The organism is Pantoea sp. ICBG 828, assembly GCF_002928355.1.
Classification (GTDB): domain Bacteria; phylum Pseudomonadota; class Gammaproteobacteria; order Enterobacterales; family Enterobacteriaceae; genus Pantoea; species Pantoea dispersa.
The window spans coordinates 1-83,457 of the sequence record NZ_POWN01000012.1; the positions used below are offsets into that span (position 1 = coordinate 1).

Sequence of the window (83,457 nt, forward strand, 5' to 3'; positions counted from 1 at the left end):
ATCTACGAAGCAGGCTTTATGCCCAGGGGGCGCCCCCATCTCACCAGCAACTTCCCGATGATCAGTCGGGGATCATCATACCCGGAGGAGAATGATCGGGATATAAGGGGCGCCATTCATGGCGACCTCAATGACGCGCCGGACCCTGATACCGCAGCGTATTTAAATTCCCCTGCAACACCAAATCCCGCTTCAGCGTTGACACCTGTCGGCACACCTCGGCGATCGCGCGGTGATCGCGTAACTTCTTCTGCCATTTGTCAGGTACCTGATCCAGCTGCTGATACAGGGCCTCGAGCGAACCAAACTGCAGCAGCAGTTCCCGCGCGCTTTTCGGTCCGATGCCGGGCACGCCTGGAATTTTGCTGCTGCTGATGCCGCATAAGCCCCAGTAATCCGCCAGCTGGGCCGGCGCGACGCCGAACTCCTGTTCGATAAACGGCACGTCCAGCCAGCGCTTCTGAAAATAATCGCGGATGCGAATGCTCGGCGCCAGCAGCTGGCAGTAACCTTTATCGGTGGAAACGATGGTGGCCTGATGACCGGCGTCGGCCATCTTCACTGCCAGCGTCGCGGCCAGATCGTCCGCTTCATCATGTTCGGCAACCCAGCAGCTGACACCGCTGGCCTCAAAGGCCGCCTGCAGCGAGGCCATCTCCTGCTGTAAATCATCCGGCATCGGCGGGCGACCCGCTTTGTAGTCCGGCAATAACTGATGACGCCAGCCAGGCTGTCGGTCATGGCTGTCAAACACCGCCACCACGTGCGTTGGTCGCGTGTGGCCCAGCAGCTGATGCAGCGCCGCCACGCAGGCCTCACGACAGGGCGAACCCTGCACCGCATGCAGGCGGCGGATCAGATTGAGCGCGTCGATAATAAGCAGATGAAGCGACATAATGATACCGGCAGCCCGCAGGCTGCCTTCCTGATGGGTTATTTGATGATTTCGTAGCAGGGGATGTAAGCGCTGCCCGGCAGCTTCATGCGCTGCTGCGCGACGAAGCCCTGCAGCAGTTCGTCCATGCGGTGCATCAGATCGGCATCGCCTTGCAGCTGATACGGACCTTTTTCCCGGATTTCGCGGATCCCCATCTCTTTGACGTTACCGGCCACGATGCCCGAGAAGGCACGCCGCAGATCCGCCGCCAGTTTTTCCGCTGGCTGATTCGGGAACAGCTTGAGGTTGGCCATATTTTCGTGGGTTGGCAGGAACGGCACCTGCAGATCCGGCGCAATGCGAATCGACCAGTTAAAGCTGTAAGCATCGCCGGTTTCGCGGCGGTACTCTTTCACCTGCGGCATGGCTTTCTTCATCAGACGCGCCACTTCCGCAGCATCATCAATGATAATTTTGTAATGCCGGCGCGCAGCTTCACCCAGCGTATTAACGATGAAATCATCCAGCACGCGGAAGTAATCGGCGCTCTCTTTTGGCCCGGTGAGGATCAGCGGCAGGACCTGATCGCTGTTCTGCGGATTCATCAGAATGCCCAGCAGATACAACAGCTCTTCAGCTGTACCTACGCCGCCCGGGAAGATCACGATGCCGTGCGCGATGCGCACAAAGGCTTCCAGACGCTTTTCAATATCCGGCATGATGATCAGTTCATTCACCAGCGGGTTAGGTGGCTCCGCAGCGATGATCGACGGTTCAGTCAGGCCGATAAACCGGCTGTCGTGATAGCGCTGCTGTGCATGGCCTACCGCCGCCCCTTTCATCGGCGCTTCCATCACGCCCGGACCACAGCCGGTACAGATGTTCAGCTCGCGCAGGCCCATCTGGGTTCCGACATTGCGGCAATATTGATATTCGACCGCGTTGATGGAGTGACCGCCCCAGCACACCACGGTGTTGGGATATTCGCCCACGTGCAGCGCGCGTGCGTTGCGCAGAATAGAGAACACCTGATTGGTGATGTGCGCGGAGTCGGTGACGTCCTGATTTTGTAAACGATCCGCCGCCGAGAGCTGACCGTTAACAAACAGAATGTCGCGCAGTACGGCAAACAGGTTCGCCTGCAGCGAACGGATAATCCGGCCGTCAACAAACGCCTCTTCCGGCGGGTTGATCAGCTCCAGTTTCACGCCGCGCTCGCGGCGCAGCACGTTGATGTCAAAGTTTTCAAAGCGGGAAAGCAGTTCGTGGCTACTGTCGGTCTGGCTGCCGGAGTTGAGTACCGCCAGCGAGCAGTTGCGAAACAGCTGGTAGAGATCGCTGCTGGCAGTGCGCTTCAGCATGTCGACTTCCAGCTGGGAGAGCAGATCCATTGAGCCAAGCGGGCTGATATGTGTAATCAAGAGAACTCCTTTACACGCAAATGCGTGACTGATGACGCTGCGCTTAACCCGTTGAGCGCAGTGACGAAAATCCTTCGGTAAGCACGCTGTCGCCCTCGCGCCTGTACCAGAGTACCGTTGTCGGCCGCGAATGCTCAAGTGGAACCGCGCATCCGTGCGGAGGCCTGCGAGACATCTCGCAATCTGTTACTGGCGCACCAGGCGGGAGTAGCCCGGCGTGAAAGGGACATTGCTGCGCCACGGATTGATATCCAGCCCGCCGCGCCGCGTGTAGCGCGCGTAGACGGTTAGTGCTGCTGGCTGACAAAAGCGCTGAATATCGTTGAAGATACGCTCGACGCACTGCTCATGAAACTCATTGTGCTGGCGGAACGAAATCAGATAGCGCAGCAGCGCTTCGCGATCGATACGCGGGCCCTGATAGCGGATCATCACTGAACCCCAGTCCGGCTGATTGGTGATCAGACAGTTCGATTTCAGCAGATGGCTGACCAGCGTCTCTTCAACCACTTCGCTGCCCGTTGCGCTGGCGAGGTAATCGGCGTTAAAGCCGTAATCGCTGATGGTGATATCCTGCTCGTCGATGACATCGCCAGCGAAGTGCCCGATCGGCTGACCTTCCACTTCGCTCAGGCGAAACAGCGCCACGCTGACCTTGCCGTTAGCGCAGGCGCTGAGATCGCGCTCCAGCGTTTGCCGCACGGCGCCCCAGTCGGCGAAAATCGTCTGGTTAAAGCTGTTAAGATAGAGTTTGAAGCTTTTGGACTCGATCAGATTCACGCTGTCGGCGCTTAGCACCACTTCGCCGACCGCGACCTGCGGCACGCCTTTGCTGTTTAGCCAGGAGAGTTCATACAGCGTCCAGATATCTGCGCCGTGGAACGGCAGGTTGTCGGGATAGAGCCCGAGCGGCTCGCGATTCAGGCTGCGCGGCACCGCCTGCAGCAGCGTGTTATCGTAGCGATCAACGTACGCGGTGGGCTTACCCAAAGTCAGGCCGCTCAGCGCCGTATCCCGGTTTTCAGAAGACATAACGGTTACCACTAAAATCCATCAAAGGGAGTCAGTGTAACCGATCACCAGCGAGAAGATGAATGATGCAGCAAACCGCAGAGGCCCTGCGCGATTTTACCGCCCGTTATGTAGCGCACTGGCAGCAGCAGCACGGCCATTTTCCCGCCAGCGCAGAGCTGTACGGCGTGCCGTCGCCCTGCATCATCAGTGAACTGGATGAGCGTGTCCTGTGGCAGCCGCAGGATTTTATCCTGCCAGCCTCGCTGGCAGCCGTTGAGCGCGCACTGGATATTCAGCTGCAGCCGGACCTCACCACGTTCTATACCACGCAATTTGCCGGCGACATGCATGCGCAGTTTGCGCAGCAGCCGCTGACGCTGCTGCAGGTGTGGAGCGAGGACGATTTTACCCGCCTGCAGGAGAACCTGATTGGTCATCTCGTGATGAAGCGCCGTCTGAAACAGAGCCCGACGCTGTTTATCGCCACGACAGATTCGGAGCAGGATGTTATCGCGGTGTGTAATCTGACCGGCGAGGTAATTGTGGAGCAGCCGGGAACGAAAAAGCGGCAGAAACTGGCAGTGGATATTCAGACATTTCTTAATGCTTTACAACCGGTTAGTTCTTGAGTTGCAGACTTTTCTCGCAGCCCTTGTAAGAGATCTCTCACAACTGTTGTGCGAGATCGCCAGAACATTGCGCAGACTTCCGGAAGTCCGCAATGTAAAAATATTGTGAATCATGCAGTTATGGCATCAATCCGAAAATACAGACATGGCTTAATCGTTTAACGGCGCTTACTGACTTGTTATTGCGATGGTTTCTGCCAGAATAGTCACCACTGGCAGGAAGCCACGGATTGAGAGACGTTCAGGAGAATGTCAGCCAGGCGGCAGGAACGTAACGGAGTTTACGTCACAGGGAAGGCTTCAGGATGAAGCAGGACACTCCGGAGTGAGTAAAGGACACCTCCAGGATGGAGAATGAGAGCCACGCGGGATGTGGCGGGCCAGGATGCTAAGGACCAATGTCACGATGACAGGCGACGGAAAGCGCAGGAACAGTTGTCATGGATGAGCAGGGAGCACAGCGGTGGCGGGAATGCTGCAAACGAACCGGGAGCACTGTAATCACAGTGCTCCCTTTTTTTATGCCGTTTTTGCGCGCGCACCCACTAATGATATGCTTGCCGCCCCTTTTTGACGCGGAGGTAGCGTATGTCGACGCACCTGATTATTCAGCGGCTGCAGCAGGTCGAAGCGGTGATGCGCGAACACGGCCACTGGCAGACGCACGCCCCGGCGGCGGAAGCCTTTAATAGCACGCAACCTTTCTGTCTCGATACCCTGCAGCCGCTCGAATGGCTGCAGTGGGTCCTGCTGCCGCGCATGCAGGCGCTGCTTGACGCCGGCGCCGCGCTGCCGCAAAACTTCGCCGTTACGCCTTATTATGAGATGGCCCTGCCGCCCACCACGCCGGGCCATGCAGCGCTGCTGCTGACGCTCAGCCAGCTTGATGCGCTGTTTGCGCCGCCGGACGCCTGATGCTGGAGATCATTTATCAGGATGCATGGCTGGTTGCGGTGAATAAACCGGCGGGCTGGCTGGTGCACCGCAGCTGGCTCGATCGCAAAGAGAAAGTGGTGGTGATGCAGACGGTGCGCGATCAGATTGGTCAGCACGTATTTACCGCGCATCGCCTCGATCGTCCCACGTCTGGCGTGCTGCTGATGGGGCTCTCCAGCGAAATCGGGCGGCTGCTGGCGCAGCAGTTTGAACAGCATCAGATACAGAAGACCTATCACGCAGTGGTGCGCGGCTGGCTGGACGGTAGCGCAACGCTGGATTATCCGCTGGTGGAAGAGCTGGATAAAATTGCGGACAAGTTTGTCACGGAACCGCGCGCGCCGCAGCCGGCGGTCACCGATTATCGCGCGCTGGCGCAGGCGGAACTGCCGGTGGCTATCGGCAAGTACCCCAGCGCACGTTATACGCTGGTTGAGCTGTCGCCGCACACCGGGCGCAAGCATCAGCTGCGACGCCATATGGCGCACCTGCGTCATCCGATTATTGGTGACAGCTCGCACGGCGATCTGCGGCAGAACCGCGGTGCCGCAGCCCACTTTGGCATGGATCGACTGATGCTGCACGCCAGTGCGCTGACGCTAACGCATCCGGTGACCGGCGAACCGCTGGTGATTCGCGCCGGGCTGGATCGTGTCTGGCAGCAGATGCTGCAATCGTTTGGCTGGCAGCAGCAACTGTCCGAGGTGCCGAGGGTTGAGTTTGACGCTGAGGCAGTCCAGGATAAGCCGACAGAATAAAGGAGCGGCAAGATGGCAAAGATTGGCATTTTTACAGGTACGGTGTATGGCAACGCGCTGCTGGTTGCCGAAGAGGCGCAGCCGGTGCTGGAAGCGCAGGGGCATGAGGTGAAGGTGTTTGAAGATCCGTCACTCGCCGACTGGCAGGCTTACAGCAAAGAGGTCGCGTTAATTATTACCTCGACCACCGGGCAGGGCGATTTTCCGGACAATATCGCGCGGCTGTATGTGCAGGTGCGCGATGAGCTGGGCTATCAGCCTGAGCTGCGCTATGGCGTAATCGCTTTAGGCGACAGCAGTTACGACCACTTCTGTGGGGCCGGTAAGACTTTTGATGCCACGCTGCAGGAGCAGCAGGCGCAGCGTATTGGCGAGGTGCTGCTGGTGGATGCGACGGAAAATCCGGAGCCCGAGTCAGTGACCACGCCGTGGGTAGAGAGCTGGGGTAAGCTGGTGTAAATCAGGCCCTCACCCTAACCCTCTCCCGCAGGCGGGAGAGGGAACCGATCGCGCCGAAAGTTAATTTTGCATATCACGTCACCGGTGCCGGATTGAATACCGCCAGCTGATTACGGATTCCCCAGCGATCTGACCACGTCTGTTTACGTCCGCTGGCGATATCCAGAATCAGCTCAAACAGCCGCCAGCCGACCTGTTCAATACTCTCTTCACCCGTCGCGATGGTGCCGGCATTGATATCCATTAAATCGTGCCAGCGGTTCGCCAGCGCGCTGCGCGTCGCCATTTTGATCACCGGAATTGCCGCCAGACCGTAAGGCGTGCCGCGCCCGGTGGTGAACACCTGCAGCGTAATGCCGGAAGCCATCTGCTGGGTGCCACAGACAAAATCGCTGGCCGGCGTGGCGGCGTAAATCAACCCGCGCTGCGTCGGGCGCTGTCCGGGTGACAGCACTTCGACAATCGGGCTGCGGCCGGATTTGGCAATTGAGCCCAGCGCTTTTTCTACCACATTGGCCAGGCCGCCTTTTTTATTGCCCGGCGACGGATTCGCGCTGCGGTCGGTTTGCCCCTGGCTCAGATAATCGTCGTACCACGCCATCTCCTCCAGCAGCCGTTTGCCCACCGCTTCGTTTACCACACGCGGTGTCAGCAGATGGATCGCATCGCGTACCTCGGTCACTTCCGAGAACATCACCGTCGCACCACAGCGCACCAGCAGATCCGAGGCAAAGCCAACCGCCGGATTGGCCGTCACGCCGGAAAACGCGTCGCTGCCGCCGCACTGGGTACCCACTACCAGCGCCGACGCCGGACAGGTTTCGCGCTGACGCTGGTTGAGTTTTTTCAGATGGCGCTCGGCCACCTGCAGAATTTCATCGACCATCGCGCCAAAGCCCACGTGACGCTCATCCTGCAGGCGCACGATATCGCGCTCATCCAGCGAAATGGCCTGTACGTCCGGTGTACCGGTCAGCAGGCGCTCCGGCTGTAATTTCTCGCAGCCGAGGCTCACCACCATCACTTCGCCGCCAAAATTAGGATTCAGCGCAAGGTTGTGAATGGTGCGAATCGGCACCACCGCCGCCGGTGCGTTGATCGCCACGCCGCAGCCATATAAATGGTTGAGCGCCACCACACCATCGACGTTGCTGTAGCGCGGCAGCAGATCGCGCTCAATCAGCTGCACCACGTAATCCACCACGCCCGCCACGCAGTGCACGCTGGTGGTGATGCCGAGCAGATTGCGCGTGCCGACGCTGCCGTCGGCGTTGCGATAGCCTTCAAAGGTGTAGCCGTCCAGCGGCGGCAGGGGCGGCGGCACGTTGGTAGCCAGCGGCAGGCTGGCCAGTGGCGGGGCGGCGGGCAGCGCCACCAGCGACTCCTCAATCCAGCTGCCGCGCGCAATCGGGCGCAGCGCTGTGCCAATCACTTCACCGTAACGCACGATGTCGCCATGCAGGGCGATATCGCTCAGCGCCACTTTGTGCCCCTGCGGCACATGCTCAGTCAGCTGCAGACCGTCATCAAAGCGGCTGCCTGCGGGCAATCCCTGATCGTTGACCACTATCGCCACGTTATCGGCGTCGTGCACTTTAATGTAGCGCGGTTTGTCTGTCAGAGGTCGGTTCATTGCTCACCTTCCGGTTCGTCGCACCGGTTATAGCGGTGCGGTTGAAATCACGTCCGTCACATCATCGTTATTTGCCAGCCTCAGTATAAGCAGGGGTATTCACCCGCGCATTGTGCAACTGACTGGCTTTGTGCCGCGATCGGCGCGCAGTTTGGTTCGTTTTACCAAACGCAAGTGAAGAGCCTCACAAAGCGTACGCTTGCTGTTCACTTTTGCAGCAATCTGGCGGCTGGATGGCGGGTTCCGTGAGCCACGCCGCAGCGTTATGGGCAAATGCCAGAAAATCGTGCCGGATTGATGATTATCCTCGGGCGTTCCTCCAGTGTTTCGCGGCGATGCTGTTCCTATACTGATTGCCGTTCTTCGACGTTTGGTTATTCGTCACGACGCATCATCGTTTTGCCATAACAACAATCGCCGTGTTTAACCCAACATCATTCTGATACCCAACGCGATGTGTATGCAGTCAGAGTGAATGTAGCGTTCGCTATATTTCAGGAGTGCATCATGAATAGTTACAGCCAGACAGCGGCAGCGGTGCAGAAGCGCACCAACGCCCGTTACTGGATTGTGGTGATGTTATTTATCGTCACCTCGTTCAACTACGGTGACCGGGCCACCATTTCGATTGCCGGTTCGGCGATGTCGAAGGAGATCGGTCTCGATTCCGTCGGCCTCGGCTACATCTTCTCCGCCTTCTCGTGGGCGTACGTTATCGGTCAGATTCCTGGCGGCTGGCTGCTGGACCGCTTCGGCTCCAAACGCGTCTATTTCTGGAGCATCTTCCTGTGGTCGCTGTTTACCCTGTTGCAGGGCTTCGTCGACATCTTTAGCGGCTTCGGCATTGTGGTGTCGCTGTTCCTGCTGCGCTTCATGGTGGGGCTGGCGGAAGCGCCGTCTTTCCCGGGTAACAGCCGTATTGTTGCTGCCTGGTTCCCGGCGCAGGAGCGCGGTACCGCCGTCGCCATCTTTAACTCCGCCCAGTACTTCGCCACGGTGATTTTCGCACCGATCATGGGCTGGCTGGTGGCCGAGGTGGGCTGGGCGCACGTGTTCTGGTTCATGGGCGGGCTGGGCATCATTCTCAGCTTTATCTGGCTGAAAGTAATTCATGACCCGAACGATCACCCTGGCGTGAACAAAGCCGAGCTGGAGTACATGGAGCAGGGCGGTGCGCTGATTAACATGGATGCGAAGAAAGCCGAGCGTAAAGTGAGCTGGGATGAGAAGTGGTTTCAAATCAAGCAACTGCTCTCCACCCGCATGATGTGGGGGATCTATCTCGGTCAGTACTGCGTTAACGCCCTGACCTACTTCTTTATTACCTGGTTCCCGGTGTATCTGGTGCAGGCGCGCGGCATGTCGATTCTTAAAGCCGGCATGATCGCCTCGATTCCCGCCATCTGCGGCTTCCTCGGCGGCGTGCTGGGCGGCGTGATTTCAGATTATCTGATGCGTAAAACCGGCTCGCTAAACATCGCGCGTAAAACCCCGATTGTCATCGGTATGCTGCTCTCCATCAGCATGGTGATGTGTAACTACACCGAAACCGAATGGGTAGTGGTGCTGTTTATGGCGCTGGCGTTCTTTGGTAAAGGCATTGGTGCGCTGGGCTGGGCGGTGATGGCCGATACTGCACCCAAAGAGATCAGCGGCCTGAGCGGCGGTCTGTTCAATATGTTCGGTAACTTCTCTGGCATCGTCACGCCGATTGCCATTGGTTACATCATCGCCACCAGCGGTTCGTTTGAAGGGGCGCTGATTTATGTCGGCATCCATGCGTTTGTGGCGGCGTTCAGCTTCCTGGTGATAACCGGCGATATCAAACGTGTCGAACTCAAACCCCGGTCATAAGGAACCGAATATGAATACGCAAAGTTCCCCGGTGATTACCGACATGCAGGTGATCCCGGTGGCGGGTTACGACAGCATGCTGCTCAACATCGGCGGCGCGCACAGCGCCTGCTTCACCCGCAATATCGTGGTGCTGACCGACAGCGCCGGCCACACCGGCGTCGGCGAAGCGCCGGGCGGTGAAACCATTTATCAGACGCTGGTCGCGGCAATTCCGCAGGTGAAAGGGCAGCAGGTGGCGCGCATGAACCGGCTGGTACAGCAGGTGCACAAAGGTAACCAGTCGGCGGATTTCGATACCTTCGGCAACGGCGCCTGGACGTTTGAGCTACGGGTCAATGCGGTGGCGGCGCTGGAAGCGGCGCTGCTCGACCTGCTCGGCCAGTGCCTCGGCGTGCCAGTGGCCGAGTTGCTGGGGCCAGGTCAGCAGCGCGATGAGGTCACGGTGCTGGGCTACCTGTTTTACATTGGCGATCGGCGTAAAACTGATTTGCCGTATCAGAGCGGCGACGCGGCCGGTCACGACTGGTATCACCTGCGCCATCAGGAGGCGCTGACGCCAGACGCGGTGGTGCGCTTAGCCGAAGCGGCGCAGGACAGGTACGGCTTCAAAGATTTCAAACTCAAAGGCGGCGTGCTGCCGGGCGAGCAGGAGATTGCCTCGGCGGTGGCACTGAAGCAGCGTTTCCCGGACGCGCGCATCACCGTCGATCCCAACGGCGCCTGGCATCTGGATGAAGCCATCGCGCTGTGCAAAGGCCTGCACGAGGTGCTGACCTATGCCGAAGATCCATGTGGTGCCGAGCAGGGATATTCCGGGCGCGAAGTCATGGCCGAGTTTCGCCGCGCCACCGGTCTGCCGGTCGCCACCAATATGATCGCCACCAACTGGCGTGAGATGAACCACGCGGTGATGCTCAACGCAGTCGATATTCCGCTGGCCGACCCGCACTTCTGGACGCTGAGCGGCGCGGTACGCGTGGCGCAGCTGTGTGATGAGTGGGGGCTGACCTGGGGCTGCCACTCCAATAATCACTTCGACATTTCGCTGGCGATGTTTACCCACGTCGGCGCAGCGGCACCGGGTAAACCGACCGCCATCGATACCCACTGGATTTGGCAGGAGGGCGATCAGCGCCTGACCAAAGAGCCGCTGCAGATCCGCAACGGCAAAATTGCCGTGCCGGACAAGCCCGGCCTCGGTGTTGAGCTGGACTGGGATCGCCTGCGCCAGGCTAACGCCCTGTATCAATCGCTGCCGGCAGGCGCACGTAATGACGCCACGGCAATGCAATATCTGGTTCCCGGATGGTCGTTCGACCGCAAGCGTCCGGCTTTTGGACGCCGCCATGCATAAGGAGCAGGAAATGAGTCACACCCCGAAAATTACATCAATGCAGGTCATTCCGGTGGCCGGTTACGACAGCATGCTGCTGAATCTGAGCGGTGCCCACGCGCCGTTTTTTACCCGCAATATCGTGATTGTGAAAGATAACGCCGGCCACACGGGCGTGGGCGAGATCCCCGGCGGCGAGAAAATCCGTCAGACGCTGGAAGACGCGGCGGCGCTGGTGACCGGAAAAACCGTCGGCGAGTACAAAAATATCCTCACCCTGGTGCGCACCACCTTTGCCGATCGCGATGCCAGCGGGCGTGGCAATCAGACCTTTGACCTGCGCACCACCATTCACGTGGTGACCGGCATCGAAGCGGCGCTGCTGGATCTGCTCGGCCAGCATCTGGGCGTCAACGTGGCGTCGCTGCTGGGCGAAGGACAGCAGCGTGACCGTGTCGAGATGCTCGGCTACCTGTTTTACGTCGGCGATCGCCGTAAAACGTCACTGCCGTATCAGAGCCAGACCGATGATCCGTGCGACTGGTATCGCCTGCGGCATGAGGAAGCGCTGACGCCGGACGCGGTGGTGCGCCTGGCAGAAGCCGCCTATGAAAAATATGGCTTTAACGATTTCAAACTGAAAGGCGGCGTACTGCGCGGCGGTGAAGAGGCCGAAGCAGTAACCGCACTGGCGAAGCGTTTCCCGCAGGCGCGCGTGACGCTCGATCCCAACGGGGCCTGGTCGCTGAATGAGGCCATCCTGCTCGGTAAACAGCTGAAAGGCGTGCTGGCTTATGCAGAAGATCCGTGCGGCGCTGAACAGGGTTACTCCGGACGTGAAGTGATGGCCGAGTTCCGGCGCGCCACCGGTCTGCCTACCGCCACCAATATGATCGCCACCGACTGGCGCCAGATGGGCCACACGCTGTCGCTGCAGTCGGTCGATATTCCGCTGGCCGATCCGCACTTCTGGACCATGCAGGGCTCGGTGCGCGTGGCGCAGATGTGTCACGACTTCGGCCTGACCTGGGGTTCGCACTCCAACAACCATTTCGATGTTTCGCTGGCGATGTTCACCCATGTGGCCGCCGCCGCACCGGGCGCCATTACCGCCATCGACACCCACTGGATCTGGCAGGAGGGCAACCAGCGCCTGACCAAAGAGCCGTTGCAGATCAAGGGCGGCATGGTGCAGGTGCCGCAGAAGCCGGGCCTTGGCGTCGAACTGGACATGGATCAGGTGATGCAGGCCCATGCGCTGTATCAGCAGCATGGACTGGGCGCGCGCGACGATGCGCAGGCGATGCAGTTCCTCGTGCCGAACTGGACATTTGATAACAAGCGTCCGTGCCTGGTGCGCTGATTTTATTCCGCGCGCCCGCGGGCGGCGGTGCTAAATAACAGGAGTAGAGATCATGAGCAATGCCTGGCCCAACCCTTTTCGTCGTCGTTTGCTGGCAGGGGAAACCCTGATTGGCAGCTGGTGCGCCCTTGCCAATCCTCTCACCACGGAAGTGCTGGGGCTGGCGGGCTTTGACTGGCTGGTGCTGGACGGCGAACACGCGCCGAACGACATCACCACCTTTATTCCGCAGCTGATGGCGCTGAAAGGCAGCCCGAGCGCGCCGGTGGTGCGACCGCCGTGCAATGAGCCGATCATCATCAAGCGTCTGCTGGATATTGGCTTCTATAACTTCCTGATTCCGTTTGTGGAAACCGCAGAAGAGGCGGCGCGCGCGGTGGCATCCACCCGCTATCCGCCAGCCGGTATACGCGGCGTGTCGGTTTCACATCGCAGCAACATGTACGGCACGCTGGCGGACTACAACGCCACCATCAATGACAACATCACCGTGCTGGTGCAAATCGAAACCCAGCAGGCGGTGGACAACATTGACGCCATCGCGGCGGTGGACGGCGTAGACGGCATCTTTGTCGGCCCGGGCGATCTGTCAGCGGCGCTGGGCTATCTTGGCCAGCCGGCGCATCCGGAAGTGCTGAAAGTGATCCGTTACATCCTTGAGCGCGCCAAAGCTGCCGGTAAGCCGAGCGGGATTCTGGCGCCGGTGGAGGCTGACGCACGCCGTTATCTCGAATGGGGTGCCAGCTTTGTTGCCGTCGGCAGCGATTTGGGTGTTTTCCGCCACGCCACGCAGGCGCTGTGCGACAAATTTAAGCAGTAACTGACGAAGGGGAAAGGCAATGAAAATTGGATTTATCGGCCTCGGCATCATGGGCAAACCGATGAGTAAAAACCTGGTGAAAGCCGGTTACACCCTGGTGGTGCGCGACCACAACGCCAGCAACGAAGCCGAACTGGTGGAGCTGGGTGCCACCGTGGCGAAAACGCCGAAAGAGCTGGCCGCGCAGGTTGATGTGGTGATCACCATGGTGCCGAACTCACCGCAGGTGAAAGAGGTGTGTCTGGGCGAGAACGGCATTATCGAAGGGGCGAAGCCGGGGCTGGTGGTGATCGACATGAGCTCCATCGCGCCGCTGGCCAGCCGCGAAGTTCATGATGTGCTGGCAGAAAAAGGCATCAGAATGCTGGATGCGCCGGTGAGCGGCGGTGAGCCAAAAGCGATTGAAGGCACGTTGTCGGTGATGGTCGGCGGCGATAAAGCGCTGTTTGATCAGTGCTACGATGTTCTTAAGGCGATGGCCGGTTCGGTGGTGCACACCGGCGATATCGGCGCGGGCAACGTCACTAAACTGGCCAACCAGGTGATTGTGGCGCTCAACATTGCCGCGATGTCAGAGGCGCTGTCGCTGGCCACCAAAGCCGGCGTCAATCCGGAACTGGTTTACCAGGCGATTCGCGGCGGTCTGGCGGGCAGCACCGTGCTGGATGCCAAAGCGCCCATGGTGCTGGATCGCAACTTTAAGCCTGGCTTCCGTATCGATTTGCATATCAAGGATTTAGCCAATGCGCTTGATACCTCACACGGCATTGGCGCACATCTGCCGCTGACCGCAGCGGTGATGGAGATGATGCAGGCGCTAAAAGTCGACGGGCAGGGTACGTCCGATCATAGCGCGCTGGCTTGCTATTATGAAAAATTAGCCAAAGTTGAGATCACCCGGTAGTGCCCGCGTCCGGTGTCTGCGGATGCCGGACGCTGTACTGCCTTAGCCAGACGGATTTCCGTCATCTACCGCGCTCGGATTGCCTATGAAAATTGTCATCGCACCGGATTCATACAAAGAGAGTTTGTCCGCCCTGGAAGTGGCTACCGCGATAGAAGCGGGATTTCGCGAAATTTTCCCCGCCGCTGACTATGTCAAAATACCGGTCGCCGACGGCGGAGAAGGCACGGTTGAAGCAATGGTGGCGGCAACCCAGGGCAACATCGTCAGACTGACGGTGACCGGGCCGCTCGGCGAGCCGGTCGACGCGTTTTACGGATTATCCGGTGATGCGCGTACTGCCTTTATTGAGATGGCGGCGGCCAGCGGGCTGGAGCTGGTGCCTGCGGCACAGCGCGATCCGCTGATCACCACTTCCTACGGTACCGGTGAACTGATCAAAAACGCGCTGGATCGCGGCGTCGATCACATCATCATCGGCATCGGCGGCAGCGCCACCAACGACGGCGGTGCCGGCATGGTGCAGGCGCTCGGTGCCCGGCTGCTGGACAGCCACGGCAGCGGGATTGGCTACGGCGGCGGGGCACTGCCGCAGCTGGCGAAGATTGAGATCGCCGATCTGGATCCGCGCCTGCTGCAGTGCCGCATTGAAGTGGCGTGCGACGTGACCAATCCGCTGATTGGCGAAGAGGGTGCGTCAGCGATTTTTGGCCCGCAGAAAGGGGCCACGCCGCAGCTGGTGCAGCAGCTGGATGCCGCGCTCGGCCATTACGCCGCGATTATTCAGCGCGATCTGGATATTGATGTGCTGCACATCGCCGGTGGTGGCGCAGCCGGCGGCATGGGCGCGGCGCTGCATGCGTTTTGCCACGCGGAACTGCGGCGCGGCATTGAGATTGTCACCGAAGCGCTGGGACTGGCGCAGCAGGTGCAGGATGCCGATCTGGTGATTACCGGTGAAGGGCGCATCGACAGTCAGTCAGTCAACGGCAAAGTGCCGGTTGGCGTAGCGCAGGTGGCGAAGCAGTTCAATAAGCCGGTGATCGGTATTGCCGGCAGCCTGACGGCGGATGTCGGTGTGGTGCATCAGCACGGGATCGACGCGGTGTACAGCGTGCTGTCGGGTATCTGTTCGCTGGAAGAGGCGCTGGCCAATGCCGCGCAGAATGTCCGCCTGACGGCAAGGAACGTCGCTGCCACGATCAAGGTGGGGCAGGGGTTGTAGGGGGGGCGGTGCGGTTTTCCCCTCACCCCAGCCCTCTCCCGCAGGCGGGAGAGGGGGCTGATGGTGCACGGATTTGGATTTCGCGCTGTTCCTCTTCATCGCACCGCACGGTTCCCTCTCCCGCCGGGAGAGGGTTAGGGTGAGGGCCCAGCGCACAACCCAGAACGCACAACGCACAACCCTCACTACGCCACGCCCAGCACCTGACGCGCTTCGCGCGCCACATTCGCCATCTCGTCGCTCAGCTCCAGCAGCTCTGGTTCCAGCGCTGCGATATCGCTCTCCTGATGCAGACTCTTCTCCAGCTGCTGACACAGCTGTTTCAGCCGTGGCACGCCGCTGTAGCTGGCGCTGCCGTGCAGCTTATGAATAATCTCGCGCAGCCCATCGACGTCATTCTGCGCCATACACTGCGCCACGCGCTGCTCCACTTCCGGCAGAAAATCCAGCAGCATCTGCAGCAGATCGCGCGCCAGCTCGGCTTTATTCGCCGCCTGGCGCAGCGCCAGCGCCCAGTCGAGTGAGGGCGCGATCGCCGGTTGTCGCACCGCGCTCGCCACGCTGCCCGGCGCATAGCGCTGCAGCAGCTGCTTCAGCTTGTCCTCATCAATCGGCTTGGCGAGATAGTCATTCATGCCGGCGGCGATCAACTGCTCACGTTCGCCATCCAGCGCATGCGCCGTGACCGCGACAATCGGCGTGCTGGCGTGCTGTGGCAGGCTGCGGATGATCTCGCTGGCGCGGATGCCGTCGATGTCCGGCATCTGAATATCCATCAGAATCACGTCCAGCCGCTGCTGCCGCGCCTGGTGAATCGCCTGACTGGCGTTGTCGCACAGAATGATGTTCTGGACCTGCTCCTCCAGCAATGCGCCGATCAGCTTCAGGTTGGCCGGATTATCATCCACCGCCATCACCGTCAGCGGCTGTCTTACGCCGCGCGGGGCGGCGTCGCTATGACGCATGTTGAGATCGAGCAGCATCGGCAGCAATCGCGTCAGCGACACCGGTTTGGCAATGCAGCCGGCGATACCGCGCGCGCGCAAATCATCGGCGAACAGCATCATTTCGCTCGGCAGCGCCAGCAGCACCGAGTCGGCGTGTGCGCGCAGGCGGGCAATCAGCGCATCGGACAGCGTAGCCGGATGCGGATCGCTGACCGGCAGCCCCATCAGCAGCAGCGGGAAGTGGGCGTCGGGCAGATCGTCAAGGCTGGCAAAGTGCTGCACCTGCAGAGGCGTAATGCTCAGCATCTCCTGAACCGCTTTCGCCACCGCCGGGTGGGGTTCGATATAAGCCAGCGGCGTGGCGTGCAGATCGTCCAGCATGCGTGGAATCGCCGGTGCATTAGGATTGAGATCCAGATGTACCTGTACCCAGAAGGTGGAGCCCTGATTCTGCCGGCTGTGGAAGGCGATCTCACCGCCCATTTCGTGCACCAGTTTCTGCGTAATCACCAGGCCAAGACCGGTACCGCCGTGACGGCGCGAAATACTGGCGTCCGCCTGACGAAATGCCTGGAACAGCTGCGACTGCTGCTGCTCAGAGATACCGATGCCGGTATCGTGCACCTGAATCTCCAGTTCCGCCCGTGTGATGCTGAGATGACGCAGCTCGACGCGCAGATCAATGTGGCCGCGCTCGGTGAATTTGATGGCGTTGCCAATCAGGTTGATCAGAATTTGCTGCAGACGCAGCGGATCGCCAATCACATTATCCGGCACCTGTTTCTCCAGGCACACGGTGATCTCGAGGCCTTTCTCATGCGCGGACGGCGCCAGCAGCACCAGCGTTTCATCCAGCGTGGCGCGCAGCGGGAACGGGATCGACTCCAGCACCAGCTTACCAGCTTCCAGTTTGGAGAAATCGAGCACGTCGTTAATGATGCTCAGCAGGTTATTGGCCGAGCGCTCAATGGTGCTCATGTAATCACGCTGGTTGGTGCTCAGCCCGGTTTTCAGCATCTGGCGGGTAAAGCCAATCACGCCATTGAGCGGCGTGCGCAGCTCGTGCGACATATTGGCGAGAAACTCCGACTTGATGCGTGCCGCTTCCTGGGCGCGCTTTTTCGCCAGGTCCAGCTCGACGTTCTGAATCTCCAGCTGCTCCAGCGTTTCGCGCAGATCGTAGGTTGCCTGGTCGATGTTCTGCTGCATCTCTTCATGGTAGGCGGTGAGTGACATCGCCATGGCGTTGATGCCGTTTTTCAGGATGCTCAGCTCGCCCAGCATATAGCCATCCACGCGGCTGTCGAGCTGGCCGCGCCGGATGCGGTCCACGGTGGTAACCATGTTGCGAATCGGGCCGGTGACGTCGCGCATCAGTCGATAGGCAAACAACATGGCGATACACAGGCAAAACAGCAGCAGCAGAGTGGCGACAAACACCTCTTTGTACTGCTCCAGCCGCACCGACTGCAGATCCAGCTCAATCGCCACATAACCCAGCGGATTCCCTGCCGGCTTGGCGTCTTCACCCGGCAGTTCGTCCACCGAATAGCGTTCAGAGATGATTGGCGTGCGCAGCACCATCAGGTTGCCGTGTCGCTCCACCGACACGCCATCCGCCAGCGTGGAAATATCGGCTTTTTGCAGCAGCGCGAGGTTCTGGTTGTTATTGGAGCTGACGTAGATGTGATTGTTGTTGTCGAAAACCGTAATGGCACGGACAATATCGGAATGACGGCGATGCAGCAGGCTGACCAGCTCGCGAATCGCATCACGATTATGCCACGTCATGCCGTACTCGCTCGACACCGCCAGCGGTTCGATAATGTTAGCGCCGGCGTCGCGCACCTGGTGCTGCAGTTCGTTGTAGCGGTGCACCACGAAGAAGGTACTGAGCAGCAGGCCAATCATCAGCGTCGGCGCCAGTATCAGAATCATCATTCGCGCCCGCAGGCTGTATTTGGTCATAATTGTGGCCTGGCGACTCCTGGCATTTTATCCCTGTGCAAAAACCGCATACGGCTGCACACCTAATGAAAACTGAGAATTCACAATACTATGGCGCAATTTTACTCCGCAAAACAGCGCGTGACGACGAAGCAACGTCTCAGCGTCACCATTGACGAGCTTGATCCCTTTGGTCAGGGCGTGGTGCGCCATAACGGTAAAACGCTGTTTGTCAGCGGCGCGCTGCCCGGCGAACAGGCCGAGGTGATCCTGACCGAAGATAAGCGTCAGTTTGCGCGCGGCAAAGCCAAAAAGATTACACAACCGAGCCCGCAGCGCCAGCAACCGCGCTGCATCCATTTCGGCGTGTGCGGCGGCTGCCAGCAGCAGCACGTGTCCGTGGCGCTGCAGCAGGAGAGCAAAGCGCGGGCGCTGGGCCGCATGCTGAGTCAGGAAGCGGCGCTGCCGGTGCAGGTGGATGAGATCATCAGCGCTGCGCCCTGGGGCTATCGCCGGCGCGCGCGTCTCGGTTTGCAGTGGCTGCCGAAGCAGCAGCGCCTGCAGATGGGCTTCCGTCAGGCGGCCAGTAACGATCTGATTGATGTGACGCAATGCCCCGTTTTGGTGCCCGAGCTTGAGGCGCTGCTGCAGCCGCTGCACCACTGTCTCAGCAACCTGCACGCAGTGAAACGGCTGGGGCATGTGGAACTGGTGCTGGCGGATAACGGTCCGCTAATGGTGCTGCGCCATCTTGATGCGCTCTCCGCTGCGGACCGGACAAAACTGGAACGTTTTTCGCATGAGCACCGGCTGATGATCTGGCTGGCGGACGGCAGTGACGCGCTGCAGGCGCTCGGCGCGGAGCAGCCTTACTACCGCTCGTTTGATTTGCAGCTAACCTTTAGCCCGCAGGATTTCATACAGGTCAACGATGGCGTGAATCAGCAGATGGTGGCACAGGCGCTTGCCTGGCTGGATCTGCAGCCGGACGATCGGGTGCTCGATCTGTTCTGCGGCATGGGCAACTTCACATTGCCGCTAGGAAAGTTCGTACAAAATGCGGTGGGTGTGGAGGGCGTTGCAGCATTAGTGCGCCAGGCAGAGTATAATGCTCAGCTTAACAATCTCAGAAATGTCTGCTTCTTCCAGCACAATTTAGAGGAAGATGTCTCGCGCCAGCCCTGGGCGGCGCAGGGATTTAATAAGGTGTTACTGGATCCGGCGCGTGCCGGGGCCGCGGGCGTGATGTCGCATATCGTTAAACTTGCGCCGCAACGCGTGGTCTATGTTTCCTGTAACCCGACAACACTTGCCCGCGACAGTCAGACATTACTGTCGGCGGGCTACCATCTGGAAAGGGTCGCGATGCTGGATATGTTCCCTCATACCAGCCATCTCGAATCCATGGTGCTGTTTAGCAAAACATAAGCGATGTTTAAGTCGCTGTGGCAGGAGAGGATATGGTTGCGGTTAGAAGTGCGCATTTAAATACGGCCGGGGAATTTGCCCTTGACCAGTGGATCGCCAGCTTGAGTATCAGTAATCCGCAATCCTGCGAACGACTGGCGGAAACATGGCGCTACTGTGAAGCCGAAACGCACGACCATCCAGATCAGGCTCTGCTGCTGTGGCGCGGTATTGAGATGGTGGAAATTCTCACCATGCTCAGTATGGACATCGACAGTCTGCGCGCCGCGCTGCTGTTCCCGCTGGCCAATGCGGGCGTGGTGAGCGAAGAGGATCTGGAGAAGGCCTTTGGCAAAAGCATCGTCTCGCTGGTGCACGGCGTGCGCGATATGGATGCCATCCGCCAGCTGAAAGCCATTCACAACGACTCAATGGCCTCAGAGCAGGTGGATAACGTGCGCCGCATGCTGCTGGCGATGGTGGAAGATTTCCGCTGCGTGGTCATCAAGCTGGCAGAACGTATTGCCCATCTGCGCGAGATGAAAGATGCGCCGGAAGATGAGCGCGTGCTGGCGGCGAAAGAGAGCACCAACATCTATGCGCCGCTGGCCAACCGTCTCGGTATCGGCCAGCTCAAATGGGAGCTGGAAGATTACTGCTTCCGCTACCTGCATCCTGACGAATATAAGCGCATCGCCAAACTGCTGCATGAACGCCGCATCGATCGTGAACAATACATTGATAACTTCGTCGATAACCTGCGTAAAGAGATGCAAAAAGAGGGCGTGCGTGCGGAAGTTTACGGCCGTCCCAAGCATATCTACAGCATCTGGCGCAAAATGCAGAAGAAGTCGCTGGCGTTTGATGAGCTGTTCGACGTGCGTGCAGTGCGCATCGTCGCTGAACGCCTGCAGGACTGCTACGGCGCACTCGGCACCGTCCACACGCTGTATCGTCATCTGCCTAGCGAGTTCGACGATTACGTTGCCAATCCCAAGCCAAACGGCTATCAGTCGATTCATACCGTGGTGCTGGGACCGCAGGGCAAAACGGTCGAGATTCAGATCCGTACCCGCCAGATGCACGAGGACGCTGAACTGGGCGTCGCGGCACACTGGAAGTACAAAGAAGGGCCGACGGCCAGCAACGCGCGCGGTGCCGCAGGGCACGAAGAGCGCATCGCCTGGCTGCGTAAACTGATTACCTGGCAGGAAGAGATGGCGGATTCCGGCGAGATGCTGGAAGAGGTGCGCAGCCAGGTATTTGATGACCGCGTTTACGTGTTTACGCCGAAGGGCGACGTGGTCGATTTGCCGGCCGGTTCCACGCCGCTCGACTTCGCCTACCACATTCACAGTGATATTGGTCATCGCTGCATCGGCGCCAAAATCGGCGGCCGTATCGTGCCCTTTACCTATCAGCTGCAGATGGGCGATCAGATTGAGGTGATCACCCAGAAGCAGCCGAACCCGAGCCGCGACTGGCTGAACCCCAACCTCGGCTATATCACCACCAGCCGCGGGCGCTCGAAGATTCATGCCTGGTTCCGTAAACAGGATCGCGACAAAAATATCGCGGCCGGCCGGCAAATCCTGGATAGCGAGCTGGGCCAGCTGGATATCAGCATGCGCGAAGCTGAGAAGCTGCTGCTGCCGCGTTATAACGTCAGCTCGCAGGATGAGCTGCTGGCGATGATTGGCGGCGGGGATATCCGTCTTAACCAGATGGTTAACTTCCTGCAGGCGAAGCTCAACAAGCCGAGCGCTGAAGAGGAAGATCGCGAGGCGCTGCGTCAGCTGACGCAGAAATCGCATCAGCCGTCGTCGGCGCGCAAAGAGAGTGGCCGCGTGGTGGTGGAGGGCGTCGGCAATCTGCTGCACCACATTGCGCGCTGCTGCCAGCCGATTCCGGGCGATGATATTGTCGGGTTTATTACCCAGGGGCGCGGCATTTCGATTCACCGCGCCGACTGCGATCAACTCAGCGAACTGATTTCGCATGCGCCGGAACGGATTGTCGACGCGGTGTGGGGCGAAAGTTACTCCAGCGGTTATTCGCTGGTGGTACGCGTGACGGCCAACGATCGCAGCGGGCTGCTGCGCGACATCACCACCATTCTGGCCAATGAAAAGGTCAACGTGCTGGGCGTGTCCAGCCGCAGCGACACCAAAAAGCAGCTCGCCACCATCGATATGGATATCGAGATTTATAACCAGCAGGTGCTGGGGCGCGTGCTGGCGCGCCTTAATCAGGTGCCGGATATTATCGATGCGCGCCGCTTACATTAAGCCCTGCTGAGACCGGTGCGCAGCAATGCGCACCCGGGCAAAACCGCGTAATTACCCTGCAGGGTCGCCATTAATGGCGGCTTTTTTATCTTGTTGTTCCGGGGACTTTCATGACTGCTTTAAACCGCCTGCTCACCATCATGCAAACCCTGCGCGATCCGGTGCGCGGCTGTCCGTGGGATCGCCAGCAGACCTTCGCCTCTATCGCGCCGTATACGCTGGAAGAGACTTATGAAGTCATCGACGCCATCCAGCATGAAGACTTTGACGATCTGCGCGGCGAACTGGGCGATCTGCTGTTTCAGGTGGTGTTCTACGCCCGCATGGCCGAGGAGCAGCAGCGTTTCAACTTCGATGACATCTGCAACGCCATCAGTGACAAACTGGAGCGTCGCCATCCGCACATCTTCGGCGAAGTCCAGGTCGATTCCACGGCTGAAGTGCTGAAAAACTGGGAGGCGATCAAGCAGCGCGAGCGTGCGGAGAAGTCGCAGCACTCGGTGCTGGACGATATCCCGAAAGCGCTGCCGGCGCTGATGCGCGCTTATAAAATCCAGAAGCGCTGTCACAGCGTAGGCTTCGACTGGGACAGCCTCGGGCCGGTGCTGGATAAAGTGCATGAAGAGATCGACGAAGTAATGCATGAAGCGCAGCAGGCGGTGGTGGACAGCGACAAGCTGGAAGAGGAGATTGGCGATCTGCTGTTCGCCACCGTCAATCTGTCACGCCATCTTGGCAGCAAAGCGGAAACCGCGCTGCAAAAGGCCAACGACAAGTTCGAGCGCCGCTTCCGTCAGGTAGAGAATATTATTCAGGCCCAGGGGCTGAGCATGGAACAGGCTACGCTGGCGCAGATGGAAGCCGCCTGGCAGCAGGTCAAAACCGGCGAATAACCTTATTCAGCCTCTCTGCGCAGCGCTGGTGATTATTCCAGCGCTGCGCATAAAATCACCGTCTGAGCTTACTCGATTCAGCCAGTCGGCAACTTTGTGACGTACGTCAACATTTCACCCGGCACTCTCCGCTATGTTACAGGCTGTAATGCGAGGAGGATGGTGTGATTCATCAATTGTGGCTGCGGACGACTTCGGGTATACTGTTTTCCCGTCCTGGTTATTCCACCGTCTTTAAACCTAAACTCTCAGGTTCAGCATGACAACGAATTATATTTTTGTGACCGGCGGGGTCGTTTCCTCTCTGGGCAAAGGCATTGCCGCAGCCTCCCTCGCAGCCATCCTTGAAGCACGTGGTCTGAATGTGACCATCATGAAACTCGATCCGTATATCAACGTCGATCCGGGTACCATGAGCCCTACGCAGCACGGTGAAGTGTTCGTCACCGATGACGGGGCCGAGACCGATCTGGATTTAGGTCACTACGAGCGCTTCATTCGTACCAAAATGTCGCGCCGCAACAACTTTACTACCGGCCGTATCTACTCAGAAGTGCTGCGCAAAGAGCGTCGCGGCGACTATCTGGGCGCGACCATTCAGGTTATCCCACACATCACCAACGCCATCAAAGAGCGCATCATTGAAGGTGGCGAAGGTCATGACGTCGTGCTGGTGGAAATCGGCGGAACCGTGGGCGATATCGAATCCCTGCCGTTCCTGGAAGCGATTCGCCAGATGGCGGTCGATGTTGGCCGTGAACACACCATGTATATGCACCTGACGCTGGTGCCTTACATGGCGGCGGCGGGTGAAGTGAAAACCAAGCCAACCCAGCACTCGGTTAAAGAGCTGCTGTCGATTGGTATTCAGCCTGACGTGCTGATTTGCCGTTCAGACCGCGCGGTGCCCGCTAACGAGCGCGCGAAGATCGCCCTGTTCTGTAACGTGCCGGAAAAAGCGGTTATCTCGCTGAAAGACGTTGATTCGATCTACAAGATCCCGGGCCTGCTGAAATCGCAGGGTCTGGATGATTACATCTGCAAGCGTTTCAACCTGAGCGCGCCGGAAGCCAATCTGGCCGAGTGGGAGCAGGTGATTTACGAAGAAGCCAATCCGGGCGGCGAAGTCACCATCGGTATGGTCGGCAAATATGTCGAACTGCCGGATGCCTACAAATCCGTGATTGAAGCGCTGAAGCACGGCGGCCTGAAAAATCGCGTCACCGTTAACACCAAGCTGATCGATTCGCAGGATGTGGAAACGCGCGGCGTCGAAATTCTGAAAGATCTTGATGCTATCCTGATTCCTGGTGGCTTCGGTTACCGCGGTGTGGAAGGAAAATTGCTGACCGCGCAATACGCGCGTGAAAACAACATTCCGTACCTCGGCATTTGCCTTGGCATGCAGATTGCGCTGATGGAATTCGCGCGCAATGTGGCCGGGATGGAAGGCGCCAACTCCACTGAATTTGTGCCAGACTGTAAGTACCCGGTGGTTGCGTTAATCACCGAATGGCGCGATGAAAACGGTAACGTTGAACAGCGTACCGAGCAGAGCGATCTGGGCGGCACCATGCGTCTGGGAAGCCAGCAGTGCCAGCTGACGCCGGAAAGCAAAGTGCGCCAGCTGTACGGCTCTGACGTCATTACTGAGCGTCACCGCCACCGTTACGAAGTAAACAATCTGCTGCTGAAGCAGATTGAAGCGGCGGGTCTGCACATTGCAGGCCGTTCCGGCGACGATCAACTGGTGGAGATCATCGAGATCCCGAATCATCCATGGTTTGTAGCCTGCCAGTTCCACCCGGAATTCACGTCGACCCCGCGTGATGGTCATCCGCTGTTCGCTGGCTTTGTGAAAGCCGCGCAGGAGCACCAGAAGCGTTTAGCGAAGTAAGAGTTTAACGAACAGCGCGCGAACTTTTCGCGCGTTGTTTGTCTTAGGATTGACTAACTTGTACTGAGGAAAATCGAATGTCCAAAATCGTTAAAGTCATCGGTCGCGAAATCATCGACTCCCGTGGCAACCCGACTGTAGAAGCAGAAGTGCATCTGGAAGGCGGTTTCGTTGGTCTGGCTGCTGCGCCATCAGGTGCATCAACCGGTTCACGCGAAGCACTGGAGCTGCGTGACGGTGATAAGTCTCGTTTCCTGGGCAAAGGCGTAACCAAAGCGGTTGCTGCGGTTAACGGCCCAATCGCTGACGCGGTAAAAGGCAAAGATGCCAAAGACCAGGCGAACATCGATAAGATCATGATCGAGCTGGACGGTACTGACAACAAATCCAACTTCGGTGCAAACGCCATTCTGGCGGTTTCCCTGGCAGCGGCGAAAGCAGCAGCAGCCTCTAAAGGTCTGCCACTGTACGCACACATTGCAGAACTGAACGGCACCCCGGGCAAATACTCTATGCCACTGCCAATGATGAACATCATCAACGGTGGTGAGCACGCGGATAACAACGTTGATATCCAGGAGTTCATGATTCAGCCGGTTGGCGCGAAAACCGTGAAAGAAGCCATCCGTATGGGTTCTGAAGTGTTCCATCACCTGGCTAAAGTTCTGAAAGCCAAAGGCATGAACACCGCGGTGGGTGACGAAGGTGGCTACGCGCCAAACCTGGGTTCAAACGCCGAAGCGCTGGCCGTTATCGCCGAAGCTGTTAAAGCAGCAGGCTACGAGCTGGGCAAAGACATCACCCTGGCGATGGACTGCGCAGCATCTGAATTCTACAAAGACGGCAAATATGTGCTGGCTGGTGAAGGCAACAAAGCCTTCACTTCTGAAGAGTTCACCCACTTCCTGGAAGACCTGACCAAACAGTACCCAATCGTTTCTATCGAGGACGGTCTGGATGAGTCTGACTGGAACGGCTTCGCTTACCAGACCAAAGTACTGGGCGACAAAATTCAGCTGGTGGGCGACGACCTGTTCGTGACTAACACCAAAATCCTGAAAGAAGGCATCGAGAAAGGCATCGCTAACTCTATCCTGATCAAATTCAACCAGATCGGTTCTCTGACCGAAACCCTGGCTGCGATCAAGATGGCGAAAGATGCTGGCTACACCGCGGTCATCTCTCACCGCTCTGGCGAAACTGAAGATGCGACCATCGCTGACCTGGCGGTCGGTACTGCCGCTGGCCAGATCAAAACCGGTTCTATGAGCCGTTCTGACCGCGTTGCTAAGTACAACCAGCTGATTCGTATCGAAGAAGCACTGGGTGACAAAGCGCCGTTCAACGGTCTGAAAGAAGTTAAAGGCCAGGCGTAATCGCCTGCGGATGTGGCTAAACGGCCACATCGCCTGACATCAAGCCCCGCCTCGTGCGGGGCTTTTGCTTTTTATGGCACGAAGCAGCTGTGAAGCGACGCACAAAATCTGCCATAATCTGCGCCTCGAATTTCTGACGTGAGTAAAAAATGTTCTACCCGATTAACGAAATGTTCCAGACGCTGCAGGGCGAAGGTTTTTACACCGGCGTGCCGGCCATCTTTATCCGCTTACAAGGATGTCCGGTGGGCTGTAGCTGGTGTGATACCAAACATACCTGGGAAACGCGGGCGGATCGGGAGACGTCGCTGGGGGACATTCTGGTCAAAACCGTGGAGAGCGATGCCTGGGGCAGCGCCGATGCGGCCACGCTGATTGAGAGCATTCAGCGTCAGGGCTGGACCGCCCGCCATGTGGTAATCACCGGCGGTGAGCCGGCAATTTTTGACTTACGTCCACTGACCGAAGCGCTGGAAGCGGCTGGTTTTCAGTGTCAGATTGAAACCAGCGGCACGCATGAAGTGCACTGTTCCGCTGCCACCTGGGTAACGGTGTCGCCGAAGGTGAACATGCGGGGTGGCTACGATGTGCTGCCGCAGGCGCTGCAGCGTGCCGATGAGATCAAACATCCGGTGGCGCGCGAGCGGGATGTGGAAGCGCTGGATGCGCTGCTGGCTGGCCTGCAGGATGAGAAAAAACGCATTGTGGCGCTGCAGCCCATCAGCCGTGGCGAGGCGGCGACCAGACTGTGTATCGAAACCTGCATTGCCCGCAACTGGCGGCTTTCGATGCAGACGCACAAATACCTGAACATCGCCTGATTCACCGAATGCGCACCCGGCAAAATCAACGCAATTGTGGCTGGTGCGCATCAATGCGCACCCTGTAAAACCGCACTGCACCGCAGGGTCGCCATTGATGGCGACCTTCTGACCTTTACCGCGGCTGTCAGCCGCGATAGACGCAACCTGCGGTGCAGGTCTCTTTGATCATCACCGCACTCAGCTCAGGCAGAATCGGCTTCATCTCATCCCAGATCCATTTCGCCAGCACTTCGCTGGTCGGGTTCTCCAGACCGGGAATATCGTTGAGATAATGGTGATCGAGGCGATCGTAGATCGGCCTGAACGCCGCCTTCAGTTCGGCAAAATCCATTACCCAACCGGTATGCGCATCCACTTCACCGGTAATTTCCAGTCGCACCAGAAATGAATGGCCGTGCAGACGACCGCATTTATGCCCTTCCGGCACGTGAGGTAAGCGGTGGGCCGCTTCAAACTGGAACTCTTTAAACAGCGTGGTAGACATAATGGCTCTCAGACGTAAAAACCGCTGAAGTCTACCTGAAAAGCAGATTTTTCGCACCCGCCAGCGCTGAAAAGGGCATTTCTGCCGATCTGCCGTTTACGCCGTAAATTAACTGATTGAATTACGACAACTTTATTTACCACTTTTACTGGTTAGTCTGACCCAAAAAACCACTTAGTCATTTTGGTTATTTATTATGTCGAAGCCTTATTTAATCGTTAATATACAGGCCGGTAACCTACCCACTCTTCCGCCGCTTCCCGGTACGGATTTCTGACACTGGAATTTTTAACGCGATGACGACTCAGGCACCCCCAGCGATGCTTCCGCTATCCCCGGAGCAAATTGCGCGCTTACAGGCCGCGACCACCGATTTCAATCCAACGCAGCTGGCATGGCTCTCGGGCTACTTCTGGGGCATGGTTAATCAGGCACCGGGCACCGTTGCCGCGCCTGCGCCAGTCGCCGCTGAGGTGCCGGGCATTACGCTGATCTCCGCCTCCCAAACCGGCAATGCGCGCCGGCTGGCCGAGCAGCTGCGTGACGATTTGCTGGCGGCGAAACTGAGCGTTAACCTGGTGAATGCCGGCGACTATAAATTCAAACAGATCGGTCAGGAAAAACTGCTGGTCATCGTGACCTCAACGCAGGGCGAGGGCGAACCGCCGGAAGAGGCGGTGGCGCTGCATAAATTCCTGCTGTCGAAGAAAGCGCCGAAGCTGAGTGATACCGCCTTTGCCGTGTTTGGTCTTGGCGATACCTCCTATGAATTTTTCAGTCAGGCCGGTAAAGACTTCGACCAGCGTCTGGCTGAACTGGGCGGCGAACGCCTGCTGGATCGCGTGGATGCCGATGTTGAATACAGCGAACTGGCCAGCGCCTGGCGTCTGCAGCTCACCGATATTCTCAAAGCGCGCGTGCCGGCGGAACCGGCAGCGCAGCTGGCAGCCAGCGCGGCTGGCAGCGTCAACCAGGTGGACAGCAGTCCTTACACCAAAGAAGCGCCGCTCACCGCCAGCTTTGCCCTGAACCAGAAAATTACCGGTCGCAACTCAGATAAAGACGTGCGCCATATCGAAATCGATCTGGGGGATTCCGGTCTGCGTTACCAGCCAGGCGATGCGCTCGGCGTATGGTATGAAAACGATGCGGAACTGGTACAGGAGCTGCTGCAGCTGGTATGGCTGAAAGGCGATGAGCAGGTCGAGGTGCGCGGAGAAACCCTGCCGCTGGCCGAGGCGCTGCAGAAACATTTTGAGCTGACGGTCAACACGCCGCAGATTGTCGAGCAGTATGCGGCCCTGTCGCGCAACGAGGCGCTGCTGGCGCTGGCGGGCAACAAGCCGAAGCTGCAAAGCTTCGCGCAGAGTTTCCCGATTGTCGACATGGTGCGCCAGGCGCCCACCGAACTGAACGCCGGCCAACTGACTGGCCTGCTGCGTCCGCTGACGCCGCGGCTTTACTCCATCGCCTCGTCGCAGGCGGAGAGCGAAACCGAAGTGCATATCACCGTCGGTGCGGTGCGTTATGAAATTGACGGCCGTCAGCGCGGCGGCGGCGCTTCTACCTGGCTGGCCGATCGTCTGGAAGAAGATGGCGAAATCCGCGTGTTCATCGAGCATAACGATAATTTCCGCCTGCCGGCCAATCCGGATGCACCAGTGATCATGATCGGCCCGGGCACAGGCATTGCCCCGTTCCGCGCCTTCATGCAGCAGCGTGAAAACGACGGTGCCAGCGGTAAAAACTGGCTGTTCTTTGGTAATCCGCACTTCACCGAAGATTTCCTCTATCAGGTAGAGTGGCAGAAATATGTTAAAGACGGTCTGCTGACCCATATCGATCTGGCGTGGTCACGCGATCAGGCCGAAAAGATTTACGTACAGGATAAAATCCGCGCCAGAGGGGCGGAAGTGTGGCGCTGGATTGAAGAGGGCGCGCACCTGTACGTCTGCGGCGACGCCAATCGCATGGCGAAAGACGTTGAACAGGCATTACTGGATGTGGTGGTCGAACACGGCGGCATGGATCGTGAAACCGCTGACGAATTTTTAAGTGAGCTGCGCATTGAGCGCCGTTATCAGCGAGACGTTTACTAATGAGCGAAAAACATCCTGGACCGCTGGTGGTTGAAGGCAAACTTTCCGACGCCGAGCGTCTGAAAAAGCAGAGCAACTACCTGCGCGGCACCATTTTAGAAGATCTCGACAATGGCCTGACCGGCGGCTTTACCGGCGATAACTTCCTGCTGATCCGTTTTCACGGCATGTACCAGCAGGATGACCGCGACATCCGCGCCGAGCGCGCCGCGCAGAAGCTGGAACCGCGACATGCGATGATGCTGCGCTGCCGTCTGCCGGGCGGCATCATCACGCCAACGCAGTGGCTGGCGATTGATAAATTTGCCACCGACAAAACGCTGTACGGCAGCATTCGCCTGACTAACCGTCAGACATTCCAGTTTCACGGCATTCTGAAGAAGAACGTTAAGCCGACTCACCAGATGCTGCATGAAGTCGGACTGGACGCGCTGGCCACCGCTAACGACGTTAACCGTAACGTGCTGTGTACCTCGAACCCGGTGGAGTCAGAGCTGCATCAGGAAGCGTACGAGTGGGCGAAAAAGCTTTCCGAGCACCTGCTGCCGCAGACGCGCGCCTACGCCGAGATCTGGTGGGATCAGGAGAAGGTCGCCACCACCGATCAGGAGCCGATCCTCGGTGAGACCTATCTGCCACGTAAGTTTAAAACCACCGTGGTGGTGCCGCCGCACAATGATGTCGATCTGCATGCGAACGATCTGAACTTCATCGCCATTGCGGAGAACGGCAAGCTGATTGGCTTTAACCTGCTGGTCGGTGGCGGTTTGTCGATTGAGCACGGCAACAAAGCCACTTACGCGCGCACCGCCAGCGAGTTTGGCTACCTGCCGGTGGAGAAGATCCTTGATGTGGCCGCAGCGGTGGTCACCACGCAGCGCGACTGGGGTAACCGTACCGATCGTAAAAATGCCAAAACCAAATACACGCTGGAGCGCGTCGGCGTCGAGACCTTTAAAGCCGAAGTCGAGAAGCGTGCCGGCCTGACCTTCGAGCCGATTCGCCCGTACGAATTTACCACCCGTGGCGATCGCATCGGCTGGGTGAAGGGCATCGACAAGAAATGGCACCTGACGCTGTTTATCGAAAACGGTCGCCTGCTGGATTATCCGGGCCGTCCGCTGAAGCGCGGTATCGCGGAGATTGCCAAAGTGCATCAGGGCGATTTCCGCCTGACCGCCAATCAGAACCTGATTGTGGCCGGCGTACCGGAGGCGCAGAAAGCGCAGATTGAAGCCATTGCGCGTGAGCACGGCCTGATGGAAGCGGTCACGCCGCAGCGTGAAAACTCCATGGCCTGCGTGGCCTTCCCGACCTGTCCGCTGGCGATGGCTGAAGCCGAACGCTTCCTGCCATCCTTCGTCAGCAAAGTGGAGGAGATCATGCACCGCCACGGCGTCGGCGAAGAGCACATAGTGTTACGCGTTACCGGTTGTCCGAACGGCTGCGGGCGTGCCATGCTGGCCGAACTGGGCCTGGTGGGCAAAGCGCCGGGCCGTTACAACCTGCATATTGGTGGTAATCGCATCGGCACGCGCATCCCGCGCATGTACCGCGAAAACATCACGGAAAACGAAATCCTCGCCAGCATCGATGAGCTGGTGGCGCGCTGGGCCAGCGAGCGCACGGCGGATGAAGGGTTTGGTGACTTCGTGATTCGCGCGGGTATTGTGCAGCCGGTGGTCGATCCCGCCCGTGATTTCTGGGACCCGGAGGCAGTATGACACTACCCGATCTCGCCAGCCTGAACAGCGGCAGCAAAGTCGATCGCATCATGGCGCTGGCGGAAAGCAACGTCCAGCTGGAAAAGCTCTCCGCCGAACAGCGCGTCAGCTGGGCGCTGGAGCAGCTGCCAGGCGCCTTTGTGCTGTCGTCGAGTTTTGGTATTCAGGCGGCGGTGCTGCTGCACATGGTCACGCAGCAGCGCCCGGATATTCCGGTGATCCTCACCGATACCGGTTATCTCTTCCCTGAGACCTACCGCTTCATTGATGAACTGACGCAGCAGCTGAACCTGAATCTGCAGATCTTCCGCGCCGAAACCTCACCGGCGTGGCAGGAAGCGCGCTACGGCAAGCTGTGGGAGCAGGGCGTTGAAGGGATCGAGCAGTACAACCAGCTTAACAAAGTTGAACCGATGAACCGCGCGCTGCAAACGCTGGGTGCGCAGACCTGGTTTGCCGGCCTGCGCCGCGATCAGTCCGGCAGCCGTGCCAGCCTGCCGGTACTGGCCGTGCAGCGTGGCGTGTTCAAAATCCTGCCGATCATCGACTGGGATAACCGTCAGGTGCACCAGTATCTGAAGCAGCATGGGCTGAAGTACCATCCGCTGTGGGACGAAGGTTACCTCTCCGTGGGCGACACGCACACCACGCGCAAGTGGGAGCCGGGGATGGCTGAGGAAGAGACGCGCTTTTTCGGCCTCAAACGCGAATGCGGGTTACACGAAGGCTGATGGGCGCAATTGCTGCGAGTGCGCAGCGGTGCGCACCCGCAAAACCGGCAAGATCTTACAACGTCGGATTAGCCAGCTCCGTCAGCAGCGGCTGCAAAATGCGTACGCTGTCGCGCGTGCGCTGATGGATGCGCCCCGGCAGCCAGTGGTCGATGTAAGTCAGATTATCGCGCCCGGTCTGGTGGCGCACCGTACCCTCCGGAAAATGCGGTGACCGCGCGCGCTGCTGCTCTCCGGCTTTATTGCCCAGCGCCCAGTTGGCTGCGGTAACGTCCAGCAGTGGAATCCCGGCTTTATCAAACGGATTAACGCCCGGGTAATCGCGTGCGGTCAGCACGTGGCTGGCGGCCGTGATGCCGTAACGGTGCGCAATCTGCAGGGCGCGCGCGCTGGTCTGCTTGCGTACTGCCGCTGGCGTATTCATGCCGTTATTAAAGTAGAGGCGATCGCCAACGATCAGGCTATTCAGATCGATCACCAGCAGCGTATCTTTCTTCTCCTGCACGCTCATGCGCGCCAGATAATCATCCATACCGTGTAAACCGGCTTCGCCTGCGCTCAGTGCCACAAAGCGCACGCCATAGTGCAGCGGCGTTTGACTCAGCGCCTGCGCCAGCTCCAGCATTACGCCCAGCCCGGAAGCGTTATCGTCCACGCCCTGCAAACGCAGGCCGCCGAGATTATTGTCTGCCTCGTGCTGGCTGAGCGGCGTCCAGGTATCCAGATGGGTGACGATCAGAATCTCCTGCGGCACGCTGCCGGCGCGTGCGGCGATCACCGAGGTCGCCGTCACTTTATGGCGGCGCGTGATGCCCTGTTTCTCCAACCAGTTATAGCTGGTATTAAACTGCCGGGTATTGCTCTGATAACCAAGCTGAGTGAACTGCTGCTGCAGATAATCTGCCGTCATCAGCTCGGCGGGGCTGCCGCTCATGCGGCCGGGGAAATAAGTGGCGATGTGACGCAACTGCTGTTCGGCAAAGTGGCCAGGGGCGATCGCTGCAGCCTGCGCCAAAAGAGGCAAACCGCCGGCAATCAGTGCTGCCAGCACGCTGCGGCGGAGAGTGGCAAACATAGTGGTTGTCCTTTTCTGACATCCCGTCAGGGTAAAAAAATTCTGAGTTAGTATGAAACTGTGACGCCGCCTGCACAATTTGTATCGCTCCGAAACACCAGCAATATCATTTGTTAAGCACAAATTGTTATCAGCAATCCCGGTGCGTTATTCCATTTGGTAACTACTCATGCTAATTCGTAATTTCATCTGCCAGAAGGCGGGGACGTATAGTCGCGTTAACTTATTGTAAAACTAACAAGGTTAACGTGGATTACTTGCCTCTCTTTGCCGATCTCAAAAACCGTCCGGTGCTGGTGGTCGGCGGTGGCGAAATCGCTGCGCGTAAAATTGAGCTGCTGCGGCGTGCCGGTGCGCACGTGCGTGTGGCCGCGCGCGAGCTCGGCCATGAACTGCAGGCGCTGCGCGACATTAACGCCATCGAGTGGATTGCTCAACACTTCGACGCGGCGCAGCTGGACGATGTTTTCCTCGTGATTGCCGCCACCGACGATAACGCTCTCAACGCGCAGGTATTTGATGCCGCCAATGCGCGCCACAAGCTGGTGAATGTGGTCGACGACCAGCCGAAATGCAGCTTTATCTTCCCGTCGATTGTTGACCGCTCACCGCTGGTGGTGGCGATCTCCTCCAGCGGCACCGCGCCGGTGCTGGCGCGTCTGCTGCGTGAAAAAATCGAAGCGCTGCTGCCCGCCAATCTCGGGCAGATGGCCGAAGTGGCCGGTCAGTGGCGCGACAAAGTCAAACAGCGCTACCACAAAATGTCTGACCGTCGTCGCTTCTGGGAGCGGGCTTTTAATGGCCTGTTTGCCAGCCAGATGGCGGCGGGTAACGTCAACGAGGCGCGCCGCACGCTCGATCGCGAACTGGAAAACACCTCCGATAATCAGGGTGAAATCACACTGGTCGGTGCCGGACCGGGCGACAGCGGTCTGCTGACGCTGCGCGGGCTGCAGGTGATGCAGCTGGCCGATGTGGTGCTGTATGACCATCTGGTCAGCGATGAGGTGCTGGAGCTGGTGAGACGCGATGCCGATCGTATCTGCGTCGGCAAACGCGCCGGCGCCCATTCGGTGCCACAGGAAGAGACCAATCAGCTGCTGGTGACGCTGGCGCAGCAGGGCAAGCGCGTGGTGCGCCTGAAAGGCGGCGATCCGTTTATTTTTGGCCGCGGCGGCGAAGAGCTGCAGGCGGCGCAGGCGGCGGGCATTCCGTTCCAGGTGGTGCCGGGCATCACTGCAGCCGCGGGTGCTACCGCGTATGCCGGTATTCCGTTAACCCACCGCGATTATGCCCAGAGCGTGCTGTTTATTACCGGTCACTGCCGCGCCGACGGCGACGGTATCGACTGGCCGTCGCTGGCGCGCGCGCGTCAGACGCTGGCAATTTACATGGGCACGGTGAAAGCGGCGGAAATTGCCGCCGGGCTGATCGAACACGGCCGCGCGCCGTCAACGCCAGTGGCGGTGATTGGTCGCGGCACGCGCCAGGATCAACAGGTGCTGACCGGCACCTTAGCACAACTCGAGGCGCTGGCTGCTGCCGCGCCAACGCCAGCGCTATTAGTGATTGGCGAAGTGGTGAATCTGCACGGGCAACTTGCCTGGTTCCAACATTCGGCACAGCAGGGGGCTCGCGAGTCCGCCGTTGTCAATTTGGCTTGAGGAAAAATTATGGACCAAAATCGTCTCACTCATCTGCGCCAGCTGGAGGCAGAGAGTATCCATATCATCCGCGAGGTGGCGGCCGAGTTCAGCAATCCGGTGATGATGTACTCCATCGGTAAAGACTCCTCGGTGATGCTGCATCTGGCGCGCAAAGCCTTCTATCCGGGCACGCTGCCGTTTCCGCTGCTGCACGTTGATACCGGCTGGAAATTCCGTGAAATGTACGAGTTCCGCGATCGCACCGTGAAAGCGATGGGCGCAGAGCTGCTGGTGCACCGTAACCCGGAAGGCGTGGCGATGGGTATTAACCCGTTCGTGCACGGCAGCGCCAAACACACCGACATCATGAAAACCGAGGGTCTGAAGCAGGCGCTGAACAAATACGGTTTTGATGCGGCATTCGGTGGCGCACGCCGTGACGAAGAGAAGTCGCGCGCCAAAGAGCGTATCTATTCGTTCCGCGATCGTTTCCACCGCTGGGATCCGAAAAACCAGCGTCCGGAGCTGTGGCACAACTACAATGGCCAGATCAACAAAGGCGAAAGCATTCGCGTGTTCCCGCTCTCCAACTGGACCGAGCTGGATATCTGGCAGTACATCTTCCTGGAAAACATCGAAATCGTGCCGCTGTACCTGGCAGCACCGCGCCCGGTGCTGGAGCGCGACGGCATGCTGATGATGATTGATGACGATCGTATCAACCTGCAGCCGGGTGAAGTGATTAAGCAGCGTATGGTGCGTTTCCGTACCCTCGGCTGCTGGCCACTGACCGGCGCGGTGGAATCCGAGGCGCAGACGCTGCCGGAAATCATTGAAGAGATGCTGGTCTCCACCACCAGTGAACGTCAGGGGCGCGTGATTGACCGCGACCAGGCCGGTTCGATGGAACTGAAAAAACGTCAGGGTTATTTCTAAGGAGACGCCGATGAATACCGTTATTGCCCAACAGATTGCCGAGCAGGGCGGCGTTGAAGCCTGGCTGACCGCGCAACAACACAAAAGCCTGCTGCGTTTCCTCACCTGCGGCAGCGTCGACGACGGCAAAAGTACGCTGATTGGCCGTCTGCTGCACGATACGCGCCAGATTTATGAAGATCAGCTGTCGTCGCTGCACAATGACAGCAAACGCCACGGCACCCAGGGCGAGAAACTCGATCTGGCGCTGCTGGTTGATGGCCTGCAGGCCGAGCGCGAGCAGGGCATCACTATCGATGTGGCCTATCGCTATTTCTCCACCGAGAAGCGCAAGTTCATCATCGCCGACACGCCGGGGCACGAGCAGTACACCCGCAACATGGCGACCGGTGCCTCAACCTGCGATCTGGCGATCCTGCTGATCGATGCGCGCAAAGGCGTGCTGGATCAGACCCGTCGCCACAGCTTTATTGCCACGCTGCTGGGCATCAAACATCTGGTGGTGGCGATCAACAAGATGGATCTGGTGGCGTACAGCCAGGAGACCTTCGAGCAGATCAAACAGGATTACCTCGATTTTGCCGCGCAGCTGCCGGACGATCTTGATATCCGCTTTGTGCCGATGTCGGCGCTGGAAGGCGATAACGTCGCCACCCCGAGCGTAACCATGCCGTGGTACAGCGGCCCGACGCTGCTCGACGTGCTGGAGACGGTAGAGCTGAAGCGCGTGGTCGACACGCAGCCGATGCGCTTCCCGGTGCAGTATGTTAACCGGCCGAACCTCGACTTCCGTGGCTATGCCGGTACGCTGGCATCGGGCGTGGTCAGCGTCGGCCAGCGAGTGAAAGTGCTGCCGTCCGGTGTGGAATCCAGCGTTGCGCGTATCGTCACCTTTGACGGCGACCTGCAGCAGGCGGCCGCCGGTGAGGCGATTACCCTGGTGCTGAACGATGAGATCGACATCAGCCGTGGCGATCTGCTGGTGGATGCCGCAGCCGATTTGCAGGCGGTGCAGTCTGCGACCGTCGACGTGGTGTGGATGGCGGAACAGCCGCTGCAGCCGGGGCAAAGCTATGAAGTGAAAATTGCCGGTAAGAAAGCGCGTGGCCGCGTCGAAAAGATTCTCCATCAGGTGGAGATCAATACGCTGGAAAAACGCGCGGTCGACAGCCTGCCGCTCAACGGCATCGGTCTGGTAGAAGTGACGTTTGATGAACCGATGGTGCTGGATGCTTACCAGCAGAACCCGGTGACCGGCGGCATGATCTTTATCGATCGCCTGAGCAACGTGACCGTCGGTGCCGGCATGATCCATCAGCCGCTGAGCGCCGCGCGCAGTCAGGCTGGCCAGTACAGTGATTTCGAGCTGGAGCTGAACGCGCTGGTGCGCCGTCACTTCCCGCACTGGAACGCACGCGACCTGCTGGGCGGTCAGTAATGGCGCAGCACGACGAAAACGTGGTGTGGCATGACCATCCGGTCACGCGCGCTGAACGCGAACAGCAGCACGGCCATCGTGGCGTGGTGCTGTGGTTTACCGGGCTCTCTGGCTCGGGTAAATCTACCGTGGCCGGTGTACTGGAGCAGTCACTGCACCGGCTGGGCGTCAGCACCTATCTGCTGGACGGCGACAATGTGCGTCACGGCCTGTGCCGCGATCTCGGTTTCAGCGATGAAGACCGCAAAGAGAATATCCGGCGCGTGGGTGAAGTGGCGAAACTGATGGTGGATGCCGGACTGGTGGTGCTGACGGCGTTCATCTCGCCGCACCGTGCCGAGCGCCAGATGGTGCGCGATCTGCTCGGTGACGGACAGTTTATCGAGGTGTTCGTCGATACGCCGCTGGCGGTGTGCGAAGCGCGCGATCCGAAAGGCTTGTATAAAAAAGCCCGTGCCGGCGAGCTGCGTAACTTCACCGGTATCGACAGCGTTTACGAGGCGCCAGACGCGCCGGAAATCCAGCTGGATGGTGAACAATTGGTTACAAAACTGACCGGCCAATTGTTAGACCTGCTGCGCCACCACGATATCATCAGATCCTGAACCGACAGCGGCAAATCTCACGGTTTGCCGCGCTTTAGCGTCAACAGGATCTCTATGCAGAACGTTACCCCCATGCTGGCACGCAAAGATGAACGCACCCCGGATGAGCCACGCTCATCGTTGCCGGGCGGCGTGATCGGCTTTCTCTCGTACTGGTGTGCGCTGGGCATCCCGTTTCTGCTGTACGGCTCTAACACGCTGTTTTTCTTTCTCTACACCTGGCCTTTTTTCCTTGCGCTGCTGCCGGTTTCGGTGCTGATTGGCATCGTGCTCAGCCTGATGCTGCGTGGCCGGCTGTGGTGGAGCGGCCTGATCACCGCCCTGGTGGTGGTGTGCCTGTTCTGGCTGCTGTTCTCCTTTCTCTCCGGCTGGTAATCCGGCGCTGATGTGCAAACGCATCGGCAGGTTACAAAACTTTACCTGCCGTCCGGCGCTTTCCCCGTCATTATTTGTCCAGACAAATCTGCTTGCGCGCCATTTTCGCTGCCGCAGTGGAGTCCGGCGTCAAGTTATGGGATGATTGAGCCGTTTTTCAGGGGGCGGGGATGGGAAAACTGACGTTACTGCTGCTCGTGCTGCTGGGATGGTTGCAATACTCCCTGTGGCTGGGCAAGAACGGTATCCATGATTACACGCGCGTCAGCGAAGACGTGGCGTCACAACAGGCGAATAACGCCAAACTCAAAGCGCGTAACGATCAGCTGTTTGCCGAAATTGACGATCTCAATGGCGGTTCAGAGGCGATTGAGGAACGCGCACGCAGCGAGCTGGGCATGATCAGGCCTGGCGAGACTTTCTATCGTCTGGTGCCAGACCAAAACAAACGTAATGCGCAACAAGCGGCGCAGAACCAACAACGATAAACCATGAATCAGCTCTCTTCCTCTGCGGATGTGATTGCCGTGGTGCCGGCTGCCGGTATCGGCAGCCGCATGCAGGCCGCCTGTCCGAAGCAGTATCTCACCATCGGTCCGTTAACCCTGCTCGAACACAGCGTGGCGCGCCTGCTGGCGCATCCGGCGGTAAAGCAGGTGGTGGTGCCAGTCAGCCCGGATGACGGCTGGTTCGATAGCCTGCCGCTGGCGCAGGATGCCCGCGTGCTGCGCGTCACCGGCGGCGAAACCCGCGCCGAGTCGGTGCTGGCCGGATTACAGACCATCCGCGACAGCGCCTGGGTGCTGGTGCACGACGCGGCGCGTCCGTGTCTGCATCCCGATGATTTAGCGCGTCTGCTGGCGGTGCGTGAGCACAGCAAAGTCGGCGCGATTCTGGCGGCACCGGTGCGCGACACCATGAAGCGCGCGGAGCCCGGCAAAGGTGCCATTGCGCATACCGTCGAACGCGATGATTTGTGGCATGCGCTGACGCCGCAGTTTTTCCCGCATGCGCTGCTGACCGCCTGCCTGACGCGCGCGCTCAATGAAGGCGCGACCATCACTGATGAAGCCTCGGCGCTGGAGTATTGCGGCTATCATCCTGAGCTGGTCAGCGGACGCAGCGACAATATTAAGGTAACGCGGCCGGAAGATCTGGCGCTGGCGGCCTTCTATCTCACTCAGATTCAGTTAAAGGAGCACGCATGATGCGTATCGGTCACGGTTTTGACGTGCACGCGTTTGGCGGCGAAGGTCCGCTGGTGATTGGCGGGGTGCGTATTCCCTTCGAACAGGGCTTTATTGCGCATTCCGACGGCGATGTGGCGCTGCATGCGCTGACCGACGCACTGCTGGGCGCGGTGGCAATGGGCGACATCGGCAAACTGTTCCCGGACACCGATCCGGCATTCAAAGGCGCCGACAGCCGCGGTTTGCTGCGCGAAGCCTGGCGTCGCATCCAGCAGAAGGGCTACCGCATCGGCAACGTCGATGTCACCATCATCGCTCAGGCACCGAAAATGCTGCCGCACGTGCCGCAGATGCGCGTCAACATCGCCGAAGATCTCGGTTGCCACATGGATGATGTCAACGTCAAAGCCACCACCACCGAGAAGCTGGGGTTTACCGGTCGCGGTGAAGGCATTGCCTGCGAAGCCGTGGCGCTGCTGGTGAAGGCCGATCGGGCATGAGTGAACTGCTCTACCTGCACGGCGTGCCCGTTGCCACCGGGGTGATCAAAGCCAGTCCCGAAGATTTCGTGGTGATTGAAGATCTCGGCTATCCCTATGATGGCGAAGGCGAGCAGCTGCTGGTGCGCATCCGTAAAATTGGCTGCAACACGCGTTTTGTCGCTGAGGCAATCGCCAAATTTCTCGGCGTGCATCAGCGCGATCTCAGCTATGCCGGCATGAAAGATCGCCATGCAGTCACCGAGCAGACGCTGTGCTTCCGCGTGCCGGGCACGGCGATGCCCAATCTTGCCGGCTTCCAGCTGGAAGGCGTGGAGATCCTGCAGGTGATTCGCCACAAGCGTAAACTGCGCACCGGCGCGCTGGCGGGCAATGCGTTTCGTCTGGTGGTACGTCAGGTGTCCGATCGCGCGCAGGTGGAATCGCGGCTGCAGCGGATTCAGCAGCAGGGCGTGCCCAACTACTTTGGCGAACAGCGCTTTGGCCGCGGCGGCAATAACCTGACGCAGGCGCGGCTGTGGGCAGACGAGAAATTCCGTCCACGCGACCGCAGTATGAAAGGCATTCTGCTGTCGGCGGCGCGCAGCCAGCTGTTCAATCAGCTGACCAGCGCGCGCCTGCAGCGTGACGGTGCGCTGGATCGCGTGCAGCCCGGCGATGCGCTGCAGCTCAGCGGGCGCGGCAGCTGGTTTGTTGCCCAGACGGACGAGTTACCTGCGCTGCAGCAACGTGTGGATAATCACGAGCTGCGCATCACCGCGCCGCTGGCCGGACGCGGCGAGCCGGGCACTCAGGGCGAAACGCTGGTGTTTGAACAGCAGCAGCTGGCGGGCGCGGCCGATCTGCTCGGCCTGCTGGAGCGTGAACGCGTCGATGCGGCGCGGCGCGCCATGCTGGTGGTGCCGAAAGATCTGCAATGGAACTGGTGGGATGACGTCACGCTCGAGCTGCAGTTCTGGCTGCCGGCGGGCAGTTTTGCCACCAGCGTAGTGCGTGAGCTGCTGAGCAACGGCGCGGCGGCCCCGCTCGGCGACGAATAAGCGAACCCGGCGACGATGAGCAAAAATCTTACCATCAAGGATATTGCCGTACTCGCCGGCGTGTCGATCACCACCGTCTCGCGCGTGCTTAACAAGCATGCGTGGGTGTCGGAAAAAACCCGCACGCGGGTGGAACAGGTGATCGCCGAGCATCAGTTCAGCCCCAACCTGATGGCGCGCGGCATGATATCGCGCCAGAGCTATACGCTCGCGGTGATCGTCTCTGACATCACTAACCCTTACTTCGTCACGCTGGTGGCGCAGATTCAGCAGGCCTGTCTGGCCATCGGTTACAAAATCACCCTTTACGATACCCAGTCGGCCAACCGCAGCCCTCAGCATGACGATGATGAAAGCGCGATTTTTCAGTCGATTATCGATAGCCAGATCGATGGGGTGATCGTGCTCGGCGGCCACAGCGACTATGCGCCGATTCCGGCCAACTACCTGACGCTGCTGGAATCGCTGATGGACAAAATGGCGGTGGTGGTGGTGGGGCAGCCGCATCCTGCTGGCCGCTGGCCGTGCGTGATGCGCGACCAGCAGCACTGCGTCGGGCTGGCGGTGAATCATTTGCTGGCGCGCGGCCTGCGTGATATCGCGTTTATTGGCGGTTCGCGCAAAGTGTGGGTGACGCGCGAGCGCGTCAGTCATTTCCACGCCACGCTGCAGCAGGCCGGCATTACGCCGCGCGACAGCTGGATCTGCCTGAATAACTTCTATCCTGAACACGGCTATCAGGCGATTGATACGCTGTGGCAGCAGGCAGAGCAACCGCAGGCGCTGGTGGCAATCAACGATCGCGTGGCGATGGGCGCGATCCGCGCGCTACACGATCGCGGCATTGACGTGCCTGAGCAGGTAGCGGTCATCAGCTGTGAGCGCTTCCCCGGCAGCGAGTATTTTATCCCGCGCCTGACCAGCGTCGATCACCAGAATCCGCAGCTGGGGCAAAACATTATCACCATGATGATGGCGCAGCTGGACGGCAGCTTAAGCCCGCACGCGCGCTGCAGCGCACCGCTAAAGCCGGTATTGATCCCCGGCGAATCCGCCTGATCTTCTCCCCTTAAACGTTCCGCCTGCTTTCGTTGCGCTTTGTTAGCGCGATCGCAATTTCACGATCCTCACGTTGACTTAATATGCGCCATTAAATAAGTTGGCTCACAACCTGAAAACGTTTTCAGGTTGGCGGGAAAACAGTTTAAGGAGCGGTAATGAAACCCACCATGATGACCTACATCCACCAGCAACCCGAGGTGCTGAGCCATCTGCTGGCGTGCTATCCGCAGGGATTACCGGTGCTGGGCAAGGCGAAAACAGTGCTGATTCTGGCCACCGGCTCCAGCATCAACGCCGCGCTCAGCGCCAAATATTACGTTGAGCAACTGACCGGCGTACGCATCAGCGTGCAGGAGCCGTTTCATTTTCAGCACTACGAACAGTGGGATCCGGCGACCGATCTGGTGATCGCGATTTCACAGAGCGGCGAGAGCACTTCGACGCTGGCAGCGATCGACGCGCTGAAAAAACAGCACGGCGTGGCAACCTGGGGCATCACCAGCAAAATCACCAGTCCGCTGGCGCAGGCGGTGGATCACGCCGTAGACATCATGAACGGCGAAGAGCGCGTCGGTTATGTCACTAAAGGCTATGTCGCCACGATTCTGACGCTGATGCTGATTGGCGTGCACAGCGCGCGCCACAGCGGTCGCCTCAGCGCAGAGCAGGAACAGCAGGCGCTGGCGCAACTGCAGCACGGCGTCGACGCGATTCCGGACATCATCGCCCGCACCGAGCGCTTCTGGCAGCGCTGGCAGGACGATCTCACTGCGGCGCCACGCTTTATCTCGATTGGCTTTGGTCCGGCGATTGGCGTGATCAAAGAGATGGAGACCAAATTCAGCGAAACGGTGCGCGTGCCGTCGCAGGGCATTGAACTGGAAGCGTTTATGCATGGCCCCTATTTCGAAATCAATCCGCAGCACCGGCTGTTCTTTATCGATGTCGAGGCGCCGGTGCGCGAACGCCTGCAGCTGCTGCGCCAGTATGAGCAGCGCGTGACGCCGCACGTCTGGAGTCTGTGTCTCGGGGAGAGCGATGATGCGCGCACGCTGGCGCTCGGCGTGGAGGTCAGCGAATGGATGGCGCCGCTGCTGATGGTGATTCCGTTCCAGATCCTCGCGCATCACATCGCTGAAGCCAAAGGCAACAATCTGCCGCAGCGCATATTCACTGATTTTGGCGTGGCGATGAAGAGCAAAACCAAACCGGGTGATTACGACTAACGCCGGGCGCGAGCCATAAGGATAACAACAATGAAACTCGATTACGTGAAGCTGGCGCAGGCCATCAGGGAACAGGTCGGCGGCGACGATAATATCAGCCACATTTCACACTGCGCCACGCGGCTGCGGCTGACGATAAACGATCTGGCCAGTGTCGATATGCCGGCCATCAGTAGCCTGCCGGGCGTCATCCGCGTGGTGAACGCGTCCGGACAGCTGCAGATTGTGGTCGGGCCGCAGGTCGAACAGCTGTATCAGGCGATGCAGCAGGGCGCAGCGCCGGTGGCCGAGCCGGCGAAGCCCGGCAAAGACGAGCGCGGCGTTGCGGGCAAAATGCTGGCCACGCTCGGCGCTATCTTCACGCCCTACATTGGCGTACTGGCCGGCATCGGGGTGATCAAAGGCATCATGGTGCTGCTGCAGACGCAGGGCTGGGTGGCGGACGATGACCTGCTGTTCGCCATGTTCAACGCGCTGGCCAGCGGCGTGTTTGTCTTTCTGCCGTTGTTTATTGCGGTTACCGCGGCAGACCGTTTCGGTGCCAGCCGTTTCACCGCGCTGGCGCTGACTGCGGCGATGGTGTTTCCGCTGACCCAGCCGGATCTGCCGGCGCACTTTGCGCTGTTCGGCCTGAGCATCAGCCTGAAGATTTACGGCGGCGCGGTGATTCCGGCGATTCTGGCGGTGCTGCTGCTGAGCAAGGTTGAGCACCGACTGAAACAGTGGATCCCCGAGGTGGCAGCGCTGGTGTTTGTGCCGTGCCTGTCGCTGCTGATTTGTGGTTTTGTGGTGTTCACGGTGATTGGCCCGCTGGCGGATTACGTTGGCGTCGGCATCGCCAGCGGCTACAGCTGGCTCTATCAGCTCAGCCCGATGATCTCCGGCGCGCTGCTGGCGGGCATAGGTCAGCTGTTCGTGGTGTTTGGCGTCCACTGGGGCATCATCCCGCTGGCGCTGATCAATATTCAGGTGCAGGGCTATGACACCATCATGGCGATGTTTATGTCGGCGGTGATGGGGCAGTTTGGCGCGGTTACCGGCGCGATCTTCATCGCCCGCAGCCTGCGCGACCGGCAGATTGCAATCTCGGCGTCGCTGTCAGCGTTCTTTGGCATCACCGAACCGGCGCTGTACGGCGTCAATCTCAAGTACCGCATGCTGTTTATCTTCGGCTGCATCGGCGCGGCGCTCGGCGGTGGCATCACCGGGCTGCTGCAGGTGAAAACCTACAGTTTCCTGCCGGTGCTGAACGTGTTTGAACTCGGCCTGTTCGAAGGCCCTGAGTCGAAGATGATCTATGAAGTGGCGGCAATTGCCGTGGCTTTCCTCACCCCATTCATTCTGACGCTGATTTACGGCCGCTGGACGCTGCGCAGCGTGAATAAAACCGGCGCCTGATGCGCTGATTCGTTAACACCAAAACAGGGAAATCGCATGCGGCTGCTTCGCAGGGCCGCGTGCACCTTAAGGAAAGGTCATGAACACATTCACCAGGAGAAACAAGGCAGCGCTGCTGCCGCTGGCCACCCTGATGCTGGGCGCGGCACCGCCGGCGCTGGCGGAAGGATTTGTTGAAGACAGCACGCTGGAGGGCACCGTCTATTACTGGCAGCGCCACCGTGAGCGTAAAGATCTCGATCCGCACAGCGCGCACTATCAGCACTATCAGACCAACCTGCATCACAGCACGCTGACCGGCGCGCTCGATTATCAGTCCGGCTATCTGGCCGATACCGTAGGCATTGATGTGGCGGCCTTCGCCACCTGGGATCTGTTTGAAGGCAGCCCGGCGCATCCCAACGAGATCAGCTTCAGTCACGGGCCTTCGATGTGGGAAGACCGTGGCGTCGGCGAACGTAACGGGCTGGATCTCTACCGTGCCGCGCTGAAACTCAAAGCCGGCGACTACTGGCTGCGGGCCGGTTATATCCAGCCGAGCGGTCAGACGCTGCTTGGCACCCAATGGGGATTTCTGCCCGGCACCTACCAGGGCGTGGAAGTCGGGGCGGTCTATGACTATGGCGCTGCCGGCGCGCTGTCGCTGTCGTGGATGGGCGCCAACAAGTACAAAGCACCGTGGTATCGCAAAATGTACGAGTTTCGCGAAATCGACCGGCAAACACGCATTCCTTATCTGCACTCGCTGGGCGCGAAGTATGACTTCAAAAACGGCAACACGCTGGAGCTGGCGTGGGGGGAATCTCCGCATTATCTCGACAAATATTTCGCCAAAGCGGCGCGTCAGACCACGCTGTGGGATAACCCGTTCAGCGTCAGCTGGCAGTTCTACGGCTCGCAGGATCGTACCGGTCGCCATGATGTTTACGATGAGTTTGCCTGGCAGCAGGGCCTGACGCTGGCGTACCAGTGGGATCGCTACCAGTTCCGGCTCGAGGGCAGCGCAGTACACGCACCGGGTAAACAGGGTTACTACACCGTGGCGATGACGCCGATCTATCCCAACTCCGCGGGCCGCATCGATATGTGGTGGGATTCGCGCTCTGACTTCAACGCCGACGGCGAAAAAGCGCTGTTTGCAGGCCTGATGATCGATCTCAGCGACATCGTCTGGCCGGGCGTCAGCATCGGTGGCTCGTTCGCCTGGGGCTGGGACGGTAAACCGGCGCGCGGCGGCGACTGGTCGCAGCAGCAGCGCCTGACGGAAACCGCCATCAATGGCGATCTGGTGTGGCAGGTGCAGTCCGGCTGGGCCAAAGACACGGTATTTAAGCTGCATCTCACCGCCTACAACAACCATAGCGATAACCCCAGCTGGGGCGGCGGCTATGGCAATGTTTTCCAGGATGAAAAGGACCTCAAATTCATGATGATTGCCCCTTTTAGCCTGTTCAATCACTCACGACACTAAGGATGATGACCATGAGGATTCGCTTCTCCGCGCTGACCGCAGCGCTGTTACTGGCCGGGCTGGCGCACGCCGAAACCCACGTTTTAATCAATCAGGTCGGCTACGATGTTGCCGCGCCGAAAAACGCCATCGTGCAGCTGACCGGCGACTCGCGCGCTAAACCGCCGGTGAAATTTACCCTGCTGGATAATGAGACCAATAAAGCGGTGCTGAGCGGCACGCTGCAGCCGCAGGGTGACGTGCCGGGCTGGGACGATCGCACCTTCTATCGTGCCGATTTCTCCGGCTGGCAAACGCCGGGCCGCTACGTGCTGCAAACCACCAGCAGCGACGGCGATGTGCGCTCCGGGCCGTTCATTATTGGTGCCGATCTGCTCGAGCGCTATACATTGTCTGATGTGATTGCCTATTTCAAAAGCCAGCGCGTTACCGGCCTGTTCGATAAGGCGGACCGCAAACTGCCGCTGCCACCGGGCACCGGCAGCGGCACGGTTGACGTCCACGGCGGATGGTATGACGCCACCGGCGATTACGGCGTGCACCTGTCGCACCAGAATCTGACCTCTTATTTCAATCCGCAGCAGGCGCCGCTGGTGGCGTGGAGCTTACTGCGCGGTTATCAAAATCTCGGGGCGCGGGATAACCCGAACTTTGATGAGTATCGCCGGCGCATGCTCGACGAAGGGCTGTACGGTGCCGATTTCCTGGTGCGCATGAAGCGGCCGGGGGAATCCTTCTTCCAGGCGATCTCATCGCCGGGCAAAGAGAAGCTGGCTCAGGACCGGGTGATCGCCAATCCCAACTGGCGCACGCAGATCAAAGAGAAGGAGTCAGATTCCACCATTGTTGAAGAGGAGGCGGTCGGCCCGCTGGCGTGGCAGGCCAGTTTCCGCTCCGGTGCCGGCATGTCAATTGCCGCGCTGGCGCTGGCCAGCACCATGGAGAATGACGGCAACTTCACGCGGCAGCAGTATCTGCAAACCGCAGAAGATGCCTTTGCCTTCCTGCAGAAAAATAACCTGCGCATGGTGAACGACGGCAAAGAGAACATCGTGGATGATTACACCGCGCTGCTGGCGGCAACCGAACTGTATCGTGCCTCGCAAAAAGCGGTCTATCTGGCTGCGGCGCAGCAGCGCGCGGAGAGCCTGATGGCGCGACTGACGTCGCTGGATAACTGGCATGACTACTGGCGTGCCGACGGCGAAAAACGCCCGTTCTTCCATCCGTCCGATGCCGGTCTGCCGGTGATCGCACTGCTGGAGTACGCGCGCATCGCGCCGCAGGCGCAGCAGGCGAGTATCCGCCAGACGGTGAAACGCTCGCTGAGCTTTGAACTGGCGGTGACTAAAGAGAGCAGTAACCCGTTTGGCTATGCGCGCCAGCTGATTCAGCTGAAAGACGGCGTGAAGCGCACCAGCTTCTTCTTCCCGCACGACAGCGAAGCTGCGCCGTGGTGGCAGGGCGAAAACGCGCGTATCGCGTCGCTGGCCGCCGCCGCCCGTCAGGCAATGCCGCTGTTCGCGGACGATAAAGCCTTCACGCAGCAGCTGCAGAGTTATGCCTGGGATCAGCTCAACTGGATCCTCGGTCATAATCCGTACGACGTCAGCATGCTGACCGGCAGCGGCTATCGTCACATCAGCTATCTGTTCTTCAATTCGTGGAAATACACCACGCTGCCGGGCGGTATCGTTAACGGCATCACTGGCGCGTCGAATCAGGTGGCGGACGGTATCGCCTTTGACGAAGGTTATGCGGTCACACGGAAGGATGACGACTGGCGCTGGGCGGAAGGCTGGCTGCCGCACTCGGCCTGGTATCTGTATGCGGTGAGCTTACCGGATCGTCACTGAGGTGATAAATCAGCCCGGCTTTTCGCCGGGCTTTTTACTGGGTGCCATTGCGTTTGACTGCTTATTGTTGCGACAACTGCCGACGGTTGCGTGATTTACGCCTACCACTTCCCGCGCCTCACCGCTAGAATGCAAACATCCTTGTGCCGCCAGCGCAGGACCGCTTGCGCCGCTGAAGGCGCAAAACGGGCGCGGCGGTCGGTGGACCGGTTAATGAAAAAGGTCAGAATCAGATGCGGATACGGCTCAGCAACGATGATGGAATTCAGACTCCCGGCATTGGCGTGTTCCCTGGCGTGAAGACATTACGACAGGTTGATCCTGGCGCCGGCGTGGCGCGGAAGAGGGCAGGCGACGGGCTGTACCAGGCTGAGGTGAATCCGGCATGGTAAACCGGCGCATCGAAACGCTTCTGGCCCAACTGCGCACGCAGGGTATTCACGATGAGCATCTGCTGAAAGCCATCGCTGATGTCCCGCGTGAACGCTTTATTGACGAGGCTTTTGAACATAAAGCCTGGGAAAATGTGGCGCTGCCGATTGGCAACGGCCAGACCATTTCTCAGCCTTATATGGTGGCGCGCATGACGGCGCTGCTGGAGCTGAACCCGACCTCGCGCGTGCTGGAAATTGGCACCGGTTCGGGTTATCAGACCGCCATTCTCGCGCATCTGGTTAACCACGTTTACTCGGTTGAACGCATCAAAGGGCTGCAGTGGCAGGCGAAACGCCGCCTGAAGCAGCTCGATCTGCATAACATTTCCACACGCCACGGCGACGGCTGGCAGGGCTGGGCCGCGCGGGGGCCGTTTGATGCCATTATTGTGACTGCCGCACCGCCAGAAATTCCGACTGCGCTGATAGCGCAACTGGGAGAAGGCGGCAAAATGGTGCTGCCGATGGGTGAGGACCAGCAGGTACTTAAGCGCCTGCGTCGTCAGGGTGGTGAAATCATTGAAGAAACGATTGAGCCGGTGCGCTTTGTGCCGCTGGTTCAGGGCGATCTGGCATAAAGCCATCTTACGTATTTCTTCACAATCGTTACATGGCATGGCGCAGTTGATATTGTTACTATCCTTGTTAATCAATGCGAAAGCGCGTTTTTGACGGCACAGATAGTGAATCATGCGGTCAACGTCGACACACAGTTTTATCCAGGATTGCCATCACGGGGGATCAATGAGCACGGGAAGCACAGTATTTCAATTACGCCGTCTGGCGGCACTTTCACTGGTCGGTTTTTGGCTGGCAGGCTGTAGCTCTGGCGACAACACACAAGCCCCCATCAGCCAGATTGGCAGCAACAGCGGCGACAGCGGTATGGCTGCTGCTCCCACCACAGGCGGCGGCATGATCGCCGCGCAGAACAGCACCGTGCCGGCGATGCCGCGTGGTGGAATGTTAAGCGGTGGTACACCATCAGCCGCGCCTGCAGGTGGAATGGTTAGTGGTAATAATAATGTGACCACCGAAAATGGTCGTATTGTGTACAATCGCAATTATGGGAATATTCCTAAAGGCAGCTACGGCGGTGAAACCTACACCGTTAAGCGAGGCGATACGCTGTTCTATATTGCCTGGATTACCGGCAATGATTTCCGCGATCTGGCACAGCGCAATAATATCGCGGCGCCCTATAGCCTGAGCGCCGGGCAGACGTTACAGGTGGGTAACGGTAACGGTCAGACCATCACCGGTGGTAACGCGATAACCGCAGCGGATGCCACGCAGGGCGGCGTTCCGGTGGCATCGAATCAGACGCAAATTAAATCCACCCCTGTTGCACAGCAACCTGTTATTACGTATTCTGATGATTCGGGTTCGACAGGCGGGAAAATGCTGCCGTCGAAAGGGGCAAATAATGTGGCAACGACCACAGCTCCGGTTACCGCACCGCCCACAGTTAGCAGCACAACTAATAGCACAACCCCAGTGGGAAGCTGGCGTTGGCCGACTGATGGGAAGATCATCGATAACTTCTCCGCTGCGGAAGGCGGAAACAAAGGGATCGATATCGCCGGGTCGCGTGGACAACCTGTCGTCGCCACTGCATCAGGAAGAGTGGTATACGCAGGCAACGCGCTCCGCGGGTACGGTAATTTAATTATCATCAAACACAACGATGATTACCTGAGTGCCTACGCCCACAACGATACCATGCTGGTCCGGGAACAACAGGAAGTTAAGGCGGGGCAAAAAATCGCTACCATGGGTAGCACCGGAACCAGTTCAGTAAGATTGCACTTTGAAATTCGTTACAAGGGGAAATCCGTAAACCCGTTGCGTTATTTACCGCAGCGATAATCCGGCAGAACCTTAGGTGTTCTGCCCTTGGATCACGGGTAGGAGCCGCTTATGAGCCAGAATACGCTGAAAGTTAATGAGTTACACGATGATGCGGAATTCGAGGAGAACGGAGCTGAGGTTTTTGATGAGAAGGCTCTCGTTGAGAACGAACCTGGTGATAATGAAGTAGCTGAAGAAGAGTTGCTGTCACAGGGTGCGACGCAACGCGTTCTGGATGCGACGCAGCTTTACCTCGGCGAGATTGGTTATTCACCACTGTTAACGGCGGAAGAAGAGGTGTTCTTCGCCCGTCGCGCATTACGCGGTGACATTCCTTCTCGTCGTCGCATGATCGAAAGTAACTTACGCCTGGTGGTAAAGATTGCCCGTCGTTATAGCAATCGTGGTCTGGCGCTGCTGGATCTGATTGAAGAGGGTAATCTCGGCCTGATTCGCGCCGTAGAGAAGTTTGACCCGGAACGCGGGTTCCGCTTCTCAACTTATGCCACCTGGTGGATTCGTCAGACCATTGAACGGGCTATCATGAACCAAACCCGTACTATTCGTCTGCCGATTCACATTGTTAAAGAGCTGAACGTTTACCTGCGTACCGCGCGTGAACTGTCGCACAAGCTGGACCATGAGCCGAGTGCGGAAGAGATCGCCGAGCAGCTGGACAAGCCAGTTGATGACGTAAGCCGTATGTTGCGTCTCAACGAGCGCATTACGTCGGTTGATACGCCGTTAGGCGGTGATTCCGAGAAAGCGCTGCTGGATATCCTGGCCGATGAGAAAGACAACGGTCCGGAAGACACCACGCAGGACGATGATATGAAACAGAGCATCGTTAAGTGGTTGTTTGAACTCAATGCCAAGCAGCGTGAAGTGCTGGCGCGTCGTTTCGGCCTGTTAGGCTATGAAGCGGCAACGCTGGAAGATGTGGGCCGCGAAATCGGTTTAACCCGTGAGCGTGTCCGTCAGATTCAGGTAGAAGGTCTGCGTCGTCTGCGTGAAATTCTGCAGACGCAGGGTCTGAATATCGAAGCACTGTTCCGCGAATAAGCCGTAGCTGGCAATAAAAACGGTGACCATAAGGTCACCGTTTTTTTATGCCTGTCATTCAGGCCGGCGCGCCGCGAACGCGCCGGTGACTGATTACATCAGGGTTTTCAGACGGTAAATCCACTCCAGCGCCTGTTTGGGCGTCAGTCTGTCCGGATCGAGCGCTTCCAGCGCCTCCACTGCCGGCGAGGTTTCCGCCACCAGCAGCGGCAGCTGTGAGCCCTCCACCGTTGAGCCGGCAGAACTGCCCGACAGCGCTTCCAGCTCTTTTAGCTTGTGACGCGCACGCTTAATCACCTCTTTCGGCACCCCGGCCAGCGCCGCCACGGCCAGGCCGTAGCTCTTGCTCGCGGCGCCATCCTGCACGCTGTGCATAAAGGCAATGGTGTCACCGTGTTCCACCGCATCAAGATGCACATTCACCACGCCTTCCATTTTCTCCGGCAGGGTCGTGAGCTCGAAGTAGTGGGTAGCAAACAGCGTCATGGCTTTGATGCGATTCGCCAGGCTTTCGGCACAGGCCCAGGCGAGCGACAGGCCATCATAAGTGGACGTACCGCGGCCGATTTCGTCCATCAGCACCAGGCTGTTTTCGGTGGCGTTATGCAGAATGTTGGCGGTCTCGGTCATCTCGACCATAAAGGTAGAGCGACCGGAGGCGAGATCGTCAGCGGCACCGACACGGGTAAAGATGCGATCGATGGGGCCGATCACCGTCTCTTCCGCTGGCACATAGCTGCCGATCCAGGCCATCAGTGCAATCAGGGCCGTCTGCCGCATGTAAGTACTCTTACCGCCCATGTTGGGGCCGGTAATGATCAGCATGCGACGCTGCATTGAGAGCGACAGCGGGTTGGCAATGAACGGCTCTTTCAGCACCTGTTCCACCACCGGATGGCGACCGGCGGTGATGCGAATCCCGGCTTTCTCCTGCAGCACCGGGCGGCAGTAGTTGAGCGTCCAGGCGCGCTCGGCCAGGTTGGCCAGTACGTCCAGTTCTGCCAGCGCCGCGGCGCTCTGCTGCAGCGCTTCGAGGTGCGGCAGCAGGCGATCGAACAGCTCGTCATACAGGCTCTTTTCCAGCGCCAGCGCTTTGCCTTTCGACGTGAGAACCTTGTCTTCGTACTCTTTCAGTTCGGGAATGATATAGCGCTCAGCATTTTTCAGCGTCTGGCGGCGAACGTAATGGATAGGCACCAGATGGCTCTGTCCGCGGCTGACCTGAATGTAATAGCCGTGCACAGCATTGAAGCCAACCTTCAGCGTATCCAGCCCCAGTTTTTCGCGCTCGCGAATCTCCAGGCGGTCAAGATAGTCGCTGGCGCCGTCGGCCAGCGCGCGCCACTCGTCCAGCTCGGCGTTATAGCCGGGCGCGATAACACCACCGTCGCGCACCAGCACCGGCGGCGATTCAATAATGGCGCTTTCCAGCAGTTCGCGCAGTTCGCTGAAATCCCCCATCCGATCGCGCAGCGCGTTGAGATGGGGCGCTGCCACGTCCGCTAACTGGGTATTGAGTTCAGGTAATTGCTGGAAGGCATGACGCATGCGTGCCAGATCGCGCGGACGCGCGGTGCGCAGCGCCAGACGTGCCAGAATACGCTCCAGATCGCCCACCTGGCGCAGCACCGGTTGCAGTTCTTCGCTCAGCGACTGCAGTTCGGCAATTGATTCCTGGCGGCGCGTGATGGTGGCTACGTCGCGCAGCGGCATATGCAGCCAGCGCTTCAGCATGCGGCTACCCATCGGCGTGACGGTTTTATCCAGCACCGCCGCGAGCGTATTTTCGCTGCCGCCCGCCAGATTCTGGGTGATTTCCAGATTGCGCCGGGTAGCCGCATCCATAATGACGCTGTCCTGCTGGCGCTCCATACTCAGTGAACGAATATGGGGCAGCGAGGTGCGCTGCGTATCTTTCACATACTGCAGCAGACAGCCCGCCGCGCGCAGCGCCAGATGCGCCTGCTCGACGCCAAAGCCGCTGAGATCGCGCGTGCCAAACTGCAGGTTCAACTGCTGACGCGCGGTGTCGATTTCGAATTCCCACAGCGGACGCCGCCGCAGTCCGCGGCGCTGATCAATCAGCGTCATGGCCTGCAAATCCTCTGGATAGAGCAACTCTGCCGGATTGGTGCGCTGCAGTTCAGCCGCCATGGTCTCGACATCGCCCGGCTCGCTGAGGCGGAAACGCCCGGAGCTGATATCCAGCGTGGCGTAGCCAAAACCGCGCTGGCTCTGGAAGATGGCTGCCAGCAGGTTATCCTGGCGCTCCTGCAGTAACGCTTCATCACTGATGGTGCCGGGCGTTACGATGCGCACCACTTTACGCTCAACCGGCCCTTTGCTGAGTGCCGGATCGCCAATCTGTTCACAGATCGCCACCGATTCGCCCAGCTGCACCAGCTTCGCCAGATAGCCCTCAACGGCATGATAGGGCACGCCGGCCATCGGGATCGGTTCCCCGGCGGACGCGCCGCGTTTGGTCAGCGAGATCTCCAGCAGCTGCGATGCGCGTCTGGCATCGTCGTAGAACAGCTCATAGAAATCGCCCATGCGATAAAACAGCAGGATGTCAGGATGATCGGCCTTCAGGCGCAGGTATTGCTGCATCATGGGGGTGTGGCCACTGAAGTCCATTTGCTCTGCTCCTTTCATCTCATTCTCACTCAGGATTCACTCTTTTGATTTCCGCTGGCTGGACAGGGGCAGCCGGGATGTATGGTTATCACACTGGCGGATAACGAAAGGGCAGATGTTAGCATTTTTGCGCAGCCCGCTTCATCCGCCAGCCGATGTTTCTGGCTGGCGACCATATCAAATTGCGACAGGCGGTAAAAAGCAAATTTTACGCGGCGGGGAAAACTGTGGAGCCAGCACGCAAATCCGGCGCTTAGCCGCGGCCGGGTGAGGCCGCTGCCGCGCTACAGGTGAGCGTCAGTTCGGTCAGTGCACCCCTTACCTCAGCGGCGTTTTCATTACCTGACCAGAGATAGGGCTGGTCATAACTGCAGAATCACAACGGGCGTAAATTTACGACATTGCTCTGTAAGTCGCTTCGTTGAACGATTACCATGAGCATTCGTGTTTCATCTGGCTTATGGATATCCGATGCGTTTTAAGGTTGCTCTTCTTCCGCTTATTTGTTTGCTTGCTGCCTGCAGCAGTAAGCCTGCCCCCCAGCAGCAATCCGCCGTTGTGCCTGCACCGAAAGGGGGGTTTTTACTGGAACCTTCTCACGCCATTCAGCCGATGTTTGGCGACTTTGCCGGTAATCCGGCGGCGGAACAATTTATCGATCAGATGGTGGCGAAGCACGGTTTCAACCGCGACCAGCTGCATGCGGTCATTGGTCAGGCGAAGCGACTGGATTACGTGCTGCGCCTGATGGATCAGCAGGCACCGAGCTATACGCCGCCGAGCGGGCCGAACGGCGCGTGGATTCGCTATCGCAATAAATTCATCACCCCGGATAACGTGCAGAACGGCGTCGCCTTCTGGAATCAATATCAGGATGCGCTGCAGCGCGCCCAGCAGGTGTATGGCGTACCGCCGGAGATCATCGTCGGGATTATCGGGGTGGAAACACGCTGGGGTCGGGTGATGGGCAAAACCCGTCTGCTGGATGCGCTGGCGACGCTCTCGTTTAGCTATCCGCGCCGTGCCGCTTACTTCAGCAGCGAGCTGGAAACCTTCCTGCTGATGGCGCGCACCGAGCAGGACGATCCGCTGGATCTGCGCGGCTCTTTCGCCGGTGCCATGGGCTACGGCCAGTTTATGCCGTCCTCCTATAAGCAGTATGCGGTCGATTTTAACGGCGACGGCCATATCAATCTGTGGGATCCGGTGGATGCCATCGGCAGCGTTGCCAACTACTTTAAAGCGCACGGCTGGCGTTCCGGTGAAAACGTCGCCGTGCCCGCCAGCGGTCAGGCACCGGCGCTGGAGAACGGTTTCAAAACCTCTTATTCAGTGAATACGCTGGCGGCCAGCGGTCTGGCACCGCAGGGTTCGCTGGACGGCAACAGCCAGGTCAGCCTGCTGCGGCTGGATCTCGGCACCAGCTATCAATACTGGTACGGTCTGCCTAATTTCTACGTGATTACGCGCTACAACCACAGCACGCACTATGCCATGGCGGTGTGGCAGCTGGGGCAGGCGGTCGCCCAGGCGCGTCAGGGCAACATGCTTTAATCCTGTCCTTATAAAGTATGAGGGTATAAGATGGCGCCCGTTTTGCGGTGCCTTCTTCATCGCATACCGACCACTGAGGAATATGTATGACGACTTTACCTGCCTGCCCGGCCTGCCAGGCAGATTACACCTGGCAGGAGGGTGAAAACCTGAACTGCCCCTCCTGCGGCCATATCTGGTCCGCCAGCGCGGATGACAGCAGCGAAGGGCTGGTGGTGCGCGATGCCAACGGTAACCTGCTGGCAGATGGCGATAGCGTAACCGTAGTGAAAGATCTCAAGGTGAAAGGCAGCTCTTCCACCCTGAAAATCGGCACCAAAGTGAAAAGCATCCGTCTGGTTGAAGGTGACCACAATATCGATTGCAAAATCGACGGCTTCGGTCCGATGAAACTCAAATCTGAGTTTGTGAAAAAGAACTAATTGCAGGACGGCCATGTGCCGTCCTGTTGCTTTCTCCCTTCTGGTTGGGCTGGTAACCACAGCCTCACCAGCGCGCGATATCGCCACGCCCGAACCTGCTGTCTCTGATTCCGCTGCGCCACTCACACTTTTCCGGCAACCGCACTTTTCTCTTCGCGCCTCGCGCAGCAAAACAGGTAGTGTGTGACTCTTCCACACAGACAGGAGCGTTGCTATGCAAGACTGGAATCCCCAGCTGTATCGTCAGTTTGAATCTGAGCGTACGCGTCCGGCACAGGAGTTGCTGGCGCGTATTCCCGTCAACGAGGTGCGCTTTGCTACGGACCTGGGATGTGGCCCGGGCAACAGCACGGAACTGCTGGCACAGGCCTGGCCGCAGGCGCACATCACTGGCATCGACAGCTCTGAGGCGATGCTGGAACAGGCGCGGCAACGCCTGCCGGACTGTGATTTTCGTCAGGCCGATATCCGCAGCTGGCAGCCTGAGCAGCCGCAACAGGTCATTTATGCCAACGCGTCGCTGCAATGGCTGACCGACCACGAAACCTTGTTGCCGCATCTGGTAAACCAGCTGGCACCGGGCGGAGCACTGGCGGTGCAAATGCCGGATAACCTGCAGGAGCCGTCGCATCGTCTGATGCGTGAGGTGGCGGCCAGCTCACGCTGGCAGGCGCATATTTCGCCTCAGGCGGCAGAACGCAAACGCCTGCTGAGCAGCGATCGCTACTATGATTTATTAGGCGATGCAGGCTGTCAGGTCGATATCTGGCGCACCACTTACTATCATCCGATGGCGGATGCGCAGGCGATTATCAGCTGGTTGCGTGCCACCGGGCTGCGTCCGTTCCTTGCCGCGCTGGATGAGGCGCAGCAGGCTGACTTTTTACGCGACTATCATCAGGCGCTGCTGCCCGCTTACCCGACGTGCAGTAATGGACAGGTTTTGCTGGCCTTTCCGCGTTTATTTATGGTGGCGGTGAAAACGCACTGACCTCACCGGAACGCAGCGCGCAAAATGCGACGGTGGCGGTTGAAAAGGGCTTGTTGCCGCACCATTTACTGCTAACGTGAAGCGCCACAACAGGAGAAGGCGATGAACGACGAACAACTTCAGCAGCTCAGCCGACGTATTGGCGAACAGCTCAGGCATCGTCAGGCGACGGTGACGGCGGCGGAGTCCTGTACCGGCGGCTGGATTGCCAAGGTATTTACCGACATCAGCGGCAGTTCTGCGTGGTTTGAGCGCGGCTTTGTTACCTATAGCAATGAGGCCAAGCAGCAGATGGTTGGCGTGCAGGCGGCGACGCTGGCGCAGCACGGTGCCGTCAGTGAGCAAACGGTACGCGAAATGGTGACCGGCGCCTGTGCCGCGGCCGGCGCCGGCTACGGTATTGCGGTGAGCGGTATCGCCGGGCCGGATGGCGGCACGGCAGAAAAGCCGGTCGGTACCGTCTGGTTTGCGCTGGCAGGTCCGGAGGGCCGCGTGCTGGCGCAGCGCCAGCAGTTTGCCGGCGATCGTGATGCTGTCCGGCGTCAGTCGGTTAGCTGGGCGCTGCAGGCGCTGCTGGATGAATTTCTGACAAATTAAACTTGATGCTGTATGACTATACAGTATAATTAGCGGCAACAGAACGAGCAGGCATACACGGTGCCCGCTCACCCGGCATGATTAGGAGTGGAAATGGCGATTGACGAGAACAAACAGAAGGCTTTAGCTGCCGCGCTGGGCCAGATTGAGAAACAATTTGGTAAAGGCTCCATCATGCGCCTGGGTGAAGACCGCTCGATGGATGTTGAAACCATCTCTACCGGCTCCCTGTCGCTGGACATCGCGCTGGGCGCAGGTGGCCTGCCAATGGGCCGTATCGTTGAGATCTACGGACCTGAGTCCTCCGGTAAAACCACGCTGACCCTGCAGGTCATTGCTGCTGCGCAGCGTAAAGGCAAAACCTGTGCCTTTATCGATGCCGAGCACGCGCTGGATCCGGTATACGCCAAGAAACTGGGCGTCGACATTGATAACCTGCTGTGTTCGCAGCCGGATACCGGTGAGCAGGCGCTGGAGATCTGTGATGCGCTGGCCCGTTCGGGTGCGGTAGACGTGATCATCGTTGACTCCGTGGCGGCGCTGACGCCGAAAGCGGAAATCGAAGGTGAAATCGGTGATTCGCACATGGGTCTGGCTGCGCGTATGATGAGCCAGGCGATGCGTAAGCTGGCGGGTAACCTCAAGCAGTCCAACACGCTGCTGATCTTCATCAACCAGATTCGTATGAAGATTGGTGTGATGTTCGGTAACCCGGAAACCACCACCGGTGGTAACGCCCTGAAATTCTACGCCTCTGTGCGTCTGGATATCCGCCGTATCGGCGCCATTAAAGAGGGCGACGAAGTGGTGGGGAGCGAAACCCGCGTTAAAGTGGTGAAGAACAAAGTGGCAGCACCGTTTAAGCAGGCTGAGTTCCAGATCATGTACGGTGAAGGCATCAACACCTTCGGCGAACTGGTTGACCTCGGCGTGAAGCACAAACTGGTGGAAAAAGCCGGTGCGTGGTACAGCTACAACGGCGATAAAATCGGCCAGGGTAAAGCGAACGCTACCAACTTCCTCAAAGAGAACCCGGCGATTGCCAATGAACTCGACGTTAAGCTGCGTGACATGCTGTTGACCGGCGCAACGGCGGAAGCGGCGACAGCGGATAGCGCGGCTGATAAATACGAAGAAGCCAGCGAAACCAACGAAGATTTCTAACCATACTCACGGGAGCAGCAATGCTCCCGTTTTGCTTTTTCCCGCCCGTGCTTTTCCTCTCTGCCTTCTTGCTTTACCCTGCGCAACAGTCACAACAAGGTAATCCTATGTCATCGACCTCATCACAGGCTCCGGAGCCAACCTTTTCCCGGGTACTCGATCGTGCCATGCGTATTTTGTCGCAGCGCGACCATAGCCGCGACGAGCTGAAACGCAAACTGCAGCTGAACAATCAGCGTGCGGCCTGGCTACAGCAACAGGAGAGCCAGCCGATACCGGAAGCGCTGCTGGAGAAAGTGCTCGACTGGTGTCAGGAGAATGGCTGGCTCAACGACCAGCGTTTTACCGAACACTTTATTCAGAGTCGCGCGCGCAAAGGCTATGGTCCACAGCGGGTGCGCATGGAGCTGCAGCAAAAAGGCATCGACCGTGATGAGATCAACCAGGCGCTGTTCGACAGCGAGGTTGACTGGAGCCAGTGCGCGGCCGAGGTCGCTAAACGTAAATTCGGCGAACCGCTGCCGCAAAGCTGGGCGGAAAAAAGCAAAGTCCAGCGCTTTCTGATGTCGAAAGGCTTTATGATGGAAGACATTCAGGCGATTTTCAGAAATATTGACGACTGAAAGGCGATGGGATTTTACTTCCCATTGAAGAAAATTTATCTTATTCCCACTTTTTGTTCCTCAGTCAGTGGCAGGCCGGGCGCATGCGGTTTGCCAGCGAAAGGGAACGTTCGTTAGCGTGATTCCAGGAATTTTATGAGCAAGAGCACTGCTGAGATCCGTCAAGCGTTTCTCGACTTTTTTCATAGCAAGGGACATCAGGTTGTAGCCAGCAGCTCCCTCGTACCAAACAACGATCCGACGTTGCTGTTTACTAACGCCGGCATGGTGCAATTTAAAGACGTTTTCCTTGGTCAGGACAAGCGCGATTATTCGCGTGCCACCACGTCGCAGCGCTGCGTGCGTGCCGGCGGTAAGCACAATGACCTGGAAAACGTCGGCTACACCGCGCGTCACCACACCTTCTTTGAAATGCTGGGCAACTTCAGCTTTGGCGACTACTTCAAGAAAGAAGCCATTGCCTACGCCTGGGAACTGCTGACGGGCGAGCAGTGGTTTAAGCTGCCGAAAGAGCGTCTGTGGGTAACCGTATACGAAACCGATGACGAAGCCTTTGAAATCTGGGCCAATGACATCGGCGTACCGCGCGAACGTATTATCCGCATTGGCGATAATAAAGGCGGTGCTTACGCCTCTGACAACTTCTGGCAGATGGGTGACACCGGCCCTTGCGGTCCGTGCACCGAAATCTTCTACGATCACGGTGACCATATCTGGGGCGGTCCTCCGGGCAGTCCGGAAGAGGATGGCGATCGCTATATCGAAATCTGGAACATCGTGTTCATGCAGTTCAACCGTCAGGCCGACGGCACCATGCAGCCACTGCCGAAACCGTCGGTGGATACCGGTATGGGCCTTGAGCGTATCGCCGCGGTACTGCAGCATGTGAACTCCAACTATGAAATCGATCTGTTCGCGAAGCTGATTAACGCGGTGGCGCAGGTAACCGGCGCCACCGATCTGAACAACAAATCACTGCGCGTGATCGCCGACCACATCCGTTCGTGCGCCTTCCTGATTGCTGATGGTGTTATCCCGTCGAATGAAAACCGTGGCTATGTGCTGCGCCGCATCATTCGTCGCGCGGTGCGTCATGGCAACATGCTGGGCGCGAAAGAAGCCTTCTTCTACAAACTGGTGGCTCCGCTGATCGAGGTGATGGGCGCAGCAGGTGAGGACCTCAAACGTCAGCAGAAGCACGTTGAGAACGCCCTGAAAAATGAAGAAGAGCAGTTTGCTAAAACGCTGGAGCGTGGCCTGGCACTGCTGGACGACGAGCTGGCGAAGCTGAAAGGCGACACCCTCGACGGCGAAACGGTTTTCCGTCTGTATGACACCTTCGGCTTCCCGGCGGACCTGACTGCTGACGTATGCCGTGAGCGCAATCTGAAGATTGACGAAGCGGGCTTTGAAGCGGCGATGGAGCAGCAGCGTCAGCGTGCGCGTGAAGCCAGCGGCTTCGGTACCGATTACAACACGGTTATCCGCTTTGATACGCCGACTCAATTCAAAGGTTACGACCACCTCGCACTCGAAGCGACGGTGCAGGCGCTGTTTGTGGACGGCCAGCAGGTTGAGCAGGTTACTGCCGGGCAGGATGCGGTGGTGATTCTGGATCAGACCCCGTTCTACGGTGAGTCTGGCGGCCAGGTGGGCGATACCGGCGTTCTGACCGGGCAAAATGCTGAATTTAGCGTGCAGGATACGCAAAAATATGGCAAAGCCTTTGGTCATATCGGTAAGCTACGTCAGGGTCAGCTGCGGGTGGGCGATCGCCTGCAGGCGCAGGTTGATGAAGTGCGTCGTTCGCGCATCATCCTTAACCACTCCGCGACGCATCTGATGCACGAAGCGTTGCGCGAAGTGCTGGGCGATCACGTTGGCCAGAAAGGCTCGCTCAACAACGACAAGTACCTGCGTTTTGACTTCTCACACGGCGAAGCCATGAAGCCGCAGCAGATTCGTGCGGTTGAGGATATCGTTAACGCCCAGATTCGCCGCAACCTGCCTATCACTACTAACGTGATGGACCTGGAAGAGGCGAAAGCGCTGGGCGCCACCGCGCTGTTCGGTGAGAAGTACGATCAGCGTGTGCGCGTAGTCAGCATGGGCGAATACTCCATTGAGCTGTGCGGCGGTACGCACGCAGCCCGCACCGGTGACATCGGCCTGTTCCGCATTCAGGGCGAAGCCGGCACGGCGGCGGGTATTCGCCGTATCGAAGCGGTGACCGGTGAAGCCGCGATTGCACAACTGCACGCGCAGAGCGATCAGCTAACCGATATTGCTCAGGTGGTGAAAGCCAACCACAGTAATCTGAACGAGAAAGTGCGCGGACTGGTAGAAAACGTGCGTGCGCTGGAGAAAGAGCTGCAACAGCTACGCGATCAGCAAGCGGCGCAGGAAAGCGCTTCACTGAGTAGCAAAGCGGTTGAGGTGAAGGGCGCGAAACTGCTGGTAAGCGAACTCAGCAATGTCGAGCCAAAAATGCTGCGCACGATGGTGGACGATCTGAAAAATCAGCTTGGTTCTGCTGTCATCGTACTGGCAACCGTTGCAGAAGGTAAGGTGTCGCTGATTGCTGGCGTCACCAAAGATCTGACCGATCGGGTGAAGGCCGGTGAGCTGATTGGCGAACTGGCTGCGCAGGTTGGCGGTAAAGGCGGCGGGCGTCCGGACCTGGCGCAGGCTGGCGGAACCGACGCCCAGGCACTTTCTGGCGCGCTGGCTGGCGTGCCGGAGTGGGTGAGTAACCGGCTGTAACGAAATAAAATTAAGCATCGTGAAGAGCGCCAGGAACATCTGTTTCGGCGCTTTTTAACGCGGTGTGCACCAGGTAATGACAAAGTCCGGTTGATGTAGTGTATTTCGGCTAAACTAACTATCAGCAGAATGTATTGGCATGGCAGAACACAATGGTGTATTTGTCATAGGCATTGTTCAGCGTTATATGATGGATATGGCCGGGAGACCGAACAGGCCCGACTCTTTTAATCTTTCAAGGAGCAAAGAATGCTTATTCTAACTCGTCGAGTTGGTGAAACCCTCATGATTGGTGATGAGGTAACTGTAACGGTGCTGGGTGTTAAGGGTAACCAGGTCCGCATAGGCGTAAACGCGCCAAAAGAAGTGTCGGTTCACCGTGAAGAGATCTATCAGCGCATCCAGGCTGAAAAAACACAGATTTCACCTCAATAACGTATTCAGTGCCTCGCTATGTGGCGAGGCGCTACCGCTTCTCTTCCTCCCGTCGTTGTTTTTATCCGTTCACGCTCTCCTGATTTTTCCGCGAATTATGTCGGCTGCCGCACGCTTTTACTGTTGATAAATCACTCTTTTTGTCGGCAAAACATGCGGATTGCACGTCATTTGCGCAATCAAACCTGAATCGGTAAAAAGTCGGGAAAAATTGTTTGACTTATAAGTCCGGGAAAGTAATATGTGCGCCACGCAGTGCCGATGAGCGGAAACAAAGTTCAAAAGCACGGTTCGCAAGAACGCGTAAGGTGAGGTGGCCGAGAGGCTGAAGGCGCTCCCCTGCTAAGGGAGTATGCGGTCAAAAGCTGCATCCGGGGTTCGAATCCCCGCCTCACCGCCATTTTCCGATGCATCCATAGCTCAGCTGGATAGAGTACTCGGCTACGAACCGAGCGGTCGGAGGTTCGAATCCTCCTGGATGCACCATCTTTTTCAGGATGGAAAGTGCCTCAGTGTGTCATGAAGCGATAAGCTTTCAGGGCGTACTAAGGAGGATAACGTTGCTTCAGCAACGGCCCGCAGGGTGAGGCGCAAGCCGAATAATCCTCCTGGATGCACCATCTTCGGATATGGTATTTACTTCAGAGTAGTAAGAGTGAACGAGTAGTTCCTTTCATGGTGAGTTGTTAGCACCCTGCGTTGTACGAGAATCATTTAATGCATCCATAGCTCAGCTGGATAGAGTACTCGGCTACGAACCGAGCGGTCGGAGGTTCGAATCCTCCTGGATGCACCATTCTTTGTATCATTCCCAGGTTGATTTCAGTTAGTCCATCGTAAGAAAATCTCTCAATGCATCCATAGCTCAGCTGGATAGAGTACTCGGCTACGAACCGAGCGGTCGGAGGTTCGAATCCTCCTGGATGCACCATTCTCTGTGTTATTCTCAAGTCTGTTCAGTTTGTTCATCGAAAGAAAATCTCAATGCATCCATAGCTCAGCTGGATAGAGTACTCGGCTACGAACCGAGCGGTCGGAGGTTCGAATCCTCCTGGATGCACCATCTTCTGCAAGATGGAAAGTGCCTCAGTGTGTCATGATGCGATAATCGTTCAGGACGTGTTAAGGAGGATAACGTTGCTTCAGCAACGGCCCGCAGGGTGAGGCGCCAGCCGAATAATCCTCCTGGATGCACCATCAAATAAAAAAGCAAACTGCCCTTGTGCGCTGTTCCGCTTGATTCCTGACCCGATTCAACATCCGCATTCCGAAAGATTTTCTCACGCGCCGTCTCCATCAAAAAATCACTGCATTTACCGACATTTATCGCCGGTCGCGCGCTCTGACCTTATTCTGAAAACGAAAATTGCTAATGCTTTCAAAGCATTTGCGGTTAAGCCTGCCTGGCGACAACCTGAGCGCATTACGCTAAAGTAATGGCTCATTTTGTGGTGTTAATGGAGTCACAATGTACGACCACTATGACGCCCTGATTTTCGATATGGACGGCACCATTCTTGATACCGAGCCGACACATCGAAAAGCCTGGCAGCAGGTGCTGAGCCGCTATGGTTTCACCATGGACGAAGCAAAGATGGTGGCATTCAACGGGGCACCCACCTGGCAACTGGCCCGCTACATTCTGGAACAGAATCAGGCACAGCACGATCCGCATCAGCTGGCGGCAGAGAAAACGGCGGCGCTGAAAGCGATGCTGCTGGAAGACGTGCGTCCGCTGCCGCTGATGCAGGTGGTCAAAGCCTATCACGGTCGCCGTCCGATGGCGGTTGGCACCGGCAGCGAACACAGCTTAGCCAAAGCGCTGCTGGAAGCGCTCAACGTTTATCATCTGTTTGATGCGGTAGTCGGCGCGGACGATGTCCAGCGTCATAAGCCGCAGCCTGATACCTTCTTACGCTGTGCAGAGCTGATGGGCGTTGCGCCTGCGCGCTGCGTGGTATTCGAGGATGCTGACTTTGGCGTGCAGGCAGCTAAAGCGGCGGGCATGGATGTGGTTGATGTCCGTTTACTGTGAATGAATTTCTGACGTATGGATCGTTATTCGGCAGTAGCTTTCTGAGTGCAACGCTGCTTCCGGGCAGCTCAGAAGCGGTGCTGATTGCGTTATTGATCGCCCAGAAAGGGTCGGTCTATGGATTGTTACTGGCTGCATCAGTGGGAAACACGCTGGGCGGCCTGACCAACATTCTTCTTGGTCGCCTGATGCCAGCAACAGGGCAGGGGCGATGGCACGACACAGCAATGACGTGGCTACAACGATGGGGACCCGCAGCGCTGCTGTTTAGCTGGCTGCCAGTGGTGGGCGATTTACTCTGCGTGCTCGCAGGGTGGTTGCGCTTCTCCTGGCTGCCCTGCGTGCTGTTTCTCGCCCTGGGTAAAACGCTGCGTTATATCGTTATCGCGACCGCCACTTTACAAGGTATGCAATGGTGGCATTGATTCGCACAGATTCGAGGCTACGGTTAACATTATGCTGAACAAAAATAAATTATTCACACAGCGGGAGGTTAATGTGATCCCGGACGTATCAAAAGCGCTCTCCTGGCTGGAAGCGCATCCCGACGCGTTAAAGGGTATCGGCCGTGGCATTGAACGTGAAACACTTCGCGTCCAGCCGAATGGTCATCTGGCTACCACTGGCCACCCTGAATCGCTGGGTTCAGCGCTGAAGCACGACTGGATTACCACCGATTTTGCTGAAACGCTGCTGGAGTTCATCACCCCGGTGGATCAGAACATCGATCGCTCCCTGGCGTTTCTGCGTGACATCCACCGTCACGTGGCACGCGAGCTGGGCGACGAGCGCATGTGGCCGTTCAGTATGCCGGGCTATGTTGAAGATGTGGACAACATTGAGCTGGCGCAGTACGGCAGCTCCAATATCGGCAAAATGAAAACCCTGTATCGTCAGGGGCTGAAAAACCGCTACAGCGCGCTGATGCAGATTATTTCTGGCGTGCACTATAACTTCTCGCTGCCGCTGTCGTTCTGGCAGGAGTGGGCGGATGTCAAAGACGCGGAGAGCGGCAAAGAGACCATCTCGGCGGGCTATCTGCGCCTGATTCGCAACTACTATCGCTACGGCTGGGTGATTCCTTATCTGTTTGGCGCTTCGCCAGCCATCTGCTCTTCCTTCCTGCAGGGACGGGAAAGTAAGCTGCCGTTCGAAACCAACGGCGAAGGAACATTGTGGCTGCCGTATGCCACGTCGCTGCGCCTGAGCGATCTGGGCTACACCAATAAATCACAAAGCGGGCTGGGCATTACCTTCAACTCGCTGGAAGGATATGTCGCTGCGCTGAAAGCGGCGATCAAAACGCCGTCTGCCGAATATGCGGCGATGGGCACTAAAGACGCGGAAGGCAACTGGCTGCAGCTCAATACCAACGTGCTGCAAATCGAGAACGAACTGTACGCACCGATTCGTCCGAAACGCGTGACCCGCTCGGGTGAGGCGCCGTCCGATGCGCTGCTGCGCGGCGGCATTGAGTACATTGAAGTGCGTTCACTGGACATCAACCCGTTCTCTGCCATCGGTGTGGATGCCGATCAGGCGCGCTTCCTCGATCTGTTCCTTATCTGGTGTACGCTGGCCGATGCGCCGGAGATGAGCGCAGATGAGCTGCTGTGCAGCCGGAAAAACTGGAACCGCGTGGTGCTGGAAGGGCGCAAGCCGGGTCAGGTGATCGGCGTGGGCTGCAGTGATACGGAACATCTGCTGGTTGATGTCGGTAAAGCGCTGTTTGCCGATCTGCGCCGGGTGGCTGAAGTGCTGGATAGCAACGACGGCAGCACGCAATATCAACAGGTTTGCGATCAACTGGTAGCGTCGTTTGACGATCCTGAGCTAACCTATTCGGCGCGCATTCTGCAAGCCATTAAAGAGCAGGGTTTGACCGGAGCCGGCGTAGCGCTGGCCGAGCAGTATCGTCATCTGCTGTGCGAAGAGCCGCTGGAAATTCTCACCGAAGCCGATTTTAGCCGTCAGGCGCAGGAGTCGGTGCTGAAACAGCAGCAGCTGGAGCAGAGTGATACACTGGATTTTGCCAGCTATCTGGCAGGTCGCGAAGGCTAGAAAAGAAAATGGCCACATCACTGTGGCCTAAATTAACATCTCTGTTGTCAGGGATGATGATAACAAATGCGCGTCTTTCATATATTCAGACGTTGGGCGAACAGAAAAGTTTCATCGTTTTAAAAAAAATCTCAAAACAGGAGGTGACGTATGCCACTACTGGATAGTTTTACTGTTGATCACACCATCATGGGCGCGCCAGCGGTACGCGTGGCGAAGACCATGAACACTCCGCATGGCGATACCATCACCGTTTTCGATCTGCGTTTCTGCCGTCCGAACATCGACATCCTGACCGAACGCGGCATCCACACGCTGGAGCACCTGTTCGCGGGCTTCATGCGTAACCACCTCAACGGTGACGGCGTGGAAATCGTCGATATCTCACCGATGGGCTGCCGCACCGGCTTCTACATGAGCCTGATTGGTACGCCAGACGAGCAGCGCGTGGCAAAAGCGTGGAAAGGCGCGATGGAAGATGTGCTGAAGGTAAAAGATCAGAACCAGATTCCGGAACTGAACGAATACCAGTGCGGCAGCTACAAGCTGCACTCGCTGGACGAAGCGCAGCAGATTGCGCGCAACGTGCTGGCGCACGACATTGGCGTTAACCGCAATGAAGATCTGAAGCTGCCGGCAGAAAAGCTGAAAGAGCTGCAACTCTAGTTGCCGCTTCTGCCATAAAAAACGCCGCGATTATCGCGGCGTTTTGTTTTTGTCGTCTCAGGAACCGATGGACGCTTTCAGCGGCTGATGCGGCGTAATGCGCACCTGCTTCACCATGTTGTCCTGCACATCAAGAATATCAATGTCGTAATGGCCAACCTGTACTTGCGTGTCCATCTGCGGGATCTCTTCCAGCGCTTCCAGCAGCATACCGTTGATGGTGCGCGCTTCCTCTTCCGGCAGCGTCCAGTTGAACGCCTTATTGATTTCCCGCACGTTGGCGCTGCCTTCAATCAGCACCGAACCGTCGTTTTGCGGCATCACTTCTTCGGCCAGTGACGGTGACATAGAGGTGGTGAAGTCGCCGACGATCTCTTCCAGAATATCTTCGATGGTAACCAGTCCTTTGATGTCGCCGTACTCATCGATCACCAGCCCCACTTTCTTCTTATTGCGCTGGAATTTTACCAGCTGCACGTTAAGAGGCGTACCTTCCGGCACGTAGTAGATTTCATCGGCAGCGCGCAGCAGTCGCTCTTTATTGAACTCTTTTTTCCCGGCCATCATGCGCCACGCTTCGCGCACGCGCAGCATGCCGACGCTATCGTCCAGTGAGTCGCGGAACAGCACAATACGGCCATGCGGTGAGTTGCTTAGCTGACGCTCGATCGACTTCCACTCATCGTTGATATTGATGCCGACGATCTCATTGCGCGGCACCATGATGTCGTCAACGTTGACCTTCTCAAGGTCCAGTACCGACAGCAGCATGTCCTGGTTGCGGCGCGACATCAGCGAGCGGGATTCATACACGATGGTGCGCAGCTCTTCTTTGCTGAGGGCGGAGTTAATCGACCCTTCGGTCTTAATGCCCACCATGCGCATCAGAATGCGGGTAATGGTATTGAGCAGCCACACCAGCGGCAGCATCACGTACTGCAGCGGCGCCAGCAGAAAACTGCTGGGATACGCGACTTTTTCCGGATAGAGCGCCGCGACGGTTTTAGGCAGCACTTCGGCAAACACCAGCACCACGAAGGTCAGCACGCCAGTGGCGATGGCTACGCCGGCATCGCCGTACAGGCGCATACCGACAATGGTGCCGAGCGCTGAGGCGAGGATATTCACGAGGTTGTTGCCGATCAGCACCAGGCTAATCAGACGATCGGGGCGACGCAGCAGTTTCTCAACGCGACGCGCGCTGCGGTTGCCGCTTTTGGCTTTGTGGCGCAGTTTGTAGCGGTTGAGCGTCATCATGCCGGTCTCTGAACCCGAGAAGTAGGCCGAGACCAGCACCATAATGATCAGCGTGATAATGAGCGTGGTGGTTGAAACATGTTCCAACGCAAAAATTCCTTTAGTGAGAGGTGAGCAGGTGCTGCAGAACGCGGCTGCCGAAATAGGCCATGGTCAGCAGCAGCGCACCGCCGCAGTTGAACCACACCACACGGCGACCGCGCCAGCCTTCATGATAGTGGCCCCACAGCAGCACGATGTAGACAAACCAGGCGATAATCGACAGCACCGCTTTATCAATGTTTTCCGGGCTGAACAGGTTATTCATAAAGAACAGGCCGGTGCACAGCACCAGCGTCAGCAATACCACGCCTATCTGCGTGATGTGGAACATCTTACGCTCAATGCTGAGCAGCGGCGGCATATCCTGGGTGAACGTCAGCTTTTTGTTCTTTAACTGATAGTCGATCCACGCCAGCTGCAGCGCATACAGCGCCGCGATGATCAGCGTGGCATAGGCAAACAGCGACAGACCGATGTGCACCATCATGCCAGGCGTGGTCTCAAGATGGGTGATAAAGGCGTTTGGCACAAAGGTGGCGAAGGCCAGATTGATCAGCGCAAAACTGTAAACAATCGGCAGCAGCAGCCAGCCGCGATTGCGCGACGCGACGATAGTCATGATGGCGCAGATGAGCAAACTGACCAGCGAACCAATATTCAGCAGGCTAAGGTTTTGTCCATTATCGACGGCAAATATGCGTTGCTGCAGCGCTACCGCATGGGCAATCAGCGCCACGCAGGCGGATAACACGGCAAAACGCCGCCAGCCGCTGTTGCGTTTCAGCAGGCTCGGAATGATCAATGCAAGACTGAGAGAGTAGGCGAACAGCGCCACGATCGCGAAAACGAACATAGATCCTTTCAGGTGTCGGTCAGATAAGGAAAAAAAGCAGTATAGCGCCAGCGGCAGCAGGCTCCAAACGATCTCACGGTCAATTGCAGAGATCGGCCTGGCTTCGTGTTATAATCCGCCGCATTGTGTCGCCCTGGCGGCCTCGCTACGCTATTAAGTGAGAGAGCATGTTTGATAATTTAACCGATCGTTTGTCGCAAACCCTGCGCAATATCAGTGGCCGCGGAAGGCTGACCGAAGACAACATCAAAGATACGCTGCGCGAAGTGCGTATGGCGCTGCTGGAGGCCGACGTTGCGCTGCCGGTAGTGCGCGATTTCATCAACCGCGTGAAAGAAGCCGCGGTAGGTCAGGATGTAAACAAAAGCCTGACGCCGGGTCAGGAGTTTATCAAAATCGTGCGCAACGAACTGGTTGCGGCGATGGGGGCCGAAAATAACGCGCTGAACCTTAATGCTCAGCCGCCGGCCGTGGTGCTGATGGCGGGCCTGCAGGGTGCCGGTAAAACCACCAGCGTCGGTAAGCTCGGTAAATTCCTGCGCGAAAAGCACAAGAAAAAGGTGCTGGTGGTGTCTGCGGACGTCTACCGCCCGGCGGCGATCAAACAGCTGGAAACCCTGGCGCAGCAGGTCGGTGTGGATTTCTGTCCGTCCGACCTCAGCCAGAAGCCGGTGGATATCGTTAACAACGCGCTGAAAGAAGCCCGTCTGCAGTTCTACGATGTGCTGCTGGTGGATACCGCCGGTCGTCTGCACGTTGACGAAGCGATGATGGATGAGATCAAGCAGGTGCATGCCGCGATCAATCCGGTTGAAACGCTGTTTGTTGTCGATGCCATGACTGGTCAGGATGCCGCCAATACCGCCAAAGCGTTCAACGAAGCGCTGCCGCTTACCGGTGTGATCCTGACCAAAGTTGACGGCGATGCGCGCGGCGGTGCGGCGCTGTCGATTCGTCACATCACCGGCAAACCGATTAAATTCATGGGGATGGGCGAGAAGACCGATGCGCTGGAAGCGTTCTATCCGGACCGTATCGCATCGCGCATTCTCGGCATGGGCGACGTGCTGTCGCTGATTGAAGATATCGAGAGCAAAGTTGACCGCGAGCAGGCGGAAAAGCTGGCGAAGAAGCTGAAAACCGGCGACGGCTTTGATCTCAACGACTTCCTGGAGCAGCTTAAGCAGATGCGCAACATGGGCGGCATGGCCAGCCTGATGGGCAAACTGCCGGGCATGGGTCAGCTGCCGGATAACGTTAAATCGCAGATGGATGACAAAGTGCTGGTGCGCATGGAAGCCATCATCAATTCGATGACGCGCAAAGAGCGTGAGAAGCCAGAGATCATCAAAGGTTCGCGCAAGCGCCGTATCGCTACCGGTTCCGGTATGCAGGTGCAAGACGTCAACCGGCTGCTGAAGCAGTTTGATGATATGCAGCGCATGATGAAGAAAATGAAGAAGGGCGGCATGGCCAAAATGATGCGTGGCATGAAAGGTATGATGCCGCCAGGATTCCCCGGCCGCTAAGGCGACAGAGCCCGAACCAGAAAATTAAGTCACTCAGGTTGCTTTTTGCGCCAAAATGAGTAAAATTTTCGGGCTTTTTATATTGCACCCGGGCCCCGTTCCTCGATGGGGCCCGGTTGTTTTATTAACTAAAGAGGATGTTATGGTAACCATTCGTTTGGCACGTCACGGCGCTAAAAAGCGTCCGTTCTATCAGGTCGTCGTCACTGACAGCCGCAATGCTCGCAACGGTCGTTTCATCGAGCGCGTAGGTTTCTTCAACCCGATCGCTTCTGGTCAGGCTGAAGGTCTGCGTCTGGATCTGGACCGTATTGAGCACTGGGTTGGCCAGGGCGCAACGCTTTCTGATCGCGTTAACGCGCTGATCAAAGAAGCAAAAAAAGCAGCTTAATCTGTCACGGTGGTGAGCATGAGCAGTAAACCTGCCGCACAGCCTCCCGTTAACCCAATCATTCTGGGCAAAATGGGTGCCGCTTACGGAATTCGGGGTTGGCTCAAAGTGTTTTCCTCCACTGAAGACGCTGAAAGCATCTTCGACTATCAACCCTGGTTTATCCAGCGCGCCGGTCAATGGCAGCAGGTCGAGCTTGAGGGTTGGAAGCACCACAATCAGGACCTGATCATCAAAGTCAAAGGCATTGACGATCGGGACGCTGCAGCACAGTTGACCAATTGCGAAATTACGGTTGACTCCACGCAGCTGCCGGCGCTGGAAGAGGGCGATTACTACTGGAAAGACCTGATGGGTTGCAAAGTGGTAAACCTCGACGGCTACGAGATGGGCAAAGTCATTGATTTGATGGAGACCGGCTCGAACGACGTTCTCGTCGTAAAGGCAAACCTGAAAGATGCATTCGGTGTACAGGAGCGGTTAATACCGTTTCTTGATGAACAGGTTATCAAGAAAGTCGATCTCGCTACTGGCACCATTGAAGTAGACTGGGATCCTGGTTTTTGATCTCCGGACAATCCGGTAACGTAACGGCGAACGCGATGTGGATTGGTGTTATTAGCCTGTTTCCTGAGATGTTTCGCGCTATTACCGAGTACGGGGTAACTGGCCGGGCAGTAAAGAATGGCCTGCTCAACATAGAGAGCTGGAGTCCACGTGACTTCACGCATGACCGGCACCGTACCGTGGACGATCGTCCTTACGGCGGCGGACCGGGTATGTTGATGATGGTGCAACCCTTACGGGATGCTATCCACGCAGCGAAAGCGGCGGCGGGAGAAGGCGCTAAGGTGATTTATCTTTCACCTCAGGGGCGCAAACTTGACCAGCAAGGCGTTTGCGAACTGGCGACCAGCCAGAAGTTAATTCTGGTTTGCGGTCGTTATGAAGGGATAGATGAGCGTGTGATTCACACTGAGATTGATGAAGAATGGTCAATCGGTGATTACGTGCTCAGTGGCGGTGAGCTGCCAGCGATGACGTTAATTGACTCGGTCGCCCGGTTTATTCCTGGCGTGCTGGGGAAACAGGCGTCAGCCGATGAGGATTCGTTCTCGGAAGGTTTGCTGGATTGCCCGCACTATACCCGACCTGAAGTGTTAGAAGGGATGGAGGTTCCGCCAGTTCTGCTGTCGGGCAACCATGCCGATATTCGCCGCTGGCGCCTGAAACAGTCGCTGGGCCGTACCTGGCTAAGAAGACCTGAACTTCTGGAAAACCTGGCTCTGACTGAAGAGCAAGCAAGGTTGCTAAGTGAGTTCCAGCGGGAACATCAGCAGCAACAAAACGATGAGGTGGAAGAGTAATCTTCCCTGACTATCAGTTTACCCAGGATAAGAGATTTAATTATGAGCAACATTATCAAGCAACTTGAGCAAGAGCAGATGAAACAGGACGTACCTTCCTTCCGTCCGGGTGATTCCGTGGAAGTGAAAGTATGGGTCGTTGAAGGTTCTAAGAAACGTCTGCAGGCATTCGAGGGCGTGGTTATCGCTATTCGTAACCGCGGTCTGCACTCTGCATTCACTGTTCGCAAGATTTCTAACGGCGAAGGCGTTGAGCGTGTCTTCCAGACTCACTCTCCGGTAATTGACAGCATTACTGTCAAACGTCGTGGTGCTGTGCGTAAAGCCAAACTGTACTACCTGCGTGAGCGTACCGGTAAGTCAGCTCGTATCAAAGAGCGTCTTGGCGCGTAAGCGACATCCCAAAGTTAATAGCAAACAAGGGGTTGGCCATAAGGCCAGCCCCTTTTTTTATGGGCGTCTGAGGTGATAGATCGCCGTGTTGACCGGACCGCTCTCCAGCACAATCAACCCGTAGCGGTAATCCACAAACGAGAAGCCGCTGCGCAGGGCCACGGCGCGGCTGGCGTGATTCTCTTCTGCAGCAAGAATCTCCAGCACAGCAATATGTGGCTGGGCGAACGCCAGATTCACCAGCTGTGCCACCGCCCGGCGGGCAACGCCCTGTTGCTGCGCCTCGCTGCGAACCCAGTAGCCCAGCGCGCTGAACTCACCGGGCTGACGCGCATAACGTAAGCCAGCACCGCCCAGCAACCGATCGTTGCCATCGACAATCGCGAACTCTTCAGCTTCACCCTTTTGACGCTGCAGATGGGTGAAGTTGATCCAGCTCACGGCTTCATCAACGCTGTAATCCGCATGTGCCCATACCATCCACGGCTGCAGGCTGCCCAGAGACTGATTAACGGCATGCGTAAACGCTTCGGCATCCTGCAGAGTAAAGGGACGCAGCGCGACTTCATGGATGGACATAGAGCGATCCTGAATTAATTAAATGGATAACAGCATGTTAACGATATCGTAAGGAAAAAACATCTGACCTGGCCAGATGGCTGTAATTATAACTTTACATTTTTGTTTGATGGATCTTACAGGCTTTAAGGTTGTTAACTTAATGATTTATATATTTTAATTAAATTTTATTTTGTGGTTTAAAAGATGGTGGTAATAAAAGTGTACATACATGGATTGCATGATTTACATGCTGTGGTAAAGTAAGCGTCATCCTCAGTGAGGATCGTAAAACCGCATAACGAGTGAAAAAGGATCGCCATCATGCAAAAAGACGCGCTGAACAATGTGCATATCGCCGACGAACAGATTTTAATTACGCCACAGGAACTGAAAGCGAAGTTCCCGCTGACTGCGGCGCAGGAAGCGCAAATTGCCGCTTCCCGCCAGACCATCGCGGATATCATCGCGGGTCGCGATCCGCGTCTGCTGGTGGTGTGCGGTCCCTGCTCGATCCACGATACCGAAGCCGCACTGGATTACGCTCGTCAGTTACAAACACTCTCTGCACAGTTGAAGGATCAGCTGTATATCGTTATGCGCGTGTATTTTGAAAAACCCCGTACCACCGTCGGCTGGAAAGGGTTAATCAACGATCCTTACATGAACAACTCGTTTGATATGGAAGCCGGCCTGCACATTGCGCGTCAGCTGCTGGTCAATCTTGTGGAGATGGGCCTGCCGCTGGCCACCGAAGCACTCGACCCCAATAGCCCGCAATATCTCGGCGATCTGTTTAGCTGGTCGGCGATTGGGGCGCGTACCACAGAATCGCAGACGCACCGTGAAATGGCGTCTGGCCTGTCGATGCCGGTAGGCTTTAAAAACGGCACCGATGGCAGCCTCGGCACCGCAATCAACGCCATGCGCGCCGCTGCGATGCCGCACCGCTTCGTCGGCATTAACCAGGCCGGTCAGGTGTGCCTGCTGCAAACTCAGGGCAACCCGGATGGTCACGTGATTCTGCGCGGTGGCAAAGCGCCAAACTACGGCCCGGAAGATGTCGCGCAGTGTGAAAAAGAGATGCTGAAAGCGGGACTGCGTCCGGCCTTAATGATAGATTGCAGCCATGGCAATTCTAACAAAGACTATCGCCGTCAGCCTGGCGTAGCCGAATCGGCTATCGCGCAGATTAAAGATGGAAACCGCTCCATCATTGGCCTGATGCTGGAAAGTAATATTCACGAAGGCAACCAGTCTTCTGAGCAACCGCGTAGCGAGATGAAGTACGGGGTTTCCGTCACTGATGCCTGCATCAACTGGGAAACCACTGAAACTTTGCTGCGTGAAATCCATCGGGATCTGCAGGGAGTGCTGTCGGCGCGTCTGTCACACGAGGTGTAATGAGTCATGGTGGCTGAACTGACCGCGCTGCGCGATCAAATTGATGAAGTAGATAAAGCCCTGCTGGGGCTACTGGCGAAACGACTGGCGCTGGTGGCCGAAGTCGGCGAAGTCAAAAGCCGCTACGGTTTACCGATTTATGTGCCTGAGCGCGAGGCCAGTATGCTGGCGTCGCGTCGTCAGGAAGCGGAAGCGCTCGGCGTGTCGCCGGACCTGATCGAAGATGTACTGCGTCGTCTGATGCGTGAATCCTATGCGCATGAAAATGACAAAGGCTTCAAAACGCTGTGTCCTGAACTGCGTCCGGTGGTGATTGTCGGCGGCGGCGGTCAGATGGGACGTCTGTTCGAGAAGATGCTGACGCTCTCCGGCTATCAGGTGCGTATTCTCGATAAAGATGACTGGCCGCGCGCGGATGAACTGCTGCACGATGCGGGCATGGTGATCATCAGCGTGCCGATCCATCTGACCGAACAGATTATTGCCGATCTGCCAGCGCTGCCTGATGACTGCATTCTTGTGGATTTGGCGTCGGTGAAGAACCGTCCGCTGCAGGCGATGCTGGCGGCGCACAGCGGCCCGGTACTGGGACTGCATCCGATGTTCGGTCCGGACAGCGGCAGCCTGGCGAAGCAGGTGGTGGTATGGTGCGATGGCCGTCAGCCGGAAGCCTATCAGTGGTTCCTGGAGCAGATTCAGGTGTGGGGCGCGCGCTTACACCGCATCAGTGCGGTTGAGCACGATCAGAACATGGCGTTCATTCAGGCGCTGCGCCACTTCGCCACGTTTGCTTATGGTTTGCATCTGGCGGAAGAGAACGTCAATCTGGATCAACTGCTGGCGCTGTCCTCGCCTATCTATCGCCTCGAACTGGCGATGGTGGGGCGGCTGTTTGCGCAGGACCCGCAGCTGTACGCCGACATCATCATGTCGTCGGAAAGTAATCTGGCGCTGATTAAACGCTACTATCAGCGTTTTGGTGAAGCCATCACGCTGCTGGAGCAGGGCGATAAACAGGCGTTCATCAACAGCTTTGAGCGCGTGGAACACTGGTTTGGCGACTACGCGAAACGCTTCCTCGTCGAGAGCCGCAGCATGCTGCGCTCCGCCAACGACAGTCGCCAGTAATGATTAAGGCATCCGCGAGGATGCCTTTTTGTTTTACATACGCGGCTCTACCGGTACCACGTTCTCACCCGGATAACAGCCCAGCACCTTCAGTGAACGCGTGAGCGCACGCAGTTCTTCCAGCGCCTGCTGCATGTTCTCCGACTGCAAATTGCCCTGCACATCAATGTAAAACATCTCTTCCCACGGGTTACCGTTGATTGGCCGGTTTTCCACCTTGCTCATGATCAGATTGTGATTACGCAACACCAGCAGTGCTTCAACCAGTGCGCCGGCCTGCTGGCCCGTCGCCATAATCAGCGTGGTTTTGGCCGGCACCTGGCTGGAGACTTCAATCGGTTTACGCGCGAGCACAATAAAGCGGGTATGGTTCTGCTGCTGGTTCGCCAGGTTGCGCTCCAGCACCTGTAGACCATACAGCTCACCGCCGGCTTCGCTGCCCAGCGCGGCCACGTGCGGCGAGTTCATCGCAGCCACTTTCTCCATCGCCGCCGCCGTGCTTTCGGTGTATTCGATTTTCCACTGCGGGAAGCGGTTGATGAACTGGCTGCACTGCTGGAACGGCTGCGGATGGCTATACACGGTTTCAATCTGCTGCAAATCGGTATTACCGCTGACCAGCACGCAGTGTTCGATAGGAATGGTCAGCTCGCCGACGATCGACAGCGACGTTTGCTGCAGCAGATCGTATACGTCATTGATCGAGCCGGAGCTGGTGTTTTCAATCGGCATCACCGCGTAATCCGCCTGACCGCTTTCAACCTGCTGAATGATGTCGTGGAATTTCAGACACCCCATCTCCACCATCGAATCGAAGTGGCGCGTGGCGTATTTACGGGCGGCAAGGTGCGAATAGGAGCCTTTTGGGCCGAGGAAAGCGATGCGCGGCGCGTGCGCATGTGGATGATTCAGGTTTTTCTGCAGCAGCGCCTGCTGGGTCAGCACCGAATCCTCAATCACTAACTGAAACAGGCGCGTGATGTAGTGCGCATCCAGCTGATGTTTTTTACCCAGCGCGATGAGATTTTCCAGCAGGGCGCGTTCGCGCTCGACGTCACGAATCGGGCGATGGGTGGCCAGCTTGGCCTGCGCTACCTCAACGGCCAGCGCGCGCCGTTCAGCCAGCAGCGTTAACAGCCTGGCATCGACAGCGCTGATCTTATCGCGTAACGCCAGCAGCGGATTCTCGGGATTCATAGGGCTCACCTGTAAAATGTCCAATAAAAAAGCCTCCCGGTTGGGAGGCTTTGTTGTTCGTCTTCGCATTCATTTTCACACGACGAATCGCCTCCCAATCAGGGGAAGGTAAAAAAGAATGCGAAGAAGAACGGCAGCAGTTTCATGATCAATTCCGGCAATAAAGTGAACTGAGAGTAACCGCACAGCTTAAAAGCTGTCAATAAAAAACGCGCCCGCAGGCGCGTTGCTGAAAAGCGATAAATTACCCGGCAGGGGTGAAATCTTTAACACTGCTGGTGGCGCGCCGTGCTTCAGGCTTGTGCTGTGCTTTATTTAGCTGGCGCTCCAGCTTGGCGATCAGGTCATTGATGGCCGTATACATATCATCGTGTTTCGCGCTGGCGACCAGCGTGCCGTTTGGCGTGTTAATGGTGGCATCGGCCACAAATTCTTTCGGCTCTTTCGATAACACAATGTGCGGATTTATCAGGTGGGTTTGCCATTTTTCCAGCTTGGCGAGACGGTCTTCGACATGGTTGCGGATTGCCGCAGTGATTTCCATTTGTTTGCTGGTAATGTTCAGAATCATAGTTAAACCTCTCTGTCATTTCCGTCTGGGTAGGACCAGCATACCGCGCAAATCAGGAAAATGTGTGATCTGGATCACATTGGAATGTCACTTTTTGTCAATGCCAGCGAATTGTGAGAAAGGCCGGGAAAAGGGCGAAAAAAGCTTGATGCACAGCGGGGATAGGGGCAAGATTGATGAGTTAACCGTAGCGGAAAAACCCGTTGCAGACGGTTTTCTGACCAAAAAAAAGCAGCCACAGCGGCTGCTTTTTTAATGGCACGAAAATCAGGACGCGCTATTCGCCGCAATGATTTTCGCAACTTTGTCGGCTTCCGTCGTCAGCTGCAGCTGGCGATAGGCATTTTCCATCAGCGGCAGCGCGTCACGCGTGGCCTGGGTGTCCGGATAATCGCGCATCATACCCTCAACCCGATTAACAACGGCGACATAGGCACCGCGCTTGGTATAGAATTGCGCCACGGAGAGTTCATACTTCGCCAGGCGATCTTTCAGGAACGTCAGACGTTTCTGCGCATCTGCCGCGTACTGGCTGTTCGGATAGCCGCGCAGTAGCTGAGAGAAGTCACGGAATGCATCACGCGCATGGGTAGGATCGCGGTCGGAACGATCGATCCCGAAGAAGCCCTGCAGCGCGGAATCATCCAGTGCCATGTCCGTCAGGCCCTTCATATAGATCACGTAATCAATGTTAGGGTGCGTCGGGTTCAGGCGCATAAAGCGGGAAATGGCGGCTTGCGCCAGTGGCAGATCGGCATTTTTGTAGTACGCGTAGATCAAATCCAGCTGCACTTGCTGCGAGTAAGGACCAAACGGATAACGGTTATCCAGCGCTTCCAGTTGCTTAATCGCCGCTTTAAAGTTACCGTCCTGCAGCTTTTGCTGCGCTGTGGCGTAAATTTCAGACGGCGGGCTGTCCGGGACCGGGTCCGATGAGCCGGAACAGCCCACCAGTGCCAGGCTCAGGCTCAGTGTGGCAGCAGCCACCAGATGTTTCATACGCGTCATGACGAAATGATTATCCTCAAAGTGTTATGGCGGAAGCTGTCCGTATAGCTCCCGGTAATGACCAGTACGATAGCACATTATATTAAACGGCATCGCCGTGAAAACCCAACGTTAACGAAGAAGCTGTATATGGCACAACAAGTTCAACTCACCGCAACGGTGTCCGAAGCACAGCTTGGACAACGCTTAGATCAGACTTTGGCGGAATTGTTCCCTGATTATTCACGTTCCCGCATAAAAGAGTGGATCCTTGAGCGTCGGGTCAGCGTCAACGGCACCATCATCGATAAACCGAAAGAGAAAGTACTCGGCGGTGAGCGGGTGGCGATTGATGCCGAGATCGAAGAGGAGCAGCGCTGGGAAGCGCAAAATATTCCGCTGGATATCGTTTATGAAGATGACCACATCCTGGTGATCAACAAACCGCGCGACTTAGTGGTCCACCCTGGCGCCGGTAATCCGGACGGCACGGTACTGAATGCGCTGCTTTATCACTATCCGGCGATTGCCGACGTGCCGCGCGCCGGCATCGTGCACCGTCTGGATAAAGACACCACCGGACTGATGGTGGTAGCCAAAACGGTACCGGCGCAGACGCATCTGGTTGAAACGCTGCAGCTGCGTGAAATCACCCGCGAATATGAAGCGGTGGCGATTGGCACCATGACCGCTGGCGGTACGGTGAACGAGCCGATGGCGCGTCACTCTACCAAGCGTACCCACATGGCGGTGCATCCGATGGGTAAACCGGCCACCACGCACTATCGCATCATGGAGCATTTCCGCGCCCATACGCGTTTACGCTTGCGCCTGGAAACCGGCCGTACTCACCAGATTCGCGTGCACATGGCGCACATTAACCATCCGCTGGTGGGCGATCCGCTGTACGGTGGTCGTCCGCGTCCGCCAAAGGGCGCTTCTGAGGCTTTCATCAGTACGCTGCGCGGTTTTGACCGCCAGGCGCTGCACGCCACTATGCTGCGTCTTTATCATCCGATCACCGGGATTGAGATGGAGTGGCACGCGCCACTGCCGCAGGACATGGTTGATCTGATTGAGGCACTTAAAGCCGATACCGACGAGTTCCGCGATCAGCTGGACTGGCTATGAGTGACTGGATCGTGCCGCAGTGGCCGGCGCCGGCGCGCGTTCAGGCTTATTCGACCACGCGGCACGGCGGCGTTAGCGCGGCGCCATGGGATTCCCTCAACCTCGGCGCGCACGTCGGGGACGAGGCGGATCGCGTGATGCACAATCGTCAGCGCGTGGTAGAGCAACTTGCGCTACCGGCGATGCCGCAGTGGCTGGAGCAGGTGCACGGCCAGACGGTGGCGCGTCTGCCGGCGGCTGCGTCCCTGCCGCGAGCCGATGCGGCGATAACGCGGGAAAGTGGCGTGGTGTGTGCAGTGATGACCGCCGACTGCCTGCCGGTGCTGTTTTGCAGCCATGATGGCAGCGAAGTTGCCGCGGTACATGCCGGCTGGCGCGGGTTGTGTCATGGAGTGCTGGAGCAAACGCTGGCACAGTTTCACTGCCCGGCGAGCGAGGTTCATGCCTGGCTCGGTCCGGCGATTGGTCCGCAGGCATTTGAAGTGGGGGCCGAGGTGCGCAGTGCGTTCCTGGCGCAGGATGCCGCTGCCGATGCGGCTTTTCGCCCGGCCGGTGAGAAATATTTTGCCGATATCTGGCTGCTGGCAACCCAGCGTCTGCAGGCCGCTGGCGTGCAATCTGTCACGGCTGAGAAGCGCTGTACCTATCAGGAAAGCGCCGATTTTTTCTCCTTCCGACGCGACGGAATCACCGGGCGTATGGCAACTTTGATTTGGCTGAGATAACCTTACGCCGCAAGACGATCCAGTAAGCGTATTTTTTGCTCACAACTCAGGTCATTAACCTTGAAAATTTGAGGGATGACCTCATTTAATCTCCAGTAGCATTTTGACCTGTAATGGGAGGAATCATGCGTCTGGATCGTCTTACCAACAAATTCCAGTTGGCCCTGGCCGATGCACAGTCCCTTGCTCTGGGACACGATAATCAATTCATCGAACCCCTGCACCTGATGAGCGCGCTGCTCAACCAGGAGGGTGGATCGGTACGTCCGCTGCTCAGCGCGGCGGGGGCGGATGTCGCTAGCCTGCGTACCAGCATCGAACAAGCCATCAATCGTTTGCCGCAGGTCGAAGGGACCGACGGCGACGTTCAGCCATCAGCGGATTTGGTCCGGGTACTGAATCTGTGCGACAAGCTGGCGCAAAAGCGCGGCGACAACTTTATTTCATCTGAATTATTTGTTCTGGCGGCCCTCGAATCGCGCGGCTCGCTGGCGGACTTACTGAAGTCTGCCGGTGCCACGGCGGACAAACTCGCTAAGGCCATCGAGCAACTGCGGGGAGGGGAAAACGTGAACGATCAGGGGGCTGAAGATCAGCGCCAGGCTTTGAAAAAATACACCATCGATCTGACGGAGCGCGCTGAGCTCGGCAAGTTAGATCCGGTTATCGGGCGTGACGAAGAGATTCGCCGCACCATTCAGGTATTGCAGCGTCGTACCAAAAACAACCCGGTGCTCATCGGTGAACCGGGCGTCGGTAAAACCGCCATCGTTGAAGGGCTGGCACAGCGCATCATTAACGGCGAAGTGCCGGAAGGGCTGAAAGGCCGGCGCGTTCTGGCGCTGGATATGGGCGCGCTGGTGGCCGGTGCGAAATATCGCGGCGAGTTTGAAGAGCGCCTGAAAGGCGTACTGAACGACCTCGCCAAACAGGAAGGCAACGTCATTCTGTTTATCGATGAGCTGCATACCATGGTCGGCGCAGGCAAAGCCGACGGCGCGATGGATGCCGGCAACATGCTGAAGCCGGCGCTGGCACGCGGTGAACTGCACTGCGTGGGTGCCACCACGCTGGATGAATATCGCCAGTACATTGAGAAAGATGCCGCGCTGGAGCGCCGTTTCCAGAAAGTGTTCGTCGCCGAACCGAGCGTGGAAGACACCATCGCCATTCTGCGTGGCCTGAAAGAGCGTTATGAGCTGCATCACCATGTGCAAATTACCGATCCGGCGATTGTCGCTGCGGCAACGTTGTCGCACCGCTATATTGCCGATCGCCAGTTGCCGGACAAAGCCATCGACCTGATTGATGAGGCGGCGTCGAGTATTCGTTTGCAGATTGACTCCAAGCCGGAACCGCTCGATCGTCTCGAACGGCGTATCATCCAGCTCAAACTGGAGCAGCAGGCGCTGAAGAAAGAATCGGATGACGCCAGCGTTAAGCGTCTGGAGATGCTGGAAAGCGAGCTGGATCAGAAAGAGCGCGAATATGCTGAGCTTGAAGAAGAGTGGAAAGCGGAAAAAGCCTCGCTGACCGGCACGCAAAACATCAAAGCCGAGCTGGAGCAGGCGCGTCTGGCTATGGAGCAGGCACGGCGTGTGGGTGACCTTGGCCAGATGTCGGAACTGCAGTACGGCAAAATTCCGGAGCTGGAAAAACAGCTGGCAAGCGCCACGCAGGCTGAAGGTAAAACCATGAAGCTGTTACGCAACCGCGTAACGGATGTCGAGATCGCCGATGTGCTGGCGCGCTGGACCGGTATTCCGGTGGCCCGCATGATGGAAGGCGAGCGCGATAAACTGTTGCGGATGGAGCAGGAGCTGCATGCCCGGGTTATCGGCCAGGACGAAGCGGTTGAAGCGGTATCGAACGCCATTCGCCGCAGCCGCGCCGGTTTGTCTGACCCGAACCGGCCGATCGGATCGTTCCTGTTCCTTGGGCCGACCGGTGTCGGTAAAACCGAGTTATGTAAGGCGCTGGCTAATTTCCTGTTCGATAGCGACGACGCGATGGTGCGTATCGATATGTCGGAATTCATGGAGAAACATTCGGTGTCGCGTCTGGTCGGGGCACCTCCAGGCTACGTCGGTTATGAAGAGGGTGGTTACCTGACAGAGGCGGTGCGTCGTCGCCCTTACTCGGTGATTTTGCTGGATGAGGTGGAAAAAGCGCATCCGGATGTGTTCAACATTCTGCTGCAGGTGCTGGACGACGGGCGTCTGACCGATGGTCAGGGGCGCACCGTGGACTTCCGTAATACCGTGGTGATCATGACATCTAACCTCGGTTCGGATCTGATTCAGGAACGTTTCGGCGCGCTTGATTACGCGGAAATGAAAGATGTGGTGATGACGGTCGTCGGACACCACTTCCGTCCGGAGTTTATCAACCGTATTGATGAGGTGGTGGTATTCCATCCGCTGGGCGAAAAACATATTGCCTCGATTGCGCAGATTCAGCTGCAGCGGCTGTATCAGCGTCTGGAAGAGCGCGGTTACCAGCTGCACATTTCCGACGCGGCGCTGAAACTGCTGGGCGAAAATGGTTACGATCCGGTTTACGGCGCGCGGCCATTGAAACGGGCTATTCAGCAGCAGATTGAAAACCCGCTGGCGCAGAAGATTTTATCTGGCGCGCTGGTTCCGGGAAAAACCATCGAAATGGATGTGCAGGACGATGCCATCGTCGCGCGTCAATAACGCAACGTGACAAAAACGGGCCTCAGGGCCCGTTTTTTTATGCTGTTTCGCAAGAATCTGCTGGTTTTTGCAACGTGTTGCCTGGAAAGTGAGCGGTTGCGCAAAAACTGCAAATTAGCGCTTGTCAGGCGAAACGAAGTCCCTATAATGCGCCACCACTGAGACGGCAAAGCGGCAACGCAGACGGCTCAGCAGGGCGTGAAGCGATTCACCCCGCCGGAGAAAAACGCTGAAAAAAGTGTTTGACTCTGAAGGAGGAAAGCGTA

Annotated in this window: 74 protein-coding genes, 5 tRNA genes and 1 other annotated feature; of the genes, 64 read left to right on the plus strand and 15 right to left on the minus strand. The window is 57.7% G+C overall.

Annotated elements, in window-relative coordinates; genetic code table 11:
• Positions 1–127: 127 nt before the first annotated feature.
• From xni to queF, 3 genes are all read right to left on the minus strand, one after another.
• Complete coding sequence (gene xni / locus C1Y43_RS21530) at positions 128–895, minus strand: flap endonuclease Xni (protein WP_104189644.1); 768 nt, start codon at positions 893–895, stop codon at positions 128–130.
• 38 nt (positions 896–933) lie between these two features.
• Entirely contained in the window at positions 934–2,298 is a 1,365-nt protein-coding gene (gene ppnN, locus C1Y43_RS21535) for a nucleotide 5'-monophosphate nucleosidase PpnN (protein ID WP_021507381.1), read from the minus strand.
• A gap of 186 nt (positions 2,299–2,484) precedes the next feature.
• Positions 2,485–3,330, minus strand: coding sequence for an NADPH-dependent 7-cyano-7-deazaguanine reductase QueF (queF, locus tag C1Y43_RS21540; RefSeq protein WP_021507380.1), 846 nt, complete (start codon positions 3,328–3,330; stop codon positions 2,485–2,487).
• Between the two features lie 62 nt (positions 3,331–3,392).
• On the opposite strand from queF, the gene syd reads away from it, so the two are divergent.
• The 4 genes from syd (at position 3,393) to C1Y43_RS21560 (ending at position 6,094) form a co-directional block, all read left to right on the plus strand.
• Entirely contained in the window at positions 3,393–3,941 is a 549-nt protein-coding gene (gene syd / locus C1Y43_RS21545) for a SecY-interacting protein (RefSeq protein WP_104189646.1), read from the plus strand.
• Between the two features lie 588 nt (positions 3,942–4,529).
• Positions 4,530–4,856, plus strand: coding sequence for a YqcC family protein (locus tag C1Y43_RS21550; RefSeq protein ID WP_058771608.1), 327 nt, complete (start codon positions 4,530–4,532; stop codon positions 4,854–4,856).
• On the plus strand, positions 4,856–5,635 hold the full coding sequence (gene truC, locus C1Y43_RS21555) for a tRNA pseudouridine(65) synthase TruC (protein WP_104189648.1): 780 nt from the start codon (positions 4,856–4,858) through the stop codon (positions 5,633–5,635). Before C1Y43_RS21550 ends, truC begins: the two co-directional genes overlap by 1 nt.
• A gap of 12 nt (positions 5,636–5,647) precedes the next feature.
• Positions 5,648–6,094 (plus strand): flavodoxin, encoded by a 447-nt coding sequence (locus tag C1Y43_RS21560; RefSeq protein WP_104189650.1) that lies wholly within the window; start codon positions 5,648–5,650, stop codon positions 6,092–6,094.
• Between the two features lie 73 nt (positions 6,095–6,167).
• Here the strand turns inward: C1Y43_RS21560 and garD are convergent, their stop codons facing one another.
• A complete protein-coding gene (gene garD / locus C1Y43_RS21565) occupies positions 6,168–7,727 on the minus strand; it encodes a galactarate dehydratase (protein ID WP_058757048.1) in 1,560 nt (519 codons plus the stop codon).
• A 507-nt stretch (positions 7,728–8,234) separates the two neighbouring features.
• On the opposite strand from garD, the gene C1Y43_RS21570 reads away from it, so the two are divergent.
• From C1Y43_RS21570 to C1Y43_RS21595, 6 genes are all read left to right on the plus strand, one after another.
• Positions 8,235–9,581, plus strand: coding sequence for an MFS transporter (locus C1Y43_RS21570; RefSeq protein WP_058771607.1), 1,347 nt, complete (start codon positions 8,235–8,237; stop codon positions 9,579–9,581).
• 10 nt (positions 9,582–9,591) lie between these two features.
• A complete protein-coding gene (locus C1Y43_RS21575) occupies positions 9,592–10,938 on the plus strand; it encodes an enolase C-terminal domain-like protein (protein ID WP_104189651.1) in 1,347 nt (448 codons plus the stop codon).
• A 10-nt stretch (positions 10,939–10,948) separates the two neighbouring features.
• Positions 10,949–12,280, plus strand: a complete 1,332-nt coding sequence (gudD, locus tag C1Y43_RS21580; protein WP_058757045.1) for a glucarate dehydratase — start codon at positions 10,949–10,951, stop codon at positions 12,278–12,280.
• A gap of 52 nt (positions 12,281–12,332) precedes the next feature.
• Positions 12,333–13,100 carry a 2-dehydro-3-deoxyglucarate aldolase gene (gene garL, locus C1Y43_RS21585; RefSeq protein WP_021507370.1) on the plus strand — a complete coding sequence of 256 codons (768 nt, stop codon included), beginning with the start codon at positions 12,333–12,335 and terminating at the stop codon, positions 13,098–13,100.
• A 19-nt stretch (positions 13,101–13,119) separates the two neighbouring features.
• Positions 13,120–14,004, plus strand: a complete 885-nt coding sequence (gene garR / locus C1Y43_RS21590) for a 2-hydroxy-3-oxopropionate reductase (protein ID WP_104189653.1) — start codon at positions 13,120–13,122, stop codon at positions 14,002–14,004.
• An 85-nt stretch (positions 14,005–14,089) separates the two neighbouring features.
• Positions 14,090–15,229: a glycerate kinase gene (locus C1Y43_RS21595; protein WP_059010900.1), complete on the plus strand. Its 1,140-nt coding sequence runs from the start codon at positions 14,090–14,092 to the stop codon at positions 15,227–15,229.
• A gap of 185 nt (positions 15,230–15,414) precedes the next feature.
• Here C1Y43_RS21595 and barA read toward each other — a convergent pair whose 3' ends face one another.
• Positions 15,415–18,144, minus strand: coding sequence for a two-component sensor histidine kinase BarA (barA, locus tag C1Y43_RS21600; protein WP_059010902.1), 2,730 nt, complete (start codon positions 18,142–18,144; stop codon positions 15,415–15,417).
• 90 nt (positions 18,145–18,234) lie between these two features.
• On the opposite strand from barA, the gene rlmD reads away from it, so the two are divergent.
• From rlmD to queE, 6 genes are all read left to right on the plus strand, one after another.
• Complete coding sequence (rlmD, locus tag C1Y43_RS21605) at positions 18,235–19,551, plus strand: 23S rRNA (uracil(1939)-C(5))-methyltransferase RlmD (protein WP_104189654.1); 1,317 nt, start codon at positions 18,235–18,237, stop codon at positions 19,549–19,551.
• Between the two features lie 32 nt (positions 19,552–19,583).
• Positions 19,584–21,818 (plus strand): GTP diphosphokinase, encoded by a 2,235-nt coding sequence (gene relA / locus C1Y43_RS21610; protein WP_021507365.1) that lies wholly within the window; start codon positions 19,584–19,586, stop codon positions 21,816–21,818.
• A 110-nt stretch (positions 21,819–21,928) separates the two neighbouring features.
• Entirely contained in the window at positions 21,929–22,711 is a 783-nt protein-coding gene (gene mazG, locus C1Y43_RS21615; protein WP_104189656.1) for a nucleoside triphosphate pyrophosphohydrolase, read from the plus strand.
• Positions 22,712–22,970: 259 nt separating this feature from the next.
• The gene (gene pyrG, locus C1Y43_RS21620) at positions 22,971–24,608 is read left to right on the plus strand and encodes a glutamine hydrolyzing CTP synthase (RefSeq protein ID WP_104189658.1); all 1,638 of its coding nucleotides are present in this window, start codon (positions 22,971–22,973) and stop codon (positions 24,606–24,608) included.
• A gap of 77 nt (positions 24,609–24,685) precedes the next feature.
• Complete coding sequence (eno, locus tag C1Y43_RS21625; protein WP_021507362.1) at positions 24,686–25,984, plus strand: phosphopyruvate hydratase; 1,299 nt, start codon at positions 24,686–24,688, stop codon at positions 25,982–25,984.
• Positions 25,985–26,133: 149 nt separating this feature from the next.
• A complete protein-coding gene (gene queE / locus C1Y43_RS21630) occupies positions 26,134–26,805 on the plus strand; it encodes a 7-carboxy-7-deazaguanine synthase QueE (protein ID WP_021507361.1) in 672 nt (223 codons plus the stop codon).
• A gap of 127 nt (positions 26,806–26,932) precedes the next feature.
• On the opposite strand, the gene queD is transcribed toward queE, so the two are convergent.
• Complete coding sequence (queD, locus tag C1Y43_RS21635; protein ID WP_176428100.1) at positions 26,933–27,295, minus strand: 6-carboxytetrahydropterin synthase QueD; 363 nt, start codon at positions 27,293–27,295, stop codon at positions 26,933–26,935.
• Between the two features lie 293 nt (positions 27,296–27,588).
• Between queD and cysJ the strand changes: the two genes are divergently transcribed.
• Genes cysJ through C1Y43_RS21650 form a run of 3 tightly spaced genes read left to right on the plus strand, consistent with a single transcriptional unit; the run spans position 27,589 to position 31,846 of the window.
• The gene (gene cysJ / locus C1Y43_RS21640) at positions 27,589–29,391 is read left to right on the plus strand and encodes an NADPH-dependent assimilatory sulfite reductase flavoprotein subunit (protein ID WP_104189660.1); all 1,803 of its coding nucleotides are present in this window, start codon (positions 27,589–27,591) and stop codon (positions 29,389–29,391) included.
• Complete coding sequence (gene cysI, locus C1Y43_RS21645) at positions 29,391–31,115, plus strand: assimilatory sulfite reductase (NADPH) hemoprotein subunit (RefSeq protein WP_021507358.1); 1,725 nt, start codon at positions 29,391–29,393, stop codon at positions 31,113–31,115. Before cysJ ends, cysI begins: the two co-directional genes overlap by 1 nt.
• Positions 31,112–31,846: a phosphoadenylyl-sulfate reductase gene (locus tag C1Y43_RS21650; RefSeq protein WP_058759741.1), complete on the plus strand. Its 735-nt coding sequence runs from the start codon at positions 31,112–31,114 to the stop codon at positions 31,844–31,846. The genes cysI and C1Y43_RS21650 overlap by 4 nt, the downstream gene beginning before the upstream one ends.
• A 55-nt stretch (positions 31,847–31,901) precedes the next feature.
• Here the strand turns inward: C1Y43_RS21650 and C1Y43_RS21655 are convergent, their stop codons facing one another.
• A complete protein-coding gene (locus C1Y43_RS21655; protein WP_058775990.1) occupies positions 31,902–32,921 on the minus strand; it encodes an aminopeptidase in 1,020 nt (339 codons plus the stop codon).
• A 248-nt stretch (positions 32,922–33,169) separates the two neighbouring features.
• Here C1Y43_RS21655 and cysG point away from each other — a divergent pair, with 248 nt between their 5' ends.
• The 17 genes from cysG to rpoS all read left to right on the plus strand — a co-directional run bounded on the left by cysG (position 33,170) and on the right by rpoS (position 51,011).
• Entirely contained in the window at positions 33,170–34,585 is a 1,416-nt protein-coding gene (gene cysG, locus C1Y43_RS21660) for a siroheme synthase CysG (protein WP_021507355.1), read from the plus strand.
• Between the two features lie 9 nt (positions 34,586–34,594).
• Entirely contained in the window at positions 34,595–35,503 is a 909-nt protein-coding gene (gene cysD / locus C1Y43_RS21665) for a sulfate adenylyltransferase subunit CysD (RefSeq protein WP_021507354.1), read from the plus strand.
• Positions 35,504–35,513: 10 nt separating this feature from the next.
• A complete protein-coding gene (gene cysN, locus C1Y43_RS21670; RefSeq protein WP_058771479.1) occupies positions 35,514–36,941 on the plus strand; it encodes a sulfate adenylyltransferase subunit CysN in 1,428 nt (475 codons plus the stop codon).
• The gene (gene cysC, locus C1Y43_RS21675; RefSeq protein ID WP_104189662.1) at positions 36,941–37,546 is read left to right on the plus strand and encodes an adenylyl-sulfate kinase; all 606 of its coding nucleotides are present in this window, start codon (positions 36,941–36,943) and stop codon (positions 37,544–37,546) included. Before cysN ends, cysC begins: the two co-directional genes overlap by 1 nt.
• A 54-nt stretch (positions 37,547–37,600) precedes the next feature.
• A complete protein-coding gene (locus tag C1Y43_RS21680) occupies positions 37,601–37,921 on the plus strand; it encodes a DUF3561 family protein (RefSeq protein WP_021507351.1) in 321 nt (106 codons plus the stop codon).
• A 170-nt stretch (positions 37,922–38,091) separates the two neighbouring features.
• Positions 38,092–38,409: a cell division protein FtsB gene (ftsB, locus tag C1Y43_RS21685; protein WP_021507350.1), complete on the plus strand. Its 318-nt coding sequence runs from the start codon at positions 38,092–38,094 to the stop codon at positions 38,407–38,409.
• A 3-nt stretch (positions 38,410–38,412) separates the two neighbouring features.
• Positions 38,413–39,129 (plus strand): 2-C-methyl-D-erythritol 4-phosphate cytidylyltransferase, encoded by a 717-nt coding sequence (ispD, locus tag C1Y43_RS21690; RefSeq protein ID WP_058771481.1) that lies wholly within the window; start codon positions 38,413–38,415, stop codon positions 39,127–39,129.
• Complete coding sequence (gene ispF, locus C1Y43_RS21695; protein ID WP_031279680.1) at positions 39,129–39,611, plus strand: 2-C-methyl-D-erythritol 2,4-cyclodiphosphate synthase; 483 nt, start codon at positions 39,129–39,131, stop codon at positions 39,609–39,611. The genes ispD and ispF overlap by 1 nt, the downstream gene beginning before the upstream one ends.
• A complete protein-coding gene (gene truD, locus C1Y43_RS21700) occupies positions 39,608–40,651 on the plus strand; it encodes a tRNA pseudouridine(13) synthase TruD (RefSeq protein ID WP_021507347.1) in 1,044 nt (347 codons plus the stop codon). Before ispF ends, truD begins: the two co-directional genes overlap by 4 nt.
• A 15-nt stretch (positions 40,652–40,666) precedes the next feature.
• Positions 40,667–41,710, plus strand: a complete 1,044-nt coding sequence (locus tag C1Y43_RS21705; protein WP_104189664.1) for a LacI family DNA-binding transcriptional regulator — start codon at positions 40,667–40,669, stop codon at positions 41,708–41,710.
• Between the two features lie 158 nt (positions 41,711–41,868).
• A complete protein-coding gene (locus C1Y43_RS21710) occupies positions 41,869–42,939 on the plus strand; it encodes an SIS domain-containing protein (protein ID WP_104189666.1) in 1,071 nt (356 codons plus the stop codon).
• A gap of 30 nt (positions 42,940–42,969) precedes the next feature.
• Positions 42,970–44,337, plus strand: a complete 1,368-nt coding sequence (locus C1Y43_RS21715) for a PTS transporter subunit EIIC (RefSeq protein WP_104189668.1) — start codon at positions 42,970–42,972, stop codon at positions 44,335–44,337.
• Positions 44,338–44,416: 79 nt separating this feature from the next.
• Positions 44,417–45,808 (plus strand): OprD family outer membrane porin, encoded by a 1,392-nt coding sequence (locus C1Y43_RS21720; RefSeq protein WP_104189670.1) that lies wholly within the window; start codon positions 44,417–44,419, stop codon positions 45,806–45,808.
• Between the two features lie 11 nt (positions 45,809–45,819).
• On the plus strand, positions 45,820–47,664 hold the full coding sequence (locus C1Y43_RS21725; protein WP_104189672.1) for a glycoside hydrolase family 9 protein: 1,845 nt from the start codon (positions 45,820–45,822) through the stop codon (positions 47,662–47,664).
• A 385-nt stretch (positions 47,665–48,049) separates the two neighbouring features.
• Positions 48,050–48,676, plus strand: a complete 627-nt coding sequence (locus C1Y43_RS21730) for a protein-L-isoaspartate(D-aspartate) O-methyltransferase (protein WP_104189673.1) — start codon at positions 48,050–48,052, stop codon at positions 48,674–48,676.
• Between the two features lie 166 nt (positions 48,677–48,842).
• On the plus strand, positions 48,843–49,967 hold the full coding sequence (gene nlpD / locus C1Y43_RS21735; RefSeq protein WP_058776000.1) for a murein hydrolase activator NlpD: 1,125 nt from the start codon (positions 48,843–48,845) through the stop codon (positions 49,965–49,967).
• Positions 49,968–50,018: 51 nt separating this feature from the next.
• Entirely contained in the window at positions 50,019–51,011 is a 993-nt protein-coding gene (rpoS, locus tag C1Y43_RS21740) for an RNA polymerase sigma factor RpoS (protein WP_021507339.1), read from the plus strand.
• 93 nt (positions 51,012–51,104) lie between these two features.
• On the opposite strand, the gene mutS is transcribed toward rpoS, so the two are convergent.
• A complete protein-coding gene (gene mutS, locus C1Y43_RS21745; protein ID WP_104189675.1) occupies positions 51,105–53,648 on the minus strand; it encodes a DNA mismatch repair protein MutS in 2,544 nt (847 codons plus the stop codon).
• Between the two features lie 471 nt (positions 53,649–54,119).
• Here mutS and mltB point away from each other — a divergent pair, with 471 nt between their 5' ends.
• From mltB to luxS, 17 genes are all read left to right on the plus strand, one after another.
• Positions 54,120–55,202, plus strand: a complete 1,083-nt coding sequence (gene mltB, locus C1Y43_RS21750) for a lytic murein transglycosylase B (protein ID WP_031279678.1) — start codon at positions 54,120–54,122, stop codon at positions 55,200–55,202.
• 86 nt (positions 55,203–55,288) lie between these two features.
• Positions 55,289–55,624: a zinc ribbon domain-containing protein YjdM gene (locus C1Y43_RS21755; RefSeq protein ID WP_021507336.1), complete on the plus strand. Its 336-nt coding sequence runs from the start codon at positions 55,289–55,291 to the stop codon at positions 55,622–55,624.
• 214 nt (positions 55,625–55,838) lie between these two features.
• Positions 55,839–56,615, plus strand: coding sequence for a trans-aconitate 2-methyltransferase (gene tam, locus C1Y43_RS21760; protein WP_104189677.1), 777 nt, complete (start codon positions 55,839–55,841; stop codon positions 56,613–56,615).
• Positions 56,616–56,717: 102 nt separating this feature from the next.
• The gene (gene pncC / locus C1Y43_RS21765; protein ID WP_058776003.1) at positions 56,718–57,212 is read left to right on the plus strand and encodes a nicotinamide-nucleotide amidase; all 495 of its coding nucleotides are present in this window, start codon (positions 56,718–56,720) and stop codon (positions 57,210–57,212) included.
• A 93-nt stretch (positions 57,213–57,305) separates the two neighbouring features.
• A complete protein-coding gene (gene recA / locus C1Y43_RS21770) occupies positions 57,306–58,376 on the plus strand; it encodes a recombinase RecA (protein ID WP_021507334.1) in 1,071 nt (356 codons plus the stop codon).
• Between the two features lie 107 nt (positions 58,377–58,483).
• The gene (locus C1Y43_RS21775; protein ID WP_233209874.1) at positions 58,484–58,999 is read left to right on the plus strand and encodes a regulatory protein RecX; all 516 of its coding nucleotides are present in this window, start codon (positions 58,484–58,486) and stop codon (positions 58,997–58,999) included.
• Between the two features lie 135 nt (positions 59,000–59,134).
• Complete coding sequence (gene alaS, locus C1Y43_RS21780) at positions 59,135–61,762, plus strand: alanine--tRNA ligase (RefSeq protein ID WP_058780256.1); 2,628 nt, start codon at positions 59,135–59,137, stop codon at positions 61,760–61,762.
• Between the two features lie 249 nt (positions 61,763–62,011).
• On the plus strand, positions 62,012–62,197 hold the full coding sequence (gene csrA, locus C1Y43_RS21785) for a carbon storage regulator CsrA (protein ID WP_058780255.1): 186 nt from the start codon (positions 62,012–62,014) through the stop codon (positions 62,195–62,197).
• A gap of 307 nt (positions 62,198–62,504) precedes the next feature.
• Positions 62,505–62,597 (plus strand) — tRNA-Ser (locus C1Y43_RS21790).
• Positions 62,598–62,606: 9 nt separating this feature from the next.
• A tRNA-Arg gene (locus tag C1Y43_RS21795) sits at positions 62,607–62,683 on the plus strand.
• A gap of 233 nt (positions 62,684–62,916) precedes the next feature.
• Positions 62,917–62,993 (plus strand) — tRNA-Arg (locus C1Y43_RS21800).
• Between the two features lie 58 nt (positions 62,994–63,051).
• Positions 63,052–63,128: transfer RNA gene (locus C1Y43_RS21805), tRNA-Arg, on the plus strand.
• A 55-nt stretch (positions 63,129–63,183) separates the two neighbouring features.
• Positions 63,184–63,260: transfer RNA gene (locus C1Y43_RS21810), tRNA-Arg, on the plus strand.
• Between the two features lie 405 nt (positions 63,261–63,665).
• Complete coding sequence (gene yqaB, locus C1Y43_RS21815) at positions 63,666–64,232, plus strand: fructose-1-phosphate/6-phosphogluconate phosphatase (protein WP_058771641.1); 567 nt, start codon at positions 63,666–63,668, stop codon at positions 64,230–64,232.
• Positions 64,229–64,657: a YqaA family protein gene (locus tag C1Y43_RS21820; protein ID WP_021507330.1), complete on the plus strand. Its 429-nt coding sequence runs from the start codon at positions 64,229–64,231 to the stop codon at positions 64,655–64,657. The genes yqaB and C1Y43_RS21820 overlap by 4 nt, the downstream gene beginning before the upstream one ends.
• 31 nt (positions 64,658–64,688) lie before the next feature.
• Positions 64,689–66,293 carry a glutamate--cysteine ligase gene (gshA, locus tag C1Y43_RS21825; RefSeq protein WP_021507329.1) on the plus strand — a complete coding sequence of 535 codons (1,605 nt, stop codon included), beginning with the start codon at positions 64,689–64,691 and terminating at the stop codon, positions 66,291–66,293.
• Between the two features lie 150 nt (positions 66,294–66,443).
• The gene (gene luxS / locus C1Y43_RS21830; RefSeq protein ID WP_010617126.1) at positions 66,444–66,959 is read left to right on the plus strand and encodes an S-ribosylhomocysteine lyase; all 516 of its coding nucleotides are present in this window, start codon (positions 66,444–66,446) and stop codon (positions 66,957–66,959) included.
• 57 nt (positions 66,960–67,016) lie between these two features.
• Here luxS and C1Y43_RS21835 read toward each other — a convergent pair whose 3' ends face one another.
• Together C1Y43_RS21835 and C1Y43_RS21840 are read right to left on the minus strand one after the other, a co-directional pair.
• Positions 67,017–68,303 (minus strand): HlyC/CorC family transporter, encoded by a 1,287-nt coding sequence (locus tag C1Y43_RS21835; RefSeq protein ID WP_058759620.1) that lies wholly within the window; start codon positions 68,301–68,303, stop codon positions 67,017–67,019.
• A gap of 13 nt (positions 68,304–68,316) precedes the next feature.
• Positions 68,317–69,111 (minus strand): inner membrane protein YpjD, encoded by a 795-nt coding sequence (locus C1Y43_RS21840; RefSeq protein WP_010617128.1) that lies wholly within the window; start codon positions 69,109–69,111, stop codon positions 68,317–68,319.
• A gap of 167 nt (positions 69,112–69,278) precedes the next feature.
• Here C1Y43_RS21840 and ffh point away from each other — a divergent pair, with 167 nt between their 5' ends.
• The 5 genes from ffh to rplS all read left to right on the plus strand — a co-directional run bounded on the left by ffh (position 69,279) and on the right by rplS (position 72,791).
• On the plus strand, positions 69,279–70,640 hold the full coding sequence (gene ffh, locus C1Y43_RS21845) for a signal recognition particle protein (protein WP_021507327.1): 1,362 nt from the start codon (positions 69,279–69,281) through the stop codon (positions 70,638–70,640).
• A 142-nt stretch (positions 70,641–70,782) separates the two neighbouring features.
• On the plus strand, positions 70,783–71,031 hold the full coding sequence (rpsP, locus tag C1Y43_RS21850; RefSeq protein WP_007893313.1) for a 30S ribosomal protein S16: 249 nt from the start codon (positions 70,783–70,785) through the stop codon (positions 71,029–71,031).
• A gap of 18 nt (positions 71,032–71,049) precedes the next feature.
• The gene (gene rimM / locus C1Y43_RS21855) at positions 71,050–71,598 is read left to right on the plus strand and encodes a ribosome maturation factor RimM (protein WP_021507326.1); all 549 of its coding nucleotides are present in this window, start codon (positions 71,050–71,052) and stop codon (positions 71,596–71,598) included.
• Positions 71,599–71,633: 35 nt separating this feature from the next.
• Positions 71,634–72,398: a tRNA (guanosine(37)-N1)-methyltransferase TrmD gene (gene trmD / locus C1Y43_RS21860; RefSeq protein ID WP_021507325.1), complete on the plus strand. Its 765-nt coding sequence runs from the start codon at positions 71,634–71,636 to the stop codon at positions 72,396–72,398.
• 42 nt (positions 72,399–72,440) lie between these two features.
• On the plus strand, positions 72,441–72,791 hold the full coding sequence (rplS, locus tag C1Y43_RS21865; protein WP_021507324.1) for a 50S ribosomal protein L19: 351 nt from the start codon (positions 72,441–72,443) through the stop codon (positions 72,789–72,791).
• Positions 72,792–72,848: 57 nt separating this feature from the next.
• Here rplS and C1Y43_RS21870 read toward each other — a convergent pair whose 3' ends face one another.
• A complete protein-coding gene (locus C1Y43_RS21870) occupies positions 72,849–73,370 on the minus strand; it encodes a GNAT family N-acetyltransferase (protein ID WP_104189681.1) in 522 nt (173 codons plus the stop codon).
• Positions 73,371–73,673: 303 nt separating this feature from the next.
• On the opposite strand from C1Y43_RS21870, the gene C1Y43_RS21875 reads away from it, so the two are divergent.
• Together C1Y43_RS21875 and tyrA are read left to right on the plus strand one after the other, a co-directional pair.
• Positions 73,674–74,753, plus strand: a complete 1,080-nt coding sequence (locus tag C1Y43_RS21875) for a 3-deoxy-7-phosphoheptulonate synthase (RefSeq protein ID WP_021507322.1) — start codon at positions 73,674–73,676, stop codon at positions 74,751–74,753.
• A gap of 6 nt (positions 74,754–74,759) precedes the next feature.
• On the plus strand, positions 74,760–75,881 hold the full coding sequence (gene tyrA / locus C1Y43_RS21880; protein ID WP_021507321.1) for a bifunctional chorismate mutase/prephenate dehydrogenase: 1,122 nt from the start codon (positions 74,760–74,762) through the stop codon (positions 75,879–75,881).
• A 33-nt stretch (positions 75,882–75,914) separates the two neighbouring features.
• Here the strand turns inward: tyrA and pheA are convergent, their stop codons facing one another.
• From pheA to raiA, 3 genes are all read right to left on the minus strand, one after another.
• Positions 75,915–77,078, minus strand: a complete 1,164-nt coding sequence (gene pheA / locus C1Y43_RS21885; RefSeq protein ID WP_104189683.1) for a bifunctional chorismate mutase/prephenate dehydratase — start codon at positions 77,076–77,078, stop codon at positions 75,915–75,917.
• Positions 77,079–77,100: 22 nt separating this feature from the next.
• Positions 77,101–77,225: a sequence feature (Phe leader region), on the minus strand.
• Positions 77,177–77,224 (minus strand): pheA operon leader peptide PheL, encoded by a 48-nt coding sequence (gene pheL, locus C1Y43_RS24005; RefSeq protein ID WP_121497579.1) that lies wholly within the window; start codon positions 77,222–77,224, stop codon positions 77,177–77,179. It overlaps the preceding feature by 48 nt.
• Positions 77,226–77,322: 97 nt before the next feature.
• Entirely contained in the window at positions 77,323–77,649 is a 327-nt protein-coding gene (gene raiA, locus C1Y43_RS21890) for a ribosome-associated translation inhibitor RaiA (RefSeq protein ID WP_021507319.1), read from the minus strand.
• A 64-nt stretch (positions 77,650–77,713) separates the two neighbouring features.
• Here raiA and C1Y43_RS21895 point away from each other — a divergent pair, with 64 nt between their 5' ends.
• Positions 77,714–77,905, plus strand: coding sequence for a hypothetical protein (locus C1Y43_RS21895; RefSeq protein ID WP_021507318.1), 192 nt, complete (start codon positions 77,714–77,716; stop codon positions 77,903–77,905).
• Between the two features lie 11 nt (positions 77,906–77,916).
• Here the strand turns inward: C1Y43_RS21895 and bamD are convergent, their stop codons facing one another.
• Entirely contained in the window at positions 77,917–78,657 is a 741-nt protein-coding gene (gene bamD, locus C1Y43_RS21900; protein WP_058759616.1) for an outer membrane protein assembly factor BamD, read from the minus strand.
• Between the two features lie 129 nt (positions 78,658–78,786).
• On the opposite strand from bamD, the gene rluD reads away from it, so the two are divergent.
• From rluD to clpB, 3 genes are all read left to right on the plus strand, one after another.
• Positions 78,787–79,767: a 23S rRNA pseudouridine(1911/1915/1917) synthase RluD gene (gene rluD / locus C1Y43_RS21905; protein ID WP_021507316.1), complete on the plus strand. Its 981-nt coding sequence runs from the start codon at positions 78,787–78,789 to the stop codon at positions 79,765–79,767.
• Positions 79,764–80,492 (plus strand): purine nucleoside phosphorylase YfiH, encoded by a 729-nt coding sequence (gene yfiH / locus C1Y43_RS21910; RefSeq protein WP_058776011.1) that lies wholly within the window; start codon positions 79,764–79,766, stop codon positions 80,490–80,492. The genes rluD and yfiH overlap by 4 nt, the downstream gene beginning before the upstream one ends.
• 125 nt (positions 80,493–80,617) lie before the next feature.
• Complete coding sequence (gene clpB, locus C1Y43_RS21915) at positions 80,618–83,191, plus strand: ATP-dependent chaperone ClpB (RefSeq protein ID WP_058771623.1); 2,574 nt, start codon at positions 80,618–80,620, stop codon at positions 83,189–83,191.
• Positions 83,192–83,457: the final 266 nt, after the last annotated feature.

What these genes read in the sequence shown, in the direction of transcription:
- C1Y43_RS21655 (WP_058775990.1), bottom strand. Translation starts at nt 32,921, where the DNA reads ATGTTTGCCACTCTCCGCCGCAGCGTGCTGGCAGCACTGATTGCCGGC.
- garD (WP_058757048.1), bottom strand. Translation starts at nt 7,727, where the DNA reads ATGAACCGACCTCTGACAGACAAACCGCGCTACATTAAAGTGCACGAC.
- garR (WP_104189653.1), top strand. Translation starts at nt 13,120, where the DNA reads ATGAAAATTGGATTTATCGGCCTCGGCATCATGGGCAAACCGATGAGT.
- C1Y43_RS21650 (WP_058759741.1), top strand. Translation starts at nt 31,112, where the DNA reads ATGACACTACCCGATCTCGCCAGCCTGAACAGCGGCAGCAAAGTCGAT.
- C1Y43_RS21875 (WP_021507322.1), top strand. Translation starts at nt 73,674, where the DNA reads ATGCAAAAAGACGCGCTGAACAATGTGCATATCGCCGACGAACAGATT.
- gshA (WP_021507329.1), top strand. Translation starts at nt 64,689, where the DNA reads ATGCTGAACAAAAATAAATTATTCACACAGCGGGAGGTTAATGTGATC.
- trmD (WP_021507325.1), top strand. Translation starts at nt 71,634, where the DNA reads ATGTGGATTGGTGTTATTAGCCTGTTTCCTGAGATGTTTCGCGCTATT.
- barA (WP_059010902.1), bottom strand. Translation starts at nt 18,144, where the DNA reads ATGACCAAATACAGCCTGCGGGCGCGAATGATGATTCTGATACTGGCG.
- C1Y43_RS21705 (WP_104189664.1), top strand. Translation starts at nt 40,667, where the DNA reads ATGAGCAAAAATCTTACCATCAAGGATATTGCCGTACTCGCCGGCGTG.
- recA (WP_021507334.1), top strand. Translation starts at nt 57,306, where the DNA reads ATGGCGATTGACGAGAACAAACAGAAGGCTTTAGCTGCCGCGCTGGGC.
- truC (WP_104189648.1), top strand. Translation starts at nt 4,856, where the DNA reads ATGCTGGAGATCATTTATCAGGATGCATGGCTGGTTGCGGTGAATAAA.
- ffh (WP_021507327.1), top strand. Translation starts at nt 69,279, where the DNA reads ATGTTTGATAATTTAACCGATCGTTTGTCGCAAACCCTGCGCAATATC.
- C1Y43_RS21840 (WP_010617128.1), bottom strand. Translation starts at nt 69,111, where the DNA reads ATGTTCGTTTTCGCGATCGTGGCGCTGTTCGCCTACTCTCTCAGTCTT.
- garL (WP_021507370.1), top strand. Translation starts at nt 12,333, where the DNA reads ATGAGCAATGCCTGGCCCAACCCTTTTCGTCGTCGTTTGCTGGCAGGG.
- raiA (WP_021507319.1), bottom strand. Translation starts at nt 77,649, where the DNA reads ATGATTCTGAACATTACCAGCAAACAAATGGAAATCACTGCGGCAATC.
- nlpD (WP_058776000.1), top strand. Translation starts at nt 48,843, where the DNA reads ATGAGCACGGGAAGCACAGTATTTCAATTACGCCGTCTGGCGGCACTT.
- truD (WP_021507347.1), top strand. Translation starts at nt 39,608, where the DNA reads ATGAGTGAACTGCTCTACCTGCACGGCGTGCCCGTTGCCACCGGGGTG.
- C1Y43_RS21595 (WP_059010900.1), top strand. Translation starts at nt 14,090, where the DNA reads ATGAAAATTGTCATCGCACCGGATTCATACAAAGAGAGTTTGTCCGCC.
- C1Y43_RS21730 (WP_104189673.1), top strand. Translation starts at nt 48,050, where the DNA reads ATGGTAAACCGGCGCATCGAAACGCTTCTGGCCCAACTGCGCACGCAG.
- mazG (WP_104189656.1), top strand. Translation starts at nt 21,929, where the DNA reads ATGACTGCTTTAAACCGCCTGCTCACCATCATGCAAACCCTGCGCGAT.
- C1Y43_RS21710 (WP_104189666.1), top strand. Translation starts at nt 41,869, where the DNA reads ATGAAACCCACCATGATGACCTACATCCACCAGCAACCCGAGGTGCTG.
- gudD (WP_058757045.1), top strand. Translation starts at nt 10,949, where the DNA reads ATGAGTCACACCCCGAAAATTACATCAATGCAGGTCATTCCGGTGGCC.
- yfiH (WP_058776011.1), top strand. Translation starts at nt 79,764, where the DNA reads ATGAGTGACTGGATCGTGCCGCAGTGGCCGGCGCCGGCGCGCGTTCAG.
- C1Y43_RS21725 (WP_104189672.1), top strand. Translation starts at nt 45,820, where the DNA reads ATGAGGATTCGCTTCTCCGCGCTGACCGCAGCGCTGTTACTGGCCGGG.
- C1Y43_RS21775 (WP_233209874.1), top strand. Translation starts at nt 58,484, where the DNA reads ATGTCATCGACCTCATCACAGGCTCCGGAGCCAACCTTTTCCCGGGTA.
- alaS (WP_058780256.1), top strand. Translation starts at nt 59,135, where the DNA reads ATGAGCAAGAGCACTGCTGAGATCCGTCAAGCGTTTCTCGACTTTTTT.
- clpB (WP_058771623.1), top strand. Translation starts at nt 80,618, where the DNA reads ATGCGTCTGGATCGTCTTACCAACAAATTCCAGTTGGCCCTGGCCGAT.
- cysI (WP_021507358.1), top strand. Translation starts at nt 29,391, where the DNA reads ATGAGCGAAAAACATCCTGGACCGCTGGTGGTTGAAGGCAAACTTTCC.
- rimM (WP_021507326.1), top strand. Translation starts at nt 71,050, where the DNA reads ATGAGCAGTAAACCTGCCGCACAGCCTCCCGTTAACCCAATCATTCTG.
- C1Y43_RS21560 (WP_104189650.1), top strand. Translation starts at nt 5,648, where the DNA reads ATGGCAAAGATTGGCATTTTTACAGGTACGGTGTATGGCAACGCGCTG.
- pncC (WP_058776003.1), top strand. Translation starts at nt 56,718, where the DNA reads ATGAACGACGAACAACTTCAGCAGCTCAGCCGACGTATTGGCGAACAG.
- queE (WP_021507361.1), top strand. Translation starts at nt 26,134, where the DNA reads ATGTTCTACCCGATTAACGAAATGTTCCAGACGCTGCAGGGCGAAGGT.
- queF (WP_021507380.1), bottom strand. Translation starts at nt 3,330, where the DNA reads ATGTCTTCTGAAAACCGGGATACGGCGCTGAGCGGCCTGACTTTGGGT.
- ftsB (WP_021507350.1), top strand. Translation starts at nt 38,092, where the DNA reads ATGGGAAAACTGACGTTACTGCTGCTCGTGCTGCTGGGATGGTTGCAA.
- C1Y43_RS21720 (WP_104189670.1), top strand. Translation starts at nt 44,417, where the DNA reads ATGAACACATTCACCAGGAGAAACAAGGCAGCGCTGCTGCCGCTGGCC.
- rpsP (WP_007893313.1), top strand. Translation starts at nt 70,783, where the DNA reads ATGGTAACCATTCGTTTGGCACGTCACGGCGCTAAAAAGCGTCCGTTC.
- csrA (WP_058780255.1), top strand. Translation starts at nt 62,012, where the DNA reads ATGCTTATTCTAACTCGTCGAGTTGGTGAAACCCTCATGATTGGTGAT.
- tyrA (WP_021507321.1), top strand. Translation starts at nt 74,760, where the DNA reads ATGGTGGCTGAACTGACCGCGCTGCGCGATCAAATTGATGAAGTAGAT.
- cysJ (WP_104189660.1), top strand. Translation starts at nt 27,589, where the DNA reads ATGACGACTCAGGCACCCCCAGCGATGCTTCCGCTATCCCCGGAGCAA.
- pyrG (WP_104189658.1), top strand. Translation starts at nt 22,971, where the DNA reads ATGACAACGAATTATATTTTTGTGACCGGCGGGGTCGTTTCCTCTCTG.
- rluD (WP_021507316.1), top strand. Translation starts at nt 78,787, where the DNA reads ATGGCACAACAAGTTCAACTCACCGCAACGGTGTCCGAAGCACAGCTT.
- mutS (WP_104189675.1), bottom strand. Translation starts at nt 53,648, where the DNA reads ATGGACTTCAGTGGCCACACCCCCATGATGCAGCAATACCTGCGCCTG.
- C1Y43_RS21680 (WP_021507351.1), top strand. Translation starts at nt 37,601, where the DNA reads ATGCAGAACGTTACCCCCATGCTGGCACGCAAAGATGAACGCACCCCG.
- C1Y43_RS21570 (WP_058771607.1), top strand. Translation starts at nt 8,235, where the DNA reads ATGAATAGTTACAGCCAGACAGCGGCAGCGGTGCAGAAGCGCACCAAC.
- C1Y43_RS21575 (WP_104189651.1), top strand. Translation starts at nt 9,592, where the DNA reads ATGAATACGCAAAGTTCCCCGGTGATTACCGACATGCAGGTGATCCCG.
- C1Y43_RS21550 (WP_058771608.1), top strand. Translation starts at nt 4,530, where the DNA reads ATGTCGACGCACCTGATTATTCAGCGGCTGCAGCAGGTCGAAGCGGTG.
- cysN (WP_058771479.1), top strand. Translation starts at nt 35,514, where the DNA reads ATGAATACCGTTATTGCCCAACAGATTGCCGAGCAGGGCGGCGTTGAA.
- rpoS (WP_021507339.1), top strand. Translation starts at nt 50,019, where the DNA reads ATGAGCCAGAATACGCTGAAAGTTAATGAGTTACACGATGATGCGGAA.
- xni (WP_104189644.1), bottom strand. Translation starts at nt 895, where the DNA reads ATGTCGCTTCATCTGCTTATTATCGACGCGCTCAATCTGATCCGCCGC.
- eno (WP_021507362.1), top strand. Translation starts at nt 24,686, where the DNA reads ATGTCCAAAATCGTTAAAGTCATCGGTCGCGAAATCATCGACTCCCGT.
- bamD (WP_058759616.1), bottom strand. Translation starts at nt 78,657, where the DNA reads ATGACGCGTATGAAACATCTGGTGGCTGCTGCCACACTGAGCCTGAGC.
- mltB (WP_031279678.1), top strand. Translation starts at nt 54,120, where the DNA reads ATGCGTTTTAAGGTTGCTCTTCTTCCGCTTATTTGTTTGCTTGCTGCC.
- C1Y43_RS21715 (WP_104189668.1), top strand. Translation starts at nt 42,970, where the DNA reads ATGAAACTCGATTACGTGAAGCTGGCGCAGGCCATCAGGGAACAGGTC.
- yqaB (WP_058771641.1), top strand. Translation starts at nt 63,666, where the DNA reads ATGTACGACCACTATGACGCCCTGATTTTCGATATGGACGGCACCATT.
- syd (WP_104189646.1), top strand. Translation starts at nt 3,393, where the DNA reads ATGATGCAGCAAACCGCAGAGGCCCTGCGCGATTTTACCGCCCGTTAT.
- luxS (WP_010617126.1), top strand. Translation starts at nt 66,444, where the DNA reads ATGCCACTACTGGATAGTTTTACTGTTGATCACACCATCATGGGCGCG.
- tam (WP_104189677.1), top strand. Translation starts at nt 55,839, where the DNA reads ATGCAAGACTGGAATCCCCAGCTGTATCGTCAGTTTGAATCTGAGCGT.
- ispF (WP_031279680.1), top strand. Translation starts at nt 39,129, where the DNA reads ATGCGTATCGGTCACGGTTTTGACGTGCACGCGTTTGGCGGCGAAGGT.
- rlmD (WP_104189654.1), top strand. Translation starts at nt 18,235, where the DNA reads ATGGCGCAATTTTACTCCGCAAAACAGCGCGTGACGACGAAGCAACGT.
- pheA (WP_104189683.1), bottom strand. Translation starts at nt 77,078, where the DNA reads ATGAATCCCGAGAATCCGCTGCTGGCGTTACGCGATAAGATCAGCGCT.
- C1Y43_RS21870 (WP_104189681.1), bottom strand. Translation starts at nt 73,370, where the DNA reads ATGTCCATCCATGAAGTCGCGCTGCGTCCCTTTACTCTGCAGGATGCC.
- cysC (WP_104189662.1), top strand. Translation starts at nt 36,941, where the DNA reads ATGGCGCAGCACGACGAAAACGTGGTGTGGCATGACCATCCGGTCACG.
- ispD (WP_058771481.1), top strand. Translation starts at nt 38,413, where the DNA reads ATGAATCAGCTCTCTTCCTCTGCGGATGTGATTGCCGTGGTGCCGGCT.
- relA (WP_021507365.1), top strand. Translation starts at nt 19,584, where the DNA reads ATGGTTGCGGTTAGAAGTGCGCATTTAAATACGGCCGGGGAATTTGCC.
- C1Y43_RS21755 (WP_021507336.1), top strand. Translation starts at nt 55,289, where the DNA reads ATGACGACTTTACCTGCCTGCCCGGCCTGCCAGGCAGATTACACCTGG.
- rplS (WP_021507324.1), top strand. Translation starts at nt 72,441, where the DNA reads ATGAGCAACATTATCAAGCAACTTGAGCAAGAGCAGATGAAACAGGAC.
- cysD (WP_021507354.1), top strand. Translation starts at nt 34,595, where the DNA reads ATGGACCAAAATCGTCTCACTCATCTGCGCCAGCTGGAGGCAGAGAGT.